Consider the following 114681-nt stretch of genomic DNA (forward strand, 5'->3'; position numbering starts at 1 on the left):
AATGTCATTACCTATGTTGCAGGTTGCGCTGGATAACCAATCGATGTCTTCCGCGTATGAAACAACGCGTCTGATTGCCGAAGAGGTTGATATCATTGAGGTAGGCACGATTCTTTGCGTGGCAGAGGGGGTACGCGCCGTACGCGATCTGAAGGCGCTTTACCCGCATAAAATTGTGCTGGCTGACGCTAAAATTGCCGATGCGGGAAAAATCCTCTCTCGCATGTGTTTCGCAGCCAGCGCTGACTGGGTCACCGTCATCTGCTGTGCGGATATCAACACCACCAAGGGGGCGCTGGAGGTGGCGAAAGAATTCAACGGCGATGTGCAGATTGAACTGACCGGTTACTGGACCTGGGAGCAGGCGCTGGAGTGGCGTGACGCAGGTATTAGGCAAGTTGTATATCACCGCAGCCGTGACGCGCAGGCGGCAGGTGTGGCCTGGGGAGAGGCGGATATCAGCGCGATCAAACGCCTGTCTGATATGGGCTTTAAAGTCACCGTCACTGGCGGTCTGGCGCTGGAGGATCTGCCGCTGTTCCAGGGCATACCGATTCACGTCTTTATTGCTGGTCGCAGCATTCGCGATGCTGCCTCTCCGGTAGACGCTGCACGTCAGTTCAAACGTTCCATCGCCCAACTGTGGGGATAAGGAGCGATTATGTTGTCGAAACCAATCCCGCTCGGTATTTATGAAAAAGCGCTCCCCGGCGGGGAGTGTTGGCTGGAACGCCTGCAGTTGGCGAAGCAACTGGGCTTTGATTTTGTCGAAATGTCAGTTGATGAAACCGACGCTCGCCTGGCGCGGCTTGACTGGAACCGCGAGCAGCGACTGGCGCTAGTGGCCGCTATCGCCGATACAGGGATACGGGTACCGTCCATATGCCTGAGTGCTCATCGTCGTTTCCCGCTTGGCAGTGAAGATGATGCGGTGCGCGAACAGGGGCTGGAGATCATGCGTAAAGCCATTCAGTTTGCGCAGGATATTGGTATTCGCGTTATTCAACTAGCGGGTTACGACGTCTATTACCAGCAGGCCAATAATGAAACGCGGCGCCGGTTTCGCGATGGGCTGAAAGAGAGCGTGGAGATGGCGAGCCGTGCGCAGGTGACGCTGGCGATGGAAATCATGGATTATCCACTGATGAACTCGATCAGCAAGGCGCTGGGGTACGCCCACTATCTCAACAATCCGTGGTTCCAGCTGTATCCCGATATCGGCAATTTGTCGGCGTGGGATAACGACGTGCAGATGGAGTTGCAGGCGGGGATAGGTCACATCGTTGCCGTACACGTGAAGGATACCAAACCCGGCGTATTCAAAAATGTGCCGTTTGGTGAAGGGGTTGTTGATTTCGAACGGTGTTTTGCGACGCTCAAACAGAGCGGGTATTGCGGACCATACCTGATTGAGATGTGGAGTGAAACGTCGGACGACCCGGTACATGAAGTGGCGAAGGCGCGCGACTGGGTGAAAGCGCGTATGACCAGCGCGGGTCTATTGGAGGCGGCATTAAGCCTGGTTCCAAATCAATAGCCCGCTATCTGATGAATAAACTCGTTATACAAGGATGGTTCCGAACGTGTTTTCGCCAGGGGCAACCGCACAGGTTATGGAGCGTTAAGGCAAAAAAGCCCCCTGTTCAGGGGGCAAGTCAAACTATGGCTCTCTTTTCGTTGGACTTTCCTGGTGCTAGCGATAAATATCCGCGCTGGCGTGGATGTTGCCGTTACTACCGGGTTCCCGCATCAGGATCACGTGGTAGTACTTTGCGCCTTGCGCGTCGGTCTCTTCATTCAGAGCCTGACCTGCTTCACTTTCAGTGGCGAAGTTATGATTGATGTAAATCACGCCTAAGCTCTGCACATCATCCATGTTTCTGGCTTGCTGGTGGTCTATTTCAATGGCGGCGAGTGTATTTGCACTGAGCAACAGTCCCGCCAGAAAGGTGATAAAACGGATTCGCATACCTACCTCCTCGACAGCTGACTCTGGTGAGTGATTTCTCCTGTAAGTCGATAACGTCTGATTTAATTTTAATCGCTACTTTGTCGGTCGATAGCGACCATTTCTGATGCAGTTGTTCAAAAAATTACCGCGATCCGTTCTTTCTGAACATAAACAATCGGCTAGCCCGTTTCGCTGTGGCGAAAAATACCTGTTTTTCTGGCAAGAACTCTTACCGAATCGTCAATATCGCTACCGGCCATCGCCGCTTATAGTGAGCCGAAACATAAAGCTAACTTTATGATAATAAGGCAAAAAGATATGGATACTTCATTCATGGATTTCAGCTACTTCGCCATTATGTTTATGGTGGCGCTGATAGCGGGTTTTATTAATGTCGTTTCTGGCGGCGGGGGGTTTTTGTCGATAGGGGCGCTGTTGATCTCCGGATTGCCACCGGCCAATGCGCTGGCGACCAATAAGATTCAGGCTCTGGGCAGTTCATTGACGTCAGGGATCTACTTTCTGCGTCGTGGACATATCAACGTTCAGCAGCATAAGTATGTCTTTTTTGCGGCGTTTGTGGGTTCGGCGTTGGGGACGACGCTGATCCAGTTCATTGAGCCGGAGTTACTGAAAAAACTGTTGCCAGTGCTCATCATCGCGGTAGCGCTCTACTTTATTTTTGCCCCGAATCTCACCGAACCGAAAAAGAAGCAGCAGGTATCACTGTTTCTTTTTTCCCTGATCGGGGGAGGGTGCGTCGGTTTTTATGATGGATTCCTCGGCGCCGGGGCAGGTTCCTTTTATACCCTGAGTTATATCCTGTTGTGGGGTTACAGCATCGATAAAGCGCAAATTCACTCTAATTTCATTAATCTTGCCTCCAACATCGCCTCAATTCTGTTCTTCATTTTTGGCGGCAAGATGATCTGGTCGCTGGGACTGGTGATGTTCGTCGGGCAGGCGCTGGGCGCACGTCTGGGGGCGTCGGTGGTCCTCACGCGCGGCAAGAAAGTCATCAGGCCGATGATCGTGATTGTTTCCATCTGCATCAGCGGCAAAATGCTGTTGGATATGTATTGAGGGTATCCTGACAAATATTCCTGGAATCGCCTTGAGTTTGCGGCCTGACACCAGTATTATGACGCGTCAATTTTTCAGCCGACCTTTAACACGTTCCTTGCCTCCATGGGCCGCGGCTGACCCAGACAGGAGGCTGAATAATCCGTAAGGAGCAATTCGATGCGTCATTACGAAATCGTTTTTATGGTCCATCCTGACCAGAGCGAACAGGTTCCGGGTATGATCGAGCGTTACTCTGCTGCCATCACTGGTGCAGAAGGCAAGATCCACCGTCTGGAAGACTGGGGCCGCCGTCAGCTGGCTTACCCGATCAACAAACTGCACAAAGCTCACTACGTTCTGCTGAACGTTGAAGCGCCGCAGGAAGTGATCGATGAGCTGGAAACAACTTTCCGCTTCAACGACGCCGTTATCCGCAGCATGGTAATGCGTACTAAGCACGCTGTTACCGAAGCATCTCCGATGGTTAAAGCGAAAGACGAGCGCCGTGAGCGTCGCGATGATTTCGCAAACGAAACCGCAGATGATGCTGAAGCTGGGGATTCTGAAGAGTAATTTCTGATGACCAACCGTCTGGTGTTGTCCGGCACCGTGTGCAGGACCCCCCTTCGAAAGGTCAGTCCATCAGGAATTCCGCACTGCCAGTTCGTGCTTGAGCATCGTTCTGTGCAGGAGGAAGCCGGATTTCACCGGCAGGCGTGGTGCCAAATGCCCGTTATTGTTAGCGGACACGAAAACCAGGCCATTACTCACAGTATAACGGTCGGTAGCGCAGTGACCGTTCAGGGGTTCATCTCTTGCCACAAGGCAAAGAACGGCCTGAGCAAAATGGTTCTGCATGCCGAGCAGATTGAATTGATAGATTCTGGAGACTAGCCATATGGCACGTTATTTCCGTCGTCGCAAGTTCTGCCGTTTCACCGCGGAAGGCGTTCAAGAGATCGACTATAAAGATATCGCTACGCTGAAAAACTACATCACCGAAAGCGGTAAGATTGTCCCAAGCCGTATCACCGGTACCCGTGCAAAATACCAGCGTCAGCTGGCTCGCGCTATCAAACGCGCTCGCTACCTGTCTCTGCTGCCGTACACTGATCGTCATCAGTAATCGGTCACGGTCCATTAATACGACTTTGAGAGGATAAGGTAATGCAAGTTATTCTGCTTGATAAAGTAGCAAACCTGGGTAGCCTGGGTGATCAGGTTAACGTTAAAGCGGGCTATGCTCGTAACTTCCTGGTACCACAGGGTAAAGCTGTTCCTGCTACCAAGAAAAACGTTGAATATTTCGAAGCACGTCGCGCTGAACTGGAAGCTAAACTGGCTGACGTTCTGGCTGCTGCAAATGCACGCGCAGAGAAAATCAACGCACTGGAAACCGTTACCATCACGTCTAAAGCAGGCGACGAAGGTAAACTGTTCGGTTCCATCGGTACCCGCGACATCGCTGATGCAGTGACTGCAGCAGGCGTTGAAGTGGCTAAGAGCGAAGTTCGTCTGCCGAACGGTGTTCTGCGTACCACTGGTGAGCACGTAGTGGACTTCCAGGTTCACAGCGAAGTATTCGCTAAGCTGACCATTAACGTTGTTGCAGAATAAGTTTTTATTCTGACAATCGCGTAAGAAACGCCGGCCTCGTGTCGGCGTTTTGCTTTTCTGCTTCCCTCATTTTTCGCTCTGGCTATTCTTTATCCTTTTCGGGATAATCACTAAAAATAAAACATAATTTCAATATGGTGATGAATGGATACTCCGCACCCGCAACCTCTGTTTGCGCGTAAAAATGTCGTCTGGCTGAGCGCTGCGTTTTGTTGTTTGCTCTGGGGTAGCGCCTATCCTGCTATAAAAAGCGGCTATGAGATCTTCCAGATAGCCGCTGACGATATCCCCTCCAAAATTGTTTTCGCCGGATACCGCTTTCTGTTCGCTGGCCTGTTATTACTCCTGCTGGCGATAGCGCAACGTAAGCCGATAGGCCGCCTGAGTTCCCGCCAGTTTGGGCAACTGACGCTGTTGGGGATGACGCAGACTTCGCTGCAATACATCTTCTTTTATATCGGCCTGGCGTTCACGACCGGTGTGAAAGGGTCGATCATGAACGCCACGGGTACCTTCTTCAGCGTACTGTTGGCGCACTTCATCTACCAGAACGACAAGCTTAGCTACAACAAAACGCTGGGCTGCATACTGGGTTTTGCCGGCGTGATGGTGGTGAACTTCAACAGTGGGCTGCTGGATTTTAGTTTTACGCTGGCCGGTGATGGCTCGATAGTGCTGGCAGCATTCATTCTCTCCGCCGCGACGCTGTACGGTAAGCGACTCTCTCAGACGGTCGATCCGACGGTGATGACGGGCTACCAGCTGGGGATTGGCGGACTGGTACTGATGATCGGTGGTTATGTCTTTGGCGGCACGCTGAACGTCCACGGACTTGCATCGGTGGCGATTCTGGGTTACCTGACATTGCTCTCTTCGGTGGCGTTTGCGCTGTGGAGTATTTTGCTCAAGTACAACCGCGTGGGGATGATTGCGCCGTTTAATTTCCTGATCCCGGTCTCTGGCGCGGTGCTGTCCGCTATTTTCCTCGGCGAGAATATCCTGGAGTGGAAATATGCGATTGCACTGCTGCTGGTGTGCTCGGGGATATGGTGGGTCAATAAGATAAAGCGCTAACGCCACCAGCGAAGTTGTCGGCCGGATAAGGCAAAGCCGCCATCCGGCACTGCGCTGATATGCCTGATGGCGCTGCGCATCAGGCGACGGCAATTTGCTTTAACGAACGCGGATAAAACTGCCGTCAGGCTGACGGGTAAACAGCACCTGTTGATTGTTTCCGGTATCGATCGTCAGCCCGGTGACCACGCCATTCGCATTCTGACGAATTTGCACCATCTGCCCATTTTGCAGAGTGCTGAGCGGCTTGCCCGCGCCTTCAACCTGCGCCATCGCGTACACATCCGTTGGCGGCAGTCCGTGGTCACGGAACAGTTGCGCCATCGTTTTACCTGACTCGACGCGATAAGAACGCCACTGTTGGTCAATGCCGCTGTCTTGTTGGAAAGGCTGGGTTTGCGGTTGTTGTGTCTGAGGCTGCTCTTCCGGCTGGCCTTCCTGAATGGGTTCCGGCGCGACGGGAGCGACCTGCCCCGGATCGTTTTGCGGAGCAACAAGCTGAGCCTGAAGTTGTGCTTCGGTCGGCGGTTGAGACGGCGACTGGAGATCCAGCTGCGCGTTACGGGTTACCGGTGGTGCATCATTCGTGTCGCCTGAGGGGAGCAGGAAACCGACGACCAGTACAATCGCCGCAATGATAATGCCGCGGCGATGCATAGACGGAAGCGGATCCATAATGCGAAAATTGTCCGGTGCATGCCAGATTTTCGCCAGGGTTGGTTTTAATTCAAAGCGCCCGGGCATGGCTTTCCTCCTGCTCCGCGTCTCGTTCCTCAATCATAGAGTATAGACAGCTAACGCTATGATGTTCGTGATATTCCCTGTTTTTGGCACATATCCAGGGGGATATCCCTATTGTTTCTTTTTCGTCGTGATTTGTCATCCTCTCCGAGACAACATTTTACCGGGAGAGGCCTGGCTGTTATGCTGCCCGCTACTTTTTATATCCGATGAAGGAAATACAATGGCAACCCCGACTTTTGACACTATCGAAGCGCAAGCAAGCTACGGCATTGGTTTGCAGGTAGGACAGCAACTGAGCGAATCCGGACTGGAAGGGCTGTTGCCTGAAGCGCTGGTTGCCGGTATTGCTGACGCGCTGGAAGGCAAGCAGCCAGCTGTGCCGGTTGACGTGGTACATCGTGCGCTGCGTGAGATTCATGAACGTGCGGATGCCGTACGTCGCGAACGTTTCCAGGCGATGGCCGCGGATGGTGTGAAGTATCTGGAACAAAACCGTGAGAAAGACGGTGTGAACAGCACAGAGTCGGGTTTGCAATTCCGCGTGCTGACCCAGGGCGAGGGCGCTATTCCGGCCCGTACTGACCGCGTTCGCGTTCACTACACCGGTAAACTGATCGACGGCACCGTCTTTGACAGCTCCGTTGCGCGCGGCGAACCGGCGGAATTCCCGGTAAATGGCGTTATTCCTGGCTGGATTGAAGCCCTGACCCTGATGCCGGTTGGCTCTAAATGGGAACTGACTATTCCTCAGGAACTGGCTTACGGCGAACGTGGCGCGGGTGCATCGATCCCGCCGTTCAGCACCCTGGTGTTTGACGTAGAACTGCTGGAAATCCTGTAAGTAGTCACTTCTGTTCCCCTTCGCGCTGGAGGGGAACAGAACATACGCAATCACGCTGTTTACTCGTCAGATATCGGAATTTTATCTTGCAAATGCGTTGGTTGCGTGTATTTTTGTGAGCTAATTCGCGTTGCCAGAGTGATATGACACTCACTTTAAACATATAATTAACATAATATCTAAAACTTAGTATTCATCCCGCCGATTCTTACCTAATATCGATAAGTCCTGAAAACAGGATCGTCGCATCATTGATGCACAACAGACGCACTAAAGGCCGTAGAGCCCGCACAACACAGACAGGTACAGGAAGAATAAAACATGGTAGATCAGGTAAAAGTCGCTGCCGACGAACAGGCTCCGACTGAACAGTCGCTACGGCGCAATCTCACAAACCGACATATTCAGCTTATTGCCATCGGCGGCGCCATTGGTACGGGCCTGTTTATGGGCTCGGGTAAAACCATCAGTCTTGCCGGGCCGTCGATCATTTTTGTTTATATGATCATCGGCTTCATGCTCTTTTTCGTTATGCGTGCAATGGGAGAATTGCTGCTCTCGAATCTGGAATACAAATCTTTTAGCGACTTTGCTTCGGATCTGCTGGGACCGTGGGCAGGTTATTTTACCGGCTGGACCTACTGGTTCTGCTGGGTGGTTACCGGGATGGCGGATGTTGTCGCCATTACCGCCTACGCGCAGTTCTGGTTCCCCGGACTTTCCGACTGGGTCGCCTCTCTGGCGGTGGTGGTCCTGCTGCTGAGCCTCAACCTCGCCACGGTGAAAATGTTCGGCGAGATGGAGTTCTGGTTCGCGATGATCAAAATCGTTGCCATCGTGTCGCTGATTATTGTCGGCCTGGTGATGATTGCCATGCACTTCCAGTCGCCAACCGGCGTGGAGGCCTCGTTTGCGCATCTGTGGAATGACGGCGGCTGGTTCCCGAAAGGCATTAGCGGCTTCTTTGCCGGTTTCCAGATTGCGGTGTTCGCCTTTGTCGGGATCGAACTGGTCGGGACGACGGCTGCGGAAACCAAAGATCCGGAAAAATCCCTGCCGCGGGCCATCAACTCGATTCCAATTCGTATCATCATGTTCTACGTCTTTGCGCTGATCGTCATTATGTCCGTGACGCCGTGGAGTTCCGTGGTGCCGGATAAGAGCCCGTTCGTTGAGCTGTTCGTTCTGGTCGGTCTGCCTGCCGCCGCGAGCGTGATTAACTTCGTGGTCCTGACGTCGGCGGCGTCATCGGCCAACAGCGGTGTGTTCTCCACCAGCCGTATGCTGTTTGGTCTGGCGCAGGAAGGCGTCGCGCCAAAAGCGTTCGCTAAGCTGTCAAAGCGCGCGGTACCGGCGAAAGGGCTGACCTTCTCCTGTATCTGCCTGCTGGGCGGTGTAGTCATGCTGTATGTCAATCCGAGCGTGATTGGCGCATTCACCATGATCACCACCGTGTCGGCGATCCTGTTCATGTTCGTCTGGACCATCATCCTGTGCTCATACCTGGTGTATCGCAAACAGCGTCCACATCTGCATGAGAAGTCTATCTACAAAATGCCGCTTGGTAAGTTGATGTGCTGGGTGTGCATGGCGTTCTTCGTCTTCGTTCTGGTACTGCTGACCCTTGAAGATGATACCCGTCAGGCGCTGATCGTCACGCCGCTGTGGTTCATCGCCCTGGGGCTGGGCTGGTGGCTGATCGGTAAGAAGCGGATGGCAGGGATTCGTTAATCTGATTGCCGGATGGCGCTGCGCCTATCCGGCCTACAAAACGTCTATACGGTGAGTTCCCGTAGGCCCGGTAAGCGCTAGCGCCACCGGGCATTTTATTTACTCCCCCGCTAACGCCCGAGGAAACAACACATTATTTTCCAGGCTGATATGTTCCATCAGGTCATCAATCATCTCATTGATGCCGTTGTACATCGCTTTCCAGGTGGTGCACGCTTCTGGCGGGATCGTCACATTCTGGGTGGTGTGTTTAATCACTTCCAGCAGTTCTCCCGCGTCATCATGCTCGCTTTCCATGACGCTAATTGGTCCCATCGCCTGGCTGCCCATGCCCTGTTTGATCATCGGGAACAGGATCTGCTCCTCTTTCATCATGTGGCTTGAAAGCTCCTGATGCAGCATGGTCAGATACTTCGCCAGACCTTTCGGTACGTTGGGCTTATCGGCATGAACGCGTTCAACTTTGGTGGCCTGCAGGATCAGTTCCGGCAGTTGCTCGCGGTGTCTGTCGTGAAAGCGCACGATGATGTGGTCGATAATGTCGGCCAACGGCGCGGTGCGCCAGTCCTTCTCGATCGGCTGCTCTGCCAGTTCCGCCAGTTGCGCTTCGATGGCGTCAACATCCAGCTCTTTACGGGCGGCTGCACGCGCCAGCGTCTGTTTACCGCCACAGCAGTAATCCATATCGTACTTACGAAACAGGGCCGAAGCGCGAGGAATAGAGAGCGCCAGTTCACCTAAAGGTTGATCGCGATAAGCCATAGCCGTTACCTCATTCTCAATAATATAAAGTGCATTTTAAATGCAACTTTAATCGGGCGCTATAACCCTTTCGGGGGGGACGGATTAATGGCCTGGCTCTGAAAGCGGAATGACGCGTGGTTTTTCCGGTTTTGCTCTGACAGCCACCACCACGCCGATAACCAGCAAGGCGATACCGCTGAGGGTCAGCGCAGGGGGAAGAGTCTGGCGTAAGATGAAGGTATACAGTAAACCCGCCAGCGTTTCGAACACGATCAACGGGCCGAGGATCACCGTCGGTAACCGCTGGCTGGCGATGTTCCAGCACAGCGCACCCACCCATGAGCACAACACCGCAATCGCCACCATCAGGCCGACAAACACAGCCGGTCGCGGGCCGAACGGCAGGGAGAAGTCGGGCATTTTCCCGTGCAGCCAGAGGCAGGCGACGAGGTAGCCGAGCAGCGACACAGGTAACGTCACCAGCGCCTGCGCCGTCGCCCACATCATCGGATGCTTATCCGGATTCTCCCGCAGCCAGCGGGCATTGCGCAGCGCGTACCAGGCCCAGCACACCACCGACACCAGCGCCAGCGCAATACCGGAACCGTAACGCCAGCCGCTGAAATCAGGCAAACCCTGGTTGAGTTCCGCAATGTTCACACACAGCAGCCCGATACCAATCAGCACCAGTGCGGGAGCCAGTCGTCGCCAGGAGAGTCTGCCGTCGCGATGACTGTACAGCAGGTTGGCAAATACCGGAATGACGACCGGCAGCGTGGCGATGATCATCGTTGAGACCGGCGCCCCGGTACGCTGAATGGCGCTGGCAAGGCAGACGTAATAAATCAGATTGCCCATCATGGTCAGCCCCAGCGCGGTTAGCCAGTCTTTTGGTGAAAGCTGTCGCAGGCGCACGCGTCCGAGCCACGCCAGCGGCAGGGCTATCAGGCCTAACGCCAGATAGCGCCCCATCGACTGCAGCACCGCCGGATATTCCGGCACGATCAACGGCCCGACAAAAATCAGTCCCCACATCAACCCTGCCAGCAGGGCATACAACACACCGCTAATCATTCTTCACATCCACAGCGTTAAACATGACGAAAAGTGTAGGCAGGGAACTGGGGCGCGTATTGTATGAGCTTGCGCATTAGCGCGAATAAACCTGCTTTTGATAGCGTACGGGAGTAATGCCATAGCGATGGGTAAAGGCGCGGGTGAGGTGGGACTGATCGGTCAGGCCGGTCGCGGCGGCAACATCCGCAGCGGGCATGCCGAGAGTCAGAAATCCTTTCGCTCGCCACAGGCGGATTGCCATCAGCATCTGATGCGGCGTCACGTGGAAATGGGCTTTGAACTGGCGTTGAAAATGCCAGGGACTTAGCGAGGCAACGCGTGCCAGTTCGTCGAGGGTTATCGGACGCATGTAGTTGTCATGCAAATAGTCGCGTACGCGCGCAAAGCGATGGGTGCCTTCCTGCGATACCGGGGCATGGCGCGCCAGCGGCTGGAAGGTATCGATCAGATCCAACAACAACCCTTTTTGCGCTAAGGGATCGTCGGTGTGCCACAGGCCGTGGATTAGCGAACAGATCTGACGTGAGCGGAGGGGATCGTGACGCGTGACGTCATGAAACCACCAGTGACGGATGCCGGTTACCTCTTCAAGCAGATCGGGCTCCAGATAGATCATCCGGTAGCGCCAGCCGTCGGCGGTTTCGGCTTCGCCGGTATGTAACTCATCCGGATTCATCGTCACGACCGAGTGAGCTGGGGCAACGTACTGCGTGCCGCGATAGCGAAAACGCTCGGCTCCGGCTTCTATCGCGCCAATGCCGAACGCTTCGTGGGTGTGCGGTTCAAAGGCGTAGCGTGAAATATGCGCGTGATACAGCTCAACGCCCGGTACCTGTGCCAGATGGCGAAAGCGGGCACTGTCTTTTTCATCGCTAAACTGCTCAGGTACACCTTGCACGTTTTCTCTCCCCACGCATCATCCTGTCATTATCAGAGAGGATGCATGGGGATGCCACCATAATTAACCGATTTTTAACACTTAAAGAATGCCTTTGACGCTTTCGGCCAGGGGAGTGGTTGGGCGACCGATCAACTTGCTCAGCGTGTGGCTGTCATCGAACAAACCGCCTTTGGATGCCCCGGTATCCGAATCGGCCAGCATATCCGCCAGACCCGCAGGCAAACCGACCCCTTTCAGCGCAGCGGCGAAATCGGCTTCGCTCAGGTTCTGATAGACGACAGGTTTGCCGCTCTGTTTACTCAGTTCTGCGGCCAGTTGGCTCAGCGTCCAGGATTCATCACCCGCCAGTTCATACACCTTCCCGGCATGACCTTCGGTGCTGATCACCTGTGCGGCGGCAGCGGCGTAATCTGCGCGCGTCGCACAGGCAATTTTGCCCTCGCCCGCAGCGCCGATAAACACGCCATGCTCCAGCGCAGCAGGGGCGCTCGCAAGATAGTTTTCGGTATACCAACCGTTACGCAGCAGCGCGTGGGCAATACCGGAGTCTGCCAGCATCTTCTCGGTTTCAATGTGTTCGACGTGCAGGCCCAGCGGAGAACGGTCGGCATGCAACAGGCTGGTGTAGGCGATAAATTTTACGTTCGCCGCCTTCGCTGCATTAATGACATTGCGGTGCTGAGCGGCACGCTGCCCCACTTCGCTGGAAGAAATCAGCAGCAGCTTATCCACTCCCTGCAATGCCCGGGTGAATGCGGTTTCATCGCTGTAATCCGCCTGACGTACGGTGATTCCCTGTTGGCTTAATGCGGTGGCCTTTGCCGGATTGCGAACTATCGCCACAATCTGGCTGGCAGGAACGGTTTTCAGCAGATTCTCAATAACGTGTTGGCCCAGTTGGCCCGTTGCGCCGGTAATGGCAATCATGAGGTGACTCCTTAATGTGTCGCTTGTGTTTTATAAAGCTAGCACTTAAACTTACTTTTAGTAAGTACGCACAAAAAGGTAAGTATAAAATGAGTGCATCGACCCTTTCTCAACAACTTCGTGACGGCAATTTGTTTGCCGAGCAGTGTCCGTCGCGTGAAGTGTTAAAGCATGTGACGAGCCGCTGGGGCGTGTTGATTCTGGTGGCGCTACGTGACGGTACTCACCGTTTCAGCGATCTGCGCCGTAAAATGGGCGGCGTGAGCGAGAAGATGTTGGCGCAGTCGTTGCAGGCGCTGGAGCAGGATGGGTTTATCAACCGGGTATCGTATCCGGTTGTGCCGCCGCACGTGGAGTACAGTCTGACTCCGTTGGGTGAGCAGGTTAGCGACAAAGTCGCCGCCCTGGCGGACTGGATTGAATTAAATTTGCCACAGGTGTTAGCGCAGCGGGAAGAGCGGGCGGCATAAAATGTTGCCGGATGGCGGTATGCCATCCGGCATTGACGTTACTTGCTTAAATCCAACTGATAAATCGCAAAACCGATATCATCGGTGGTGACGTGCTGCATGGGGTATTGACCTTTTTCTTTAATAAACGCGGCGGCTTTATCACTCGGTGACGTTTCGAAGCGGATATCCAGCTTCGTCTCGCTGTGAATCGGTGCCAGACGCCAGTTGTTATCGGCAGCCGGATGAATTTCCCCGGCACGTTTAGATTCCGCGCCAATCCATGCCGCCAGCACCGAGCGGTTCTCGTCCGGTGACGCAAAGGCAATATGAGTGTCACCGGTTCCGGCAAACTTACCGCCATAGGCGCGATAGTTATTGGTGGCGACCAGGAAGGTGGCGTTAGGATCAATAGGCTTGCCGTTGAAGGTCAGATTTTTAATCCTTTCCGCTGCCGGATTTACCGTCTGGCATTCGCCGTCATAACGTGCGGGCTGCGAGACATCAATCTGGTATTCCACACCATCAATGACATCAAAGTTATAGGTGCGGAAACCATCCCAGTTAATGAGTGACTGCGGCTTGCTGCTGGTGCTGTCTATTTGATTAAACTGTCCGGCTGAGCACTCAAGCCACTCTTTCACCTCTTTGCCGCTGGCCTTTACAACCACCAGCGTGTTCGGGTACAGATAGAGATCGGCGGCATTCCGGAAGGTTAGCTGGCCTTTCTCGACCTCGACAAAACTGGCCGGATCGTTCTTGCGCCCGCCGACTTTAAACGGCGCAGCAGCGGAAAGCACCGGTAGTTTCGCCAGGTCCGGGTCGCCCTGAATGAAGTGTTCGACATAGGCTTTCTGCGCGTTATTGACTACCTGAACGGTCGGATCGTCCTGCACCAGCGCCAGATAGCTGTACATATTATCGGCGGATTTGCCGATCGGCTTACTGACAAATTCACGGGTCGCGTCGTGGTCGGCTTTCAGAATATCCACCAGTTTGCTGTCTTCGCCAGCCAGTGATTTTTTCGCAGCCGCGTCGTAAATTGGCCGCGCTTCGGCTTTGGCCTGCGTCACCTGCCATTTGCCGCTGTCATTATTGAGCACCAAATCCACCACGCCCAGATGGTCTCCCCACATGCCAGGCATCACCGCCGGTACACCGTTCAGCGTCCCTTTCGCGATATCGGCACCTTTGATGCTGGCAAAGTCTTTACCGGGGAAGACCGCGTGGGCATGACCAAACATGATCGCGTCCACGCCGGGCACGTCACTGAGATAATAAACGGAGTTCTCAGCCATGCTCTGGTAGGGGTCTGCTGAGAGCCCTGAGTGCGCAATCACCACCACCACATCGGCGCCTTTTTCGCGCATTTCCGGGACATACTGGCGCGCGGTGGCGGTAATGTCGTTAACCGTCACTTTACCGCTCAGGTTCGCTTTATCCCAGGTCATGATCTGCGGAGGGACAAACCCGATATAGCCAATGTTCAGCTTCTGTTTGCGGCCATCCTGATCGACGACGTCAGTCTCTTTAATAAGATAGGGAGTAAACAACGGCTTTTGCGTCTTAACATCGATAATATTGGCGTTAACGTAGGGGAACTTCGCGCCAGCCAGCGCCTTTTGCAGATACTCCAGCCCGTAATTAAACTCATGGTTACCGAGATTACCCACAGCATAATCCAGCGTATTTAGCGCCTTGTAGACCGGATGGATATCACCGTCCTTCAACCCTTTGGCCGCCATATAGTCGCCCAGCGGGCTGCCCTGAATCAGATCGCCGTTATCGACCAGCACGCTATTTTTCGCTTCACTGCGCGCGGCGTTAATCAGGCTTGCGGTACGTACCAGTCCGAATTTTTCGGTTGCGGTATCTTTGTAATAATCGAAATCCATCATGTTGCTATGTAAATCAGTGGTTTCCATTATCCGCAGATCGACGGTCGCGGCATTCACGCTGGCCGCGATCAGCGTGGCCAAAACCGTTGCACTAAACTTAATCATCAGGGGGCATCCTTTTCAGATCTAAGCCACAAAAGAAAATGTATATAAATCTTCTTGCTTACAGAACTGTGAATCATGCATCAGTTTAGCAAGCAAAACCGCAGACACTATCACAGTTGGCGGATTCGCCTCTGATCGGGTATAAGTAAAACAATGAGTTAACGCCACGGCCACAAACGAGGTGGAGAATGTTAGAACACGTATGCCAGCTTGCACGGAACGCGGGCGATGCCATTATGCAGGTCTATGATGGAGTCAAACCGATGGAGATTGCCAGCAAGCAGGACGATTCTCCGGTAACCGCGGCAGATATTGCTGCACATGCAGTGATTCTCGAAGGCTTAACGCAGCTGACGCCAGAAATTCCGGTACTCTCCGAAGAGGATCCGCCGGCCTGGGAAGTGCGTCAGCACTGGCAGCGTTACTGGTTAGTCGACCCGCTGGACGGCACCAAAGAGTTCATTAAACGCAACGGCGAGTTCACCGTGAACATTGCGCTTATCGAGAAGGGTAAGCCGGTACTGGGTGTGGTCTACGCTCCGGTTATGAAAGTGATGTACAGCGCGGCAGAAGGTAAAGCCTGGAAAGAAGAGTGCAACGTGCGCAAGCAAATACAGGTACGCGACGCGCGCCCGCCGCTGGTGGTCATTAGCCGCTCCCATGCAGACAATGAACTGAAAGAATACTTACAGCAGCTGGGTGAACACCAGACGACGTCGATTGGTTCGTCGCTGAAGTTCTGTCTGGTCGCGGAGGGGCAGGCGCAACTGTATCCCCGCTTTGGGCCGACCAACGTCTGGGACACGGCGGCAGGCCACGCCGTCGCCGCCGCCGCCGGGGCGCACGTTCACGACTGGCAGGGTAAGCCGCTGGACTACACCCCGCGTGAATCGTTCCTTAACCCCGGCTTCCGGGTCTCTATTTATTAAGCAACTTATGCAGCAGGGCAATCACCTGCTGCACTTCTTCCTGGGTTAGCGCTCCGTCCTTCGCCCACTGTACGCGACCGTCTTTGTCGAGTACTGCGATAGCTGAACTCTCTTCATCCAGTTGCCAGGCTTTACGGGCCACACCGTCACTGTCGACAATGAACTGCGACCACGGGTAAAGCTTCTTATTGCTCTCAAGACTGCTGCGCACAAACATACCGGAGCCAGGAATCGCGTCGTCAGTGTTGACGATCGTCGTGGTCTGATAAACGTCATGGGGCAGTTTTGCCGCTTTGATCGCTTCAATCAGCGTCGCATTTTTTTCTTTAGCAGAGGTGCGTCCGGCGATGTGCTGAAGGATTCGCACTTTCCCGGGCAACTGTGCGCTGTTCCAGCTTTTATAGCTGAACTTATCATTTTCAAGAATCAATTCGCCGCGATCGGCAATGCCTACCGGCGGGACGCGCTGGCCCGTTTCGAAGCGATGTGCGGAGGCCATCATCGGCACTAACAGGCACGCCAGCGCCAGAATCTTACGTAAGGTCATGGTGTTTCCTTCTTATTGTTTGCAGGTGATCCGACCACTTAGGTCTGATTTTTAATCATATGTGCGAATGATGCTTTTTCCCGCAAGAGCGATGCCAGTTTGCGGACGGGCGCACAAATCCTGCGAAAAACGAAGGCTTATACTGAGGACAGCACCGTGATTCAGAGATGATTCTGATTAACTGTAATGGAAAGGTAAATAAACTTATACGCGCTGGAAACATCGTACAGATAGTCTATAGTCAAATGGCATTAAATTTTGCGCCTTAGAACGGTTGGACCGATTGTGGTACCACAAGGGCGTGACTTAAGCAGGAGATAACAATGAAAATTTTCCAACGGTACAACCCACTGCAAGTGGCGAAGTACGTGAAGATCCTGTTTCGTGGACGGTTATATATCAAGGACGTTGGCGCTTTTGAGTTTGATAAGGGTAAGATTCTTATCCCAAAAGTGAAGGATAAACAGCATCTGTCTGTGATGTCCGAAGTCAACCGTCAGGTTCTGCGTCTGCAAACTGAGATGGCTTAACCAAAGTGCTATGCAGTAGTTTAAAAAACGGCTCCCACTGGGAGCCGTTGATGTTTCTGAAGCAAGCCTGACAGGCGCAAACTACGCTTTAACGTCTTCCCTGGCGTCCGGCAGTTTCGGTACCAGTATGCTCGGTTTACTGTCAAGACGGGTCACCAGCAACTGATCGATACGGTAGTTATCAATATCCACCACTTCAAATTTGTAGCCAGAGAACTTCACGGAATCGGTACGTTTCGGGATTTTACGCAGCATGAACATCATAAAGCCGCCAATCGTCTCGTAGTTGCCCGACTGCGGGAATTCATCGATATCCAGCACGCGCATCACGTCATCGATCGGCGTACCGCCGTCGATCAGCCAGGAGTTTTCGTCGCGGGCCACAATCTGCTCTTCCAGCCCCTGACCGACCAGATCGCCCATCAGCGTAGTCATGACGTCATTCAGGGTGATGATACCCACGACCAGCGCGTACTCGTTCATGATTACCGCAAAGTCTTCACCGGCCGTTTTGAAACTTTCCAGTGCTTCTGAAAGGGTCAGCGTATCTGGAACAATCAGGGTGTTACGGATCTGCACACCGCTGTTCAGCGCCATGCTCTGATTCGCCAGGACGCGATTCAGTAAATCTTTCGAGTCGACATAACCAATGATGTGGTCAATGTCTTCGTTACAGACGAGGAACTTGGAGTGCGGATGTTCCGCCACTTTATTCTTCAGGCTCTGTTCGTCTTCATGCAGATCGAACCAGATCACGTTTTCACGCGGCGTCATGGATGATGGTACGGTACGTGATTCCAGCTCGAAGACGTTCTCAATCAGTTCATGTTCCTGTTTACGTAACACGCCTGCGAGCGCGCCAGCTTCCACCACGGCATAAATATCATCTGATGTGATGTCATCTTTGCGCACCATCGGCAGCTTGAAGATGCGAAAGATCACGTTCGCTAACCCGTTGAAGAACCACACCAGCGGCGTGAAAACAAACAGACAGAAGCGCATCGGGTTGATGATACGCAAAGCCACAGCTTCTGGCGCAATCATACCGATGCGTTTCGGGGTTAAGTCCGCGAAGAGGATAAACATACCGGTGACCAGCGAGAAGGAGAGAATAAAACTCAACTGCTCAGAGAGTTCTGGCGATATGTAGCGAGAGAATAAGGTATTGAAGGCCGGGGAAAATGCGGCGTCGCCCACGATACCGCCAAGAATAGCGACCGCGTTCAGACCGATTTGCACTACCGTGAAGAACATCCCAGGGTTTTCCTGCATTTTCAACACGCGTTGCGCATTGAGATTGCCTTCATCGGCCAGCAGTTTGAGCTTAATTTTACGTGAAGCGGCAAGTGAGATCTCGGATATCGAGAAGAACGCACTCACAGCGATCAGGCAAAGAATAATAAAAATACTGTTTAACATATCTTATCTAACCGTATCGGTCAGATCCTCGGAAGGGAAGTTGATAAATCCATGTGGTAAAGCTTAATGAAAACCGGCTCGTAGAGGTGAGCCGGTAAGTTCAGGGGCTAGTATAGCGTAAGGGACTGTAAAGCCGCCAGAGGCTTAATTTTCAGCGGTAGCCGTTCGACGCTTATCGCGTGCGCCAGGCGCGGCATCCCAGATTTCATCGTAGGCGAAACCGGTGAGTGACTTAATGACGGCCCGGGTCTCTTCGTCGCAGTCTTCACATTCACCGCCGAGTTTGCGGCGCGCCACTTCTTTGATCAGGATTTTGTGCGTCTTTTGCGTCAGCTTAAACCGGAACGTGGTGTAAAAACTGATAGCCAGCAGGGCAGCAGTCGCAAATATCATCAGGCCAATAATGGCATGCAGCGCGCTGATGGGCTGCGAACCGCCGCCTTTGACAAAGCCGCTCTCTTCCAGCACCACGCCAATCAACATAATCGCCAGCGCGACGGTGCTTTTGCGGGTCAGCACCATCACCCCGGCAAAAATGCCTTCCCGACGCTGGCGGGTGACGATTTCATCCACATCCGGAATAAAGCTATAGATGTTCCACGGGATGTAATACAACCCGGCTTTTGCCAGACCAAACAGGACAAATATCGCGGAAAAGAGCAGGGCCGGTAGCTGGATATCACCCAGATAAAGGGTAAAAAGACAGGCCAGGACGAAGAAAATGCAGCCATAGGAGAGGCGCAGCGCCGCAGACGGTGTCATGTTGAGCTTATTCATTAACATCATAAAGCCGAATGTGCCAGGGACTGAAACAAACGCCGCGATACTTAACAGTCCGGAAACCGTGGCCGCATCCTGTTTTAATCCATAGATCACGTAATAAGTGAAAACGGAACCAAAGACATCCAGAGCGGTAAATGAACAAATATAGATAATAATATGCTGGCGAAAAATACGCAGTTTAAAGGCGGAAAAAAGATCCACCACCAAATACTTCAGGTGGTTAAATAAGCCAGAGCTGCGCTGTGTGTCCGGCGTGAATTCATATTCTTCCCGCACATCTTTTGCTTCCCAGGTCGTTGCCCAGGTGGTGAATACGGCGACACAATAAATAATCGCAAACACGAGTCCGGTCAAAGTATAGGTCAATGAATTATCTTTACCCGTATATTGCATAATAATGCCGGGTACGGAAACGGCTAAAAAACCGCCCAGTTGTGAACACATCATGCGTACGCCAGAGAGGCGAGTACGTTCGCTGAAGCGGTTGGTCATCTCCGCCGACAGCGTCTCCCAGGGCACCAGCACCATCGCGGACAGCAGTTCGATGGAAAGATACGTTCCCAGGTAATACCAGTAGCTCATGTCGGTAATCCACACCAGCGCGTAGAGAAACATGAGCGGAGCACTGATTAATAAAAAGAAACGACGACGACCAAATTTTTTCCCCAGCCAGGTGTTGCCGAAGTTATCAGTAATATAACCCATCACCGGGCTTAATATTGCATCGATGATACGTGCAATAGCAAATATAGAACCGGCTTCCAGTACAGACAGTCCACAATAGGTGGTGTAAAAAAATAACAGCCAGGTGCCAATAACTGCAAATGCACCGCCGCCAAATAAATCGGTTACGCCGTAGCCAATCGCTACGCCGTAACCTACTCTGCGTTCAGTAGGTTTCGCCATATAATTATTCCTTTAGTATCACTTGATTGCCGGATGTGCCTTATCCGGCCTGGATTCACTTTCCGCGGATTTATTTCTCCAGGTTTATCCAGGTACGTAATTGCGACGAACGATAAATGGCATCGACGATCTGCAATGATTTAGCGGCTTCGTGAATGCTGCATACGCTCCCGGCGGTGGGATGGTGTAGGGCGTCATAGAACTGACGGATCGCTTCGTGATGGCCGACGCCCCAGTAGCTTTTGCCGCTGCCGTCAGGGGCCGCGTCGCTTGCCAGCTTTTGTCGGGTCTCTGCGTGGATACGCCACAGCTCGCTCCCCTCAAGAAGCAAAGTGCCTTTTTCGCCGTGAATTTCCAGCTGTAGCGGTGAGTTGGCGGTGTGGCAGTTGCTGGCATAAAACAGTCCACGCGCACCGTTGCGAAAGGCAAAGGTTGCCATTGCGCTGTCTTCACCGTCGATGGTACCGGCAAGCCAGGTGTTGTCGACCACTCCCTTGACACGCGTCACGCCTTCGGCAAACCATTGCATCAGATCGAGCGTGTGGATCGCCTGGTTGATGAGCAGACAACCGCCTTCGGTGGCTGCTTTTCCCCGCCAGGGACTGGCGGTGTAATAACTGCCGCCGCGCGACCAGGTCAGCACCGCTTTAATCGTGAGCATCTTGCCGATCGCCCCCTCCTGCAACTGGTGCTTAATGGCGAGACTGGTGGGATTGAACCGGTTCTGATAGCAGATCCCAAGCTTGCCCCGCGCATGGGCGAGGGCTGTTTCGACTTCGGCCACGTCCAGCGTGTGCATCACTGCTGGTTTTTCGCAAAGTACATGTTTCCCTGCCGCCAGTGCGGCAAGAATCATCGGTTTATGCAGATAGTGCGGCGTGCAAATGTGCACCACGTCGATCGTGTCATCCCAGAGCATTTCGCGGTAGTCATGATAAAAATGGCAATCATAAAGCGCCGCCAGTTGACGTCCTTTGTTGATGTCCGTTTCGGCAATCGCGCGCAGCCTGACGTTGGGCAACTGCTGTAGCGCCTCCGCGTGGATGGCATGGATAGCCCCCCCGCCGATAATGGCGGCATTCACTGTGTTCATGGCGCCTCCCATCACGCGTTCGCGTTTGCCCGCATCTGCGCCTTAACGCACAGCTCCGCCGCTTTAAAGGCGTGCTCCTGCGTCATGGCGTTTTCAGTGCGCCGGATACAGTCGAGGATGAGCTGACCAAAGTACGGAAAGCCCACCTTGCCGGCGACGGGATAACGGAATTCCCCCTCTTTATTGACCAGATAGACCACATCCTGCTCGCCGCGAGTGATATCGACATATTTGCGAATTTCGATATAGCCCTCCGTGCCGAGCAGCGTCAGACGTCCATCGCCCCAGGTTGAGAGGCCGCCCGGCGTGAACCAGTCGCAGCGGAAGTAGCCCGTTGCGCCGTTATCGCCCGCCAGCATCGCGTCGCCAAAATCTTCGAATTGTGGATATTGCGGATGATTTACGTTGCGTACCTGGCTTGCCACGATGCGTGCGTCGCTGTTGCCGGTATAGAACAGAAACTGTTCGATCTGATGACTGCCGATGTCGCAGAGAATGCCGCCGAAAAAGCGTCGCTCGTAGAACCAGTCCGGGCGACCGCTACCTTCACGGTGCGGGCCGGTTCCGAGTGTTTGTATGACCTGACCAATCGCCCCCTGTTTCACCAAATCGCCCGCGAAAACGGCACTTTCCACATGCAGGCGTTCGCTGTAGTAGACCGCGTATTTACGCCCGGTTTTCGCCACCATCGCTTTGGCATCCTCCAGTTGATCCAACGTAGTCAGCGGCGCTTTGTCGGTGAAATAGTCTTTCCCGGCTGCCATCACTTTTAGTCCCAGTGGGCAGCGCTCCGAGGGGATTGCCGCACTGGCGACCAGGTTCACCGTTGTGTCATTAAGGATCGTTGCCAGAGAATCAGCGGCCTGCGCCTGCGGATACTGTTGTAAAAAGCTCGCCACTTTTGCCGGATCCGGGTCGTACACCCATTTCAGTGTGGCGCCAGCCTCAATTAACCCATTGCACATGCCGTAGATATGGCCGTGATCGAGTGCCGCTGCGGCAATGATAAATTCGCCGGGCATTACTACTGGCTGAGGTTTCCCGGTCGGGGCATAGTTCATACCGTCATGCTTGTTCATTTTTCCACTCCTGAATCTAAGTCTTTACCCAGCGGGATCGCGGCCACCTCTGCAAAATTGCTCACCGAGGCGGATTTTTCATAAAAATGTGGTGCCTTTTGGAGCAGGCCGCCCGTGCGATAAAACGCGTCGTCGCGCTGAACAGGCAGAGTCACGACCGAACGGGTGATCGCCGATTTGTAGACAGCGGTGATCAATTCCAGCGAGCGTTTGCCCTGTTCACCATCCACCAGCGGTTCGATCTGCTGTTCAATGGCGGTTAACACGTTGTCGATTTGCCCGGTATGCAGCGTCCATCGAAGCGCTGGGGTGGCGTGAAACTGCGATGTCAGACGGTCTTCTCGCGCATTATCGTTTTCTGTCTGTGGAAAACCGTTGTCTGCGGACTGGCTGGCGAACACGTTCCACGGCGCGGAAATGCGCGCTTTCTCACCCTGAATCACAATTTTCTGATCTTCACCGTGATGCACCACGGAGGCGGTCAGTTGGGTCAGCGCGCCATTGGGATACCGGAAGATGGCGGCGCTGAGATCTTCTACTTCCGCATTGTCGTGGGCGACGTTGGTCATCATCGCCACCACTTCGCTGGGAAAACCGAGCATCCACTGGATGGCGTCAATATGGTGCACCGCGTGGTTGAGCGTGCAGCCACCGCCTTCCTTTTCCCACGTGCCGCGCCACCACAGGTCGTAATAGCAGTGCCCGCGCCACCAGAAGGAATCCACCTGGGCGTGACAAATCTTGCCCGCCAGGCCGGAATCTATCGCCGTTTTCAAACGCCAGAAGGCGTCGGTAAAACGGTTTTGCGCGATGACAGACAACGTTTTGCCGCAGGCCCGTTGCGCAGCCATCATCGCGTCACACTCTTCCAGCGACGCGGCCATCGGTTTTTCGCAAAGGACATGTTTGCCGCGGTTCAGGGCATCGATGGCGATTTCCGCGTGGACGTAGGGCGGGGTGCAGACATCCACCAGGTCAACCGCTGTTCCCGCCTCCAGCATTGCCCGATGGCTGGGGTAAACCTGCGCGTCGTGTAGTCCGTAACGCGCTTTCTTCTCTTCGGCCTTTTCGGGGAAAATATCCACCAGGGCGACAATTCGACAGCGCTCCGGAAACGTCAGATAGCCCTGAATGTGCTGATGAGAGATATTCCCCGTTCCAACAATCGCGATATTCAGCATGCTTACACTCCACTGTTACCAGGTTCCGGAAGCATCCAGCGTGCGGCTGGCAACCGTTTTTTCGACCGATGACGCAATATGTTCCTGTAACAGTTGGTAGTAGCGCTGCTCGTCAAAGGGCAGCGTGACCCAGTCGTCTGTCCAGGTGGAAAGATGCATAGCATTGGACAGCGTCAGACCATGAATGCCCTCCTGACCTGGGGCGATGAGCGGTTCGCCATGCAGGATAGCGGCGGTGAAATTACGGGTAATAACAACGTGTTCGCTACACTCCGGGGCGGTAGGGATGATGACTTCCCAGCACTCCGGCTCACCGAAGCCATCTTGCCAGCGGGCGTTAAAGTCTGTTTCAGATTCACGTAACCGCCAGAAACGCAGACGTCCCTCTTCGACAACCACTTTTCCGCGATCGCCGACAATTTCCAGACGGTTGGTGCCCGGTGCTTCGGCGGTGGTGGTGATGAAGACCCCCGTCGCCCCATTCGCGTACTCGGCATACGCCGTCACCTCGTTTTCGACTTCGATCTGCCGATGTTTGCCGAACTGGCAGAAAGCGCGCATCCGCACGGGCATACCGACCAGCCACTGCCAGAGATCGAGTTGATGCGGATCCTGATTCAGCAACACGCCGCCCCCTTCGCCTTTCCAGGTTGCGCGCCAGCCTCCGGAGTTGTAGTAGCTCTGCGAGCGATACCAGTTAGTGATGATCCAGTTGGAGCGGCGCAGTTCGCCGAGTTCGCCGCTGTCGATCAGGTCTTTCACCTTTTGATACAGCGGGTTAGGACGCTGGTTGTACATCATGCTAAAGACCACGTCGCACTCACGGGCGCAGGCGTTCATCTCCTTAACCTGAGCGGTATAAACACCAGCGGGCTTCTCACAGAGCGTGTGGATCCCCAGACGCATGGCCATGATGGACAGCCCAGGATGATCATAGTGCGGTGTCGCGACGATGACGGCATCAATCAGTCCGCTCTCCAGCATGTCGCGCGCGTCGCTGAACAGCGTCACGGAATCACCCACCAACTGGCGGATAGCCGCATGCTTAGCGGCGTTGTTGTCGCAGACGGCAGTCAGGCAGGCGTCATTCACGGCTCCAGCCAGAAGATACCGGGCGTGGACGGTACCGATGTTGCCCACGCCAATAATGCCAAAACGTACTTTTTTCATGTCATGCCTTACTCAGGATCAATGAGGGATAAGCGGAACATAAGAAACGCCTGGAAGGTCGACAACGGGATTTTGTGAGAGCGCTTGCAGGACGCAAAAGAAGTTAGCGAGCTAATTAAAAAGGTGTTTTAGAATCAATGAAGTACGTCTGCAATAATTTGCAAAGATACATTGCGAGCGAGGTCACAGAATGTCGGGCAAGTTGAAAATGGATGAAATTGCCGCCTTAACGGGCTTCTCTGTGAGTACCGTGTCGCGGGTGCTGGGCGGGAAGTCCTACACCAGCGACAAGGCGCGTGAGGCAATAGTGAAATGTGCGCGACAACTGGGTGTTCTCGACTCGCTCGCCAGCGGGCGGCTGTTGATTAACGGCGTCGCCGTCTTTGCTCCGCAGCGCACGTTCACGGCGCAGGGAGATGCTTTTTACCTTGAAGTGACGCGCGGTATTGCTGAAGCGGTCGCTTCACACGATGTCTGGGTGAGTTATTGCGGCCTGGATGAGCAACACGCGGATATCAAAGTCTTTCTGGAGAAGGCCAACCATAAAAATATTAACGCCATCATTCTGATCGGGATTGATGATCCGACGATCCACAAGCTGGCGCTGTCGCTGGAAAAACCCTGTGTGTTGATCAACTCGCAGGACAGAGAAGGGCTGCTGGATTCGGTGTCGCCGGACCATCGGTCGATTGGCAACCGGGCGACGCAGTATCTGTTCGATCAAGGGCACCGACGCATTCTCAACGTCACCAGCCTGCGGCGGGAGACGATGTACTGGCGGCTGGAAGGCATTAAAGAGGTCTATCGTCAGTACCAGATCCCGTTTGATACCCATTGCGATCTGCTGGTGACGGAAGGATTCACTGAGGAGGAAGCGGAGCAGGCGGTTGGCGAATGGCTGCGCGATACGCCGCGTCACGACTGGCCGGAAGTGATTTTCTGCGCCGGCGCGTCGATGTCCACCGGCATCCTGCGTGTACTGAACACCCACGGGGTGCGCGTTCCGGAAGAGATGTCGCTGATGACGACGGGCGTACAGGAACTGGACGCCCGCATCGTGGCGACAGTGAGCAGTATTACTATACCCTGCCGGGCGCTGGGCGTGGAGGCGGTGCATCTGTTGCAGCATCGTCTGAACCGGCCCGGTGCGCCGGTATTTAATCTGTTGCTGAAAGGAATGCTTTCACAGAAAGGTACTGTCGCCAGCGCCACGCGGCATGCGGCCCGCGTGACGGTGGAACGCTGATCTTACGCGTCAGGGGGCAAACAGACGCCAATCCCGCCGATTCCGCAGTAGCCGTACGGGTTTTTGTGCAGATACTGCTGGTGGTCGTCCTCAGCGTAATAGAACGGCGTCGCGTTGCTGATTTCAGTGGTGATGGAACGATGGTCGCCCGCCGCGCGCATGGCGGCCTGGAAGCGTTCAAAACTGGCGCGAGCGGCGCTGTCCTGCTCCGGTGTCAGCGGATAAATAGCGGAACGATATTGGGTGCCGTGGTCGTTGCCCTGTTGCATGCCCTGCGCCGGATCGTGGTTTTCCCAGAAAACCTGGAGCAATTGTTCATAGCTGATGACCGCCGGATCGTACACCACGCGCACCGCTTCGGCGTGGCCTGTTTCACCGGAACAGACTTCCCGGTAGGTGGGATTCGGCGTGTAGCCACCGGTGTACCCCGCAGCCGTGCTGTAAACGCCGGGCAACTGCCAGAACAACCGTTCTACGCCCCAGAAACAGCCCATCGCGAAAAGCGCGATTTCCATCCCTTCAGGGACGTTCGTCATCGAATGTTCGTTGACGGCATGCAGCGTCGCCACGGGCATCGGGGTATTGCGCCCAGGTAATGCATCCGACGGTGAAATCAGGTGCTTTTTATCAAATAGACTCATGGTGCGGTTCTCCCGAAAATCAGTAATTGGGGTTAAGGTTGTAACAAGACGCGTATTTGCACACAATAACCGTTAGGAATGCGTCTACAGTAAACATAAGAAATATTTGGGTAGTCGTCTGTTTTTCAATCCCAGTTGTTGGGTTTTTGTTAAGCCGTGGATTGGCGTTATGATTTTTTCCAGGGGTGGAAATAAGGGATTTCAGGAGAAAAAGTGCCACATATCCGTCAGTTATGCTGGGTGAGCCTGTTGTGTTTAAGCAGTTCTGCCTTTGCCGCGAACGTCCGTCTACAGGTCGAAGGGCTATCAGGAGAACTGGAGAAAAACGTCCGGGCACAACTCTCAACCATCCAGAGTGATGAAGTCACGCCGGACCGGCGCTTTCGCGCGCGCGTGGATGACGCCATCCGCGAAGGGTTAAAGGCGCTCGGCTATTACGAACCGACCATTGATTTCGATCTGCGTCCGCCTCCGGCGAAAGGGCGTCAGGTGCTGGTGGCCAAAGTGACGCCCGGTGAACCGGTGCGCATTGGCGGAACAGAAGTCATTTTACGCGGCGGCGCGCGTACCGACAGAGATTACCTGGATTTGCTGAAAACGCGTCCGGCGATCGGTACGGTGCTCAATCATGGGGACTATGACAGCTTCAAAAAGTCATTAACCAGCGTGGCGCTACGTAAAGGGTATTTCGACAGCGAATTTAATAAGAGCCAGTTGGGTATTGCGCTTGATCGCCATCAGGCGTTCTGGGATATCGACTACGACAGCGGTGAACGTTATCGCTTTGGTCACGTCTCCTTTGAAGGCTCGCAGATCCGCGAGGAGTACCTGCAAAACCTGGTGCCATTCAAAGAAGGGGATGCGTACGAGTCGAAAGAGCTCGGCGAGCTGAACCGTCGACTTTCGGCGACCGGCTGGTTTAACTCCGTGGTTGTCGCGCCCGAATTCGACAAAGCGCGGAAAACCAAAGTGCTGCCGCTGAAGGGCGTGGTGTCGCCGCGAACGGAAAACACCATCGAGACCGGGGTGGGTTATTCCACCGACGTGGGGCCGCGCGTGAAGACCACGTGGAAAAAGCCGTGGATGAACTCTTATGGCCACAGCCTGACGACCAGCGCCAGTATCTCGTCACCTGAACAGCAGTTAGATTTCAGTTATAAAATGCCGCTGCTGAAGAATCCGCTGGAGCAATACTATCTGGTGCAGGGTGGTTTTAAGCGTACCGATCTCAACGATACCGAACAGGACTCCACCACGCTTGCGGTTTCTCGCTACTGGGATCTTTCCAGTGGCTGGCAGCGCGCCATTAACCTGCGCTGGAGTCTCGACCACTTTACTCAGGGGCAGGTGACGAACACCACCATGCTGCTCTATCCTGGCGTGATGATCAGCCGTACCCGTTCGCGCGGTGGTCTGATGCCCACCTGGGGCGACTCCCAGCGTTACTCCATTGATTACTCCAACACCGCCTGGGGTTCCGACGTCGACTTCTCGGTCTTTCAGGCGCAAAACGTCTGGATCCGTTCCTTGTACGATCGTCATCGCTTCGTGATGCGCGGCAATCTCGGCTGGATCGAAACCGGCGATTTCGACAAAGTGCCGCCAGACCTGCGTTTCTTCGCCGGGGGCGACCGCAGTATTCGTGGCTACAAATACAAATCCATTTCACCAAAATACAGCAACGGTGACCTGAAAGGGGCCTCAAAACTGGCAACCGGGTCACTGGAATACCAGTACAACGTCACCGGCAAATGGTGGGGGGCAATGTTTGTCGACAGCGGTGAAGCCGTCAGTGATATCCGTAAAAGCGATTTCAAAACCGGTGCCGGGGTGGGCGTACGCTGGCAGTCTCCGGTCGGGCCAATCAAGCTCGATTTTGCCGTTCCGGTCGGCGATAAAGATGAGCACGGTTTACAGTTTTACATCGGTCTGGGGCCTGAATTATGAGTTTATGGAAGAAGATAAGCCTCGGCGTACTGATTTTTATCCTGCTGTTGCTGGGGACGGTGGCGTTTCTGCTTGGAACGACAACCGGCCTGCATCTGATCTTCAATGCGGCGAACCGCTGGGTGCCGGGCCTGGAAATCGGCCAGGTCACCGGCGGCTGGCGCGATCTGTCACTGAAAAATATCCGCTTTGACCAGCCTGGCGTGGCGGTTAACGCGGGTGAAGTGCATCTGGCGGTGGGGCTGGATTGCCTGTGGAACAGCAGCCTGTGCGTGAACGATCTGTCGCTCAAAGACATAAACGTGGCGATCGACAGTAAAAAAATGCCGCCGTCCGCGCCGGTCGAAGAAGAAGAGAGCGGCCCGCTGAATCTCTCCACGCCGTATCCGGTAACGCTTTCCCGTGTGGCGCTGAACAACGTCAATATTAAAATTGATGACACCACCGTGTCGGTGATGGCGTTTACCTCCGGCCTGCACTGGCAGGAGAGGGATCTGACCCTGAAGCCCACGTCGTTGCAGGGATTGCTGATCGCGCTGCCGAAAGTGGCGGAGGTTGCTCAGGAAGAAGTCGTCGAGCCGAAGATCCAGAACCCGCAGCCGGATGAAAAACCGCTCGGCGAAACGCTGAAAGATTTGTTCTCAAAACCGGTTCTGCCAGAGATGACGGACGTGCATCTGCCGCTCAATCTCAATATTGAAGAGTTCAAAGGCGAGCAACTGCGCGTCACCGGCGATACGGACCTGACGGTGCATAACCTGCTGCTGAAAGTGAGCAGCATCGATGGCAACATGAAACTCGATGCGCTGGACGTTGACTCTAATCAGGGCACGGTTAACGCCAGCGGTACGGCCCAGTTGACCCATAACTGGCCGGTCGATATCACCCTCAACAGCACGCTGAACATGGACCCGCTGAAAGGCGAGAAGGTGAAGCTGAAGGTGGGCGGCGCGCTGCGTGAACAACTGGAAGTGGGGGTAAATCTCTCCGGACCGGTGGCGTTGGATCTGCGTGCCCAGACGCGTCTGGCGGAAGCCGGGCTGCCGTTGAATCTGGAAGTGGTCAGCAAGCAGGTTTACTGGCCGTTTACGGGTGATAAACAGTTCCAGGCTGACGATATCAAACTCAAGCTCACCGGCAAGATGACGGACTATACGCTTTCGATGCGTACGGCGGTGAAAGGACAGGATATCCCGCCGGCGACCATTACGCTTGATGCGAAGGGCAACGAACAGCAGATTAATATCGACAAGCTCAGCGTGGCTGCGCTGGAAGGGAAAACCGAGCTGAAGGCGCTTGTGGACTGGCAGCAGGCGATCAGTTGGCGAGGTGAATTGACGCTGGACGGCATCAATACGGCGAAAGAAGTGCCGGACTGGCCGTCGAAGCTCAATGGTCTGATTAAAACCCGGGGCAGCCTGTATGGCGGTAGCTGGCAGATGGACGTGCCGGAGCTGAAGCTGACCGGTAACGTTAAGCAGAACAAGGTTAACGTTAATGGATCGCTCAAAGGCAATAGCTACATGCAGTGGACGATTCCAGGGCTGCATCTGGAACTGGGGCCAAACAGCGCTGAGGTGAAAGGTGAGCTGGGCGTTAAAGATCTCAATCTGGATGCGACCATTGACGCGCCGGGGCTGGACAACGCCTTGCCGGGACTCGGCGGTACGGCAAAAGGGCTGGTCAAAGTGCGCGGCACGGTTGATGCTCCACAACTGCTGGCGGATATCACCGCCCGTGGACTGCGCTGGCAGGAACTGTCCGTTGCCCAGGTGCGCGTGGAAGGCGACATTAAATCGACCGACCAGATTGCCGGTAACCTTAACGTGCGGGTTGAACGCATTTCGCAGCCCGACGTTAACATCAACCTCGTGACGCTGAACGCCAAAGGGAGCGAAAAGCAACACGAACTGCAACTGCGTGTTCAGGGTGAGCCGGTCTCCGGTCAACTCGATCTGGCCGGGAGCTTTGATCGTAAAGAAGAGCGCTGGAAAGGCTCGCTGAGCAATACCCGCTTCCAGACGCCGGTAGGGCCGTTGACCCTGACCCGCGCCATCGCGCTCGACTACCGTAACCAGGAGCAGAAAATCAGTATCGGGCCACACTGCTGGGCAAACCCGAATGCTGAACTGTGCGTGCCGCAAACTATCGATGCCGGTGCAGAAGGACGGGCGGTGGTGAATCTTAACCGCTTTGATCTGGCGATGCTGAAACCGTTTATGCCGGAGGCGACTCAGGCCACTGGCGTATTCACCGGTAAAGCGGACGTTTCGTGGGACACCACCAAAGAGGGGCTGCCGCAGGGCAATGTCACGCTCTCCGGGCGTAACGTGAAAGTGACGCAGACGGTCAACGACGCGCCGCTGCCGTTAGCGTTCGATACCCTGAACGTGACGGCCGAGCTACGCAACAATCGCGCGGAACTGGGCTGGCTGATCCGCCTGACTAATAACGGACAGCTTGACGGCCAGGTACAGGTGACCGATCCCCAGGGGCGTCGTAACCTGGGCGGCAACGTCAACATTCGCAATGTTAACCTTGCGATGGTGAACCCGATCTTTGCGCGTGGTGAGAAGGCGGCAGGTCTGCTGAGCGCCAATCTGCGTCTGGGCGGTAATGTGCAGAGCCCGCAGATGTTTGGGCAATTGCAACTGAGCGGGCTGGATATTGACGGCAACTTTATGCCGTTTGATATGCAGCCGAGCCAACTGGCGATGAACTTCAACGGCACGCGCTCGACGCTTACCGGAGAGATACGAACCCAGCAGGGGCAGATCAACCTGAGCGGCGACGCTGACTGGAGTCAGATCGATAACTGGCGAGCGCGCGTGGCGGCAAAAGGCAGCCGGGTACGTATCACCGTGCCGCCGATGGTGCGCCTTGATGTTTCTCCGGATGTGGTATTTGAAGCTACGCCGAGTCTGTTCACCCTGGACGGACGGGTGGACGTACCGTGGGCGCGTATTGTGGTACATGACTTGCCAGAAAGCGCGGTGGGCGTTTCCAGCGACGAAGTGATGCTCAATAATGATTTGCAGCCAGAGAAGCCGCAAAGTGCCGGGATCCCGATTAACAGCAATCTGATTGTACACGTCGGTAACAACGTGCGGATGGATGCGTTTGGTCTGAAAGCCCGCCTGACAGGCGATCTGAAAGTGGCGCAGGATAAGCAAGGGCTGGGGCTAAACGGACAGATCAACATTCCGGAAGGTCGCTTCCACGCCTACGGTCAGGATCTGATTGTGCGTAAAGGCGAGCTGTTGTTCTCGGGACCACCGGATCAGCCGTTGCTGAATATCGAAGCCATTCGTAACCCGGAGTCGACAGAGGATGCGGTGATCGCCGGTGTTCGCGTCACCGGAACGGCAGATGAGCCGAAGGCAGAGATCTTCTCTGACCCGGCGATGTCGCAACAGGAAGCGCTCTCTTATCTGCTGCGTGGCCAGGGTTTGAGCAGCGATCAGAGCGACAGTGCCGCAATGACCTCAATGCTTATTGGCCTGGGGGTTGCACAAAGTGGTCAGGTTGTGGGTAAAATCGGGGAGACGTTTGGCGTAAGCAATCTGGCACTGGACACTCAGGGGGTAGGCGACTCCTCCCAGGTCGTGGTCAGCGGATACGTACTGCCAGGTCTGCAGGTGAAATATGGCGTGGGTATATTTGACTCACTGGCGACACTCACGTTACGTTATCGCCTGATGCCTAAGCTATATCTGGAAGCCGTGTCTGGCGTAGATCAGGCACTGGATTTGCTCTATCAGTTTGAGTTTTAGCAATGCGAATATTTGTCTACGGCAGTTTACGAACCAAACAAGGCAACAGCCACTGGATGACCAACGCCCAGTTGCTGGGAAATTACAGTATCGATAACTACCAGTTGTACAGTCTGGGCCACTATCCAGGCGCAGTTCCGGGGAACGGAACGGTACACGGTGAGGTTTATCGTATTGATAATGCGACTCTGGCCGAGCTGGATGCTTTGCGCACCCGCGGCGGTGAATACGCACGCCAGTTGATCCAGACGCCGTACGGCAGTGCATGGATGTACGTGTACCAGCGCCCGGTGGATGGATTAACACTGATCGACAGCGGTAACTGGTTAGACAGAGACCAGTACTGAAACCTACGCGCCACCTTCGGGTGGCGTTGTTTTATGCGAGGTTACTCGCATTTCAGATTGCCACGCTTCTTGTGTTTTTTTTCTCTATTGCCAAAACGCAGGCATAAAAAAACCCTTACTGACCGGTGCCCGGCGTTCAGGGTTTTCAGCGTTCAGCGAACTTATTTCTTCGCGGCGCGCTCGAAGGAAGCAACGATTTCCGCTTTAGCGGCTTCTGCGTTGTCCCAACCGTCCACTTTCACCCACTTGCCTTTTTCGAGATCTTTGTAGTGCTCGAAGAAGTGCGTGATCTGTGCTTTCAGCAGTTCCGGCAGGTCGTTCACATCTTTGATGTGATCGTACTCTTTGCTCAGTTTGGTGTGCGGTACGGCTACCAGTTTCGCATCTTCACCGGATTCGTCGGTCATTTTCAGTACGCCAACCGGACGGCAGCGGATAACGGAGCCAGGTTCCAGCGGATACGGAGTCGGGACCAGAACGTCAACCGGGTCACCGTCCAGAGACAGAGTGTGGTTGATGTAACCGTAGTTGCACGGATAGAACATCGCGGTGGACATGAAGCGGTCAACGAACAGTGCGCCGCTCTCTTTGTCGACTTCGTATTTGATCGGATCTGCGTTAGCCGGGATCTCAATAACAACGTAGATATCTTCCGGCAGGTCTTTACCGGCCGGGACGTTGAGTAAGCTCATGTCTGTTTCCTTTAACTGTGTCGTAAACAAGTGGCGAGTATTATAGCGATCTCGCGCCGAATGTCTTCGCCTGATTTTGTTTTCACTCGCCTTGTACCGGTCTTTTCAGACCACTCGCATGACAGGAAAATCCATATCTTCAGCCGCTTTTTTCATAGTGAAATGGAAGCGATTACAAACTTGTGATTAACGTTCTATTTACTTTTTTGAAGTGTGATGTAACGCAATCCGTTACATGCTCGATTGTCTATAGTTTTTTCGCGACTGTTTCTTAACCAACAATAACCTACCCTACGAGGACACAGTTATGTGGAAGCGCTTACTTTTAGTCACAGCAGTTTCGGCAGCCATGTCGTCTATGGCCATGGCCGCCCCATTAACCGTAGGATTTTCGCAGGTCGGCTCTGAGTCCGGCTGGCGCGCCGCAGAGACCAACGTGGCGAAAAGCGAGGCCGAGAAGCGCGGCATTACGCTGAAAATCGCTGACGGTCAGCAAAAGCAGGAAAACCAGATTAAAGCCGTGCGTTCATTTGTCGCTCAGGGCGTTGACGCCATCTTCATTGCGCCGGTAGTGGCGACAGGATGGGAGCCGGTGCTGAAAGAAGCGAAAGATGCCGAGATCCCGGTCTTTTTGCTCGATCGTTCCATCGATGTAAAAGACAAATCTCTCTATATGACTACCGTTACCGCCAACAACGTGCTTGAAGGTCAACTGATCGGTGACTGGCTGATCAAAGAGGTTAACGGTAAGCCGTGTAATGTGGTTGAGCTGCAGGGCACCGTCGGTGCCAGTGTGGCCATCGATCGTAAGAAAGGGTTTGCCGAAGCCATCGCCAAAGCGCCAAACATCAAAATTATCCGTTCCCAGTCCGGTGACTTCACCCGCAGTAAAGGTAAAGAGGTCATGGAAAGCTTTATCAAAGCGGAGAACAACGGCAAGAACATCTGCATGGTTTACGCCCATAACGATGACATGGTGATCGGGGCTATCCAGGCGATCAAAGAAGCGGGGCTGAAACCGGGCAAAGATATTTTGACCGGCTCTATCGACGGCGTACCGGACATCTATAAGGCGATGATTGACGGTGAAGCAAACGCCAGCGTTGAACTGACGCCGAACATGGCAGGCCCTGCCTTCGACGCACTCGAGAAGTTCAAGAAAGATGGCACCATGCCTGAGAAGGTCACTATCACCAAATCGACGCTGTACCTGCCGGATACCGCGAAAGAAGAGTTAGAGAAGAAGAAAAACATGGGTTATTGATGGGTTGTAGGTACCCGTAGGCCGGATAAGGTGTTTACACCGCCATCCGGCATGACATTGCCTGATGGCGCTTCGCTTATCAGGCCTACGGTCACGCTTTGTACCGGAGGAAAATCATGACGACTGAACAACACCAGGAGATCCTCCGTACAGAGGGATTAAGTAAATTCTTTCCTGGCGTCAAGGCGCTGGATAACGTCGATTTCAGCCTGCGCCGCGGGGAGATCATGGCGTTGCTCGGCGAGAACGGAGCCGGAAAATCCACGCTCATTAAAGCGCTGACCGGCGTCTATCATGCCGATCGCGGTACCATCTGGCTGGAAGGCAGTGCCATCTCCCCCAGAAATACTGCACATGCTCAACAACTGGGCATTGGCACGGTGTATCAGGAAGTGAACCTGCTGCCGAATATGTCGGTGGCGGATAATCTGTTTATTGGTCGTGAACCGCGTCGTTTTGGCCTGCTGCGGCGTAAAGAGATGGAAACGCGCGCCACGGAGTTGATGGCCTCTTACGGCTTTTCCCTCGACGTCCGCGAACCGCTGAACCGCTATTCGGTGGCGATGCAGCAGATCGTGGCTATCTGCCGGGCGATCGATCTTTCCGCTAAAGTCTTGATCCTCGATGAGCCTACCGCCAGCCTTGATACGCAAGAGGTTGAGATGCTGTTCGGCCTGATGCGTCATCTGCGCGATCGCGGCGTGAGTCTGATTTTTGTTACCCATTTTCTTGATCAGGTCTATCAGGTCAGCGATCGGATCACCGTCCTGCGTAACGGCAGTTTTGTCGGCTGCCGTGAAACCCACGAACTGCCGCAGATTGAACTGGTGAAAATGATGCTGGGGCGCGAGCTGGACACTCATGCGTTACAGCGCGCGGGACGTACCTTACTGAGCGACAAACCGGTTGCGGCGTTCAAAAATTTCGGCAGGAAGGGAACGATCGCCCCGTTCAATCTCGACGTTCGTCCCGGTGAGATCGTCGGTCTGGCTGGTCTGCTCGGATCCGGACGCACCGAAACGGCTGAAGTGATCTTCGGCATCAAGCCGGCGGACAGCGGCAGCGCGCAGATCAAAGGCAAAACGCAAACGCTGCGTTCCCCTCACCAGGCGTCATGCCTTGGGATCGGTTTTTGCCCGGAGGACAGGAAAACGGACGGCATTATTGCCGCCGCTTCGGTGCGGGAAAACATTATCCTGGCGCTACAAGCCCAGCGCGGCTGGCTGCGTCCGATTGCGCGCAAAGAACAGAATGATATTGCCGAGCGGTTTATCCGCCAGCTTGGCATTCGCACCCCCAGCGCTGAACAGCCGATCGAATTTCTCTCCGGCGGCAACCAGCAAAAAGTGCTGCTGTCGCGCTGGCTGCTGACTAAGCCACAGTTTCTGATCCTCGATGAACCGACGCGAGGGATCGACGTGGGGGCGCATGCCGAGATCATCCGCCTGATCGAAACCCTGTGCGCTGATGGTCTGGCGTTGCTGGTGATCTCCTCGGAGCTGGAGGAACTGGTGGGATATGCCGATCGGGTGATCATCATGCGTGACCGCAAACAGGTGGCGGAGATCCCGCTGGCTGAACTGTCCGTTCCGGCGATCATGAACGCCATCGCGGCGTAAGGAGACTCTTGTGATGCCTCAATCTCTCCCGCAAACCACGCCGCCGAAGCGACGCTTTCGCTGGCCGACCGGCATGCCGCAACTGATTGCGCTGTTGCTGGTGCTGCTGGTGGACAGCCTCGTCGCTCCCCATTTTTACCAGATTGTGTTGCAGGACGGGCGTCTGTTCGGCAGCCCGATTGATATCCTGAATCGCGCCGCCCCCGTCGCATTGCTGGCGATAGGGATGACGCTGGTGATTGCCACAGGCGGCATTGACCTTTCCGTTGGCGCGGTGATGGCGATTGCCGGGGCCACGACTGCCGCGATGACCGTCGCGGGTCATAGCCTGCCGGTGGTACTGCTTGCTGCGTTGGGGACCGGCGTTCTGGCTGGCCTGTGGAACGGCGTTCTGGTGGCGATCCTCAAAATTCAGCCGTTTGTCGCCACGCTGATCCTGATGGTGGCGGGTCGCGGCGTGGCGCAACTGATCACCTCCGGACAGATTGTCACCTTCAACTCGCCCACGCTCTCCTGGTTCGGCAGCGGTTCGCTGCTGCTGTTCCCTACGCCGGTCATTATTGCGCTGATCACGCTGGTATTCTTCTGGCTGCTGACCCGGCGAACGGCGCTCGGGATGTTTATTGAAGCGGTGGGGATTAATATCCGGGCGGCAAAAAATGCCGGGGTGAACACGCGGGTCATCGTCATGCTCACTTACGTGTTGAGTGGACTGTGCGCGGCGATTGCCGGGATTATCGTCACGGCGGATATTCGCGGCGCTGATGCCAACAACGCCGGATTGTGGCTGGAGCTGGACGCCATTCTGGCGGTGGTGATCGGCGGCGGATCCCTGATGGGAGGGCGTTTTAATCTGCTGTTGTCAGTGGTGGGCGCGCTGATCATCCAGGGGATGAACACCGGGATCCTGCTGTCCGGATTTCCGCCGGAGATGAACCAGGTGGTCAAAGCCATCGTGGTGCTGTGCGTACTCATTGTGCAGTCACAGCGCTTTATCAGTCTGCTAAAAGGAGTGCGTGGTCGTGATAAAACGTAATTTACCGTTAATGATCACCCTCGGGGTTTTCGTGCTGGGTTATCTCTACTGCCTGACCCAGTTCCCCGGCTTTGCTTCCACGCGTGTTATCTGCAACATTCTGACCGATAACGCCTTTCTGGGGATTATTGCCGTGGGGATGACCTTCGTGATCCTCTCCGGCGGGATCGATCTCTCCGTCGGGTCGGTAATCGCCTTTACCGGCGTATTCCTGGCGAAGGCGATCGGTTACTGGGGGATCTCGCCGCTGTTGGCGTTTCCGCTGGTACTGGCGATGGGGTGTGCGTTTGGCGCTTTCATGGGGTTGCTGATCGATGCGCTAAAAATCCCGGCCTTTATCATCACGCTTGCCGGTATGTTCTTTCTGCGCGGGGTCAGTTATCTGGTGTCAGAAGAGTCGATCCCGATTAACCATCCGATTTACGATACGCTTTCCAGTCTGGCGTGGAAAATCCCCGGTGGCGGTCGCCTGAGCGCGATGGGACTGCTGATGCTGGCGGTGGTGGTTATGGGGATTTTCCTCGCGCATCGCACCCGGTTTGGCAACCAGGTGTATGCCATTGGCGGGAATGCGATATCGGCGAACCTGATGGGGATTTCCACTCGCAGCACGACGATCCGTATCTATATGCTGTCGACCGGGCTGGCGACGCTGGCCGGGATTGTCTTTTCGATCTACACCCAGGCCGGCTACGCGCTGGCGGGGGTCGGCGTGGAGCTGGACGCCATCGCTTCGGTGGTGATCGGTGGTACGTTGCTGAGCGGTGGGGTTGGTACGGTTCTTGGAACGCTGTTTGGCGTGGCGATTCAGGGGCTGATCCAGACCTACATTAACTTCGACGGTACGCTCAGTTCATGGTGGACGAAAATTGCCATTGGCGTTTTATTGTTTATTTTCATTGCATTGCAGCGCGGCCTGACGGTGCTCTGGGAAAATAGACAGAGTTCGCCGGTCACGCGTATTTCTGCAACAGAAAGCCAGCGCTGACGCAGTCTGGCCGACACAGTCCAGGACAGAACAGGCGGTTTTTGCTACAGTGCCTGTTTTACGGCAAGTGGGTTGGATATGGCTTCATTAAAGGATGTTGCGCGCCTGGCGGGGGTGTCGATGATGACTGTCTCCCGGGTAATGAATAATGCGGAATCAGTACGCCCTGCAACGCGTGACAGCGTGTTGCAGGCTATCCAGACCCTGAATTATGTTCCCGATCTTTCCGCCCGCAAGATGCGTGCTCAGGGGCGTAAGCCGTCGACCCTTGCTGTGCTGGCACAGGATACAGCCACCACTCCTTTCTCAGTCGATATCCTGCTTGCCATTGAACAAACAGCCAGCGAGTTCGGCTGGAACAGTTTTTTAATCAACATTTTTTCTGATGATGATGCCGCCCGTGCGGCGCGCCAACTGCTTGCTCACCGGCCGGATGGCATTATCTATACCACGATGGGGCTACGGCATATCACGCTACCTGAAGTTCTGCATGGCGAAAATATCGTTCTGGCGAACTGTGTGGCGGACGATCCCGCGTTACCCAGCTATATCCCTGATGATTACGCCGCGCAGTATGAGGCAACCCGGTATTTGATCGCAGCGGGATATCGTCAGCCATTATGCTTCTGGTTACCCGAAGGCGCGCTGGCGACAGGGTATCGTCGACAGGGATTTGAACAGGCCTGGCGTGATGCCGGACGGGATCTGGCGGATGTGAAGCAATTTCACATGGCGATGGGGGACGATCACTATACCGATCTTGCGGGTTTACTGAACGCCCGCATTCCCTCGGGTAAACCCGATTTTGATGTCCTGATTTGTGGTAACGATCGCGCCGCCTTTGTGGCTTATCAGGTTCTTCTGGCGAAAGGGATCCGCATCCCACAGGATGTTGCTGTTATGGGGTTTGATAACCTGGTGGGCGTCGGGCATCTGTTTTTGCCTCCATTGACCACAATGCAGCTTCCACACGATATTATCGGGCGGGAAGCGGCATTGCATGTGATTGAAGGACGCACCGGCGGCGGCCAGAAACGGATCCCTTGTCCGCTGCTGATCCGTTGTTCCGCCTGATCGTTGGTTACCCCAGTAGCCAGAGTCTGCCTTGCAGCAGTGTGGCTTCTCCATGAGCGGCATAGAGAGACAGTTCTCGTTCCTCTGGCTGCGGATAGATTCGGCTGCTCATGACCGCTTCCCCATCATTAATGAATACCTCAATGGATGACTTATCGATAAAGATCCTCAGATCGAGGGGTTCATCCTGCGTAAGGGGAATACTACGGTAACCATCTATGTTTTCTTGTGGGTAATACCGCCACAAAACGAGCCGTCCGGACTGATTATCGATATACAGTCGCATCCCAGTGCCGAGTTGTAACCCGTAATGTTCGGCATGACTTTTCTGACAATCCCAGCGTAATTGAATTTCGACCGCTTGTGCGTTTTCCTGCAAAACGCGTTTGCTGTCGATTTTGTCGGCAGGCACAGGTTGGTACAGCTGGCGTAACGACTCTGCTTCCCGCACCGGGCGCTGGATGAGTTTGCCGTTGCTCTCAGAGAGCTCCCGAGCCAGCGTCATACAACCTGCCCAACCTTCACGTTTTGATGGCATTGACGATTCCCACATATCCATCCAGCCGATGATGATGCGCCTGCCATCTTTAGCGCAAAAGCTTTGCGGCGCATAAAAATCATGCCCGTGATCGAGTTCAGTAAAAGGGCCCGACTGGGCAAAGATCCGTCCAGGAGACCAGAACCCAGGGATGACTCCGCTCTGAAAGCGATTCCGGTTACGGTATCCTTCCGCCTTCATTCCTTGTGGTGAAAACATCAGGTAATGGTGTTCACCAGGACGGAAAAAGTCTGGACACTCCCACATGTAGCTTTCACCTGCGTGGGCATGCGCCAGTACGCGATCGAAGGTCCATTCACGCAATGATTTACCACGATAAAGTAAGATCTGCCCGGTGTTACCAGGATCTTTTGCACCTACCACCATCCACCAGGTGTTTGCTTCTCGCCAGACTTTAGGATCGCGAAAATGCATAATTCCTTCCGGCGGGGTCAGCACCACACCCTGTTTTTCAAAATGGATCCCATCCCGACTGGTTGCCAGACACTGCACTTCACGAATGGCGTCATCATTGCCTTCGCCTGCAAGCCAGGTATGGCCGGTGTAGATGAGCGATAACACACCGTTGTCATCGACGGCACTGCCCGAAAAACATCCATCTTTGTCATCCTCATCGCCAGGTGCCAGCGCAATAGGCTCATGACACCAGTGGATCATATCTTCACTGGTGGCATGTCCCCAGTGCATAGGCCCCCAGTGTTCGTTGAATGGGTGATGCTGATAAAACGCGTGATAGCGATCGTTAAACCAGATTAGCCCGTTGGGATCGTTCATCCACCCAGCCGGAGGCGCGAGGTGAAAATGAGGATAGAAGGTGTTACCCCGGCGCTCGCGAAGTTGTGCCAGCGCCTTATGCGCCGCATGTAAACGAGATTGCGTCATCTTACATCATCCTGGTTCAGCAAATTTGTTGAATTGTTAACGTTAACTTTTGCAAAAATAAAGTCCTTATTTTTCCTAAATGTGATGATATTCGCAAATGTTAACGTTAACTATGCAGTTTTGTGATCGATTATGCATGTTGGGGCAAATTGATGACGGTTTTGCGAAAAAGCGGTTTATCACTGTGCGTAAGCCAGATGAATTTGAGGAAAAAAAATGTCAGCCAAAGTATGGGTCTTAGGTGATGCGGTCATGGATCTCTTGCCTGAATCTGATGGGCGGCTACTGCCTTGTCCGGGAGGCGCGCCGGCTAACGTTGCGGTGGGGATAGCCAGATTAGGTGGAGCGAGTGGATTTATAGGGCGTGTGGGGGATGATCCTTTTGGCACGTTGTTAAGAAGAACGCTGCAAGCGGAAGGGGTTGATACGTCACTGTTGACGTCGGACGAATGGCACCGGACATCGACTGTGCTCGTCGATCTTAATGAGCAAGGAGAGCGTTCTTTTACATTCATGGTTCGCCCCAGCGCCGATCTTTTTCTGGAGGCAACCGATTTGCCCGAATGGCGGCGCGGCGAATGGCTACATCTTTGTTCAATCGCCCTGTCTGCCGAACCTTCACGTACCAGTGCTTTTATTGCGATGTCAGCGCTTCGACGCGCAGGCGGCTTTGTCAGCTTCGATCCCAATATCCGTGACGATCTTTGGCAAGACAAACAGTTGCTGCGCTTGTGTCTGTTGCAGGCACTTCAACTGGCAGACGTGGTCAAGCTGTCGGAAGACGAATGGCAGCTTATCAGCAAAAACGCTCTGCGCGATCGGGATATCTGCGCTCTGGCAACCGAGCATGACATTACCATGCTGTTGGTGACGAAAGGGGCTGATGGTGTGGTGGTCTGCTACCGCGGGGAGGTTCACCACTTTGCCGCGGTACCCGTGAATTGTGTGGACAGCACCGGAGCGGGTGATGCGTTTGTCGCCGGATTACTGGCGGGCCTGGCTGCTGAAGGCTTCCCTGCGCATGAGGGCGAATTACAACACATTATAGAACTCGCTCAACGCTGTGGAGCGCTTGCGGTAACGGCGAAAGGGGCGATGACAGCGCTGCCGCATCGACAAGAGCTGGAACGGTGTAAGTAAACAATGAGGCCGATTTTGCCTCTGAACAGGACGTGATTTTCGTTAACGACAGGCAGGTAATTATGGCATTGAAGATTCCATTCAGAAATGCGTACTATCGTTTTGCATCCAGTTACTCATTTCTCTTTTTTATTTCCTGGTCACTGTGGTGGTCGTTATATGCCATCTGGCTGAAAGGGCATCTGGGGTTAACAGGGACTGAATTAGGCACACTTTATTCGGTCAACCAGTTTACCAGCATGCTGTTTATGGTGGCCTACGGGATTATTCAGGATAAGCTCGGCCTGAAAAAACCTCTCATCTGGTGTATGAGTTTCATCCTGGTCCTGACGGGGCCGTTCATGATTTACGTTTACGAACCGCTACTGCAAAGCCATTTTTCTGTCGGGTTGGTTCTGGGATCGCTCTTTTTTGGCCTGGGGTATCTGGCGGGCTGTGGACTGCTTGACAGTTTCACCGAAAAAATGGCGCGGAGTTTTCATTTTGAATATGGAACCGCGCGTGCCTGGGGGTCGTTTGGTTATGCCATTGGCGCATTTTTTGCTGGCATCTTTTTCAGCATTAATCCCCATATCAACTTTTGGCTGGTCTCGCTATTTGGCGCCGTGTTTATGATGATCAACATGCGCTTCAAAGATCAGGAGCAGCAGTGCGTAACGGCTGAAGCGGGTGGGGTAAAAAAAGAGGATTTTATCGCGGTCTTCAAAGATCGTAACTTCTGGATCTTCGTTGTGTTTATTGTGGGGACGTGGTCTTTTTATAACATTTATGATCAACAGCTCTTTCCGGTGTTTTATGCAGGTCTGTTCGAATCACACGATGTTGGAACGCGCGTATATGGATATCTGAACTCGTTCCAGGTCGTACTTGAAGCACTGTGCATGGCGAGTATTCCCTTCTTTGTTAATCGGGTGGGGCCAAAAAATGCATTACTCATCGGCGTGGTGATTATGGCACTGCGTATCCTTTCTTGCGCTTTGTTCGTTAATCCCTGGCTCATTTCGCTGGTGAAGCTCCTGCATGCTATTGAAGTTCCACTTTGCGTCATCTCGGTATTCAAATACAGCGTTGCGAACTTTGATAAACGACTGTCATCGACAATCTTTTTGATTGGTTTTCAGATTGCCAGTTCTCTGGGGATCGTATTGCTTTCAACACCAATAGGGATTCTCTTTGACCTCGCAGGCTACCAGACCGTGTTTTTCGCCATCTCGGGTATCGTCTGCTTGATGCTGCTTTTTGGCATTTTCTTCCTGAGTAAAAAACGAGAACCGCCCGTGCTGGAACCTTCACTGAATTCAGCGACATAAACGTAAACTTTTTCCGGTTGTTGTCGATAGTTTCTGTATATCCTTCAACCGGAAAATAACAATGCCAAAATCTCTCTCCCTACGAAATACCCTGTTGGTTTTATTGTCGCTTATCACCTTATTGCTCCTGATGACAGGCGGTATGGGGATTTACGCTTCCACGCGTATCATTACCTCATGGATCTATTATGGGGTGATGACCGCGACGACGCTGACGGCCATCGCCCTGCTGGCGGTGGTTTGGCTATTACTGCGCAATAAGCTCCTGAAACCGCTAGATAATGTGGTTGAGCAACTCGAACGCCTGGCGACAGGGGATTTATCGGCGGTGGAAAGCCGCTATGCCAGCGCCGAATTTAATCGCCTGCAGGCTGCGCTCGAAGGGATGCGGGTGGCGCTGAGCGAGTCCGTCAAACGCGTCCGTGATGCCAGTTCGCAGATCGATACCGGCAGTCGCGAACTGACGGCGGGTAATATTCATCTGGCGACACGCACCGAATCGACTGCGACCTCGCTGGAACAAACTGCCGCCAGCATGGAGGAGCTCACCGCGACGGTGAAACAGAATGCGGAAAACGCCGATCAGGCGCATCAACTGGCGAAATCCGTTTCTGATACCGCCGATCGCGGCAGTGAAATGGTGTGCTATGTCATCGAAAAAATGCGCGACATTTCCGGTAGTGCGAACCGTATTGCCGATATTCTTGGCGTGATCGACGGGATTGCGTTCCAGACCAATATTCTGGCGCTGAACGCCTCGGTTGAAGCGGCGCGCGCGGGAGAGCAGGGACGTGGTTTTGCCGTGGTGGCAGGCGAAGTGCGCAATCTGGCAAGCCGCAGCGCGGAGGCCGCGAAAGAGATCCGCACGCTCATCGGCGATTCACAGTCGCAGGTGGGTGAGGGCAGCGATCTGGCGATGCAGGCGGGTGAAACGATGGATGAGATTGCCAGCGAAGTGATGCGGATGACTAAACTGATGCGGGAAATTGCCAGCGCGTCACAGGAGCAGAGTCGCGGTATCGAACAGGTGAATATTGCGGTGAGCCAGATGGATGAAACGGCGCAGCAGAATGCGGCTCTGGTACAACAGTCCTCTGCGGCAACCCGCTCACTGGAAGAGCAGTCGCATGCGCTCATTGAAGCAATGGCGTCGTTTAAATTACAGACCGCCTGATGTGAAATGCCGGATGACGACGTTGACACGTCTTATCCGGCCTACGCAGCTATTGTAGGCCGGATAAGCGCTAGCGCCATCCGGCAAGGGTTTTACGCGTCCGGGAACTCCCGGATAAAGCGTTCCACATCTTCAACCATATGGTTGTTGCCGACGAAGAACGAACGGCGCTGGTGCAGGCTTTCCGGAGTGATATCCAGAATACGCTCTTTCCCGTCGCTCGCTTTACCACCTGCTTGCTCTGCGAGGAATGCCATTGGGTTGCACTCATACAGCAGACGCAGTTTTCCTTCCGGGTGGCTGGCGGTGCTTGGGTAAAGATAAATCCCGCCTTTCAGCAGGTTACGGTGGAAGTCAGCAACCAGTGAGCCGATGTAGCGTGAGGTGTACGGGCGCTGCGTGGACTTATCCTCTTCCTGGCAGAACTTGATGTACTTCTTCACACCGTTCGGGAATTTAATGTAGTTGCCTTCGTTAATGGAGTAAGTGTTGCCTTTCTCCGGGAAGCGCATACGCTCCTGACACAGGCAGAACACACCCAGCGACGGATCGTAGGTAAAGGCGTGGACACCGCAGCCGGTGGTGTAAACCAGCATGGTGGAGGAGCCGTACACCACGTAACCCGCAGCAACTTGTTTGTTGCCTGGTTGCAGGAAATCCTCTTCAGTGACCGGTGTGCCAACAGGCGTCACGCGGCGGTAGATAGAGAAAATAGTCCCGACAGAGACGTTAACATCGATGTTGGACGAGCCATCCAGCGGATCCATCAGTACCACGTATTTCGCGTGTTCACAGCCTTCGAAAACGACGATTTCATCTTCTTCTTCAGAGGCAATGCCCGCGACGATATCACGCGCCTTGAGTGCAGCTTTCAGTTTTTCGTTCGCGAACAGGTCGAGTTTCTGCTGAACCTCGCCCTGCACGTTCTCAGCACCGCTGGCACCCAGGATATCGACCAGACCGGCCTTGTTGATATCGCGGTGGATGATCTTGGCGCCCAGCTTTATTGCCGACAACAACGCAGTGAGCTCACCTGTAGCATGAGAGAACTCGTGCTGCTTTTCGACAATAAATTCACCTAACGTTTTCATAACACTTTCCCTGCAATTAATATGGAGTAAAGCGACCGTAACAATCTTAACAAATATTTCAGTGGCTGCGCTCAGGTGAATCGCGCCAGCAAACTACGGATTATCCTGAAATGCGTTTCTCACTTGCCTGACATATGCGTAAAATGCCCCCTGGGTTAAATTAGGATAGTGACGTATGCGCATTCATATTTTGGGAATTTGTGGCACGTTCATGGGCGGTCTGGCGATGCTGGCGCGCTCGCTCGGTCATGAAGTAACGGGTTCGGACGCCAATGTGTATCCGCCGATGAGTACCTTACTTGAGAACCAGGGGATCTCCCTGATTCAGGGTTATGACCCCAGTCAGCTCGATCCGCAACCGGACCTGGTGATCATTGGCAATGCCATGACCCGTGGCAATCCGTGCGTTGAAACGGTACTGGAGAAGAACATTCCGTTTATGTCCGGTCCGCAGTGGCTGCATGACTTTGTGCTGCGCGATCGTTGGGTGCTGGCCGTCGCGGGAACGCACGGTAAAACCACTACCGCGGGTATGGCGACATGGATTCTGGAAGTCTGCGGTTATAAGCCTGGTTTTGTGATTGGCGGCGTACCGGGGAATTTTGACGTTTCTGCGCGTCTGGGCGAAAGCGACTTTTTCGTGATTGAAGCGGATGAGTACGACTGCGCCTTCTTCGATAAACGCTCCAAATTCGTACATTACTGCCCGCGTACGTTGATCCTCAACAACCTTGAGTTTGATCATGCAGATATCTTTGACGATCTGAAAGCGATCCAGAAGCAGTTCCACCACCTGGTCCGCATCGTACCGGGTCAGGGGCGTATCATCTATCCTGAGCACGACATCAATCTGAAGCAGACGATGGCGATGGGGTGCTGGAGCGAACAGGAACTGGTGGGCGAGCAGGGCCACTGGCAGGCGAAAAAGCTGAACGTCGATGCCTCGGAATGGGAAGTGTGGCTGGACGGTGAGAAGGTCGGTGACGTGAAGTGGTCGCTGGTCGGTGAACACAACATGCATAACGGTCTGATGGCCATTGCCGCGGCTCGTCACGTTGGCGTACCACCGGGAGAGGCAGCCAATGCGCTGGGATCGTTCATCAACGCCCGTCGTCGTCTTGAACTGCGCGGCGAAGCGAACGGTGTCTCGGTCTATGATGACTTCGCTCATCACCCGACAGCCATTCTCGCAACGCTGGCGGCGCTGCGCGGCAAAGTGGGAGGAACGGCGCGCATCATCGCCGTGCTGGAGCCGCGTTCTAACACCATGAAGATGGGGCTGTGTAAAGACGATCTGGCACCGTCATTAGGTCGTGCGGACGAAGTGTATCTGCTGCAGCCGCCGCATATTCCGTGGCAGGTCGCAGAAGTGGCGGAAGCCTGCATTCAGCCAGCCCACTGGAGTGGTGATGTTGATACGCTGGCAGAGATGATCGTGAAAACGGCGCAGCCTGGCGATCACATTCTGGTGATGAGTAACGGCGGGTTTGGTGGTATTCACCAGAAACTGCTGGATGGTCTGGCGAAAAAAGCCGAAGCGCAAGCCGAAGAGTAACAAAAAAGGCCCGGTGGCGCTGACGCTTACCGGGCCTACAAGCACGTAGGCCGGATAAGACGTTTCGCGTCGCCATCCGGCATTCACGCCGGATTAAATTACGCTTCGTTTTCCGCCAGTTCGCGCAGATACTGGAAGATCTGACGCGCGGATTTCGGCGGCTTATTCCCTTCTTTCTCTTTCTTCGCATTGCGGATCAGCGAGCGAAGCTGCTGGCGGTCGGCGTTTGGCCACAGGTTCAGCACCTCTTCAACCGCGTCATCCCCTTCGACGATCAGCCTGTCGCGCAGATGCTCAAGCTTGTGAAACAGCACTACCTGCTGGTTGTGGCGGTTTTTCAGCTTGTCCAGCGCCTGGCGAATAGGATCAACCTCACGTTGGCGCAGCATTTTACCAATCAACTGCAACTGGCGGCGGCGACCTTCCATTTTGATCCGCTGGGCCAGCTCAATCGCGGCACGCAGGTCCGCATCAAGCGGGATTTTGTCCAGCGCGTTTTTCCCCAGATCCACCAGTTCCGCGCCCAGGCGTTTTAACTCCTCGGCGTCGCGTTTAATTTCACTTTTGCTGACCCAGATAATTTCATCGTCTTCGTCTTCGATGTCATCACCGGGAACGTCGTCGAGCCAGTCTTCGGGCTGCTTAGTCATGTCAGGCTCCTTAAAAAAAGAGGCTAATGTTACCAGTTAAGATGCGCACTGAAAAACGGTTCTCTGTTAGACTTCAGAGAAACTCTCTACATTATGGCATTTGCGATGAAAGTAATCTCACAAGTTGAAGCGCAGCGTAAGATTCTGCAAGAAGCGGTCTCGACAGCGCTGGAGTTAGCCTCAGGCAAATCGGACGGGGCGGAAGTCGCCGTAAGCAAAACGACCGGCATCAGTGTCAGCACCCGTTATGGTGAAGTGGAGAATGTCGAATTCAATAGCGATGGTGCGTTGGGGATTACCGTCTACCATCAGAACCGCAAAGGCAGCGCCTCGTCGACTGATTTAAGCCCTCAGGCGATTGCCCGTACCGTCCAGGCGGCGCTGGATATTGCGCGCTACACTTCGCCGGACCCGTGTGCTGGCGTGGCCGATAAAGAATTGCTGGCCTTTGACGCGCCGGATCTGGACCTGTTCCACCCGGCTGACGTTTCTCCGGATGAAGCCATCGAACTGGCGGCGCGTGCCGAACAGGCTTCTTTGCAGGCCGATAAACGTATCACCAATACGGAAGGCGGCAGCTTTAACAGCCACTATGGCATTAAAGTGTTTGGCAACAGCCACGGCATGTTGCAGGGCTATTGCTCCACCCGCCATTCGCTTTCCAGCTGCGTGATTGCCGAAGAAAACGGCGATATGGAGCGCGATTACGCCTATACGATTGGTCGTGCGATGGGCGATCTGCAAACGCCGGAATGGGTTGGCGCAGACTGCGCTCGCCGCACGTTATCCCGCCTGTCGCCGCGTAAACTCTCGACGATGAAAGCACCGGTAATTTTTGCCAACGAAGTGGCGACCGGGCTGTTTGGTCACCTGGTTGGTGCGATTGCAGGGGGCTCAGTGTATCGCAAATCCACTTTCCTGCTGGATTCGTTGGGCAAACAAATTCTGCCTGAATGGCTGACCATTGAGGAGCATCCGCACCTGCTAAAAGGACTGGCCTCTTCACCGTTCGACAGTGAAGGTGTACGTACGCAACGTCGTGACATTGTGAAAGACGGTGTGCTGACCCAGTGGCTGCTAACCAACTACTCTGCCCGTAAGCTGGGGCTAAAAAGTACCGGTCATGCAGGCGGCATTCATAACTGGCGTATTGCCGGGCAGGGGCTGAGCTTTGAGCAGATGCTCAAGGAGATGGGCACCGGGCTGGTGGTCACCGAGCTGATGGGTCAGGGCGTGAGCGGCATCACTGGGGATTACTCCCGTGGTGCAGCCGGTTTCTGGGTTGAAAACGGGGAAATTCAATACCCTGTAAGCGAAATCACCATCGCCGGAAACTTAAAAGAGATGTGGCGCAATATTGTTACCATCGGTAACGATATTGAAACACGTAGCAATATACAGTGTGGTTCAGTTCTGTTGCCGGAGATGAAAATCGCCGGACAATAATCCCGGATGGCGCGACCTGCCGCGCCAAAACAATAAAAAAGAGGAAGTGAGCAATGCGTAAAAAACTACTGGCGATGCTGGCGGTCTCCACTCTGGTATTGAGTTCGGCAACGGCGTTCGCCGCCGAACTCGAAGACAATATGGAAACGCTGAACGATAACCTGAAGGTGATTGAAAAAGCGGATAACGCATCGCAGGTGACAGAGGCGTTAACCAAAATGCGCGCTGCCGCGCTGGATGCCCAGAAAGCGACGCCGCCGAAGTTGGAAAGCAAAGCGTCCGACAGCCCGGAAATGAAAGATTTTCGTCATGGTTTTGACGTCCTGGTCGGTCAGATCGACGGTGCGTTGAAGCTGGCAAATGAAGGGAAGGTCAAAGAAGCGCAGGCCGCAGCGGAAGAGTTCAAAACCACCCGCAACGCGTACCACAAGAAGTATCGTTAATGGCGTTTCTCCCCTGACGCCTTAAGCCGGGCTTCAGGGGAAATAACCATCTTTTCAACCTGACTCTCCCGAAACAGGCCACCCTCTTTACAAGGGCGGCCTTATTCATTATTTCAGATTCGCTTTGAAGAACGAGGTCAGCTTCCCGAACGGAATCAGATCGGTACGGTCATACAAATCGACATGACCCGCCCCGGGAACGACATACAACTCCTTCGGTTGAGCCGCACGTTTCCAGGCATCTTCGCTAAATTCTTTCGAGTGTGCCTGATCCCCGGTAATAAACAGCATCGGGCGCGGTGAAATCGTTTCTATATCGTTAAAGGGATAGAAATTCATAAACTTACCAATGCTGCTTAACAGCGGTTTGGTGGTCAGATCTTCTTTCTCACCCTGCGGGGTATAGCCGCCTCGCTCAGTACGGTAGAAATCAAAGAACTCACGCTGAATGGCCGGCGTTGAGTCATCCAGCTTGTTAACGGTCCCTGGGATATACGCCTTCTCTGCGCCTTTAAATTCTGCAAATCGCTGCTCAATAGCCGATTTAATAAAGGCCAGACGCTGTTCTGGCGTCTGGGAATGGTTCAGGCCATTACGGAACGCCGAGCCCATGTCATACATGCTGACAGTAGCAATCGCCTTCATACGCGGATCAATTTTGGCTGCACTGATTGCAAAGCTCCCGCTGCCGCAGATACCCAGTACGCCGATTTTCTCGGGGTCAACATACGGCTGCGTACTGAGGTAATCGACCGCCGCGCTGAAGTCATCTGCATAAATTTCCGGTGAAACCAGATGTCCCGGCTTGCCTTCACTTTCCCCCCAAAAGGAGAGGTCAATCGCCAGCGTCACAAAACCCTGCTCAGCCAGTTTTTGCGCATACAGATTCGAGCTCTGCTCTTTGACCGCGCCCATCGGATGTCCGACGACAATTGCCGGGTTTTTCGCATTCTGATTCAGCGTCTTTGGAATAAACAAATTTCCCACGACGTTCATCTGGTACTGATTCTTAAACGTGACCTTTTGCTGGGTAACGTTATCGCTTTTATAGAAGTTGTCCGCGCCTTTTGACATATCTGCCGCGGTGGCGGCGAATGAGCTGATTAACAGCCCCAGCGCCAGGGTCATATTTTTCATGAGTTTCATCCTCTAGTGTGCGTGGTGTGTTTTACGTGATGTCAGAATGGTCATTCCTGTTGCGGCGAGGAGCAGCCCACCGCTCAGAGCAAAAGTGCTCTGCCAGCCGGTGTAGTCAAATGCCAGGCCGCCAAGCGTTGAACCCAGGGCGATAGAAAGCTGGATCACCGCGACCATCAGTCCGCCGCCTGTCTCGGCATCATCCGGCAACGTGTGTGCTATCCAGGTCCACCATCCTGTTGGCGCTGCAGTTGCCATCAGCCCCCATAACCCCAGTAGTGGCGCAACCATCCACACGTTGTGGCCCGTCAGTATCAGCACTGCGGTGATAGCCGCCATCAGTAAAGGGATGGCGGCAAGCGTCGAGTACAGGCTCGCTCTCAAAAAGGTGCTAATTATCAACGTGCCAATAAAGCCCGCTACGCCAATAGTCAGTAAAATCAGGGACAAGGCGCGAATATCCACCTGGGTGACGGTTTCAAGAAACGGGCGAACGTAGGTGAATAGCGAGAACTGCCCCATGAAGAACAGCCCACAGGCAAAGAGGCCAACCGCAACAGCGGGACGTGAGATCAGACGAATAACAGAACCGCCAGCGCCTGTGTTTTTGTCGGCCGTCATCGTGGGCAAGCTAAAGCACTGCCAGATGAAGGCCACGATAGCGACCGGAACAAGGCAGAAGAAAGCGCCACGCCAGCCAATCACGGCGCCAAGATAACTACCGAGTGGCGCCGCGACGACGGTTGCCAGGGCGTTTCCGCCGTTGAAAATAGCTAATGCGCGAGAAACCATGTGTTGTGGCACCAGGCGAAGCGCTGTGGCCGCAGACATCGACCAGAACCCGCCAATCGCAATACCAATCAAGGCGCGACCCGCCATATAAATCAGGTAGCTGGAGGCCAGCGCGACAATCGTTGCCGATAACGCCATTAGCGCCGTCATGCCCAGCAGCAGATATTTTCGATTCAGATCCCCGGCCAGTGTGGAAAGCGACAAGCTGGTCAACACTGCCAGCGCGCCGGAAATGGCAACACCCTGTCCGGCCAATCCTTCACTCACCCCTAAATCAGTAGCGATGGGAGTCAGCAGGCTGACTGGCATAAACTCCGATGCGATAAGGACAAAGACGCACAACGTCATCGCAAATACACCGCTCCAGTAGGTGTGTTCTTTAAAAGGTGTTGTTTCGCGGGTGAGTGTGGGCATTAATGGCAACCTCTGAATATTGCCCCTCCGAAATTCAGGCAAGCCGGGGCCGGACGCTATTCACGGGAATAACGACAAAAGTGCATAAAAAAACATGCAGTTCACGATGATCTCTTGCGGAAAGTTTTACACGACAGGGGTAAGTTGACTAGCTAATGAATACTTAATAGGCTTATAAGATTAGCTTATTAATCGGGAAAGCCTGGCAGATGAAACGCAATCTCAATGACCTGCTCTATTTCGTCACCGTTGCCCGCGAAGGGAGTTTTACCCGCGCGGCGGCACATCTTGGTGTCACACAGCCGGCTCTTAGCCAGGCGATTTCCGCTCTTGAGAATCGCCTGAAAATTCGACTCCTCACCCGCACCACCCGCAGCGTGTCACCCACCGCTGCTGGAGAGCGGTTGTTGCACTCCATCGGCAACCGCATTGATGAGATTGAAGCCGAACTGGATATGCTCACTGAGCTGCGAGACAAACCCGCCGGTACGGTACGCATCACCTGCGGGCCGAACGTTTTGCGCACCACGCTGTTACCTAAGCTGACGCCACTGTTGCGTGAATATCCTGATATTCACATCGAGTTCGACGCCAACCACGGTTTCCGCGATATTGTCGCCGACCGTTTCGACGCCGGAGTGCGGCTGGGCGACACGATTGATAAAGACATGATAGCCATACCGATTGGACCAGAACTCCGTATGGCGGCCGCAGCCTCACCAGATTATTTTTCACGTTATCCCATTCCACAAACCCCCCATGAACTGACGCAACACTGCTGTATAAATCAGAGAATGGTGAGATCGGGAGGGCTGTATGTCTGGGATTTTGATCAGGACGGCGGCGACTTGAATGTGCGGGTGAACGGGCAAGTGACGTTCAACACTTCAGAACACATTGTCTATGCTGCGCTGGAGGGGATGGGTATTGCGTTTTTACCGGAGGAAGAGTTCGGTGAGCATATTGAGAAAGGTCGATTAATTCGTGTGCTTGAACCCTGGTGTAAGCCTTTTCCTGGATATTATTTGTATTATCCCAGCCGCAAACAAGTCTCTCCCGCGTTTTCACTGGTAATAGATGCTCTACGCGTTAATCGTAAGCGTCCATCCGTAGAGAAGAAAAAGTGATTCAGCAAAACCTGCCTGTCGCATTGATATAATCCGGATGGCCGTAATATATTTTTATGCCTTTATCTTTCCGCTGGTCGTTCGACGCTGTCTGCGACATGTAGATCTGGCAGCGTCGGATAAGAAAAGGGCGGGTATGTAATTTCGCTTTGATGATTACTTTAAGCTGATATTTTTATTTTTCGCCCACTTTCTTAATCTTCCATTCGCATTGGCGTAAGGCGAAGAGGTGTTAAATGAGATCATTCGTCCCATCGTCCATTTTGTGTACCACGGTTTTCCATATAAAACATCATCAGTACGTTCATTGATAAGCTGCACAATTTCATTTTTTACAGTCTGCAATTCAGCGATTAGCGAGTCATAGCTTAACGCGCTGTAATCCTGGTAAAATTTTTGAGCCAGGAGGCCAAGCTGGTTCCATTTATAGCCTGTTTCCGGAAAATCGACCGACTGGCCTTTCGCATCAAAAGTGATCCACTTTACAACCAGAGAATTCCAGCCAAGTAGATACGAAACAAGATCACGAACACTCATCTCCGTTCCTTTGGCGTGACCTTCCATTGAGTCATCGGAAGTCATTTCGCACGGGATCGAATTAAGGTAATGAATTAATTTACTGAAATTTTTATCAATAGCTAAAAGTAATTCGGCTTTTGTTTGAGGCACACTCATAAGGAATTCCCTCTCATTTAAAAAATAACACCCTAATGGAACGGTGTGGGGTTTTAACATCGGTCAGCGTATTTACTCTCCCCTTGCGCCATGTTCGCAAGGATTCGTCATAACTCTTTTCGATAATACAGCGCAAAAGCGCGTTCTGCTCACAGTTTCAGACTTTCTTCTCTGCTGGCGTCGCCACGAAACACCCTCAATATCTGTGAATAAAATCACATTTTCCCAGAGATTAATCATCAAAACCGCCTTTTCTGTGGAACAGATCACTATTGCCACTCGCCTTTCCACTTCGAAGTGGAAAACAACTCGCTACAAACTTTTTACCCCCACCGCTAGTTTTAACTCAGAACCATTAACGGGGTAAGACGAGTGAATAACGGAGCAGTCATGAACGACATGGGGGAACAGGTGGCGCAGATTGGTGAACTGGCCGATCGCATGCTGGCGCAAGTGTATGCCTTGCTGCGTGAACATCACATCATTCCCAACGCCGTACAGGAACAAATGCTGACGTCTCACGTTCGCGCCATGGCGCACCGGTCGGTGACCGGAGAGCCTTTGCCGGAAGTGGAAGCCAGTTTGTTTGATGAAATTTCAGCCGATTCAATGGCGCTTGCCCGCGACGTGGTCGCAGCGTTTGGCAACCTTCCCGAGGAAGAGGCCTGGCTGCTGTCCGTCCACTTTGAAGTCGCGAAAGACAACCTTTAAGGAGCAACAACATGGAACAGATTACAGTCGTGATTGGCGATCGTCTGGGTAAAGGCCAGAAAGTGGCGGCAGGCGTCGAGAAAGCCGGTGGGCGTGCGGTAGTGGTACCGGGCGTCGCTGCGGATATGAAACTGGGAGACGTGATGAAAGCGGAAAACGCCACGTTCGGCATCTCCTTTTGCGGTAGCGGTGGCGCGGGCGCTATCACCGCACAGAACAAATACGGCTACAAAGCCAAATACGGGATGCGCTCTGTGGATGAAGGCGTAACGGCGATTAACGAAGGCTGCAACGTGCTGGGATTCGGCTTTATGGATAAAGAAGAGCTTGGCGAGCGTCTGGTTCAGGCGTGGCAGAAAAAATACGGCGCCTGAGTATGAAAGAACAATTCACCACAACGGTGAGAGTCACCGGTAAAGGCGAAGCCAAAGCGCGCGCCTTTGCCGATGCCCTGAACCACGTTCAGGCCGCGGTCATGAAGGCATCGCCGCATATTTTACTGCGTATTGAGCCACAGGATGTGCAGGTTGTTCAAGCGCGTGAAGCGGTGCGCAAAGAAGCGTTTTTGTTCTTCTTTCTGCGCCGGGAACGACGCACTTACAGCGTGGAGCTGGATGTGACCGTCAACGTGACAGCCATCAATCTGGACAAGGTGGATTTTGTCTCGCAACGCTGATTCTTATTAAGAAGGCATAATTATGTTCCTGATAATTTTAATAAAATCGCTCATCATCGGTGCCCTCGTCGGCGTGGGTGTGGGGGCCGGGGCTGCACGCATGTTTCATGCGCCTACCACACAGGGAATGGGGGCGTTTCGAACTCTGGGGGAACTGAACTCCTGTGAAGGGGATCCGGCTTCTCACTTCTCGTTTGGTCTGGGCTTTTTCTTCAACGCCTGGGCCTCATCCGTTGCGGCGGGTTCGTTCACACAGGACGTGGATCACCGCATTATTCCTAACTGGGGCGCGGCAGCGCTGATGATCAAAAACCGCAATGTCGGTGAAACGCTGCATGACCCGAAAAAGATGGCCATTGCCTGCGGCATCATCGGCATGATCGTCGTGACCTTCCTGAACCTCACGGCCTCTTCCGTACCGGAAGCGTTGCAGGTGACCGCCGTTAAGGTGCTGGTTCCTGCGGCAAACCTGCTGGTTAACACCGTGATGCCCGTGATCTTCTGGCTGGCGGCAATTGATGCCGGTAAGAAATCAGGCTTCTGGGCAACCGTTTTCGGCGGCGCAGCGCAGTTGATCATGGGTAACGCCGTTCCGGGCCTGGTGCTGGGCATCCTGATCGGTAAAGGCGTTGAAGAGAGCGGCTGGAACCATGTGACCAAAGTGATGATGGCGGCGATTGTTCTGCTGTTTGTCCTGAGCGGCTTCTTCCGTGGTTTCGACATGAAGATGATCGAATCCTTCCACATGACCGTGCCGAACTGGCTCGAACTGATCCACAACTCGCTTAGCGGCAAATAACGGAGGCCACAATGGAACAGAATAAAGGTTTTTGGTTTGCCGACTGGTCGTTCCCGATCTTCGTTGGCCTGCTCTCCTCCGGTGTATTTGCCGGGACGCACATGTACTACCTGTACGGGATTGGCGCGTTCAACGAAGTGGCTTTCGTGGCCATGCTGAAAGCGGGAATTGATACCGGATCGTACGGCGCAGTGGCGGCGTTTGGTGCCAGCTTCCTGTTCGCCCGCATTATCGAAGGCTCTCTGGTAGGGATTCTGGATATCGGCGGCGCGATTCAGACCGGTGTGGGTCTGGGGGTTCCGGCGCTGCTGCTGGGCGCGGGCATTATGTTCCCGGTTGAGAACTTTATCGCGTCTCTGGCAACGGGGCTGGCGATTGGTCTGGCGATTGGTTACGTCATCATTCTGGCGCGTAAGTTTACCATCAATCAGAGTGATTCGACCTACGGGGCGGACGTGATGATGGGAGCCGGTAACGCCTCGGGGCGTTTCCTTGGCCCATTGATCATCCTCAGCGCGATGACGGCGTCGATCCCAATCGGCGTGGGTTCTTTGGTCGGCGCACTGCTGTTTTACATCTGGCAGAAACCGATCACCGGCGGCGCGATCCTTGGCGCAATGATTTTAGGTTCAATCTTCCCGATTGCGATTAGCTAAACCCATCGGCGGGCGTGAAAACGCCCGCACTTACAGGAGAGAGATATGTTTGATTTACTCCTGCGCCGTGCGCGTCTGGTTGACGATACGGTCTGTGACATCGCCCTGAAGGACGGCAAAATCGCCGCGTTAGGTGAGATAAATGACCCGGCGATGAAAACCGTTGAGCTCAACGGCGAGTGTTACGTCAGCGCCGGATGGATTGATTCCCATGTCCACTGCTATCCCAACTCCCCGATTTATCACGACGAACCGGACAGCGTAGGCATTGCCACCGGCGTGACAACCGTTGTGGATGCGGGCAGCACCGGCGCTGACGACATTGATGATTTCTATACCCTTACGCGCGAAGCCGCGACGGAAGTCTATGCGCTACTGAACATCTCCCGTGTCGGACTGATTGCTCAAAACGAGCTGGCGAATATGGTCAACATCGACGCCGACGCGGTGAAGCAGGCGGTAAAACGTTACCCGGATTTTATCGTCGGCCTGAAGGCGAGAATGAGCAGCAGCGTGGTGGGTGAAAATGGCATTACACCACTGGATCGCGCCAAAGCGATGCAGCAAGAGAATGGTGATTTGCCTCTGATGGTCCACATCGGCAATAACCCGCCGGATTTGGATGAGATCGCGGAGCGCCTGACAGCGGGCGATATCATCACCCACTGCTACAACGGAAAACCCAATCGTATCCTGACGCCGGAAGGCGAACTGCGCGCCTCGGTAACCCGGGCGATTCAGCGCGGCGTGCGTCTGGATGTTGGACACGGCACGGCCAGCCTGAGTTTTGCGGTGGCGAAACGCGCTATCAGCTTAGGCATTCTGCCGCAGACCATCAGCTCTGATATCTATTGCCGCAACCGTATCAACGGTCCGGTGCATTCACTGGCGAATGTAATGTCGAAATTCCTCGCTATCGGGATGTCGCTGCCGCAGGTCATCGACTGCGTGACGGCCAATGCCGCCGACGGCTTGCGCCTGAAATCTAAAGGTCGCCTCCAGCCAGGCCTGGACGCCGACTTAACCCTCTTTACGCTGCAGCGTCAGCCAACCGTGCTGATGGATGCCGAAAATGACAGCTTACAGGCTGAAAAACTGCTGGTGCCGCTTGCCGCAATTCGTGCGGGCAAGGGCTATATGACCGAACAAGGGAGCGCGGAACATGCCTTCGATTTTTGAGAAATACCATTTAAAGCAGGTCATTAATACGTCCGGACGCATGACGGCGTTAGGGGTTTCCACGCCGCGCCCGGAAGTGGTGGAAGCGGCGATGGCCGGTATGAACCAGTACTTTGAAATGAAAGATCTGGTGAATAAAACCGGGGAATACATCGCGAAGCTGCTGGATGTGGAAGCGGCGACGGTGGTTTCCTGCGCGTCTGCGGGCATTGCCCAGTCGGTAGCTGCCGTTCTGGTTCAGGACAGCGACTGGCTGCTGGAAAACCTGCACGTCACGCCGATTGAAAATAACGAAATCGTGCTGCCGAGGGGCCATAACGTCAACTTTGGCGCGCCGGTCGGCACGATGGTGGCGCTGGGCGGCGGCAAGCTGGTGGAAGCGGGTTATGCCAATGAATGTTCTGCCGCACAGCTGGCCGCCGCGATCACCCCGCGTACGGCGGCGATCCTTTACATCAAATCCCACCACTGCGTGCAGAAAAGTATGCTCAGCGTTGAGCAGGCCGTTGTGGTGGCGCGTAAACATAATCTGCCGCTGATTGTCGATGCGGCGGCGGAAGAGGATCTACAGTGCTACTACCGCTCCGGTGCGGATCTGGTGATCTACAGCGGTGCGAAGGCCATTGAAGGGCCAACCAGTGGACTGGTCATCGGTAAAACTCAGTATGTCGAGTGGGTGAAACGTCAGACAGCGGGCATTGGTCGGGCGATGAAGGTTGGCAAAGAGGGCATTCTCGGCCTGACCTGTGCCATTGAATGCTATCTGCATGCACAGAAAGAGAGCGGCGCGGAGATGGTTGAAAAAATGACGCCGTTTATTGACGCACTGAATGCCCTCAACGGGGTGACCGCTCGGGTAGTGTGGGATAGCGCAGGGCGGGATATCGCCCGTGCAGAAATTAAGTTCGATGAAGCGGTTACCGGCATCGCGACGGGTGAACTGGTGGAAGCGCTCAAGCAGGGCGAATACGCGATTTACTTCCGTGGCTACAAAGCCAACGAAGGGATTATTGAAGCGGATGTGCGCAGCGTCGATCGCGCACAACTGGACATTGTAGCGCGCCGTATTGGCGACGTGATTAATCAGGAGAAACAAGCATGAAATTGACCCCGAACTTTTACCGCGATCGCGTCTGCCTGAATGTACTGGCTGGCTCGAAAGAGAACGCTCGTGACATTTACGACGCGGCGGAAGGTCATGTACTGGTCGGCGTGCTCTCCAAAAATTACCCGGATGTCGAAAGCGCGGTGGCGGATATGCGCGACTACGCGAAGCTTATCAACAACGCGCTCTCTGTAGGGCTGGGGGCGGGCGATCCGAACCAGTCGGCGATGGTGAGTGAAATCTCCCGCCAGGTTCAGCCGCAGCACGTCAACCAGGTGTTTACTGGCGTGGCAACCAGTCGCGCCCTGCTCGGGCAGAGTGAGACCGTGGTTAACGGTCTGGTCTCGCCAACCGGTACGCCGGGTCTGGTGAAAATCTCCACCGGACCGCTGAGCAGCAAAGCGGCGGACGGCATTGTCCCGGTTGAAACGGCCATCGCGCTACTGAAAGATATGGGCGGTAGCTCGATCAAATACTTCCCGATGGGCGGTCTGAAATGTCGTGACGAATATAAAGCGGTGGCAGAGGCCTGCGCGCGTCATGACTTCTGGCTGGAACCGACCGGCGGGATCGATCTGGAAAACTACGCTGAGATTTTACAAATCGCCCTCGACGCTGGTGTAAGCAAAATCATTCCTCACATTTATAGTTCTATTATTGATAAGGTAAGTGGGAACACCCGTCCGGAGGATGTGCGCCAGCTGCTCGCGCTGACCCGGACGTGTGTAGGTTAAAAAAACGAGGAGAGTGATGTGCGATTCCCCAACCAACGTTTGGCGCAACTGTTTACTATGTTGCAAAACGAGACGCTGCCACAGGATGAGCTGGCGCAGCGGTTGTCGGTTTCCACACGTACTGTTCGTGCCGATATTACTGCGCTCAACGCCCTGCTGACTCAGCACGGCGCGCAGTTTATCCTCAGCCGGGGCAACGGTTATCAGCTCAGGATCGATGACCCGGCAAGCTATCAGTCCCTGCAATCGCAGCAGCCCAGCGCGCTGCGAATCCCGCGAACCAGTCAGGAACGCGTGCACTATCTGATGGTGCGCTTTCTGACATCCGCTTTTTCTCTCAAACTCGAAGATTTAGCTGATGAATGGTTTGTTAGTCGGGCGACGTTACAAAACGACATGGCGGAAGTGCGTGAATGGCTGCAACGCTATCATCTGACGCTGGAAACGCGCCCGCGACACGGCATGAAACTGTTCGGCAGCGAGATGGCGATCCGCGCCTGCCTGACCGATCTTCTCTGGACGCTGGCGCAGCAGGATCCTGCTAATCCGCTGGTGACCGAAGAGGCGCTGTATGCCGGCGTGCCGTCACAGCTTCAGCCTCTCCTTGAGGAGATCTTCAACCGCTTCCATATTCGCCTTACCGACGAAGGCGAGCTGTTTTTGCGCCTGTACTGCGCGGTCGCGGTACGCCGCATCAGCGAAGGGTATCCGCTGTCGGAGTTCACTACCGAAGAGGTGGAAGAGAACGTGTGCCTGGCGGCGCGTGAGATTGCCGCTGTGGTGCAGCATCTGGCAAATCATCCGCTCTCGGTGTCAGAAGAGAACTGGCTGAAAGTGCATATCGCGGCGCGACAGGTGCAGGAGATTGCTCCCAGCGCAATCAATGCCGATGACGAGGAAGCGCTGGTCAATTACATCCTGCGGTTTATCAATAGCCAGTACAACTATAACCTATTGAATGATAAGCAGCTTCACGCGGATCTGCTCACTCACATCAAAACGATGATCACCAGGGTGCGCTATCAGATCATGATCCCGAACCCGCTGCTGGAGAACATTAAGCAGCACTATCCAATGGCATGGGATATGACCCTGGCGGCGGTTTCCAGTTGGGGTAAATACACCCCTTACGCCATCAGCGAAAACGAGATCGGCTTTCTGGTATTGCACATTGGCGTTGGGCTTGAGCGTAGTTACAACATCGGTTACCAACGGCAGCCAAAAGTCCTGCTGGTCTGCGACGCGGGAAATGCGATGGTACGGATGATTGAAGCGGTACTGGCGCGCAAATATCCGCAGATTGAAATTGTGCATACGCTGACGCTGCGCGATTACGAACAGCGCGAGAGCATCGCGGAAGACTTTGTGATCGCCACTGCGCGGATCGGTGAGAAGGACAAGCCGGTCGTGCAGATCGCCCCGTTCCCTACGGACTATCAACTGGAACAGATCGGTAAGCTGGTGCTGGTGGACAGAACCCGTCCGTGGATGCTGAACAAATATTTCGATGCCGCGCATTTTCGTATTATCGACGGTGAGATGGACCAGCAGACGCTGTTTAAAACCTTGTGCGATCAGTTGCAGCGTGAAGGGTTTGTCGATGCGGAATTCCTCGACTCGGTCGTTGAGCGTGAGGCGATCGTCAGCACAATGCTCGGAGACAGTATTGCGCTACCACACGCCCTCGGACTGCTGGCGAAAAAAACGGTGGTCTATACGGTGCTCGCCCCGCAGGGCATTGCCTGGGGGGATGAAACCGCGCACGTGATTTTTTTACTCGCCATCAGTAAAAGCGAGTACGAAGAGGCCATGGCCATCTACGATATCTTCGTCACGTTCCTGCGCGAACGTGCCATGACGCGACTGTGCGGCAGCCAGAACTTCGCTGAGTTTAAAGCGGTAGCGATGGAGTGTGTGAGCCGTTTTTGAGAGAAGGGTACAGGAAAGGCGGAAAGCAGATGCTGCCCGCCATATTGGTTACCGCAAATGGTGCACAACCTGGTTGCTGCTGCCGCGCCAGATCAGCGCCGGGTCTTTCAGGTCCTGCACATACTTACCGTCGACAAGCACATTGATGAGATCCACAACCTGCATTTGTGCGGCATTGAGTTCATCCAGCTTATAGCCGGTCCACACCCAGATATCTTTGCCCGCGCATTCAGCGCGAATGCGTTGCACCAGTTTCAGAATGTCCGGTACGTTCTGCGGATGGAGCGGATCGCCGCCGGAGAGGGAGATCCCCTGACGATGGATCCGCGTATCGTTCAGATCGTTAATGATCTGGTCTTCCATCGCTTTTGTGAACGGCTGGCCCGAGTTCAGTCGCCAGGTGCTTTTGTTGTAGCAGCCAGGGCATTCGTGCACGCACCCTGAAACAAACAGGGTGCAGCGAGTACCGGGGCCGTTGACGATGTCGACAGGATAATACTGATGATAATTCATAGAGGATGTCCAGAAAGAATGTAGGCCGGATAAGGTGCTTGCACCGTCATCCGGCAACATTGTGATGCCTGATGGCGACGCGATTGCGTCTTATCAGGCCTACGGCCTTTGCAAACGGAAATTACCCGATCTGCCCATTCCCTAAATGCTTAACGCGACGCTTCACTTCTTCCTGTTTACCAGCGTTAAACGGACGCGCGTCCGGGCTGCCTAAATAACCACATACGCGGCGGGTCACCGACACGCGTGCCGCATCGTGGTTACCGCACTTCGGACAGGTGAAGCCTTTGCTGGTGCATTCGAACTCACCGGTAAAGCCACACTCGTAGCACTCATCAATTGGCGTATTGGTGCCGTAATACGGCACATGCTGATAGCTGTAGTCCCAGACGTCTTCCAGCGCTTTCAGGTTGTGCTGGATGTTCGGGTACTCGCCGTAGCAAATGAAGCCACCGCTCGCCAGCGGCGGGTAAGGCGCTTCGAAATCGATTTTGTCGTACGGGTTTACCTTCTTCTCTACGTCGAGGTGGAAACTGTTGGTGTAGTAGCCTTTATCGGTGACGCCCGGCACAACGCCAAACTCGGCGGTATCCAGACGGCAGAAACGGTCACACAGGTTTTCACTCGGCGTGCTGTACAGGCTGAAGCCGTAACCGGTCTCTTCTTTCCACTTATCGACGGCCTTACGCAGATGCTCAACAATGGCGACAGCTTTCGCGCGCAGTACTTCACTGTCATACAGATGCGTATCACCAAACAGGGCGTTGATGGTTTCGTGGATACCGATGTAGCCTAGCGAAATTGACGCGCGACCGTTTTTGAAAATTTCCGCAATGTCATCATCGGCTTTCAGACGTACGCCGCAGGCCCCTTCCATATACAGGATCGGTGCGACGCGCGCTTTAACGCCTTCCAGACGGGCAATTCGGGTCATCAGCGCTTTACGCGCCAGTATCAGACGATCGTCCAGCAACTTCCAGAACGTTGGCTCATCACCGCCCGCTTCCAGTGCGATACGCGGCAGGTTAAGACTGATCACACCGAGGTTATTACGCCCATCGTGAACCTGTTCGCCCTTTTCGTTTTCCCACACGCCGAGGAAGCTGCGGCAGCCCATCGGGGTTTTGAACGAACCGGTGACTTTCACGACCTGATCGTAGTTCAGGATGTCCGGATACATGCGCTTGCTGGCACATTCCAGCGCCAGCTGTTTGATGTCGTAGTTCGGATCGCCAAATTTGTGGTTCAGGCCGTCGCGGATCGCAAACACCAGTTTCGGGAACACGGCGGTTTTGCGATTTTTGCCCAGCCCAGCGATACGGTTACGCAGGATGGACTGCTGAATCAGGCGCGATTCCCAACTGGTGCCCAGGCCGAAACCAAAGGTGACGAACGGCGTCTGGCCGTTGGCGGTATGCAGCGTATTGACCTCATACTCCAGAGACTGGAATGCGTCGTAGCACTCTTTCTCGGTACGGGAATGCGCATAGCCGTCGGCGTCCGGAATTTGCCACTCCTCCGCCGTTTTGCGGTGCTTTTTGAAACTGGCGGTCACGAACGGCGCCAGTACTTCATCAATACGGTTAATGGTGGTGCCGCCGTAAATATGGCTGGCGACCTGGGCGATGATTTGCGCGGTCACAGCGGTGGCGGTGGAGATCGATTTTGGCGGCTCGATCTCCGCGTTACCCATCTTGAAGCCCTGTGTCAGCATCCCTTTCAGATCGATCAGCATGCAGTTGAACATCGGGAAGAACGGGGAATAGTCGAGATCGTGATAGTGAATATCACCGCGCTCATGCGCCTGTACGACATCACGGGGCAGCAGATGCTGACGCGCATAGTGTTTGGCCACGATACCGGCCAGCAGGTCGCGCTGGGTCGGGATGACTTTACTGTCTTTGTTGGCGTTTTCATTGAGCAACGCCGAGTTGGTCTGCTCCACCAGGCCGCGAATTTCCTGGTTCAGGCGACCGCGTTTCTCACGCTGAATATCGCGGTCATGACGATATTCAATGTAGGCGCGCGCCAGTTGCTTGTAAGGACCCGACATCAGTTGGTTCTCAACCGCAGTCTGGATCTCATTAATATCGACCTGGCTACGCGCGTCCATCTGGCTGCTTACGACTTCTGCGACGGTGGCGCAGTAATCTGCGTCATCGACTCCCGCTGCTTTAGCTGCACGCAGAATGGCTTCTTTGATGCGCTCTGATTTAAACGGCACTTTACAGCCATCTCGCTTCATCACATGCGGTGTCATGATCACTCCATAATTTGTAAGAACAGGTTATCCACAGAGGCTGGGGAAGCATTGATATGGTTATTCATCTCTCTATCCAATCACTTCCCGCAATCCAGTCCCATGTTATCCACAACGTCACCCTGACTGTGGACATCATCGTTGTTGTAAATGTAGTTGATTAATACAACATGTTGGGGCGGATTGCATTTTAAGTTCTATATATAGTGATTTGCATCAAAAGTGTTTGCGATTTTTTTGATATAGCGCAAGGTAAAAAGCAGAGCGTACAGTTGGCGGGCGTTATAGCGATTGTAAATTGTGATAGAGAAAAATCTGATTATTTATTCAGCAAAAACAGTGAGCTAAGCCAGGGAGAGGGATTCTACCCGGGAAGTCATCCTTCTCCGGGTAAGAGGGGGTCTACCGATTACTTTTGTAGCCACCAGATGGCTTCGAAAGGCCGCAGCGTCATTGCTGTTGGTCGCGGAGAAACTTCATCATAGTTGTGCATCAGTACCTGCCAGTTACCACGGCACGATTCCGGCAGCCAGGCCTGACATTCGCCGCTCAGGTTGGCAATGACCAGCAGCGTTTGCCCCTGCCATTCGCGGCGATAGCACCAGAGATTCGGGCTGTCTGGCAACAGATCCTGATAGTCGCCCCAGGTGAGTACCGGTTCTGATTTGCGTAGCGCGATCAGCCGCTGATAGGTGTAAAACACCGATGCGTTGTCACCGAGCGCGTTCTCCACGTTGATGTCCGTGTAGTTATCACACAGGGGGATCCACGGTTCGCCCTGGCTGAAACCTGCGTTCTTGCGGTTATCCCATTGCATCGGCGTACGACTGTTGTCGCGGGATTTACTGGCCAGGATTGCCAGCAGTTCACTGGCATCGCGCCCCTCAGCCCGTAGCTCAGCGAACATGTTATGGCTTTCCACATCACGGTAGTCGGTGATCCGGGTGAAGTGCGGGTTGGTCATGCCGATCTCTTCACCCTGGTAGATGTACGGCGTCCCCTGCATGCCGTGCAGCACCATCGCCAGCATTTTCGCTGCCGGCACCCGATATTCACCTTCATCGCCAAAGCGCGACACGATACGCGGCTGATCGTGGTTACACCAGAACAGCGCATTCCACGCAACGTTGTGCATCCCTTGCTGCCAGTGGCGGAACAGGGTTTTCAGCGCGACAAAATCGGGCTTTGCCAGCGTCCATTTCTCTCCGTCAGGATAATCGACCTTCAGGTGATGAAAATTGAAGGTCATCGACAGTTCGCTGCCGTCCAGCGCGGCGTAGCGCTGGCAGTGTTCCAGCGTGGTGGAGGACATCTCACCGACCGTCATTAGCTTGCGCGGCGTAAAGACGTCACGGTTCATCTCGTGCAGAAATTCATGCGCCCGTGGCCCATCGGTATAAAAACGGCGACCGTCGCCGTCAAGGTCATTGGGGAAGCGCTGATCTTTGGAGATCAGATTGACGACGTCCAGGCGCAGGCCATCCACGCCGCGATCGGCCCAGAATTCGCAGACTTTTTTCAGCTCGGCGCGAACGGCGGGGTTTTCCCAGTTCAGGTCCGCCTGTTCCGGGGCGAACAGATGCAGATAATACTGTTCGCTCTGTGCATGCCATTGCCAGGCGTTGCCGCCAAATTTGGAACGCCAGTTGTTGGGCAGCGTATCGGGCGCGCCGTCGCGCCAGATGTAAAATTCGCGATACGGGCTGTCTTTATCGAGCGCTTCACGAAACCAGGCGTGCTGCGTGGAGGTGTGATTAAACACCATATCGAGAATAATGCGGATACCGCGAGCTTTTGCCTGGGCGACCAGTTCGTCGAAGTCATCCAGCGTACCGTAGGCGGGATCGATTGCCGTGTAGTTGGCAACATCGTAACCATTATCCACCTGCGGCGAGATATAGAACGGTGTCAGCCAGATGGCATCCACGCCCAGTTTATGCAGATAGTCGAGGCGTTGAGTCACGCCGCGTAAATCACCGGTGCCGCTGCCGGTCGTATCCTGAAAGCTCCTGGGATAAATCTGGTAGATAACGCCGTTTTGCCACCAGTGGGGAAGGGTATTCATAGTCAATTCCTGGTTATGCGAGGGGCGCAATGGCGCCCCGAATAAAATCAAACAATCTGCAACGTGCCCTGGCGGTATTTACGCTGGTAGACCACGGAGGTCAGCACGATCGGGATGACAATGGCGATCGCCATCGCGACGGCATACACCTGCCAGTAAGTCGGTTGGATGGAGAGAATACCCGGCAAGCCGCCGACACCGATGCCGTTCGCCATCACCCCGTACAGGCCGCAGAGCAGCCCGGCAAGGCCGGAACCAACCATCGCGCAGAGCATCGGGAAGCGGTATTTCAGGTTGATACCGTACATTGCCGGCTCAGTGACCCCCAGATAGGCGGAGATTGCGGCAGGAACGGAAATCTCGCGTTCGTTCTGTTTACGGCTGGCGATAATAATGCCCACCACAGCGGACGCCTGTGCGATGTTGGAAAGGGCAATCAGCGGCCATACCGGGGTTCCCCCCATGCTCTGGATCATCTGCATATCGATGGCGAGCGTGGTCTGATGCACACCGGTAATCACCAGCGGGGCATACAGGAAGCCGAATAGCGCAGCGCCAATCGGGGCGAAACTGCCGGTCATCAGATGGCGAACCGCAAACGCCACGCCGTCGCCAATCATGCGGCCAAACGGACCGATCAGCGCATGGGCGAGGAATACGGCGAGGATCAGCGAACACACTGGCACCACCACGAGGTACAGATAATCCGGCACGATGCGCTTCAGGCGCGTTTCAATCACCCCCAGCGCCAGACCGGCCAGCAGTGCCGGAATGACCTGTGCCTGATAACCCACTTTCGCGATGGTGAACAGGCCAAAGTTCCACACGTCCGGTACCTGTTGCCCCAGCAGATAAGCGTTCATTAACTGTGGCGATACCAGCGTGACGCCAAGCACGATGCCGAGGATCGGCGTGCCGCCCATTTTTTTCACCGCCGACCAGCAGATACCCACTGGCAGGTAGAAGAAGATGGCTTCGCCAATCAACCACAGGAAGTCATAAATCGTTTTCAGCGCCGGATACATCTGCGCCAGCGTCTGCCCGTTGCTCATCGGCAGGTCGCCAATGACGTTACGAAAACCTAAAATCAGGCCCCCGCTAATCAGCGCCGGCAGCAGCGGGAAGAAGATTTCCGCGAAGTGGGAGATCAGTTGCTCATGCCATTTCATGTTCTGGCGAGCCGCTTTTTTCGCCTGCTCTTTATCGGCATGCGCCTGTCCGGTTGTCGCCAGCAGCGCCTTGTAATAGTCGCCAACGTCGGTGCCAATCACCACCTGGAACTGACCGGCGTTGGTAAAACAGCCTTTGACCATCGGTAATTCTTCGATTTCTTTCGGTCTGGCGTTGGCTGGCTGATTCAGTACAAAGCGCAGGCGCGTAATACAGTGACTCACTGTGGCAATATTCTCTCGCCCGCCTACCAACTCTATCAGCCGATCAATATCCGCTTGTTTAACTTTGCTCATCATGAAGCCTCATGGCGATGACTGTGAAAAAGGGGTTGTTTTGCGATGGGCACAGAGTATATCCGGGATAATAAATTAAAAATGGGAACGTTCCCGAAACGCAGCGAAGATCACAAATTATCGTTCAGAAAGCGATCGGCAATGCGTCAGGAAAGGGTGGAAGGAATGACGATCTGGCGCAGATCGCTGCGTCCGTTGATCTGCTCGATCAGCTGTGCAGCGGCCTGGCGTCCGGCCTCGGCATAGCCGGGATCGACCGTGACGATCTCCGGATGCAGGAATTTCATCAGCGGCGTATTACCGACACTCGCCAGTTGCAGGTTATCGATCCGCTGTTCCTGCAAATACTTACTGGCGCCGAGTGCGAGCGTATCCGTGGCGCAAACCAGCGCGGTAGTGTCCGGTGCCATTACGCTTGCGGCATGCTCATAGCCTTGCTTCATCGCCAGTCCAGGCAGGGCAGCGACGGGATGTAGCTTATGTTGCTTGCAAAAGGCGAGATAGGCGTCATGGCGGCGCTTTCCGGTGGTGACGTCACTGTGCGGAACGCCGAGAAAACTGATGTGGCGATGTCCCTGATCGTAGAGGTGCTGCATCAGGATTTTAATCGCCCCGTCGTCGTCATAGCAGACGGAAGCAAAGCCTTTCGCATCACGTGCCAGCAGCACCAGCGATGCCTGCCACGGGGCGATCATCACGTCTGTGATGCCGGTAAAACCAAACAGCACTACGCCGTCGATGTTGCGGCGTTTCAGCATTCCCAGGTGCTCTTCCACTTTTTCCGGAGAAAACTGACTTTCCATCATGATCGGATCGTAACCCTGCTCATAAAACACCGGCAGCATCGTCTGTACGGCAAGGTTTTCTGATAATGAGTCGAGGCGGGTCACAATAATGGCGACCACTTTATCGCTTTGGCCGCGCATGGCGCGGGCCGAACGAGAGGGAGAAAATCCGTGCTGATTCATCACTGCTTCGACACGCTCGCGGGTCCGTTCACTGACGCCGCTTTCGTTGTTGAGCACACGGGAAACGGTGGATTTTCCCACGCCGCTTAAGCGGGCGATGTCTTTGATTGTCAGCCGATTTTGCATCCTGTTTTCCCGTGGCACGCAGCAAAAGATGATAAGAGGGTAACTTTACTTGTAGAAACCTCAATGGGCAAAGTCTGGTTTATACGTTTCATCCGTCGCGCTGCTTCTGTGTTGGCGTCGTTTATTCACTTGCCGCCAGGATGCGCCCGAATGATTTTGTGTATATGTTTTGTTTAATTGCCGGGGGGTATTATAACGCTATAGATGCCACAAATATTATGATCTACAACTTATAATCTGCGGGCTAAATCATTCACTTACCGGAGGCTTTATGGATCCCGATCCCACCCCTCTCCCGAAATGGAGAACACGTTCTTTCCGGTAAGCCTGCCCTTCGCTGTCTTACCGGTGATGTAAGACAGTGACGCGTTAACGTCCCTGTTGAAGAAAATCATGTTACCTGTCAGGTAAGGCTTTGCCACGCCTGAAGGATATTTCTGCGCCCAGTCTGTTGGCGCGGAGGGACTGCCTATGTTTAAAAATATCACTCGCCAGCTGTTTGCCCGGCTTGGCCGCCATCTGCCCGATCGCCTGGTGCATCGCGATCCGTTACCCAATGCACAGTCGATTGCCAGCACCCCGATGCCTTCTTCACTGAGCGAACACTGCCTGAAAGTGGCCGTGATGGATGAAAAGACGTTGTGGAAAACGTTTAATGCGCATCCGGAAGGACTCACTGCGGCAGAGGTGAACGCCGCCCGCGAACAACACGGTGAAAACCTTCTGCCTACCCAGAAACCGTCACCGTGGTGGAAGCATCTGTGGGTCTGCTATCGTAACCCGTTCAATATCTTACTGACCCTGCTGGGGGCGATCTCGTATGCCACCGAGGATCTCTTCGCCGCCGGGGTAATAGCCCTGATGGTGGTCATCTCCACACTGCTTAATTTTGTCCAGGAAGCGCGTTCCACCAAAGCGGCAGACGCGCTGAAAGCGATGGTCAGCAACACCTCGACGGTGCTGCGGGTCATCAATGATAAAGGGGAAAACGGCTGGGTTGAGCTGCCTGGCGATCAGCTGGTGCCCGGCGACATTATCAAGCTGTCGGCGGGGGATATGATCCCGGCCGATCTGCGGGTGATTCAGGCGCGGGATCTGTTTATCGCCCAGGCATCGTTAACCGGCGAATCGCTGCCGGTGGAGAAAGTGGCAAACACCCGCGACGTTAATCAAAGTAACCCGCTTGAGTGCGACACCCTCTGCTTTATGGGAGCCAACGTGGTGAGCGGCACGGCGCAGGCGATGGTGATCGCCACCGGCGCTCATACCTGGTTTGGTCAACTGGCGGGGCGCGTCAGCGAACAGGAAAGCGAGCAGAACGCCTTTCAGAAGGGGATCGGCCGCGTCAGCATGCTGTTGATTCGCTTTATGCTGGTGATGGCCCCGGTGGTATTGCTCATTAACGGTTATACCAAAGGCGACTGGTGGGAAGCAGCGCTGTTTGCGCTCTCCGTCGCCGTGGGTCTGACGCCGGAAATGCTGCCGATGATTGTTACTTCGACGTTGGCGCGCGGCGCGGTAAAACTGTCGAAGCAAAAAGTGATCGTCAAACATCTGGATGCAATTCAGAACTTCGGCGCGATGGATGTTCTGTGCACCGATAAAACCGGCACGCTGACCCAGGATAAAATCGTGCTGGAGAATCATACGGATATCTCCGGTAAACCCAGTGAACGTGTTCTGCATGCCGCGTGGCTGAACAGCCATTATCAGACCGGGCTGAAAAACCTGCTGGATACCGCCGTGCTGGAAGGCGTTGATGAAGGGGCCGCGCGCGAGTTGTCTACCCGCTGGCAGAAAATTGATGAGATCCCGTTTGATTTTGAGCGCCGCCGGATGTCGGTGGTGGTGGCAGAAGAGACGAATGTCCATCAACTGGTGTGCAAAGGCGCGTTGCAGGAGATCCTCAGCGTCTGTACGCAGGTGCGCCATAACGGCGAAATTGTCCCGCTGGATGACAACATGCTGCGACGGGTGAAGCGCGTGACTGACACGCTGAACCGTCAGGGGCTGCGCGTCGTTGCCGTGGCGACCAAATATCTGCCGGCACGGGAAGGCGATTACCAGCGTATTGATGAATCCGATCTGATCCTTGAAGGCTACATTGCCTTCCTCGATCCGCCGAAGGAGACTACCGCGCCCGCCCTGAAGGCGCTTAACGCCAGTGGCATCACCGTGAAGATCCTGACCGGTGACAGCGAACTGGTGGCTGCGAAGGTGTGCCATGAGGTGGGCCTGGACGCCGGAGAAGTGATTGTCGGGAACGAGATCGAAGGCATGAGCGACGACGCGCTCGCCGCATTGGCCCAGCGTACCACGCTGTTTGCACGCCTGACGCCGATGCATAAAGAGCGGATCGTCCGGCTGCTCAAACGCGAAGGGCACGTGGTGGGCTTTATGGGCGACGGCATCAATGACGCGCCGGCGCTGCGCGCGGCGGATATCGGCATTTCGGTGGATGGTGCGGTAGACATCGCCCGTGAAGCGGCTGATATTATCCTGCTGGAAAAGAGCCTGATGGTGCTGGAAGAGGGCGTGATTGAAGGGCGCCGTACGTTCTCCAATATGCTGAAGTACATCAAAATGACCGCCAGTTCTAACTTTGGTAACGTCTTTAGCGTGCTGGTGGCAAGTGCCTTTTTGCCGTTCCTGCCCATGTTGCCGCTGCACTTGCTGATTCAGAACCTGCTGTACGATGTATCTCAGGTGGCGATCCCGTTTGATAACGTTGATGATGAGCAGATCCAAAAACCACAGCGCTGGAATCCGGCGGATCTGGGTCGCTTCATGCTCTTCTTCGGCCCGATCAGCTCCATCTTCGACATTCTGACGTTCTGCCTGATGTGGTGGGTATTCCATGCAAATGTGCCAGAAGCGCAGACGCTGTTCCAGTCAGGCTGGTTTGTGGTAGGCCTGCTCTCGCAAACGCTGATTGTGCATATGATTCGTACGCGCCGCCTGCCGTTCATCCAGAGTCGCGCCGCCTGGCCACTGATGCTGATGACGCTGGTGGTAATGGTTGTGGGAATCGCGTTGCCGTTCTCACCGCTGGCAGGTTATCTGCAATTGCAGGCGTTACCGCTGAGTTATTTCCCGTGGCTGGTAGCGATTCTGGTGGGATATATGACGTTAACGCAGCTGGTAAAAGGTTTCTATAGCCGCCGCTACGGCTGGCAATAAGCGAAAATAATGGCTGCTTCGGCAGCCATTTTGCTCTTCACCCTGCAAAGAATATATTCTTTCATTCGCCGTGTTTTATTTTTTTTGAAAAACCAAAGAGGTGTGGTTGATCACAATTTTAGGCCTCTTCAGAACATCTTTTTTCCAGGAAAAAGACCTTCATTGCAAAAATGAAACAGCGTGCTAAAAAAAATTCCATCCCGCGTCATTTTATGAACATAATCATCGTAATAATTTGTTACACCGACTCGTCTGTCCGGGCAATGTCATTCCTTACTGTCCCTTTTAATTAAGGTGGCCCTCTATCCTGCAAGTCGTTTGTATTAATGAAAATTATAAACCTCTGGAGATGGAAAAATGAAACTGACCAAAACCTTGTTAAACCTGTGCATGGGTACCGCCTTAGTGCTGGCCGCCCAGGCGGCGTCTGCACAAACGCTGCGTGCGGCAGATGTCCATCCGGCGGATTATCCGAACGTGGTTGCTGTGAAGCATATGGGCGAAAAACTCAGCGCCGCCACTGACGGGCGTCTGGATATTAAAACCTTTCCGGGCGGCGTGCTGGGCGATGAAAAGCAGATGATTGAACAGGCGCAACTGGGCGCAATTGATATTATCCGCGTGTCGATGTCTCCGGTTGCCGCAATATTGCCAGAGATTAACGTCTTCACCTTGCCTTATGTCTTCCGTGATGAAGATCACCTGCACAAAGTACTGGACGGGGCGATTGGTCAGGAGATCGGCGACAGGCTGACCGCTAACAGTCAGTCCCGACTGGTGTTTCTTGGCTGGATGGATGCCGGAACGCGTAACCTGATTACCAAGGATCCGGTAGTGAAACCGGAAGACCTGAAGGGAATGAAAATTCGCGTCCAAACCAGCCCGGTATCGATCGATACCTTAAAAGCCATGGGGGCGAATGCGATCGCAATGGGGACCAGCGAGGTGTTTAGCGGCATGCAAACCGGGGTCATTGATGGCACGGAAAATAACCCACCGACTTTTGTCGCGCATAACTATTTGCCAGTTGCCAAAAATTACACCTGGAGTAAGCATTTCATTATTCCTGAACTGTTCCTGTTTTCAAAAGCCAAGTGGGACAAGTTGAAAAAAGAAGATCAGGATTTAATTATTAAACTGGCGAAAGAAGCACAAATTGAGCAGCGTCAACTCTGGCAAGCGTATAACGCGAAATCACTGGAAACGATGAAAGCGAATGGTGTGAATTTTCATGATATCGATACGGATTATTTCTATAAAGCCACACAGTCCGTCCGGGATCAATATGGCAAAGACCACCAGGATTTGATCAAGCGAATTCAGGATGTGAAGTAATTCATCAGGCGGGTGACGGAGGTCATCCGCCTGAATCGGTTATTCGTTCGAGGTGATGATTATGGGTGAATATTATTCATCGGTAATGGATGTGCTGTATCGAATTTCAATGTGGATTGCCGGGCTGGCTTTATTGGTCATGGTGGCGGTAATTCCTGTGGGGATATTCGCGCGCTATGTGATGAACAGCGCGCTGTCCTGGCCTGAGCCGGTCGCCATATTATGCATGGTGACGTTCACCTTTATCGGTGCGGCGGTCAGTTACCGCGCGGGTTCGCATATTGCTGTCAGCATGGTGACTGACCGTCTTGGCGACATGGGGCGTCGAATCTGCTTTATCGGTGCCGATCTGATGCTGCTGGCGATCAGTATTTTTATTCTTTGGTACGGTTCGACGCTCTGTTACGAGTTGTGGCAACAGCCCGTGGCGGAATTCCCAATTTTGACTGCCGGGGAAAACTATCTTCCGCTCCCTATCGGTTCGGCGATCACGCTGCTTTTCATCATCGAAAAGATCTGCCGTGGCGCTCAGTATCAACGTCCCGTGGTCATGCTGGGTTCAACCAGTTGATGACCGAACCGACTTCATAGGGGAAAGCAGATGGATGCATTTATTCTCGTTTTTACGCTCGGCATCATGCTGGCGATTGGGGTGCCGGTGGCGTACGCGGTGGGGATCAGCGCGATCGTCGGGGCGTGGTATATCGATATCCCGCTGGAAGCGGTGATGATCCAGTTGACCAACGGTGTGAACAAATTCTCGCTGCTGGCGATCCCGTTCTTTATTCTGGCCGGGGCCATTATGGCAGAAGGTGGGATCGCGCGGCGCTTAGTGAACTTCGCCTATATCTTTGTTGGCTTTATCCGCGGCGGTCTGTCGCTGGTGAATATTGTGGCGTCGACCTTTTTTGGCGCGATCTCAGGATCGTCGGTGGCGGATACTGCCTCCATCGGTTCGGTGATGATCCCTGAAATGGATAAGAAAGGGTATCCGCGCGACTTCGCTGCGGCGGTCACGGCCAGCGGTTCGGTGCAGGCAATCCTGACGCCGCCCAGCCATAACTCGGTTATCTACTCGCTGGCGACGGGCGGTACGGTGTCGATTGCCGCCCTGTTCATTGCCGGGATCCTGCCGGGGTTGTTGTTGAGTTTTACCCTGATGGTAATGTGTGTTGGCTTTGCCCATAAGCGCGGCTATCCGAAAGGAGAGCGCGTGCCGTTCAGACAGGCGCTGAAGATCTTTCTCGATACGCTGTGGGGGCTGATGACGGTCGTCATTATTATGGGTGGGATCCTTTCCGGTATCTTTACCGCGACGGAATCGGCAGCGATCGCCTGCCTGTGGGCGTTCTTCGTCACCATGTTTATCTACCGCGACTACAAATGGTCTGAATTGCCGAAGCTGATGTATCGCACCGTGAAGACCGTGACCATCGTGATGATCCTGATCGGTTTCGCCGCGGCATTTGGCGCCATCATGACGTACATGCAACTGCCGATGCGCATTACCGAAGCCTTTACCAGCATCTCGGATAACAAATATGTCATTCTGATGTGCATTAACATCATGCTGCTGCTGATCGGTACGCTGATGGACATGGCGCCGCTGATTCTGATTCTGACGCCCGTGCTGCTGCCGGTCACCAACGCCCTCGGCATTGATCCGGTCCATTTCGGGATGATTATGCTGGTAAACCTGGGGATTGGGTTGATCACGCCGCCGGTGGGGTCGGTGCTGTTTGTCGCCAGTGCGGTGAGTAAACAGAAGATCGAGCAGGTAGTGAAGGCGATGCTACCGTTCTATGCGGTGCTTTTCCTGGTGCTGATGCTGGTAACCTATATTCCGGCCATTTCGCTGTTCCTGCCGAAATTCTTTGGCGTGATGTAAGGGGACGGCAGTAACGAAAATCCGGGCAGAAATGCCCGGATTTTTTATCGCTTAGCGACGAACGGCGATCGCTTCGATCTCGATCTTCACGTCTTTTGGCAGACGCGCCACTTCCACGCAGGAACGTGCCGGGAAGGTGGCATTGTGCTCGGTGAAGAACGCTTCATAGGTGGCGTTGACGGTCGCGAAATCGTTCAGATCTTTGACAAATACGGTCGTCTTCACGATGTCGCCCACTTTCAGGCCAGCGGCTTCAACGATAGCTTTCACGTTTTCCAGCGACTGACGCGCCTGCGCAGAGACGTCTTCCGATACGCTACCGGTTTTCGGGTCAACCGGGATCTGACCGGAAGTGATGATCATGCTGCCCAGATCAACGCCCTGAACATATGGACCGATTGCTGCGGGTGCATTTTCCGTCGCGATAGTTTTGCTCATGATTTCTCCTGAAGTACAGCGGTAAATGAAATATCTCAGGCATTATAGGGAGCCAGGAATTTATAACCAACCCCAATTAGTTGGCCAGCACCACATAATGAGAAAACTCTTTTTCGCAGTATTTGCATTTGAGTGCGATGTCATCTACCCGTTTTTTCACTGCGAAGCTGGAAGAAACCGGCTCGGCGTGGCTGATGCAGTTACTGTTCGGGCAGACCAGCACGCTGTCGATGCGATCCGGCAGGCTTGGACGTGATTTGCCTACCACTTCGTAGTTGTCGATACGGTTAACGGTGGCCTGCGGCGCGTACAGCGACAGTTGGTTAACCTGTTCGGCGGTCAGGAAGGTATTCTCAATTTTAATCAGGTCTTTACGCCCCATTTCACCCGAAGGCAGGTTAAGACCGATAGTGATGCGTTGATCGGTTTCGGTCAGCTTAAACAGGGTCAGCAATTTAAAGCCGATCTGTGCGGGAATGTGGTCGATTACGGTGCCGCATTTAATTGCTTCAACCTGCAGTTTATTATCGTGTGTCATCTCGTTATCTCCCCTTACAGTGCCAAATCGCTAGTCAGAACCAGTGCCAGTAACGCCTGGCGTGCGAAAATCCCGTTACCTGCCTGCTGGAAATACCAGGCGTGAGGCGTTTTATCCACGTCCGTGGCGATTTCATCAATACGCGGCAGCGGATGCAGTACCTTCATGTTTTCCCGCGCGCCCGCCAGGTCGCTGGCGCGCAGCACAAACTGGGCTTTCACGTTGGCATATTCTGAAGGGTCCAGACGTTCTTTCTGTACGCGGGTCATGTACAGAATGTCCACCTCCGCCATTACCTCTTCGATAGAGGCGTGCAGGCTCCAGGCGATGCCTTTTTCGTCAAGCATATCGAGAATGTACTGCGGCATCGCCAGCGCATCCGGGGCGATAAAGTAGAAGCGGTTACCATCAAACTTCGCCAGCGCCTGCGTCAGTGAGTGCACGGTACGACCATATTTCAGGTCACCGACCATTGCCACATGCAGGTTATTGAGACGCCCCTGTGTTTCCTGAATGGTAAACAGATCCAACAGCGTCTGGGTTGGATGTTGATTCGAACCGTCGCCAGCGTTCAGGACCGGCACCTTGCCGGAGAACTCGGTCGCCAGACGTGCCGCGCCTTCCTGCGGGTGGCGCATCACGATCGCGTCAACGTAGGTGCTGATAACGGAAATAGTATCCGCCAGCGTCTCGCCTTTCTTGCCCAGCGACGTGTTGGCGCTGTCGGAGAAGCCGACCACGCTGGCACCCAGGCGGTGCATTGAGGTTTCAAACGACAAGCGGGTACGGGTAGAAGCTTCAAAGAAGCAGCTGGCAATCACCTTGTGCTTGAGCAGTTCCGGCTGTGGGTTAGCTTTTAATTTCGCCGCGGTCGCCAGCACCAGATTGAGGTCGTCGCGACTGAGGTCGTTTATGGAAATGATGTGTTTTTGATATAGCGGGTTAGCCATGTTTATCTCCTGACGCCTGGGCAAAAAAAAAGCCCCTCATTTGAGGGGCTGGGAATAGGTGAGCAACGGAAAGAAAAACGGCAGGCCAGCGTCTGTTTTCAGACGCGGTAAGACAGAATGTCGTACACACTGGACCATACTTCCTCCCGGCAAATTGTCCGCGATTATACTCAGCTCCGTTTGCGGATCAAGCAAAAAATGCCATTTTTATTCAACGCAAACGGTTTTAATGAATATTAATTCATTTTTAGTAAGTAGTTAATCTGTTTGTGGACAAGGCCAGTCCGCTGTACAACCCGCGGGGCAACCCAGACAATACTGCTACCCGCTATCACTCCCAGGATCTCTGGCAGGGCATGGTAATCGAGGATCCTGGCAACGGCACGGCCATAACCGGCCGCGGTATGGATAAGGATAAATTCGCTGTTGTGCTCCACGCTTACCACCATTTCAGCAATCGAACGGGCGGCATCTGGGGCAGGGCGCAATTGCGGATTAACGGAATAAATTTTTTGTCCTTTCGTATTTCTAATTTTTATGACGCCAAGAATTTTTAGCAGGCGGGAAACCGTTGACTGGCTGATGGTTTCAAAGCCGTAATTTTGCAGATCGCGGCGGATCTCCTCCTGCGAGAGATAACTTTTTTCGCCAATCAGGCGCTGACAAACAGAGAGCTGTAGTTCTTCTTTTTCTGAAGCGGGTTGGTAAAGTTTCATCATCAGTTAGTCCAGTGTAATCAGCCGAAGATAACAACCAATAGGTCTGCCCAATGTTTCTATTTTTAATTGATGACGCACTAAGCAAACGTTCTCCATTTCAACCGGGATGTATTTGATCGGCCTATTGAAATTTTACAGGAGCGCGCTTCAGCATCCTGACGGATGGCATCTTCATGAGAAAATATTCCACTTAGTCGTCTAAGGGAAGGCGGAGTTTTGCCGCTTCGTCTTCCCTGAATTGACGTGCATCAACTGAGCGTGAGCACGCCTGTCGCCAACAGATAGACCGCATAGATCCCTGCGACCACCACCATAATAGCCAGAACGATCTCTATTGGATTGAAAAGTCGTCCATTTTTCTCTTTCCGCGCCCAGACATAAAAAACGATACCAAGGGCGTAGAGGATCATCGACAGCAGCAGATATTCCATTCCGGCGGCATAGACCAGCCAGGCGCCATAGAGTGTTGCCAGCGCGCCGATGATGATGTCGCGGGTGACAGAACGCTGTTCATCACTGTGGTAACCATCCCTCTGCCACGCCACTTTCAGGGCATACAAGCCACTGAGAAAATAAGGGATCAGGATCATTGAGGTCGCAAGCAGCAGCAGCGCAAGATACCCCGCCTGTTGGAAGTGGGCGATGATCAGGAACAGTTGGGTCAGGCCATTGGTCAGTAGTAGCGCGTTGATCGGCGCTTTGTTGGCGTTTTCCTTACCCAGAAATTTGGGCATAGTGCCGTCTTTACCGGCCATATACGCTGTTTCCGCAGACAATAACGTCCAGGCCAGCAGCGCGGCACCAACGGAAACGATAAGGCCAATATTCATCAGAGCGGCGCCCCACGGTCCGACCGCCGCAGCCAGTACGCCTGCGGTGGAGGGGTTCTTCAACTGCGCGAGCTCCGGCTGTGAAAGGACGCCCAACGACAGAACCGAAACGGCGACGAACAGCAGGATCGAGATGAAAAATCCAATCATGGTGGCTTTACCCACGTCTGATTTTTTCATCGCCCGGCCCGAGTACATCGCAGCGCCTTCAATGCCGATGAAAACCCAGGTGGTGACCAGCATGATGTTTTTCACCTGGTCCATGACGGAGCCGAGCTGTTCATTACCCCAGAATTCAATCTTAAAGGTGCGGACCTGAAAGGCGACGCTGACCAACACGACAAACATGATCAGAGGAACCACTTTCGCAACCGTGCCGATCAGATTGAGCAGAGCAGCACCCTGCACGCCGCGACAGATCAGGAAATGCAGACTCCAGAGCAGAATTGAACCCACAATCAGCGCGGAAAGCGTGGTGCCATCGCCAAAGAAACCGAGCGCACTGAAAGAACCGAGGGCAGAACAGATCACCACATAGTACGAAACGTTGCCGATCCACGCCGAGATCCAGTAACCCCAGGCGGAGTTAAAACCGATGTACTCGCCAAAGCCCGCGCGGGCATAACCATACACGCCGCCTTCAACTTCGCTTTTACGGTGCGCCAGGGTCTGGAAAACAAAGGCAAGGGTTAACATCCCGATAAAGGTAATCCCCCAGCCGATCAGGATCGCGCCGGCACCCGCTTTGGCCGCCATATTCTGCGGCAGAGAAAATACCCCGGCGGCGATCAGGGCACTGACCACAAGCGCCGTCAGCGCCGGAAGTTTAAGCTTACCTTCGGACAGGGAGGCCGAAGCATCCGCAGCCGGTTTGCTGGTATCAAGAGTAGTCATGAAGAGAGTCCTCAATCTGACAGAGAGTCATTTTTTAGAAGTAGCTGTATTGCTTGCCGACGTATTCGGAGGTCATGCATTGCAAGACGCCGCTGTATCCCAGGGAGAAATAAACGATGTCGCCTACCTGATATCCCGATGCGGAGTGGGTGACATCGAGGATCAGGTGATCGGAACTGGCGCCGAGCACTTTGACGCCGGGGTCAAAAGGCCGGAGTTGGGAGAAGGAGACATCCTGTTCGCCGAGGGCAGCCAGCGCCCGGTGGTGTACGCCAAGATCTTCGAAAACCGGCTTTCTCCCCATGGCATCCAGCGCCGTTGAGTGTTGCGGAACGGAGGGCTTGTCTTTCAGTTCAATGATCTCCACGCCGAGCTTGATAGCGTCCTGGCGCGTGTTGGGAATCGGCTCGTCATTCAGGCCGAATCCCATAATCAGTGATGCGCCAAGCCGTAACTGGTTAACGCCCGTCGGTAGCCCGCCGTTAATCAGCAGGAACAGGGCGGCGGAACTGGCACCGGAAATGGTGCGCAGTTCAATATCCAGTTCGTCTTCTATCTCATGGGCGAGATCGACCAGTGCCTGCTGGTTTTCGGTGGTAGGTTCCACCCCGCCATAGCAGGCGAGATTGGCACCAAGGCCTTCCAGCGTCAGTCCCGGTAGTTCCTTGTGCACCAGGCGTGCGAGGCGGCGCGTTTCCTGTGGATCCATGCAGCCTTCGCGCAGATCGCCCAGGTCATGCATCAGAATGACCCGATGCGTTTTGTTCTGTGCCAGGGCGGCCGCAGAGAGTGCCTGCAACGTATGTTCTTCGGAATTGAGCGAGATATCCGCATAGGCCACGATGTCGTGCGCAAGGCTTATCTGGGGCAAACGCAGCAGCAGTTTGTCGACAGGCAGGTCGGCGATTTTTTTAAGATTCTGGATCCGGGAATCCGCAATCGTGCTGATGCCCGCATCAATCATGGCTCTGGCGACATTCGCCGCTTCACAGCTCAGCTTATTGACGCCGACAGGCTCTACGCCGTGCTGGCGGCACAACGCGATCAGCGTGCGGGCGTTGTCACGAATGACCGAAAGATTAACGAAGAGGCATGGAAAATCCTGGTTTCGCATAATGGGTCTCCTTACGTGAGGCGCGGGTCAGGGCACCCGCGCCTGGTTCGTTCGGTCCAGTAGCTACCGTGGAGGAAGACGCCGTCCCGGACGGCGCTTTCCGTGTGGGTTAGTCGCCGAGCGTCGCCACCATCACTGCTTTGATGGTGTGCATGCGGTTTTCCGCTTCGTCGAACACAATGGAGTGAGCGGATTCAAAAACCTCTTCCGTCACTTCCAGCCCTTTCAGGCCGTAGGCAGCTTCGATTTCACGTCCTACTTTGGTGTGTTCGTTATGGAAAGCGGGCAGGCAGTGCATGAACTTGACGTCGGGATTGCCGGTGGCGTCGATAACCTTCTGGTTGATTTGGTACGGGGTCATCAGGCTGACGCGCTCAGCCCAGGCGTCTTTCGGCTCACCCATGGAGACCCAGACGTCGGTGTAGAGAAAATCGACGTCATAGACGCCTTCTTCCACATCGTCCGTCAGCGTAATGCGCGCCCCGGTGGTGCTGGCTATATGGCGGCACTGGGCGACCAGCGCTTCATCTGGCCAGAAGGATTTTGGCGCAACGAGGCGAATATCCATGCCCATCTTCGCGGCGCCAACCATCAGTGAATTGCCCATGTTGTTGCGCGCATCGCCAAGGTAAGCGAAGCTCAGTTCGGGCAGCGTTTTCCCGGGCGCGTGCTCCAGCATGGTCATCAGATCCGCGAGGATCTGTGTAGGATGGAATTCGTCGGTCAGGCCATTCCACACCGGTACCCCGGCGTATTGCCCCAGTTCCTCAACGATCTGTTGACCGAACCCGCGGTATTCGATGCCGTCATACATCCGGCCCAGTACGCGAGCGGTATCTTTCATCGACTCTTTATGCCCAATCTGCGAGCCGCTTGGGCCGAGGTAAGTGACCTGCGCGCCCTGGTCGAATGCCCCGACCTCAAAGGCACAGCGGGTGCGGGTTGAGGTTTTTTCGAATATCAGCGCGATGTTTTTCCCGCTCAGCGTTTGCTTTTCGCGCCCGGCTTTTTTCGCCGCCTTTAGTTCAATCGCCAGATCGATAAGAAACTGGATCTCCGCCGGGGTAAAGTCGAGAAGCTTTAAAAAATTGCGATTTTTCAGTGAAATAGCCATCAATGTATCCTTGGTTGATGTAGGCCTGATAAGCGCAGTGCCATCAGGCAATGGCAGGGTTTCGCTGCCGGATGGCGGCGTTGCCTTATCCGGCCTACGGAGTCGTGCCATCAGGTAAAAAGGGTTATGCGACTGCGGTTTCGCGCCGAATCAGAGTGCCTTTATCGCCGGCGAGAATGGCCGGGCCATCAGCCAGCGAACCGATGCCTGCAATGCCGTGGCAGCGGCTGACAAATTCGGCACAGGCGCTGACTTTGGGTCCCATCGAGCCGGCATCGAACTGCATTTCGTTCAGCAATTCCGGCGTCACCTGGGCCAGTGGACGTTGAGTGGGTTTGCCCCAGTCGAGATACACCGCGTCGGCATCGGTCAGGATCAGCAGCGCGTCGGCATGGATCTGGCTGGCGAGCAGCGCGGCGGAGAGGTCTTTGTCGATCACCGCTTCGAGACCGTGGTAACCGTCAGCTCTCTCGACAACCGGCACACCGCCGCCACCATTACAGATAACCAGGTGATCGCGGGCGATCAGCGCCTGGATGGCATCGCTTTCAACAATGCGTTTCGGCTGTGGTGAGGGCACCACGCGGCGGAAGGCTTTGCCGTCGGCTTTGAAAACCCAACCTTTTTCAGCCTGTAATGCATTGGCCTGTGCATGGTCATAAACCGGACCGATATACTTGGTGGGATTGCAAAAGGCCGGATCGTTAGCGTCTACTTCCACCTGAGTGAGCAGGACGCTGATTTCCCGCTGTGGCAGTTGATTCTTTAGCGCCTGTTGCAGCATGTAGCCGATCATTCCCTGGCTTTCCGCCCCGAGAATATCCAGCGGGTAGGGGGTGACGCGGCCATAGGCGCTATTCTGCAATGCCAGCAGACCCACCTGCGGCCCGTTGCCGTGAACCAGCACTACCCGCCACTGCTGAGTGAGTTGGGCGATCGTTTTTGCCGCCAGAACGATATTCTTGCGCTGGATATCGGCTTCCAGCGGTTCTCCGCGCTTGAGCAACGCATTGCCGCCAAGGGCGACAACCAGAGTCGGTTTGTTTTGCATGGTGGGTTCCTTAAATGCCATCGCGTTCCAGTGGGCAACTCATGCAGCGCGCACCGCCGCGTCCGCGTCCCAGTTCGTCGCCGGGGATTGGCAGCACGGTAATGCCGGCTTTGTCATACTTCTCGTTAGTCCAGATGTTGCGCTCGTAGCCCACAACCACACCGGGGCGCAGCGTGAGGACGTTGTTGGCGTCGTTCCACTGTTCACGTTCGGCTTCAAAGGCGTCGCCACCGGTAGTGATTAAGCGCACTTGATCGATGCCGAGCGCTTTCTCAATGGCGTTAACCAGCGTGCGTTCCTCGGTACGCTTCAGGCCGCCGCGGCCATCTGGCGTCAGGGTCCAGCACTGCACGTCCTGGCGTACCACTTCCGGGTAGACGGAGAAGGTGTCGATATCGATGTGGGTCATGACGGTATCGAGGTGCATACAAGAGCGGTGTTTGGGGAGTTCAACGGCGATAACCCGTTCGGCCTGGCGATGTTTAAACAGCGACTGGGCAAGAAACTCGATCCCCTGCGGGGTCGTGCGTTCAGACATGCCGATCAGTACGGCGCCGCGACCGATCACCAACACATCGCCGCCTTCTAAGGTGGCATGGTCGTAATTGATATTCTCGTCACCGAAATATTTAATAAATTCGCCATCGGCAAATTGTGGATGCCAACGATAGATGGCCCGCAAATTATTGGTTTCGCGCTGACGAGCGGGTTTAGCCATTGGGTTAATGGAAACACCGTTATATATCCAGCAGGAGGTGTCACGGGTAAATAAATGGTTTGGCAATGGCTTCATAATAAAGTCATTAATATCGTGGGTATCGACCACCATATTTGTAATTGAGGCTGGAATTTCACCGTAGGTGAGTCCACCGCTTAAATGACGGGCCAGTTCCCGATGCGACATATCGGCAAGCCAGGCGCGGATGTCGGTGGCGAAAGTAGGACCAAGGCGGTAATCCGAAATTTGCGTTTCCAGCAGCCAACTTTTGGCCTCCGCGATATCCAGCGTTTGTGTCAGTAAATCAGTCAGTAACAGAACTTCGATGCCCTGCTCGCGTAACGTGTTGGCGAAAATATCATGCTCTTCACCCGCGCGTTCGACCGACAGTACGTCATCAAACAGCAGTTCCTGGCAGTTAGACGGCGTGAGGCGTTTCAGGCTGAGATTAGGGCGATGCAACATCACACTGCGTAGTTGGCCGATTTCAGAACCGACATAATGTTTTTCCATTACGATACCTTTCACTCTATTTCAGGAATAAAAAGGGGGTGGCTGCGAATAATGAAAATGCTCGCAGTCATTACTGTTTCGATATTTTTCGAGAGGCATCATTGAATTATTCAGACGTCGGGAATGTGATGGATTTCACATCCATTCGGTTATTTGTTTTTTCTTAATTAATATATGACAGAGGTCTGAGAAATAACAAAAATAAAAAATCTCAAACTGAATTACTAAGCATTTATACGGTAGGTTATTCTTCAGTGTTAATTATTTGTTGGCAAGGTCAAACAATGAAAGCAACGTAACGCTATGATTTGTATGAAATAATAATGATTTGATGCATAGATATGCGTATTGTGAATTATATTATTTTCACCATAAAGTAAATTGAGCAATAACTATGGGGGTTATCATTGATTAAACAGGGGAAATGAATTGTGATCGCCTGAAGGTTTTTCCTGTAACTCTTTTTATAACAACATGTTGTGAGAATCATCTATTGGATTTTTTTACCTTTTATGCATTAAAAATGCATAAATCACTGTTTGGCGTTAACAGACAGTCAACAACTCCAGCGATAAACATGCGCTGACGCAAAACTTTGCAAGATAGCGATGGCACGACCAGGCATTTTTTCGTATAACAAATGAAATTGAAACGCTGTTTTGAATGAGGGGTATGAGATGATCGTTGGTAATATTCACCATCTGCAATCCTGGCTTCCTGAAGAACTTCGCCAGGCGATTGAGTACATCAAGGCAAATGTCACTGAGACGACGGAGAAGGGGAAACATGAGATCGACGGTAGCCGTCTGTTCTATCTGATTTCTGAAGATATGACCGAGCCGTTTGAGAAGCGTCGGGCGGAGTATCACGCGCGCTATCTGGATATTCAGATCGTGCTGAAAGGTCAGGAAGGGATGACCTTCAGCGTTCTGCCTGCCGGTAAGCCTGATACCGACTGGCTGGCTGACAAAGACATCGCGTTTTTAGCGGAAGGTGAGCAAGAGAAAACGCTGATCCTGAATGAAGGCGACTTTGTTGTTTTTTATCCGCAAGAAGTGCACAAACCATTGTGTGCCGTCGGCGCCCCCGCACCGGTGCGTAAAGCGGTAGTGAAACTGCTGGTGGCCTGAGGAACTGAGCGGTCGCTCCCTGAATCGGAGCGGCTGTAACGTTTATCCTTTATCCTGAATTCGGCCGTAAAACCTTTGCTCCTGCGAAAGTGGGAGAAAGTTTAAACACGGCGACCTGTATCCATTAAGAAGACAGCCGATCTGTAAAGGTCGGTTTATTTCAGTTATTAAAAGCGCACAGAGATCTCATTATTTCATTATATACCTAAATATATAACGTAGGGTTAATTTTAGTCAGGCGTTATATATTTAATTTCATACCGCCATCACTGAAACTTCAGTTACAACATACGGTTAGCCGTAACATTTTCTATTAACTTTCAAAAACTCGATCAAAAGCACGTTTAACTCTGTCTGGTTAATAACACTTTTGTGTTACATCAATTCTTGTTGAAAAATCATCCAGCAAAATATCTTGCACAAAAAAAATATTAACTTTTGAATTAATTTCAGGGCAAGGTATGAATAAAAAATGGAAGTGGATAGCTGGTCTTGTTTTCGTGGGCGTTCTACTGGGGGGAACACTCGCGCTGTCATCCCTGTGGGTGATGCATAAAACGTCAGACACCGCGTTTTGTCTCTCCTGCCACACAATGCAGGCGCCCTATGAAGAGTATCAGGGTTCCGCACACTTTATGAACCAAAAAGGTATCCGCGCCGAGTGCCAGGATTGCCATATTCCGCAATCGGGTATGGATTACCTGATCACTAAAGTTCGGGCCAGCAAGGATGTCTGGCATGAGTTTGTCACCGGCAAAATTGATACGCCGGAAAAATATGAGGCGCATCGCCTTGAGATGGCGGAGACCGTCTGGGAGCAGATGAAAGCCAACGATTCGGCGACCTGCCGCTCGTGCCATCAGTTTGACGCCATGGATCTGCAAAAGCAGAGCGCCGACGCGCAGAAAATGCATGCGCTGGGCATTAAAGAAAAACAAACCTGTATTGATTGTCATAAAGGTATCGCGCACTTCCCGCCTGAAATCACGATCGACACCAAAGCCCATGATGCGCTGATGGAAAGCGCACGCCAGACGCCGGCTGATGCAAAAGAAGTGTATCCCGTTGCGCCGTCCGAGCTGGGTAATCTGGGCACGGTTTATCCGGCCACCAAACTGAACGTAGTGGGTCAATCCGGCGAGGCGCGTGAAGTGGAGATTATTGGCAGTCAAATGCAGGGAGCCGAGCAGGTGATTTACTTCGCGGCGGGCCAGCGTTTAGTTCTGGCCACGCTGACCGATGAAGGTCAAAAAGCGCTCAAAATCTCCAGCGACTGGGAAAAAGATCCCTACGGAAACGCGTGGCGCAATGTTTCTCTGCGCGCACCTCTGGCCAAGCCCGCACTGAGTAAACCCGACGTGATCTGGGACTACGCCAAAACACTCGACAAAACGTATTGCTCCGGATGTCATGCACCGATTTCTTCTGAACATTACACCTTAAACGCCTGGCCTTCCGTTGCCAAAGGGATGGGCGCGAGAACGGATATCAGCGCTGAGGATTTAGACATCCTGACACGCTGGTTCCAGTATCACGCCAAAGATTTTACCGCCAAGGAATAACTGAAAATTACTATTAAAGGAAAACCTATGAACCTTACACGACGTAACTTTATAAAATATGCTGGCGGTTCCGCTGGCGCGATGATTATTACCTCGGCAATCCCGATGCAGGCGTGGGCCGCAGACGCGCCGGGTAACGCGATCCTTACCGCAGGGCGTTGGGGTGCGATGTACATCGACGTTAAAGACGGAAAAATTGTTTCGTCGCGCGGTGCGCTGGCGAAAACGATTCCTAACGATCTGCAAACCACCGCACCGGATCAGGCGCATACCCCGTGCCGTATTCAATCTCCGATGGTACGTAAAGGCTTCCTGAATGCGCCGGGCAAACCGGACGGCAACCGTGGTAAAGACGAGTTCGTCAAAGTGTCATGGGAAGACGCCATGAAGCTCATCCACGAGCAACACGCGCGTATCCGTGCCGAGCATGGCCCATCCTCCATATTTGCGGGTTCTTATGGCTGGCGCTCCAGTGGTGTGTTGCACAAAGCTCAGACGCTGCTTCAGCGCTACATGAGTATGGCCGGTGGCTACACCGGGCATACCGGCGACTACTCTACTGGTGCGGCACAGGTGATCATGCCGCACGTAGTCGGTTCGGTAGAAGTTTACGAACAGCAGACGGCATGGCCGCTGCTCCTCGAACATAGCCAGGTGGTGGTCCTGTGGGGCCTTAACCCACTGAACACCCTGAAAATTGCCTGGACCAGTACTGACGAGCAAGGCCTTGAGTACTTCAATAAACTGAAAGCTTCCGGCAAAACCGTTATCGCCATCGATCCGCAACGTTCAGAAACTATCGATTTCTTCGGTGATAAAGCGCAGTGGATTGCACCGAATATGGGTACCGACGTGGCGATGATGTTGGGGATTGCATTCGCGCTGGTAGAAAAAGGACTGCATGACAAAGCCTTCCTGGATAAATACACCACCGGCTATGGCGAGTTCGAAGCCTATCTGACAGGTAAAAGCGATAACACGCCGAAAAATCCGGCCTGGGCCGAGAAGATTTGCGGTGTTCCGGCGAAGCAAATGGAAGTCCTTGCGGAAATCTTTGCTAAGAATAAAACCATGCTGATGGCGGGCTGGGGCATTCAGCGTCAGCAGTACGGCGAACAGCGCCACTGGATGCTGGTCACCCTGGCGGCGATGCTCGGCCAGATTGGTACCGAGGGCGGCGGTTTCGGCTTCTCTTACCATTACTCAAACGGCGGCAACCCAACCCGTAGCGGGGGTGTGCTGTCGGCGATTTCAGCAACAATCGCAGGCGGCTCGTCTGCTGGTAACGACTGGGCAACTTCCGATGCGGTTGAAGCGTTCCCGGTTGCGCGTATTGTTGAAGCCCTGGAAAACCCCGGCGGCAAATATCAACACAATGGTAAGGAACAAACCTTCCCCGATCTGCGCATGATCTGGTGGGCCGGTGGTGGCAACTTTACGCATCATCAGGACACTAACCGGCTGGTGAAAGCCTGGCAAAAACCGGAACTGGTGGTGATCTCCGAGTGCTACTGGACGGCTGCCGCCAAGCACGCTGATATCGTTCTGCCGATCACCACATCGTTTGAGCGTAACGACCTGACCATGACCGGCGACTACAGTAACCAGCATCTGGTGCCGATGAAACAAGCCATCCCACCGCAATTCGAAGCCCGCAACGATTTTGATGTGTTCGCGGATATGGCGGAGTTGCTCAAGCCTGGCGGTAAAGCCGTTTATACCGAAGGCAAGAGCGAAATGGACTGGCTGCGCGAGTTCTACGACGTGGCGCAGAAAGGTGCGCGTCAACAGCGTGTCAATATGCCGCAGTTCACCGCCTTCTGGGAGGCGAACAAGCTGATCGAAATGCGTAAGAACCCGAAAGAAGAAGCATTTGTGCGCTATGCCGATTTCCGTAAGGACCCGGTGATGAACCCGCTGGGTACGCCGAGCGGTAAAATCGAGATTTACTCAAAAACCATCGAAGGCTTCAACTATAAGGATTGCCCGGCGCATCCGACCTGGCTGGAACCCGATGAGTGGGCGGGCAACGCTAAAGAGGGTGAACTGCAACTGTTGACCGCGCATCCGGCGCATCGTTTACACAGTCAGCTTAACTATGCATCGCTGCGCAAACAGTATGCGGTAGCCAACCGTGAGCCGTTTTACATCCATCCGGAAGATGCGAAAAAACGCGGCATTGCCGACGGCGATTTGGTGCGTGTCTGGAACGCGCGCGGCCAGGTGTTGACCGGCGCGAAAGTCACTGATGGCATCAAGCAGGGCGTGGTGTGTATCCATGAAGGCGCCTGGCCGGATCTGGATTACGCAGGCACCGGGATCTGTAAAAACGGTGGGGCCAACGTGCTTACCAAGGACATCCCGACCTCGCGTCTGGCAAATGGCTGTGCGGGCAACACTGCGCTGGTGATGGCGGAGAAATACACCGGACCGGAGCTGGAACTCACCGCGTTTACACCACCAATGGGCGCGTAATTCACGATTGTAATCTGTGATTTTCGTTGCAGATTACTCATGAACCCCACATGGATATGTGGGGTTTTTCTTTGCGGAGAACATTACTGTGCCAGTGTTGCCACCATCACGGCTTTAATGGTGTGCATCCGGTTCTCGGCCTGGTCGAACACAATGCTGGCCGGGGATTCAAATACCTCATCGGTGACTTCCATTCCGCCGTGCAGACCAAATTCCTCCGCCATCTTTTTACCGAGCGTGGTCTGGTCGTCATGAAAGGCGGGCAAACAGTGCAGGAACTTCACCTGCGGATTCCCGGAAAGCGCCATCATCTGGCTGTTGACCTGATAGTCACGCAGCATGGCGATACGCTCCGCCCACTTCTCTTTTGGTTCGCCCATTGATACCCAGACGTCGGTATAGATAAAGTCTGCTCCCTTCACACCTGCCGCGATATTTTCGGTGAGCGTAATGTTGCCGCCGTTTTTCTTCGCCATCGCACTGCATTCTGCGACCAGCGATGCTTCAGGCCAGCAGGCTTTTGGCGCTACCAGACGTAGATCCAGTCCAGTGAGTGCGGCAGCTTCCAGCATTGAGTTACCCATGTTATTGCGCGCATCACCGGCATACACCAGCGTCATGTCGTTAAACGCTTTACCCGGTAAATGTTCCTGCATTGTCAGCAGGTCGGCCAGCAACTGGGTAGGATGGAACTCATTGGTCAACCCATTCCATACCGGTACACCGGCATAGTCGGCCAGCGTTTCGACCACTTCCTGACCGTAACCGCGATACTGAATGCCGTCATACATCCTGCCCAGCACGCGTGCGGTGTCCTTAATTGACTCTTTATGCCCGATCTGGCTCCCGCTGGAACCGAGATAAGTGACGCGAGCTCCCTGGTCGTAAGCGGCAACTTCGAAAGAGCATCGTGTGCGGGTCGAGTCTTTTTCGAAGATGAGCGCGATGTTTTTGCCCGTAAGTTTTTGTTCTTCTTTACCGTTTTTTTTATCGGCTTTCAGTTTTGCGGCAAGTTGGATGAGCGTGGTGAGTTCAGCAGAGGTGAAATCGAGTAACTTTAAAAAATGCTTCTGATAAAAACCTGACATAGTTCCCTCCCATGGCTAATGCCATCTATTGAATTAAAATTCAATTTATATGGATGATTATGCATTTGCAACCCCGATTAACAAATCTTTTCTGGAAAGGTGGAGGCAATGACGGTGGTATGTGACAATAAGAGTATCGGCAGGACATTATGAGGAACGAGCCATGGCAAACCCGGAACAACTGGAAGAGCAGCGTGAAGAAACGCGCCTGATTATTGAAGAATTACTGGATGATGGCAGCGACCCGGACGCGCTGTATACCATCGAGCACCACCTTTCCGCAGACGACTTCGAAACCCTGGAAAAAGCCGCGGTTGAAGCGTTTAAACTTGGCTACGAAGTGACCGAGCCGGAAGAGCTGGAAGTGGAAGAAGGCGACACTGTCATTTGCTGCGATATCCTCAGTGAATGTGCGCTGAAAGCCGATCTTATCGACGCGCAGGTTGAACAACTGATGAACCTGGCTGAGAAATATGATGTTGAATACGACGGCTGGGGCACCTACTTTGAAGATCCGAACGGTGAAGAAGGTGAAGAAGGCGACGACGAAGACTACGTCGACGAAGATGACGACGGTGTGCGTCACTAAGAACCCCGAACGTTAAAAAGTACGGCAGTTTGCTGCCGTACTCTTTCGACAGGTTACACATGGACTATCCGCAAATTCTCTCCCCGGTACGCCAGTTTCTGCACTGTCCTACCCCGCAGGCCTGGATCGACCAGGCGCGCGATCCGCAAAACCTTCCTCTGCTGCTTACCGATCATCTGATATGCGAACTTAAGGCGGCGCAAACGGCGATGCTGCTGGTGCGTAAGTACGTGGCGGATAAACCGGGTGCAGAGGCGCTGCTCGCCTGGCTACAGCCGTATGAAGCCTTCGCCTTTCGGGAGGGGCCAGAACCCGACTTTGTCGCGCTCCATAAACAGATTGGTAAAAGCGTGATGCCGGAAACGGACGATCCGTGGGGCCGCCAGCTTATCGATAGCATGGTGCTATTGATAAAAGAAGAACTGCACCACTTCTGGCAAGTGCGTGAAGCGATGCAGGCCAGAAACATTCCTTATGTGAAGATCTCCGCCAGTCGCTACGCGAAAGGGATGCTGAAAGCGGTGCGCACGCATGAACCGCTGACGCTGATTGATAAGCTGATTTGCGGTGCTTACATCGAAGCGCGCTCCTGCGAACGCTTTGCCGCGCTGGCCCCGTTTCTCGATAACGATTTGCAAAAGTTCTACCTGTCGCTGCTGCGCTCTGAAGCGCGTCACTTCCAGGACTATCTGGCGCTGGCGCAACAGGTATCACAGGAAGATATTTCTCCTCGTGTACGCCATTTTGGCGAAGTGGAGGCCGCGCTGATTGTCTCACCGGACAACAAGTTTCGCTTTCACAGCGGTGTACCCGTTGCCTCTTAATTTCGGTAGTTCTGACAGCAGCAAGGTGACATCCTGTTGTGAGCAGGGAAAAATGTGTCCTTTTCAGGGCAAGGAATACCGATGAACTGGACACATGTACTTCTCGCAGGCTACGTTGGCGCGGTTATCGCCGCAGTGATTGGGTTGATGCGTAAAAAAGGCTGGGTGGGAAAAGCCTCCGGCGCGGTGCTGATGATTGTGGCAATCGTCGCGTGGAACCTCTTTGACGTGCACTACCTGATCCCGCGAGAAAAAGCGGCGTCCGGTCAAACGGAAGAGCAGCAGTTTGATGCCGCGTTACTGCAAATGCCGACGTTTCAGGTGCTGAAGGAACAGGAGCCGGCATTCTGGATCCATCTTCGTACGCAGGCGCTGCAGTTGAAAAATGAAGGTAAAACCGAGCAGCAAATTATCGATACCATTCAACCGCAGGTGCTGCAAATTCAGATGTCGCGTTTACAGCAGGCGCCGGACAGTAATGTCATTGACTATATGAAGATCAATCTCGAACAGATTGCCGAGGTGCAGAAAAAAGGCGACGACGAGTGTTTCCGCTTTCTCTTCCCGCAGGTTAAAGGCGGGATTAACCCGATGCGTTTTATCTCGCAGGATATTCTGAAACGGCGTATGGAAGGCGATGCCATGATGATGCGTGCCGCCTACGGGGTCAATAAACACACGGTGACAGACGCTGAGAAACAGCAGGCCATGCAGGATCTGCAAAACGTCGTACCAATACTGGTGCAGCGTTACGGGCAGGATGTACAGCTTATGGCTGAGCCGCAGAAGGGCGTAGGGAAGGAGAAGGTGGTCTGCGATCTGGTGCAGGATATGTGGGTGGAAGTGCTGAAATTGCCAGCCGCACAGGCCGCTGGCGTGATTCGACTTTCTGTATCGCCTGAGATGCAATAACCGATCTTACAGGGGTTTGAGCATGCGCACTTCGCAATCGACGTGCCCGGTGCAGCCCAGCGGTTCGCTGATATGCTCAAACCCTAAATGTTCGTACAGGCCAATCGCCTCGCGTAAAAAGGCGGTAGTTTCCAGATAGCAGTGTTTAAACCCCTGCGCGCGAGCGTGATCCATCGCCATTAGCGCCAGTTTCTTCGCCATGCCTTGTCCTCGCGCCGCGGGCAAAAAGTACATCTTTTGCAGCTCGCAAATGTCCGGTTCGCTACACGTTAATGGGGCAATTCCGCCGCCACCCACGATTTCTCCATTACGCTCCACTACCCAATAGGCGTGCCCTGGCTGAGAGTAGAGCTGATACAGTTCGTCCAGATTCGGATCGGCAACGGTGTAGCCTTTGTCTGCGGTGAGACCGTATTCGGCGGAAACCTGACGGATAACCGCAGCGATGACAGGATTGTCCTGTGCTGAAAGGCGGCGGAGGGTGAGCGGTTGATGCTTTTGGTTATTCATATTTTCGGTTATTAAATCTAAATATATATATAATTGTAAGTGATATCATTCTCTTTGAAAGCATGCAAGCGGTACGTAAAAAAACAAGCGTTCATTCAATGAACAGGTTATTCTGTCTTCGCTGATAAGTATACTTTTAATATCTATTAGATTTATTTTTGAAAACAAAGGAATTGTTATGGATTTGTTTGTGAAAAATGAGCGAAAATCCCGTTGGCAGTTTGATTTTCATGGTCGTGCAGGAGAATATTTTATTATCTGCCTGACGAATGTCATTTTATGTATCATTACTCTTGGTATTTATTCACCGTGGGCAATGGTGCGTAGTCGTCGTTATATTTACGAACATATGGAATTGAACGGTGCGCGTTTTGGCTATCATGCGACAGGGTTGGCCATTTTCCTGAGCTGGTTTTGCTTTTTCTGTTATATTGTCGCGATCTCCTTCGTGGAGTCAATTCCTGAACTTGAACTGGTTCTGTTGTTGGCATTTTTCCTGGTGTTACCGGTGTTTATGGTCAAGAGCATAAAATATAATGCCATGATGACCACGCTGAATAATGTTCGCTTCAACTTTCACAGTTCATTGGGACGCGCGTGGTGGGTGATGATGGGATTACCTGTCGTACTTTATATTCTACTGGCCATAGTGATCCTGCCGATAATGAATATTCCTGGTGAAGATTCTTACGGCATTGGGGCTATTATTACAAAAGCCGCGCTGGTGTTTGCTATTATTCTTGTTGGCGTTGGAGTGATTGCCGGTATCGTTTATGCAAAATGGATTTCACTGGTCGGTGAGGGGGGGCAATTTGGCGTTCACCGTTTCTCCGTTGCTGTCAGCGTGAAGCAGTGCATAAAAGTATGTTTACTGTCGATGCTGATCGTTGTGCCTTTCCTGGCGGTTATCGCCTGGCTCTTCTCTGACATTTTCGGCGCGATCATGTTGGCCAATATGAGCGGGAGAATGAGTGACGAGCTGCTGGGTATGTTGATTTTAAACCACTCGGGGCAAATTGCCGTCTGTTACCTGCTTTACTTCGCGGCGATACTGCTCTCGACGGGCTATATGTGGATGGGATTACGCAACCATTTTATGAACAACCTGACGCTCGCGAACGGCGGTATCCGTTTTCATTCCGGGATCGCATTTCATGCGCTGGTGGCGCAGTGGGTGCTGATTGCCGTGGTGTCGTCCATTACGCTGGGGCTGGCCTACCCGTTAATGAAGATGCGCTATCTGCGTTTCCTGGCGGCAAATACCTGGGTTGATGGCGATCTGGATACCCTTGAGTTAACTGACCATGACGAACAACCTGAGACGGGGCCGATTGCGGTGCTGTCACGCGGTATGATGCCGCAGATCCCCTTTATCTGATATAACAAGTCGGATAAAGCATCTGATACAAAAAGGCCGGAGCATGCTCCGGCCTTTTTACATTACCGTTATCCGGTCATTCGATTACAGCGCGGCGATGACCGCCTGCTGCTCAATCAGTTTCGCTTTCGCTTCCGCATAACCGTCCAGTTTCTCACGCTCTTTGGCGATCACCGCTTCCGGAGCGCGCGCCACAAAGCCTTCGTTAGCCAGTTTGTTTTCAATACGGCTAATTTCACCTTCGATTTTTGCCACTTCTTTCGCCAGACGCGCCAGCTCATCTTCTTTATTGATGAGGCCTGCCATCGGGATCAGCAGCTCGGCACCGTCAATGATTTTGGTGACCGATACCGGACCTTTATCATCGGCAGGCAGCACGGTGATGCTCTCCAGACGCGCCAGGTTCAGCAAGAAGCTACGGTTGTCGTTCACGCGACGTTCCGCGTCCTTGCTGCAGCCACGCAGCAGCAGTTCCAGCGGTTTGCCCGGGGCAATGTTCATTTCCGCACGGATATTACGCACCGCGGTGATCGCCTGCTTCAGCCATTCGGTATCGGCGAGTGCGGCTTCATCCACCTGGGCGGCGTTATAGTCCGGGAACGGCTGCAACATGATGGTATCTGCATCGATACCGGCAATCACTTTCACACGCTGCCAGATGGTTTCCGTAATAAATGGAATGATCGGGTGCGCCAGACGCAGCAAACCTTCCAGCACGCTGACCAGCGTGTGGCGAGTGCCGCGCAGTTCAGCTTGCGTTCCGCCGTTCATCACCGGCTTCGTCAGCTCCAGATACCAGTCGCAGAACTGGTTCCAGGTGAACTCGTACAGAATGCCTGCGGCGATATCAAAGCGGAAGTTGTCCAGCGCTTCACGGTACGCTTTAGTGGTCTGGTTGAATTCCGCCAGGATCCAGCGGTCCGCCAGCGACAAGGTCATTTCGCCGCCGTTGAAACCGCAATCCTGGTCTTCCGTGTTCATCAGCACAAAGCGGCTGGCGTTCCACAGCTTGTTACAGAAATTACGGTAACCCTCCAGACGCTTCATATCCCAGTTGATGTCGCGACCGGTAGAGGCGAGCGCGGCCAGAGTGAAGCGCAGGGCGTCGGTACCGTGCGGCTCAATGCCGTCCGGGAACTGTTTCTCGGTGCGCTTACGGATTTTCTCGGCCAACTGCGGCTGCATCATGTTGCCGGTACGTTTCTCCAGCAGGTCTGCCAGGGATATCCCGTCGACCATATCCAACGGATCAATGACGTTGCCCTTGGATTTGGACATTTTCTGCCCTTCGTCGTCGCGGATCAGGCCAGTCATGTAAACCGTGTGGAACGGAACCTGCGGTTTGCCATTTTCATCTTTGATGAAATGCATGGTCATCATGATCATGCGGGCAATCCAGAAGAAGATGATGTCGAAGCCGGAGACCATCACGGAAGTCGGATGGAACTGACGCAGTGCGTCGGTGTTTTCCGGCCAGCCGAGCGTGGAGAACGTCCACAGCGCGGAGGAAAACCAGGTATCAAGAACGTCTTCGTCCTGACGCAGGGCAACGTCGGCACCCAGGTTATTTTCCTGACGTACTTCGTCTTCGTTGCGGCCAACATAGACGTTGCCGTTGTTGTCGTACCATGCCGGAATACGGTGACCCCACCACAACTGACGGGAGATACACCAGTCCTGAATATCACGCATCCAGGAGAAATACATGTTTTCGTACTGCTTCGGTACGAACTGAATGTCGCCGTTCTCAACCGCTTCCACCGCCGGTTTTGCCAGCACGTCGGCACGGACGTACCACTGGTCGGTCAGCATTGGTTCGATAACCACGCCGCCACGGTCGCCGTACGGTACGGTCAGATCGTGAGGTTTAATTTCTTCCAGCAGGCCCAGCGCGTCAATCGCGGCAACTACCGCTTTACGTGCGGCAAAGCGCTCCAGTTTCTGAAACTGTGCCGGGATTTCATTGGAGTAAACGTCGGACTCGTTGCCTTTGGTGTCGTACACTTCCGCCGTTTCGCGAATATCGCCATCAAAGGTGAAGATGTTGATCATGGGAAGGGCATGACGACGACCGACTTCGTAGTCGTTAAAGTCGTGCGCCGGGGTGATCTTCACGCAGCCGGTGCCCTTTTCCATGTCGGCATGTTCGTCACCGACGATCGGAATGCGGCGGTTTACCAGCGGCAGCACCACGAATTTGCCAATCAGATCTTTATAACGCGGATCTTCCGGGTTGACGGCCACGCCGGTATCGCCGAGCAGGGTTTCCGGACGGGTGGTCGCAACAACCAGGTAATCTTTACCGTCGGCGGTTTTTGCGCCGTCGGCCAGCGGGTAGCGGATGTGCCACATTGAGCCTTTAGACTCGCGGTTTTCTACTTCCAGATCAGAAATAGCGGTGCGCAGTTTTGGATCCCAGTTCACCAGACGTTTGCCACGGTAAATCAGATCTTCTTTGTACAGGCGGACAAACACTTCTTTCACGGCATTGGAAAGACCTTCGTCCATGGTAAAACGCTCGCGCTCCCAGTCAACGGAGTTACCGAGACGGCGCATCTGGCGAGTGATGGTGCCGCCGGATTCCGCTTTCCACTGCCAGATTTTGTCGATAAAGGCATCGCGACCATAATCGTGACGGGTTTTACCTTCTTCAGCGGCAATTTTACGCTCAACCACCATCTGGGTCGCGATACCCGCGTGGTCGGTACCGACCTGCCACAGGGTATTTTTCCCCTGCATGCGCTGGTAGCGGATCAGGGTGTCCATGATGGTTTGCTGGAAAGCATGACCCATATGCAAACTGCCGGTGACGTTCGGCGGCGGGATCATGATGCAGAAGGACTCTTTGCTTTCATCGCCGTTAGGCTTGAAATAGCCCTGCTTTTCCCAGTGCTCGTAAAGCGGCTGTTCGATATCTTGGGGGTTGTATGTCTTTTCCATTATTTCCAGGTTGCCGTATTCAGGTTAAAACCAGCCACGCGGTAGGCTTTGTAGCGTTCGCGTGCCGATTGTTTCAAAGAATCTTCGTAAGGGACGAAGTCTATCACTTCTGTGAAAGCGGTGGCAAAATCTGCAAAGCCAACGCGCAAACTGATGAGCAGATCGCGTGGGCTGCTGTTACGTTTTTCCGGCCAGGCAATTTCCACCGGCGAACCGCCGCGCGGTCCTTCACCTGCCAGATTGTGCGGGACGAAACTGTCAGCCGGTCTGGACCACAGCGCTTCATCCAGGCGAATCGCCTGTTTTTCGTCTTCACAGGCAATTAATACGCGTTTGCCACTGCGCCAACGTTCTGCGGCAATTTCACACACCAGTTGCTCGACGGCGCTTAAGCCATCGACGGCGTTTTCGTTGTCCAGAAGGTAGAACGTTGCATTTTTCATATATGGGACTTCTTGTGGTGGATTTAAACGCGTTGCCATGTTGCACACCGTAGGCCTGATAAGGCGCATTAGCACCGCCATCAGGCATTTTGCCGGATGGCGGCGCTAATCCGGCCTACGGGGCAATCTCAAACTTACTCTTCACCGGAAAAACCCGCACGATTGAGCAGGAACTGTGACAACAGCGCCACCGGACGACCGGTTGCGCCTTTGGCTTTCCCGGAGCGCCAGGCGGTACCAGCGATATCGAGGTGCGCCCAGTTGTACTTGCGGGTAAAACGGGACAGGAAGCAGCCCGCAGTAATTGCACCGCCAGGACGACCGCCGATATTCGCCATATCCGCGAAGTTGGACTCCAGCTGTTCCTGATACTCATCGCCCAGCGGCAGACGCCATGCGCGGTCGCCTGCCTGTTCGGACGCGCCGATCAGCTCGTGGGCCAGCGGGTTATGGTTTGACATCAGACTGGTGATGTGATGGCCCAGCGCAATCACGCAGGCACCCGTCAGGGTTGCCACGTCGATCACCGCTTCCGGCTCAAAACGTTCAACGTAGGTTAAGACGTCGCAGAGCACCAGACGGCCTTCGGCATCGGTGTTCAGTACTTCAACCGTCTGACCGGACATTGTCGTCAGCACGTCGCCCGGACGATAGGCGCGACCACCAGGCATATTTTCACAGCCTGCCAGTACGCCGATGACGTTGATCGGTAGCTGAAGCTCTGCCACCATGCGCATCACACCGTAAACGGCAGCGGCACCGCACATGTCGTACTTCATCTCGTCCATGCCTTCGGCAGGTTTGATGGAGATACCGCCGGAGTCAAAGGTGAGCCCTTTACCAACCAACACGATTGGCCGGACATCTTCGGACGGACTGCCTTTGTACTCGATCACCGACATCAGCGATTCGTTCTGCGAACCGTGACCGACGGCGAGGTAAGAGTGCATTCCCAGCTCTTTCATCTGCTGTTCGCCGATGACGCGGGTGACCACATTCTTACTGTAGCTGTCAGCCAACTGGCGCGCCTGAGAGGCCAGATAGGCGGCGTTACAGATGTTCGGCGGCATGTTGCCGAGATCTTTCGCGGCCTTAATACCGGCGGCAATGGCGAGACCGTGCTGGATCGCACGTTCGCCGCTGGTCAGTTCACGGCGGGTCGGCACGTTGAAGACCATTTTACGCAGCGGGCGACGCGGCTCGCTTTTGGTGGTTTTCAACTGATCGAAACTGTACAGCGTTTCTTTGGCTGTCTCGACAGCCTGACGCACTTTCCAGTAGTTGTTGCGGCCTTTGACGTGCAGTTCGGTCAGGAAGCAGACGGCTTCCATTGAGCCGGTATCATTCAGAGTATTTATCGTTTTCTGAATCACCTGCTTATATTGACGTTCATCCAGCTCGCGCTCTTTGCCACATCCGATGAGGAGAATACGCTCGGACAGCACGTTGGGAACATGGTGCAACAACAAGGTCTGACCTGGTTTGCCTTCCAGTTCGCCACGGCGCAGCAGGGCACTAATGTACCCGTCGCTGATTTTATCGAGCTGTTCTGCAATCGGAGAAAGGCGGCGTGGTTCAAAGACGCCCACGACGATGCAGGCACTCCGCTGTTTCTCCGGGCTACCGCTTTTTACACTAAACTCCATGCACTACGCTCCTGAATCTTAAAGACAACGGCGGCGCCTGCGGTTAGAATTGCAAGCTTTCGTAACTCATGTCCGCAGTTGCGGTGACTTCGTGTTAATCTTAACGTTATTACGGCATTGGCACATCAGAACGCGTTCTGAGTGGCGAATCCGCTGAGTATAATAATTTTAGCGACGATTTCGACGACTCAAGAGAATAAATGACGTTTAAGCCATGAAACAAGCTAAATTCCTGCAAAAGACGAGTTTTTACGGGCGTATTTAAAGTGATAATCATAAGATATCTGGTGCGGGAGACGCTCAAAAGCCAGCTTGCCATCCTCTTCATCCTGCTTTTGATCTTCTTTTGTCAAAAGTTAGTGAGGATCCTTGGCGCAGCGGTTGACGGTGACATTCCGGCAAATCTGGTGCTCTCGCTGCTGGGCCTCGGCGTGCCTGAAATGGCGCAGCTCATCCTGCCGCTCAGCCTGTTCCTTGGACTGTTGATGACGTTGGGCAAACTGTATACCGAAAGTGAAATTACGGTGATGCACGCCTGCGGTCTGAGCAAATCCGTGCTGGTGAAAGCCGCCATGATCCTGGCGCTGTTCACCGGGATCATTGCCGCCGTTAACGTCATGTGGGCGGGACCGTGGTCGTCAAAGCATCAGGATGAGGTACTCGCCGAGGCGAAAGCCAACCCTGGAATGGCGGCACTGGCGCAAGGGCAGTTCCAGCAGGCCACCAACGGCGGCTCGGTACTGTTCATTGAAAGCGTTGAGGGTAGCGATTTTAAAGATGTGTTCCTCGCGCAGATTCGCCCGAAAGGTAACGCTCGTCCTTCCGTGGTGGTCGCCGATTCCGGACATTTATCGCAACTGCGTGACGGCACGCAGGTGGTCACGCTGAACAAAGGCACCCGCTTTGAAGGCACCGCGCTGCTGCGCGATTTCCGCATCACCGACTTCCAGGACTATCAGGCGATAATTGGTCACCAGGCGGTGGCGCTGGATCCTAACGATACCGATCAGATGGATATGCGCACGCTGTGGTCCACCGATACCGATCGGGCCCGTGCGGAACTGCACTGGCGTATCACGCTGGTATTCACCGTATTTATGATGGCACTGATGGTCGTGCCGTTGAGCGTGGTCAACCCGCGTCAGGGGCGGGTGCTGTCGATGCTGCCTGCGATGCTGTTGTATCTGATGTTCTTCCTGATCCAGACCTCCCTGAAATCCAACGGCGGGAAAGGTAAGCTGGACCCGGTTATCTGGATGTGGGCCGTCAACCTGCTGTACCTGGCGCTGGCGGTGGGGCTGAACCTGTGGGATACAGTGCCGGTGCGCCGTCTGCGCGCCCGTTTTTCGCGTAAAGGAGCGGTGTGATGCAGCCATTTGGTGTCCTTGACCGCTATATCGGTAAAACCATTTTCACCACCATCATGTTGACGTTGTTCATGCTGGTGTCGCTTTCCGGCATTATCAAGTTTGTTGACCAGCTGAAAAAAGCCGGGCAGGGGAGCTACGATGCGCTGGGCGCGGGGATGTACACCCTGCTCAGCGTGCCAAAAGATGTGCAGATTTTCTTCCCGATGGCGGCGCTGCTTGGCGCGCTGTTGGGACTTGGGATGCTGGCCCAGCGCAGCGAACTGGTGGTGATGCAAGCGTCGGGTTTTACCCGTATGCAGGTGGCGCTCTCGGTGATGAAAACCGCGATCCCGCTGGTGCTGCTGACCATGGCCATCGGCGAGTGGGTTGCGCCGCAGGGCGAGCAAATGGCGCGTAACTACCGGGCGCAGGCGATGTACGGCGGTTCGCTGCTTTCCACCCAGCAGGGGCTGTGGGCGAAAGACGGCAATAACTTTGTGTACATTGAACGGGTGAAAGGCGACGAAGAGTTAGGCGGTATCAGTATCTACGCCTTTAACGATCAGCGTCGTCTGCAGTCGGTGCGCTATGCCGCATCTGCGAAGTTTGACCCGGAACAGAAGGTCTGGCGGTTGTCGCAGGTGGATGAGTCGAATTTGACCGATCCGAAGCAGGTAACCGGTTCGCAAATAGTGAGCAGTACCTGGAAAACCAACCTCACGCCGGACAAACTGGGCGTGGTGGCGCTGGACCCGGATGCGCTCTCCATCAGCGGTCTGCACAATTACGTGAAGTACCTGAAGTCGAGCGGCCAGGAGGCCGGACGCTATCAGCTCAATATGTGGAGCAAAGTCTTCCAGCCGCTGTCCGTGGCGGTGATGATGCTGATGGCGCTGTCGTTCATCTTTGGTCCGCTGCGTAGCGTGCCGATGGGTGTGCGTGTGGTGACGGGGATAAGCTTTGGTTTTGTCTTCTACGTGCTGGACCAGATATTCGGTCCGTTGACGCTGGTGTACGGCATTCCGCCGATTATCGGCGCGCTGCTGCCGAGCGCCTCGTTCTTCTTAATCAGCCTCTGGCTGATGATGCGTAAGTCATAATCTCCGGCACGTTCTGGCGCAGTGCCTGATGGCGCTGCGCTTATCAGGCCTGCTCGCGAATTATGATGCGTAAGTTGTCATCTCTTGTAGGCCGGATAAGGCGGTTACGCCGCCATCCGGCAAACTGCGGCGCAATGCCTAGCGTCTTCTTCCACCCATCAGGCTGCCTAATACCCCGCGGATGATTTGATTGGTCACCTGACGGGCGGCGCTTTTCGCCATTGTCTGCACCACACCATCTTTTTTACCGCCGCGTGGCCCGGTAGTGCCGAACAGAATATCTTTCAGACCGCCAAGAATACCGTCGTCAACGGCCACTTCTTTACCTTTCGCGGGGGGATTACTCTGTTGTTCAGTTGCCACTTGTATGCCTTTTTGCAGCATTTCAAACGCGGACTCCCGGTCCAGATCGTCTTCGTATTTGCCATAAACCGCAGAGTGGTTGATCAGCCCGTTGCGCTCATCATCCGTCACCGGTCCCATACGTGAGCACGGGGCAATTACCATCGCCCGCTCGACGACCGACGGGCTACCTTTGGCATCAAGAAACGAAACCAGCGCTTCGCCGGTGCCCAGTTCCTGAATCGCTTTCTCCGTATCAAACGCCGGATTGGCACGCATGGTTTGCGCGGCGGTTTTCACCGCTTTCTGATCTTTCGGCGTGAAGGCGCGTAGGGCGTGCTGAACGCGGTTGCCCAACTGACCGAGTACGTTATCCGGAATATCCGCCGGGTTCTGCGAAACAAACCAGACACCAACCCCTTTCGAGCGGATGAGACGGATCACCTGTTCGATTTTATCCAGCAGCACCTGCGGGGCGTCATTGAACAGCAGATGCGCTTCATCGAAGAAGAAGACCAGCTTCGGTTTTTCCAGATCGCCGGCTTCCGGTAGTTGCTCATACAGCTCGGAGAGCATCCACAGCAGGCTGGCAGCGTAGAGTTTCGGCATCTGGTAGAGCTTCTCGGCGCTGAGAATATTGATGGTCCCTTTGCCATTGGCATCGGTCTGCATCCAGTCTTTGATGTCGAGCATTGGCTCGCCAAAGAAGTGCGTTGCCCCTTGCTGTTCAAGCGTCAGCAGTCCGCGCTGAATAGCGCCGACCGAAGCGCTGCTGATATTGCCATACTGATTCTGGAAGGATTTGGCGTTATCGCCGATGTACTGGGTGATGGCCCGCAGGTCTTTGAAATCCAGCAGCAACAGCCCCTGATCGTCAGCAATGCGGAAGATAATGTTCAGTACGCCGGACTGTACTTCGTTAAGGTTCAGCAGACGCGCCAGCAAGAGCGGCCCGAGGTCAGAGACCGTGGCACGAACCGGATGGCCTTTTTCACCGAAGATATCCCACAGCACCACCGGGTTGCTATGCGGTTGCCAGTCGGTAATACCGATGTTTTTCAACCTGGCGAGCAGCTTCTCGGAAGCTTGTCCCTCAGCGGCGACACCTGTTAAATCACCTTTCACATCGGCCATAAATACCGGTACGCCGATTTCCGACAGCGATTCGGCCAGTTTTTGCAGCGTGACGGTTTTTCCGGTACCGGTCGCGCCAGTAATCAGTCCATGACGGTTCGCCATACCGGGGAGTAAAAACAGTTCAGTGTCTGGCGTGCGGGCAATCAGCAGGGGTGAGCTCATTAGATTTCCTCCATTTATCCTGCGTCGAGTATAGGCAATGTGAAGGAAAGAGAATATGCGCAGGGGAGAGAAAATCACTTATAGCGTATTGCCGTGATAAATCTGGTATCCCAAATCGATCGTATTATGGTTGTGGTCGTTGTTCTTGATTTTGCTCAGCAACATCTGCGCCGCCATGCGACCAATATCAAAACGGGGCGTAATGACGCTGGCAAGGCTGGGGATCATCTGTCGGCCCATCTCCAGACCGTGGAAACCGGCAATGGAGATTTGCTCCGGCACGGACAGTTCGCGTTCCCGGCAGAACAGCAGCGCACCCATTGCGATATCATCATTGGTGCAGAAAACGCCGTCTAAATCCGGGTGGGCGACGAGCGCGTCGCGCATCAGTTGCGTACCCAGATGAATCGACGAGATCGCCCGCGGGTTAACGCGCAGAGGCGTCAGGTTTCGCTGTGTCATCGCGTCGCAGTAGCCGCAAAAACGTTGTTCATCACGGATATCGTCTTTCGAACCGAGATAGAGAATTTTGCGCCGCTGGCGTTTATCCAGCATGGTGCTGACCATATCAAACGCCGCCTGACGGTTATCAAACCCGACTTCCATATCCAGACGATCGCCCTGGATATCCATCAGTTCGATGATGGGAATGGCCGCCGAGCGCAGGAATTTCACCGTCCGCAGGGTGTGATACTTCTCGGAAAGAATGATGCCGTCGATATTGTAGGAGAGCAGATTGATCACTGACTCTTCTTCTGATTCGCGATCGTAGTTGTAGTTGGCAATCAGGGTCTGATAGTTGTGGTCAGAAGTAACGGATTCAATACCGGCAAGAATATCGGCGAAGAGCTGGTTCTGAAATGAAGGAATTAACACACCAAGCGTGTAGCTTTGCGCGTTCAACAGCATGGCAGGCGCACGGTTCGGGATGTAGTTAATCTCCTCCATGATCTGCGCGATACGCTCGCCGGTTTCCTTTGCGACTTTTTTCGGCGAGCGGATATAGCGGCTCACCGTCATTTTGGTCACGCCCGCGAGCGTGGCGATGTCCTGCAAAGAAATTCTGTGGTTCCTCATCATCTCTCCTGTACCGGGGAGCGGCGGCGAACATCGCTCCCCGGCAGTTAATCCCGCCTTAATGCAGAACGGCGTCTAGCGCCAGCACGCCCAGCAGTCCCATAATCGAAATCAGGGTCTCCATCACCGTCCACGTCCGCAGCGTTTCACCGACGCTAAGATTGAAGTAACCTTTAAACAGCCAGAATCCAGGATCGTTTACGTGCGAAGCGATCACGCTGCCAGCCCCGGTTGCCAGCACCATCAACGCCGGATCGGCATGAGTGACGTTAATGATCGGTAGCACCACGCCTGCGGTAGTAATTGCGGCAACGGTCGCTGACCCCAGCGCAATACGCAGCAATGCTGCCACCGTCCAGCACATCAGCAGCGGCGACAGTGAGGTGCCGGTCATTAACTGCGAAATATACTGGCCCACGCCGCTGTCCACCAGAACCTGCTTAAACGCGCCGCCGCCGGCGATAATGAACACAATCATCGCAATGGCACCGATAGAATCCCCGACGATATCCATGATCTGTTCAATCGTGCGGCCATTGCGTCGACCGAGGGTGAAAATCGCCAGTACAATAGCGATAAACAGCGCGACCGCAGGGTTACCGATAAACTCAAAGAATACCCGTACGGAGTTGGTTTTTGGCAGCGTAATTTCACAGACGGCGGCAACAGCCATCAGTATGACGGGGATCACCGCCGCAAAGATACTGTTCCAGAAGGACGGCATCTCCTCTTCGGTGAACAGGTGTGGGTTAAATAAGCCTTCCGGTGGCGCTTTTTCAAAGCGGGTCAGCAGTTTTGAAAACAGAGGACCTGCAACAATCACCGTAGGTATGGTGATAATGAACCCGTACAGCAGCGTGGTGCCGAGACTGGCTTCAAAAATCGTCGCAATGGCGGTCGGTCCCGGATGCGGCGGCAGGAAACAGTGGGTCACCGAGAGAGCGGCGACCATCGGCACGCCGACGTACAGCAGCGGCAAACCGGATGAGGCTACCACCGTAAATACCAGCGGCAGCAGCAGAACAAATCCAACCTCGAAGAACATCGCCAGCCCGACAACCAGTCCGGTGACGACCAGCGCCCACTGCACGCGCTTTTTACCAAATGTACCGATCAGGGTCGTGGCAATGCGTTGTGCAGCACCCGTATCAGAAATCAATTTCCCCAACATTGCGCCAAAACCGAGGATCATCGCCAGCCCGCCGAGCGTGCCGCCAATCCCGTTTTGAATGGAATGTAAAACTGCCTGTGCGTCCATCCCTTCGGCGAATCCCACGACGGCTGCGACCAGAACCAGGGCGATGAAGCCATTGACTTTAAAGCCAATCATCAGGACCAGAAGCAGCGCGACGCCTGCCGCAATTATGATTAATGGCATAATCTTATCTCTTATCTGTGCCAAAAAGGCAGCGCTTGCGCGCTGCGTAGGGTTGTTCAGCGGTTACACCGCGACCAGCATGCCGCCATCAACGAACAGCAGGTGTCCGTTGACGAAGTCCGAGGCCCTGGAGGAGAGGAATACCGCTGCACCAATCAGTTCCTGTGGATCGCCCCAGCGGGCGGCAGGCGTACGTTTACACAGCCATGAGGTGAAGGCTTCATCTTCAACCAGCGCTTTGGTCATCTCGGTTTTGAAGTACCCCGGCGCGATGCCGTTAACCTGGATGTTATGGCGCGCCAGCTCAACGCACATGCCGCGAGTCAGCATCTTCACGGCGCCTTTCGAGGCGGCGTACGGCGTGATGGTGTCGCGACCCAGTTCGCTCTGCATCGAGCAGATGTTGATCACTTTCCCGGCCTGGCGCTCAACCATCCGACGGGTTACCGCCTGGGAGACGAGGAACACGGCGGTCTGGTTGACCGCAATCACGTCGTTCCACTCCTGCTCTGGAAATTCAGTAAACGGGTGGCGGCGCTGGATCCCGGCGTTATTGACCAGTACATCAATCGGGCCAATATCTTTTTCGATATGCTCTATCGCGGCGTCGATATCCTGTTTATGCGTCACGTTAAAAGGCGCAGCAACGGCGCGGATCCCTTCCTGCTGCAGTTTTGCGACGGCGGCTTCTGCCCGTTCCGACGTAATATCGTTAACGATAATCTGCGCGCCATATTTGCCGAGACCCGTTGCCAGTAAATACCCGATCCCCTGGGCGGAACCGGTGATCAGTATATTTTTACCTGCCAGTGAAAAAAGATCGTTCATGATGTTGCTCCTTATTTTTCATTCTCAAAGACGAGCTGAACTTTCGCCGCCTGAGTTTTATCGCTGGCGAAAATCAGCGCCTGTTCCAGGTCGGTAAACGGGTATTCCGCACTCAACAGCGGCAGCGGATCGATAACGTTGTGCGCCAGCCAGGAGACCGCGGTGTTAAACTCGGTGGTAAAGCGGAAAGAGCCTTTCAGCATGATTTCTTTGCCGATCAGCATCATCATCGGGAAATCAGGAACGGCGCCGCCCATACCAACCTGCACCATCACTCCTTTTGCACGGGTGACTTCCAGACAGGTGGTGATAGAGGAGGGATGGCCCGAGACTTCGAAGCTAATATCGAAATAGCCTTTCTCCGTTTTCCACTGATCGAGCGAGTCATTTTGAGGATTCACCAGCATATTTGCGCCCATTTGCTGAGCCAGCGACAGCGAGCGCGCGCTGACATCAGCGCAGACCACTTCCGCGGCGCCCAGCGTTTTCACCGCGCTGACGATCAGGCAGCCGATAGGGCCGACGCCAGAGATAAATACTTTCTTACCCTGCAGATCGCCGGCCTCATGTGCGGCATGGATGGCCACCGCCAACGGTTCGGCAAAAGCCATGACCTTTTCGTCTGCCTGTTCCGGGTAAGGAATGCACTGGGCGGTATCAACCGTTTTAAACTGGGTAAACCCCCCATCAACGTGCGGGAAATACATTGCGCTGCCAAAAAAGCGCATTTCAGTACACTGGTTTTCTTCATGCTGAAGGCAGTATTTACAATGGCCGCACGGTTTAGACGGATTAATGGCAATTGACTGTCCTTCGCGTAATGTTTCTGAATCGCTATGGACCACTTTGCCAATAACTTCATGACCTAAAATCATTGGCGCTTTGACGGTAAAATTACCGACTTTGCCTTCCTGATAATAATGTAAATCAGATCCGCAAATTCCTCCGCGGGTTATTTTTACGAGCGTACCTTTATTATTCCATTCGATATTCTGTTGTGTTACGGCAACAGAATGCTTACCCGCGACAACGCAGGATTGAGTTTTCACTTCCATAAATGCCTCACTGGGTCAGGACTTCATCTCCGGTGCATTTAAGCGGTTTTAATTGTTCTTATTTGTGACGGGTGTCACACTGGAAAATTGTTACACTACAATGTTACGCATAACGTGATGCGCTTTATAATTCTCATCTATGGAAATAAAAAAGCGTGAAATTGCCGATTGCGCAGGCGTAGTATCGCGCCATGGAATATGACGCAGAGGGTTTTACATGGCCGGGGAAAGCTATATTTTGATGGGTGTTTCAGGAAGTGGTAAATCGTTAATTGGGAGTAAGGTTGCAGCATTATTATCGGCGAAATTTATTGATGGCGACGATCTCCATCCTGCCAAAAACATTGATAAAATGTCGCAGGGAATACCGTTAACCGATGAAGACCGACTGCCGTGGTTAGAACGCTTAAATGATGCGTCCTATAGTCTGTATAAAAAAAATGAGACGGGATTTATTGTGTGCTCGTCATTAAAAAAACAGTATCGCGATTTTTTACGTAAAGGCAGCCCTAACGTGCATTTTCTCTGGCTGGATGGTGACTACGACATTATCCTGGCGCGGATGCAGCGTCGGGCAGGGCACTTTATGCCGGTCGCTTTACTGAAAAGTCAGTTTGAAGCACTGGAATGTCCGCTGGCGGAAGAGGACGATATCGCGCGTATCGACATAAATCATGACATTGAGAACGTGACGGCGCAGTGCCAACAGGCGGTACTGGCGTTTCGCCAGGCGCGGGAGCGACTCAGCACCTCAATCTGAACCAGCAGGCGCTGAGTCAGAGCGTCAGAAATCGGCTTTCAGCACCACGCGGTAGCGGGCTTTACCGTCACGTACGTGCTGGATAGCCTCGTTGATTTGCGACATCGGGAACAGTTCGGTGGTCGGCGAGACATTGCTGCGCCCGGCAAACTTCATCAGCTTACGCAGCTCATACGGCGTACCGGTCGCCGAACCGGAGATGCTGCGATCGCCGGCAATCAGGGTAAAGGCGGGTACCGGCAATGGCTTCAACACCGCGCCGACGGTGTGGAAGTTGCCGCCGTAGGCCAGCGCTTCGAAGTAGGGTTGCCAGTCGAGATCGACATTGACAGTGTTGATAATGAGATCAAACTGGCCCGCCAGCGCGGTTAATGCCTGCGGATCGCGGCTGTTCACGACTTTATCAGCCCCCATCGCCAACACTTCTTTCTCTTTTGCCGGGTTAGAGCTAAACGCAGTGACCTCACACCCCATCGCATGCAGCAACTTAATGGCGATATGTCCCAGCCCGCCAATGCCGATCACCCCGACGCGGCTGGTGGCGGTGATATGGTGCATCAGCAGCGGTTTAAACACCGTGATACCACCGCACAGCAGCGGACCGGCGGATTCAATATCGATACTTTCCGGAAGCGGGATCACCCACTGCCAGTCTGCGCGCAGCTTCTCGGCAAAGCCGCCGCGATTGAGAATGGTTGGCACCGCCCCTTCCAGACAGTTGATCTGATTGCCGCTGATACAGGCATCGCAATGCCCACAACTGCGCGCCGTCCAGCCAATCCCCACGCGCTGGCCGATCTTCAGCCCTTTCCCTTGTGCCGCGCTGCCGAGAGCTGCCACGCGGCCAATTACTTCATGTCCGGCAATCAGGGGATATTGAGAGAATCCCCATTCGTTGTCGATCATCGACAAATCGGAATGGCAGATACCGCAGTAATCGACTTGAACCTCGACATCTTCCGGCTTGAGTTCGCCCGCATCGTATTCAAAGAGTTCGAGTTCGCTGCCCGCCTCTTTTGCGGCATAGCTTTTTATCATCGACATTATGTTTCCCTCAGTGTGGTGTTGAACAGGAAAGTGTAGAGCATGGCAAACGGCATCGCCTGGCAGAAGAGGGGATTGGGAACAGGGACAGGGGGATGTATGCTGATTTTTTCAACACTTAACGGAGAAGACACACGCTAGCGCTTGCATGGTTGCGTGCTACAGGTATAATCCACAACGTTTTCCGCATACCTCTTCAGTGCCGAAGTGGCGAAATCGGTAGACGCAGTTGATTCAAAATCAACCGTAGAAATACGTGCCGGTTCGAGTCCGGCCTTCGGCACCATTAGTACTTCCAAGACCATCCGAGAAAGTCCACCAACCCCTTTAAAATCAATGCTTGCAGCGATTTTTTCGTCCCGAGTTGTCCGAGGTAGTCCGTTGAAATCCGGATGTCATTGGGGGCATAATTGGGGGCATCTTAACTTCGATTAGAAATGTGCCCCCAAATGAAGCTCAACGCCAGACAGGTCGAGACCGCAAAGCCAAAAGACAAAACCTACAAAATGGCCGATGGTGGCGGTTTGTATCTCGAGGTTTCGACTAAGGGTTCTAAATATTGGCGGATGAAATACAGACGCCCCTCTGACAAAAAAGAGGATCGCCTCGCTTTTGGTGTTTGGCCTACAGTGACGCTTGCACAGGCAAGAGCAAAGCGAGATGAAGCTAAAAAGCTGTTAGTGCAGGGCATTGACCCAAAAGCCGAACAGAAAGAAGCTCAGGCCGAGAATTCGGGGGCATATACTTTCGAAACCATTGCTCGTGAATGGCATGAAAGTAACAAGCGATGGAGTGAAGACCATCGATCGCGCGTTCTGCGCTATCTTGAGCTTTATATTTTCCCTCATATCGGTTCGTCCGACATTCGCCAGCTCAAAACCAGCCACCTGTTAGCCCCGATTAAAAAAGTTGATGCAAGTGGTAAACATGACGTTGCACAGCGTCTTCAGCAGCGTGTCACGGCTATTATGCGTTATGCTGTACAGAACGATTATATCGACTCTAATCCAGCCAGTGACATGGCCGGTGCGTTATCGACAACCAAAGCACGACACTATCCAGCTTTACCCTCTAGCCGGTTCCCTGAGTTCCTTGCACGTCTTGCTGCATATCGTGGTCGTGTAATGACGCGGATCGCGGTCGAACTTTCCTTACTAACTTTTGTGCGTTCAAGTGAGTTACGTTTCGCGCGTTGGGATGAATTCGACTTTGATAAATCTCTTTGGCGCATTCCGGCAAAAAGAGAAGAGATTAAAGGCGTGCGTTACTCCTACCGTGGGATGAAGATGAAAGAGGAGCATATTGTTCCGCTTAGTCGGCAGGCGATGATTTTATTAGAGCAGCTTAAGCAGATTAGTGGTGATAAAGAGTTACTTTTTCCAGGAGATCACGACGCAACAAAGGTCATGAGTGAAAATACGGTGAATAGTGCTTTACGGGCAATGGGATATGACACTAAAACTGAAGTTTGCGGGCATGGATTTAGAACGATGGCGCGTGGTGCATTGGGTGAGTCGGGGTTATGGAGCGAAGATGCAATCGAACGTCAATTAAGTCATTCAGAGCGTAATAGCGTCCGGGCGGCTTATATTCATACTTCTGAACATTTGGATGAAAGGCGATTAATGGTCCAATGGTGGGCTGATTATCTTGATGCAAACAAGATTAAACCTATTAGTTCATTTGACTACGCAAAACTTCACTCTTAATCATTATGCTAATGAAAAGCCAATCTGATTATATGATTGGCTTTCTTTGCGCATCAGCTAACTACGATTTGATCTTTATTTTCTCTGGAGCGTAAATCGAGTGTATTTCCATTTAATATAGTGTCATACATTTCTTGGAGTATATCTTGGCTTGTGTTTTTATCTGTAAATCTAAATACAGAAGCTGCTACATATTCAGGTGAGAGCTCAAATGAAAGCCACTTGCGTTTTAATTGTTCAGCAGCACTTCCTGTTGTGTTTGAACCTCCAAAAATATCAACAACAAGATCACCCGGCTCAGTTAACATATTAATGAAAAACTCCGGTAATTTAGATGGGAATCGTGCTGGATGACCTTTAACACCAATTTTTTTACAACCGGATAAATATCCTCCGTTAGATTCGGAGTTGGGAATTTGCAATAGATTTGGAGGTATAGCACCGCCATTATCTTTGCCAAAGCTGCTGCTTATATCATGCCCGGATGGACGCATTTTGGGGGAATAAAATTTATTAGGGTCTTCAATAAGTTTTTTCATCCTGTCACTATACGGAACAAGAACTTTAGTTATATCAGACTTTGGCCATTCAGTTTTGCTAAACCACCAAATTGTGTTAACAGAATCTTTAACACGCAACTTTCTTTTGTTAACCCACTCAATAGGGCTTGGTAGTTTTGAAGGATTAAACCAATAGAAATCCTCGGCCAGATGGAATCCAACCTCATCAATCATCCTTATCAAAACTCGGAAGTTGTAAACACTTCTAACAGGTACGCCTTTCATGTAAGCGCCACCAAAATCGACGACAAAGCTACCATCATCTTTTAGCTTCTTAAAAACCAACTCGCCAAATTTTAAAAACCAATCGATGTACTGTTCTTGATCGTGATTTCCATATTCTTTCTTACGCTGTAAAGCGAAAGGTGGGCTTGTCATCACTAAATTTAGGCTGTTGTCGGGCATCGATTCAAGCATTTCAAGCGAGTCAGCAATGTACATTGCACCCAAATCTGTTTTGTACGCAGGTTTTTTATCGTCGAACATCATAACTGCTACTCATAGTCTGTAGATCTATTGTCATCAAGGCTGCATTGTCTCGCGAATGGAACGAAAGATAAACCCCTCAAGAGCAAGAGTGATTTTTGCCCATAACATCAGGAAGTTAAGGGAGAGACAAGGTCTGTCTCAAGAAGCCCTGGCTGACTTGGCAGGCTTGCATAGGACTTACATCGGGTCAGTAGAGCGATGTGAAAGAAACATTTCTATTGATAATATCGACCGAATTGCTTCAGCCCTTGGTGTCTCTCCTAGTTCACTACTGGAGAATAATCAGGTATGAAATTTGAGTTGCATCAAGATTGGTCAAATTTAATTGCACTTTGGCCTCAGGTTGAAGAATATCAACGGTTGGCTAATAAGCACGGAATCAATGATATATTCCAAGATAATGGAGGAAAACTTCTACAAGTTCTTTTACTTCTAAGTCTTAAAGTTCTTCCTGGGCGAGAAGGTAATGATGCAGTAGATGTCACTGGTACCGAGTTTGAATTAAAATCAGTTAATGTTGAGCTAACCAAGAGTTTTTCAACTCACCATCATATGAACCCAACAATAATTGCGAAATATAGACAAGTTCCATGGGTGTTCGCAATTTATAGTAACATCACTATTCGTTCAGTTTATTTACTCATGCCTGATGATTTGGAAGTCTTCTATGATAAATGGGAGAGACAATGGCATGAAAGGGATGGTAAAGACATAAACAATCCTAAAATACCGGTTAAGTATGTTATCGAGTATGGTAAATTGCTTTGGTCAAATGCTACTCCAGAAGAATTACTTTGGACTCCTGAAATCGAAGAACAAATCGATCTTGGGGGATTTGAAGCGGAAAATTAATAAGTTAGTATTAATTAGCCGCGCGCAATGCTCTCCCCGCCACGCCTGCCCGCTTTATAGGGCAGTTTTCATGCAGTTGCATGAACCGGCACAGACCGCGCCGGTACTGGTGTTGCGAGGGATAAAAAATACGGGGATTTGCATGCAAAACCATGCACCTTATGGAAGCATGGCTTTTTTCGGGAAAAATAGCAGAATTTTCGGTGATTTTTTTGCGTGCTACCGTGCGGCCAGTTCTGCACGTCGGCGGGTGTAAATCAGGTTCTGTGCCGGGGTGAATTTCTTGCGATTATCATCCCGCGAAGCCGCATCGGGCCTGAATCCGATGGCCGTTAAAATATCGCTGTCCTGCGCGGAATAATTAATTTTTTCACCTGCGGCCAGCCACACCGACAGGGCTTCACGCAGATAATCAACCGAGTGCTGCATGGCGCTCTGTTTTACTGCGGGAAGCTGTTCGTGATATCCCATCAGCTCAGGTGCCAGCGTGGCGGCCAGCTCCGCGCCGTGCTGCTGCATAAAGTCATGGAGACGCTTGCGGATGCTGATGTGCTGCACCTCCTCATGTGAGCGGATATAGCGACCGGCGGCCTGATTAATTTCCCATTTTTTCACATCGATATTGTCGCGCAAATCCTGCATTCTGCGCGGGATTTGTTCGTCACCGGCAAGGAGCTGTTCACGGTATTCCCGTTCAAGGTCTGCAAGTTCGGCTTTACGTTTCAGCCAGGTATTTTTGTTCGTCTGACAGGCCTCAAAGGCCTGCTGTATGGTCACAGTGGTCACGAGTCTCTCTCCTGATTAATGCCGGAACGGCGAGCTGTAGCAGCCCTGTACTTTACGCGGCGGCGGTGGCGTCACCGGGGCGGGGGCGGTTTTTTCCGGTGCGGCACGTATCACACCGTCAACCGACTCGATGGTGCGGAAAGTGGCCGAACATTCGATATTGGTACACTGGTGATAACGCTGTTTGACGTTTTCCGACAGATACCGGCTGGTACGGACGTGCGCGGTCTTTTTGCAGAACGGACAGTGAAACATAATTCAGCCCTCTGCCTGTTCGTGGTCTTCTGCGGCCAGTTCAGCGGCA

Annotated in this window: 109 protein-coding genes, 1 tRNA gene and 1 pseudogene (1 of these 111 only partly in view); 58 read left to right on the forward strand and 53 right to left on the reverse strand. The window is 53.6% G+C overall.

Annotated elements, in window-relative coordinates; all coding sequences use genetic code 11:
• Position 1 precedes the first annotated feature (1 nt).
• Together I6L53_RS02420 and I6L53_RS02425 are read left to right on the forward strand one after the other, a co-directional pair.
• A complete protein-coding gene (locus I6L53_RS02420; RefSeq protein WP_042321521.1) occupies positions 2–652 on the forward strand; it encodes a 3-keto-L-gulonate-6-phosphate decarboxylase UlaD in 651 nt (216 codons plus the stop codon).
• Positions 653–661: 9 nt separating this feature from the next.
• Positions 662–1537, forward strand: coding sequence for an L-ribulose-5-phosphate 3-epimerase (locus tag I6L53_RS02425; RefSeq protein ID WP_042321523.1), 876 nt, complete (start codon positions 662–664; stop codon positions 1535–1537).
• A 156-nt stretch (positions 1538–1693) separates the two neighbouring features.
• On the opposite strand, the gene yjfY is transcribed toward I6L53_RS02425, so the two are convergent.
• A complete protein-coding gene (gene yjfY / locus I6L53_RS02430; protein WP_042321525.1) occupies positions 1694–1969 on the reverse strand; it encodes a DUF1471 family protein YjfY in 276 nt (91 codons plus the stop codon).
• Positions 1970–2269: 300 nt separating this feature from the next.
• Here yjfY and I6L53_RS02435 point away from each other — a divergent pair, with 300 nt between their 5' ends.
• From I6L53_RS02435 to I6L53_RS02460, 6 genes are all read left to right on the forward strand, one after another.
• Positions 2270–3034, forward strand: a complete 765-nt coding sequence (locus tag I6L53_RS02435; protein ID WP_042321527.1) for a TSUP family transporter — start codon at positions 2270–2272, stop codon at positions 3032–3034.
• Positions 3035–3193: 159 nt separating this feature from the next.
• Entirely contained in the window at positions 3194–3589 is a 396-nt protein-coding gene (rpsF, locus tag I6L53_RS02440; protein ID WP_042321529.1) for a 30S ribosomal protein S6, read from the forward strand.
• Between the two features lie 6 nt (positions 3590–3595).
• A complete protein-coding gene (priB, locus tag I6L53_RS02445) occupies positions 3596–3910 on the forward strand; it encodes a primosomal replication protein N (RefSeq protein WP_042321531.1) in 315 nt (104 codons plus the stop codon).
• Between the two features lie 4 nt (positions 3911–3914).
• Positions 3915–4142: a 30S ribosomal protein S18 gene (gene rpsR, locus I6L53_RS02450; RefSeq protein WP_000135199.1), complete on the forward strand. Its 228-nt coding sequence runs from the start codon at positions 3915–3917 to the stop codon at positions 4140–4142.
• Positions 4143–4183: 41 nt separating this feature from the next.
• The gene (rplI, locus tag I6L53_RS02455) at positions 4184–4633 is read left to right on the forward strand and encodes a 50S ribosomal protein L9 (protein ID WP_042321534.1); all 450 of its coding nucleotides are present in this window, start codon (positions 4184–4186) and stop codon (positions 4631–4633) included.
• Between the two features lie 144 nt (positions 4634–4777).
• A complete protein-coding gene (locus I6L53_RS02460) occupies positions 4778–5707 on the forward strand; it encodes a DMT family transporter (protein WP_042321536.1) in 930 nt (309 codons plus the stop codon).
• Between the two features lie 99 nt (positions 5708–5806).
• Here the strand turns inward: I6L53_RS02460 and I6L53_RS02465 are convergent, their stop codons facing one another.
• On the reverse strand, positions 5807–6451 hold the full coding sequence (locus tag I6L53_RS02465; RefSeq protein WP_042321538.1) for an OapA family protein: 645 nt from the start codon (positions 6449–6451) through the stop codon (positions 5807–5809).
• Between the two features lie 220 nt (positions 6452–6671).
• On the opposite strand from I6L53_RS02465, the gene fklB reads away from it, so the two are divergent.
• Both fklB and cycA read left to right on the forward strand, forming a co-directional pair.
• Positions 6672–7292, forward strand: a complete 621-nt coding sequence (gene fklB / locus I6L53_RS02470; RefSeq protein WP_042321539.1) for a BamJ family beta-barrel-assembly machinery protein — start codon at positions 6672–6674, stop codon at positions 7290–7292.
• Between the two features lie 321 nt (positions 7293–7613).
• Positions 7614–9023 carry a D-serine/D-alanine/glycine transporter gene (gene cycA / locus I6L53_RS02475; RefSeq protein WP_042321541.1) on the forward strand — a complete coding sequence of 470 codons (1410 nt, stop codon included), beginning with the start codon at positions 7614–7616 and terminating at the stop codon, positions 9021–9023.
• Between the two features lie 99 nt (positions 9024–9122).
• Here the strand turns inward: cycA and ytfE are convergent, their stop codons facing one another.
• From ytfE to I6L53_RS02495, 4 genes are all read right to left on the reverse strand, one after another.
• Complete coding sequence (gene ytfE / locus I6L53_RS02480) at positions 9123–9785, reverse strand: iron-sulfur cluster repair protein YtfE (protein ID WP_042321544.1); 663 nt, start codon at positions 9783–9785, stop codon at positions 9123–9125.
• 84 nt (positions 9786–9869) lie between these two features.
• A complete protein-coding gene (locus I6L53_RS02485; RefSeq protein WP_042321546.1) occupies positions 9870–10841 on the reverse strand; it encodes a DMT family transporter in 972 nt (323 codons plus the stop codon).
• 76 nt (positions 10842–10917) lie between these two features.
• Positions 10918–11742: an AraC family transcriptional regulator gene (locus I6L53_RS02490; RefSeq protein WP_042322693.1), complete on the reverse strand. Its 825-nt coding sequence runs from the start codon at positions 11740–11742 to the stop codon at positions 10918–10920.
• Between the two features lie 81 nt (positions 11743–11823).
• Entirely contained in the window at positions 11824–12672 is an 849-nt protein-coding gene (locus I6L53_RS02495; protein WP_042321548.1) for an SDR family oxidoreductase, read from the reverse strand.
• 89 nt (positions 12673–12761) lie between these two features.
• Here I6L53_RS02495 and I6L53_RS02500 point away from each other — a divergent pair, with 89 nt between their 5' ends.
• Positions 12762–13142, forward strand: a complete 381-nt coding sequence (locus I6L53_RS02500; protein ID WP_042321550.1) for a winged helix-turn-helix transcriptional regulator — start codon at positions 12762–12764, stop codon at positions 13140–13142.
• Between the two features lie 38 nt (positions 13143–13180).
• On the opposite strand, the gene cpdB is transcribed toward I6L53_RS02500, so the two are convergent.
• Positions 13181–15124 (reverse strand): 2',3'-cyclic-nucleotide 2'-phosphodiesterase, encoded by a 1944-nt coding sequence (gene cpdB / locus I6L53_RS02505; RefSeq protein ID WP_042321554.1) that lies wholly within the window; start codon positions 15122–15124, stop codon positions 13181–13183.
• A 188-nt stretch (positions 15125–15312) separates the two neighbouring features.
• Here cpdB and cysQ point away from each other — a divergent pair, with 188 nt between their 5' ends.
• Entirely contained in the window at positions 15313–16053 is a 741-nt protein-coding gene (cysQ, locus tag I6L53_RS02510; protein WP_042321557.1) for a 3'(2'),5'-bisphosphate nucleotidase CysQ, read from the forward strand.
• On the opposite strand, the gene I6L53_RS02515 is transcribed toward cysQ, so the two are convergent.
• Positions 16043–16600 (reverse strand): YtfJ family protein, encoded by a 558-nt coding sequence (locus I6L53_RS02515; RefSeq protein ID WP_042321559.1) that lies wholly within the window; start codon positions 16598–16600, stop codon positions 16043–16045. The two genes, cysQ and I6L53_RS02515, sit on opposite strands and share 11 nt — an antisense overlap.
• A gap of 323 nt (positions 16601–16923) precedes the next feature.
• Here I6L53_RS02515 and I6L53_RS02520 point away from each other — a divergent pair, with 323 nt between their 5' ends.
• On the forward strand, positions 16924–17130 hold the full coding sequence (locus I6L53_RS02520) for a DUF1107 domain-containing protein (protein WP_004857160.1): 207 nt from the start codon (positions 16924–16926) through the stop codon (positions 17128–17130).
• Between the two features lie 81 nt (positions 17131–17211).
• On the opposite strand, the gene paeA is transcribed toward I6L53_RS02520, so the two are convergent.
• The 6 genes from paeA to I6L53_RS02550 form a co-directional block, all read right to left on the reverse strand.
• Positions 17212–18549 (reverse strand): polyamine export protein PaeA, encoded by a 1338-nt coding sequence (gene paeA / locus I6L53_RS02525; RefSeq protein ID WP_042321561.1) that lies wholly within the window; start codon positions 18547–18549, stop codon positions 17212–17214.
• Between the two features lie 144 nt (positions 18550–18693).
• Positions 18694–20238 carry an MFS transporter gene (locus tag I6L53_RS02530; RefSeq protein ID WP_042321563.1) on the reverse strand — a complete coding sequence of 515 codons (1545 nt, stop codon included), beginning with the start codon at positions 20236–20238 and terminating at the stop codon, positions 18694–18696.
• Between the two features lie 70 nt (positions 20239–20308).
• Positions 20309–21331, reverse strand: coding sequence for a Gfo/Idh/MocA family protein (locus I6L53_RS02535; RefSeq protein ID WP_042322695.1), 1023 nt, complete (start codon positions 21329–21331; stop codon positions 20309–20311).
• Between the two features lie 11 nt (positions 21332–21342).
• Positions 21343–22410, reverse strand: a complete 1068-nt coding sequence (locus tag I6L53_RS02540) for a Gfo/Idh/MocA family protein (RefSeq protein WP_042321565.1) — start codon at positions 22408–22410, stop codon at positions 21343–21345.
• Entirely contained in the window at positions 22407–23591 is a 1185-nt protein-coding gene (locus tag I6L53_RS02545; RefSeq protein ID WP_042321567.1) for a Gfo/Idh/MocA family protein, read from the reverse strand. Before I6L53_RS02545 ends, I6L53_RS02540 begins: the two co-directional genes overlap by 4 nt.
• A 15-nt stretch (positions 23592–23606) precedes the next feature.
• Positions 23607–24761, reverse strand: a complete 1155-nt coding sequence (locus I6L53_RS02550; RefSeq protein ID WP_042321570.1) for a Gfo/Idh/MocA family protein — start codon at positions 24759–24761, stop codon at positions 23607–23609.
• A 190-nt stretch (positions 24762–24951) separates the two neighbouring features.
• Here I6L53_RS02550 and I6L53_RS02555 point away from each other — a divergent pair, with 190 nt between their 5' ends.
• On the forward strand, positions 24952–26007 hold the full coding sequence (locus tag I6L53_RS02555; RefSeq protein ID WP_042321572.1) for a LacI family DNA-binding transcriptional regulator: 1056 nt from the start codon (positions 24952–24954) through the stop codon (positions 26005–26007).
• Positions 26008–26009: 2 nt separating this feature from the next.
• Here I6L53_RS02555 and msrA read toward each other — a convergent pair whose 3' ends face one another.
• Positions 26010–26648, reverse strand: a complete 639-nt coding sequence (gene msrA / locus I6L53_RS02560) for a peptide-methionine (S)-S-oxide reductase MsrA (protein ID WP_042321574.1) — start codon at positions 26646–26648, stop codon at positions 26010–26012.
• Between the two features lie 213 nt (positions 26649–26861).
• Here msrA and tamA point away from each other — a divergent pair, with 213 nt between their 5' ends.
• The 3 genes from tamA to I6L53_RS02575 are packed head-to-tail and all read left to right on the forward strand — an operon-like array spanning position 26862 to position 32715.
• On the forward strand, positions 26862–28595 hold the full coding sequence (gene tamA / locus I6L53_RS02565; RefSeq protein ID WP_042321576.1) for an autotransporter assembly complex protein TamA: 1734 nt from the start codon (positions 26862–26864) through the stop codon (positions 28593–28595).
• Positions 28592–32368 carry an autotransporter assembly complex protein TamB gene (gene tamB / locus I6L53_RS02570; RefSeq protein ID WP_042321578.1) on the forward strand — a complete coding sequence of 1259 codons (3777 nt, stop codon included), beginning with the start codon at positions 28592–28594 and terminating at the stop codon, positions 32366–32368. The genes tamA and tamB overlap by 4 nt, the downstream gene beginning before the upstream one ends.
• Before the next feature lie 2 nt (positions 32369–32370).
• Positions 32371–32715, forward strand: a complete 345-nt coding sequence (locus I6L53_RS02575; protein WP_042321581.1) for a gamma-glutamylcyclotransferase family protein — start codon at positions 32371–32373, stop codon at positions 32713–32715.
• A 161-nt stretch (positions 32716–32876) separates the two neighbouring features.
• Here I6L53_RS02575 and ppa read toward each other — a convergent pair whose 3' ends face one another.
• On the reverse strand, positions 32877–33407 hold the full coding sequence (ppa, locus tag I6L53_RS02580) for an inorganic diphosphatase (protein WP_023478348.1): 531 nt from the start codon (positions 33405–33407) through the stop codon (positions 32877–32879).
• Positions 33408–33714: 307 nt separating this feature from the next.
• Here ppa and ytfQ point away from each other — a divergent pair, with 307 nt between their 5' ends.
• The 5 genes from ytfQ (at position 33715) to I6L53_RS02605 (ending at position 39388) form a co-directional block, all read left to right on the forward strand.
• Complete coding sequence (gene ytfQ, locus I6L53_RS02585; RefSeq protein ID WP_042321586.1) at positions 33715–34671, forward strand: galactofuranose ABC transporter substrate-binding protein YtfQ; 957 nt, start codon at positions 33715–33717, stop codon at positions 34669–34671.
• A gap of 116 nt (positions 34672–34787) precedes the next feature.
• Complete coding sequence (ytfR, locus tag I6L53_RS02590) at positions 34788–36290, forward strand: galactofuranose ABC transporter, ATP-binding protein YtfR (RefSeq protein ID WP_042321588.1); 1503 nt, start codon at positions 34788–34790, stop codon at positions 36288–36290.
• A 13-nt stretch (positions 36291–36303) separates the two neighbouring features.
• Complete coding sequence (gene ytfT, locus I6L53_RS02595) at positions 36304–37326, forward strand: galactofuranose ABC transporter, ATP-binding protein YtfT (RefSeq protein ID WP_042321590.1); 1023 nt, start codon at positions 36304–36306, stop codon at positions 37324–37326.
• The gene (gene yjfF, locus I6L53_RS02600; RefSeq protein WP_042321592.1) at positions 37313–38314 is read left to right on the forward strand and encodes a galactofuranose ABC transporter, permease protein YjfF; all 1002 of its coding nucleotides are present in this window, start codon (positions 37313–37315) and stop codon (positions 38312–38314) included. The genes ytfT and yjfF overlap by 14 nt, the downstream gene beginning before the upstream one ends.
• Positions 38315–38392: 78 nt before the next feature.
• Positions 38393–39388: a LacI family DNA-binding transcriptional regulator gene (locus I6L53_RS02605; RefSeq protein ID WP_042321595.1), complete on the forward strand. Its 996-nt coding sequence runs from the start codon at positions 38393–38395 to the stop codon at positions 39386–39388.
• Between the two features lie 7 nt (positions 39389–39395).
• On the opposite strand, the gene cscA is transcribed toward I6L53_RS02605, so the two are convergent.
• Positions 39396–40829 carry a sucrose-6-phosphate hydrolase gene (gene cscA / locus I6L53_RS02610; RefSeq protein ID WP_042321597.1) on the reverse strand — a complete coding sequence of 478 codons (1434 nt, stop codon included), beginning with the start codon at positions 40827–40829 and terminating at the stop codon, positions 39396–39398.
• A 216-nt stretch (positions 40830–41045) separates the two neighbouring features.
• On the opposite strand from cscA, the gene I6L53_RS02615 reads away from it, so the two are divergent.
• The 3 genes from I6L53_RS02615 (at position 41046) to I6L53_RS02625 (ending at position 44453) form a co-directional block, all read left to right on the forward strand.
• Entirely contained in the window at positions 41046–41969 is a 924-nt protein-coding gene (locus I6L53_RS02615; RefSeq protein WP_042321601.1) for an aminoimidazole riboside kinase, read from the forward strand.
• Between the two features lie 62 nt (positions 41970–42031).
• Positions 42032–43279, forward strand: a complete 1248-nt coding sequence (locus I6L53_RS02620) for an oligosaccharide MFS transporter (RefSeq protein ID WP_042321603.1) — start codon at positions 42032–42034, stop codon at positions 43277–43279.
• 61 nt (positions 43280–43340) lie between these two features.
• On the forward strand, positions 43341–44453 hold the full coding sequence (locus I6L53_RS02625) for a methyl-accepting chemotaxis protein (RefSeq protein ID WP_084196614.1): 1113 nt from the start codon (positions 43341–43343) through the stop codon (positions 44451–44453).
• A 92-nt stretch (positions 44454–44545) separates the two neighbouring features.
• Here the strand turns inward: I6L53_RS02625 and fbp are convergent, their stop codons facing one another.
• Positions 44546–45544 (reverse strand): class 1 fructose-bisphosphatase, encoded by a 999-nt coding sequence (fbp, locus tag I6L53_RS02630; protein WP_042321606.1) that lies wholly within the window; start codon positions 45542–45544, stop codon positions 44546–44548.
• Positions 45545–45719: 175 nt separating this feature from the next.
• Here fbp and mpl point away from each other — a divergent pair, with 175 nt between their 5' ends.
• Positions 45720–47099: a UDP-N-acetylmuramate:L-alanyl-gamma-D-glutamyl-meso-diaminopimelate ligase gene (gene mpl / locus I6L53_RS02635; RefSeq protein ID WP_042321608.1), complete on the forward strand. Its 1380-nt coding sequence runs from the start codon at positions 45720–45722 to the stop codon at positions 47097–47099.
• 98 nt (positions 47100–47197) lie between these two features.
• Here the strand turns inward: mpl and yjgA are convergent, their stop codons facing one another.
• Positions 47198–47749: a ribosome biogenesis factor YjgA gene (gene yjgA, locus I6L53_RS02640; protein ID WP_042321611.1), complete on the reverse strand. Its 552-nt coding sequence runs from the start codon at positions 47747–47749 to the stop codon at positions 47198–47200.
• Between the two features lie 93 nt (positions 47750–47842).
• On the opposite strand from yjgA, the gene pmbA reads away from it, so the two are divergent.
• Complete coding sequence (gene pmbA, locus I6L53_RS02645) at positions 47843–49195, forward strand: metalloprotease PmbA (protein ID WP_042321614.1); 1353 nt, start codon at positions 47843–47845, stop codon at positions 49193–49195.
• Positions 49196–49248: 53 nt separating this feature from the next.
• Complete coding sequence (gene cybC, locus I6L53_RS02650; protein ID WP_042321616.1) at positions 49249–49638, forward strand: cytochrome b562; 390 nt, start codon at positions 49249–49251, stop codon at positions 49636–49638.
• Between the two features lie 108 nt (positions 49639–49746).
• Here the strand turns inward: cybC and I6L53_RS02655 are convergent, their stop codons facing one another.
• Positions 49747–50775, reverse strand: coding sequence for an alpha/beta hydrolase (locus tag I6L53_RS02655; RefSeq protein WP_042321618.1), 1029 nt, complete (start codon positions 50773–50775; stop codon positions 49747–49749).
• A 12-nt stretch (positions 50776–50787) separates the two neighbouring features.
• The gene (locus I6L53_RS02660) at positions 50788–51981 is read right to left on the reverse strand and encodes an MFS transporter (RefSeq protein ID WP_042321621.1); all 1194 of its coding nucleotides are present in this window, start codon (positions 51979–51981) and stop codon (positions 50788–50790) included.
• A 209-nt stretch (positions 51982–52190) separates the two neighbouring features.
• Here I6L53_RS02660 and I6L53_RS02665 point away from each other — a divergent pair, with 209 nt between their 5' ends.
• A complete protein-coding gene (locus tag I6L53_RS02665) occupies positions 52191–53108 on the forward strand; it encodes a LysR family transcriptional regulator (protein ID WP_042321623.1) in 918 nt (305 codons plus the stop codon).
• Positions 53109–53264: 156 nt separating this feature from the next.
• On the opposite strand, the gene I6L53_RS02670 is transcribed toward I6L53_RS02665, so the two are convergent.
• Positions 53265–53783 (reverse strand): ClbS/DfsB family four-helix bundle protein, encoded by a 519-nt coding sequence (locus I6L53_RS02670; protein ID WP_042321626.1) that lies wholly within the window; start codon positions 53781–53783, stop codon positions 53265–53267.
• Between the two features lie 372 nt (positions 53784–54155).
• Here I6L53_RS02670 and I6L53_RS02675 point away from each other — a divergent pair, with 372 nt between their 5' ends.
• Genes I6L53_RS02675 through I6L53_RS02715 form a run of 9 tightly spaced genes read left to right on the forward strand, consistent with a single transcriptional unit; the run spans position 54156 to position 61572 of the window.
• Positions 54156–54494 carry a glycine dehydrogenase gene (locus I6L53_RS02675; protein ID WP_061075410.1) on the forward strand — a complete coding sequence of 113 codons (339 nt, stop codon included), beginning with the start codon at positions 54156–54158 and terminating at the stop codon, positions 54492–54494.
• Positions 54495–54505: 11 nt separating this feature from the next.
• Positions 54506–54868, forward strand: coding sequence for an SFCGS family glycine-rich protein (locus I6L53_RS02680; protein ID WP_012134368.1), 363 nt, complete (start codon positions 54506–54508; stop codon positions 54866–54868).
• 2 nt (positions 54869–54870) lie between these two features.
• Complete coding sequence (locus tag I6L53_RS02685; protein ID WP_042321633.1) at positions 54871–55170, forward strand: DUF4312 family protein; 300 nt, start codon at positions 54871–54873, stop codon at positions 55168–55170.
• Positions 55171–55192: 22 nt separating this feature from the next.
• Positions 55193–55969: a DUF4311 domain-containing protein gene (locus tag I6L53_RS02690; RefSeq protein ID WP_042321636.1), complete on the forward strand. Its 777-nt coding sequence runs from the start codon at positions 55193–55195 to the stop codon at positions 55967–55969.
• Positions 55970–55980: 11 nt separating this feature from the next.
• On the forward strand, positions 55981–56625 hold the full coding sequence (locus I6L53_RS02695) for a DUF4310 family protein (protein WP_042321639.1): 645 nt from the start codon (positions 55981–55983) through the stop codon (positions 56623–56625).
• Positions 56626–56670: 45 nt separating this feature from the next.
• A complete protein-coding gene (locus I6L53_RS02700) occupies positions 56671–57804 on the forward strand; it encodes an amidohydrolase/deacetylase family metallohydrolase (RefSeq protein WP_042321642.1) in 1134 nt (377 codons plus the stop codon).
• On the forward strand, positions 57788–58906 hold the full coding sequence (locus I6L53_RS02705) for a DgaE family pyridoxal phosphate-dependent ammonia lyase (protein ID WP_042321645.1): 1119 nt from the start codon (positions 57788–57790) through the stop codon (positions 58904–58906). The genes I6L53_RS02700 and I6L53_RS02705 overlap by 17 nt, the downstream gene beginning before the upstream one ends.
• Positions 58903–59643: a 2-dehydro-3-deoxy-phosphogluconate aldolase gene (dagF, locus tag I6L53_RS02710; protein ID WP_042321646.1), complete on the forward strand. Its 741-nt coding sequence runs from the start codon at positions 58903–58905 to the stop codon at positions 59641–59643. The genes I6L53_RS02705 and dagF overlap by 4 nt, the downstream gene beginning before the upstream one ends.
• A gap of 18 nt (positions 59644–59661) precedes the next feature.
• On the forward strand, positions 59662–61572 hold the full coding sequence (locus tag I6L53_RS02715) for a BglG family transcription antiterminator (protein WP_042321648.1): 1911 nt from the start codon (positions 59662–59664) through the stop codon (positions 61570–61572).
• A gap of 48 nt (positions 61573–61620) precedes the next feature.
• Here I6L53_RS02715 and nrdG read toward each other — a convergent pair whose 3' ends face one another.
• The 5 genes from nrdG to treR form a co-directional block, all read right to left on the reverse strand.
• Positions 61621–62085 carry an anaerobic ribonucleoside-triphosphate reductase-activating protein gene (gene nrdG / locus I6L53_RS02720; protein ID WP_042321651.1) on the reverse strand — a complete coding sequence of 155 codons (465 nt, stop codon included), beginning with the start codon at positions 62083–62085 and terminating at the stop codon, positions 61621–61623.
• Between the two features lie 121 nt (positions 62086–62206).
• A complete protein-coding gene (gene nrdD / locus I6L53_RS02725; RefSeq protein ID WP_042321659.1) occupies positions 62207–64345 on the reverse strand; it encodes an anaerobic ribonucleoside-triphosphate reductase in 2139 nt (712 codons plus the stop codon).
• A gap of 409 nt (positions 64346–64754) precedes the next feature.
• Entirely contained in the window at positions 64755–66410 is a 1656-nt protein-coding gene (treC, locus tag I6L53_RS02730) for an alpha,alpha-phosphotrehalase (protein ID WP_042321665.1), read from the reverse strand.
• A 47-nt stretch (positions 66411–66457) separates the two neighbouring features.
• Complete coding sequence (gene treB / locus I6L53_RS02735) at positions 66458–67876, reverse strand: PTS trehalose transporter subunit IIBC (protein WP_042321667.1); 1419 nt, start codon at positions 67874–67876, stop codon at positions 66458–66460.
• Between the two features lie 146 nt (positions 67877–68022).
• Entirely contained in the window at positions 68023–68970 is a 948-nt protein-coding gene (gene treR / locus I6L53_RS02740; RefSeq protein ID WP_042321670.1) for a trehalose operon repressor TreR, read from the reverse strand.
• Between the two features lie 271 nt (positions 68971–69241).
• Here treR and mgtL point away from each other — a divergent pair, with 271 nt between their 5' ends.
• The 5 genes from mgtL (at position 69242) to I6L53_RS02765 (ending at position 75373) form a co-directional block, all read left to right on the forward strand.
• Entirely contained in the window at positions 69242–69295 is a 54-nt protein-coding gene (gene mgtL, locus I6L53_RS23740) for a mgtA regulatory leader peptide MgtL (protein WP_125369841.1), read from the forward strand.
• Positions 69296–69441: 146 nt separating this feature from the next.
• Positions 69442–72150, forward strand: coding sequence for a magnesium-translocating P-type ATPase (gene mgtA / locus I6L53_RS02750; RefSeq protein ID WP_042321673.1), 2709 nt, complete (start codon positions 69442–69444; stop codon positions 72148–72150).
• A 357-nt stretch (positions 72151–72507) separates the two neighbouring features.
• Positions 72508–73485 carry a TRAP transporter substrate-binding protein gene (locus tag I6L53_RS02755; RefSeq protein WP_042321675.1) on the forward strand — a complete coding sequence of 326 codons (978 nt, stop codon included), beginning with the start codon at positions 72508–72510 and terminating at the stop codon, positions 73483–73485.
• 61 nt (positions 73486–73546) lie between these two features.
• A complete protein-coding gene (locus tag I6L53_RS02760; protein WP_042321678.1) occupies positions 73547–74056 on the forward strand; it encodes a TRAP transporter small permease in 510 nt (169 codons plus the stop codon).
• Positions 74057–74086: 30 nt separating this feature from the next.
• Positions 74087–75373, forward strand: a complete 1287-nt coding sequence (locus I6L53_RS02765; protein ID WP_042321679.1) for a TRAP transporter large permease — start codon at positions 74087–74089, stop codon at positions 75371–75373.
• Positions 75374–75424: 51 nt separating this feature from the next.
• Here the strand turns inward: I6L53_RS02765 and ridA are convergent, their stop codons facing one another.
• From ridA to arcA, 10 genes and pseudogenes are all read right to left on the reverse strand, one after another.
• Entirely contained in the window at positions 75425–75811 is a 387-nt protein-coding gene (gene ridA / locus I6L53_RS02770) for a 2-iminobutanoate/2-iminopropanoate deaminase (RefSeq protein WP_042321681.1), read from the reverse strand.
• Positions 75812–75887: 76 nt separating this feature from the next.
• Entirely contained in the window at positions 75888–76349 is a 462-nt protein-coding gene (pyrI, locus tag I6L53_RS02775) for an aspartate carbamoyltransferase regulatory subunit (RefSeq protein WP_042321682.1), read from the reverse strand.
• 14 nt (positions 76350–76363) lie between these two features.
• Positions 76364–77299 (reverse strand): aspartate carbamoyltransferase, encoded by a 936-nt coding sequence (gene pyrB, locus I6L53_RS02780; RefSeq protein WP_042321684.1) that lies wholly within the window; start codon positions 77297–77299, stop codon positions 76364–76366.
• A 2-nt stretch (positions 77300–77301) separates the two neighbouring features.
• Positions 77302–77437: pseudogene (gene pyrL, locus I6L53_RS23745) on the reverse strand (pyr operon leader peptide).
• A 98-nt stretch (positions 77438–77535) separates the two neighbouring features.
• A complete protein-coding gene (locus tag I6L53_RS02790) occupies positions 77536–78015 on the reverse strand; it encodes an arginine repressor (protein WP_042322699.1) in 480 nt (159 codons plus the stop codon).
• A gap of 251 nt (positions 78016–78266) precedes the next feature.
• Entirely contained in the window at positions 78267–79742 is a 1476-nt protein-coding gene (arcD, locus tag I6L53_RS02795) for an arginine-ornithine antiporter (protein WP_042321690.1), read from the reverse strand.
• A gap of 34 nt (positions 79743–79776) precedes the next feature.
• The gene (locus I6L53_RS02800; protein ID WP_042321699.1) at positions 79777–80856 is read right to left on the reverse strand and encodes an alanine/ornithine racemase family PLP-dependent enzyme; all 1080 of its coding nucleotides are present in this window, start codon (positions 80854–80856) and stop codon (positions 79777–79779) included.
• A 109-nt stretch (positions 80857–80965) separates the two neighbouring features.
• Complete coding sequence (gene argF / locus I6L53_RS02805) at positions 80966–81970, reverse strand: ornithine carbamoyltransferase (RefSeq protein ID WP_042321702.1); 1005 nt, start codon at positions 81968–81970, stop codon at positions 80966–80968.
• A 124-nt stretch (positions 81971–82094) separates the two neighbouring features.
• The gene (arcC, locus tag I6L53_RS02810) at positions 82095–83021 is read right to left on the reverse strand and encodes a carbamate kinase (protein WP_042321704.1); all 927 of its coding nucleotides are present in this window, start codon (positions 83019–83021) and stop codon (positions 82095–82097) included.
• 10 nt (positions 83022–83031) lie between these two features.
• Positions 83032–84252, reverse strand: a complete 1221-nt coding sequence (gene arcA / locus I6L53_RS02815; protein ID WP_042321708.1) for an arginine deiminase — start codon at positions 84250–84252, stop codon at positions 83032–83034.
• 677 nt (positions 84253–84929) lie between these two features.
• Between arcA and I6L53_RS02820 the strand changes: the two genes are divergently transcribed.
• From I6L53_RS02820 to I6L53_RS02830, 3 genes are all read left to right on the forward strand, one after another.
• Positions 84930–85382, forward strand: coding sequence for a YhcH/YjgK/YiaL family protein (locus I6L53_RS02820; RefSeq protein WP_042321710.1), 453 nt, complete (start codon positions 84930–84932; stop codon positions 85380–85382).
• A gap of 461 nt (positions 85383–85843) precedes the next feature.
• Positions 85844–86944, forward strand: coding sequence for a NapC/NirT family cytochrome c (locus I6L53_RS02825; protein WP_042321713.1), 1101 nt, complete (start codon positions 85844–85846; stop codon positions 86942–86944).
• A gap of 27 nt (positions 86945–86971) precedes the next feature.
• Positions 86972–89419 carry a molybdopterin guanine dinucleotide-containing S/N-oxide reductase gene (locus I6L53_RS02830; RefSeq protein WP_042321715.1) on the forward strand — a complete coding sequence of 816 codons (2448 nt, stop codon included), beginning with the start codon at positions 86972–86974 and terminating at the stop codon, positions 89417–89419.
• Between the two features lie 83 nt (positions 89420–89502).
• Here the strand turns inward: I6L53_RS02830 and argF (I6L53_RS02835) are convergent, their stop codons facing one another.
• Entirely contained in the window at positions 89503–90507 is a 1005-nt protein-coding gene (argF, locus tag I6L53_RS02835; RefSeq protein ID WP_042321718.1) for an ornithine carbamoyltransferase, read from the reverse strand.
• Complete coding sequence (gene argL, locus I6L53_RS23750; RefSeq protein ID WP_371305914.1) at positions 90477–90572, reverse strand: putative translational regulatory protein ArgL; 96 nt, start codon at positions 90570–90572, stop codon at positions 90477–90479. The genes argF (I6L53_RS02835) and argL overlap by 31 nt, the downstream gene beginning before the upstream one ends.
• Positions 90573–90670: 98 nt before the next feature.
• On the opposite strand from argL, the gene rraB reads away from it, so the two are divergent.
• From rraB to I6L53_RS02850, 3 genes are all read left to right on the forward strand, one after another.
• A complete protein-coding gene (gene rraB / locus I6L53_RS02840) occupies positions 90671–91096 on the forward strand; it encodes a ribonuclease E inhibitor RraB (RefSeq protein ID WP_042321721.1) in 426 nt (141 codons plus the stop codon).
• Between the two features lie 59 nt (positions 91097–91155).
• Entirely contained in the window at positions 91156–91920 is a 765-nt protein-coding gene (gene miaE / locus I6L53_RS02845; protein WP_042321723.1) for a tRNA isopentenyl-2-thiomethyl-A-37 hydroxylase MiaE, read from the forward strand.
• 81 nt (positions 91921–92001) lie between these two features.
• Positions 92002–92832, forward strand: coding sequence for a hypothetical protein (locus I6L53_RS02850; RefSeq protein ID WP_042321726.1), 831 nt, complete (start codon positions 92002–92004; stop codon positions 92830–92832).
• Between the two features lie 6 nt (positions 92833–92838).
• Here I6L53_RS02850 and I6L53_RS02855 read toward each other — a convergent pair whose 3' ends face one another.
• Positions 92839–93342: a GNAT family N-acetyltransferase gene (locus I6L53_RS02855; protein ID WP_042321729.1), complete on the reverse strand. Its 504-nt coding sequence runs from the start codon at positions 93340–93342 to the stop codon at positions 92839–92841.
• Between the two features lie 178 nt (positions 93343–93520).
• Here I6L53_RS02855 and I6L53_RS02860 point away from each other — a divergent pair, with 178 nt between their 5' ends.
• Positions 93521–94720 (forward strand): YjgN family protein, encoded by a 1200-nt coding sequence (locus I6L53_RS02860; RefSeq protein ID WP_042321730.1) that lies wholly within the window; start codon positions 93521–93523, stop codon positions 94718–94720.
• A gap of 84 nt (positions 94721–94804) precedes the next feature.
• Here the strand turns inward: I6L53_RS02860 and I6L53_RS02865 are convergent, their stop codons facing one another.
• The 3 genes from I6L53_RS02865 to pepA form a co-directional block, all read right to left on the reverse strand.
• Positions 94805–97660 carry a valine--tRNA ligase gene (locus I6L53_RS02865; protein WP_042321731.1) on the reverse strand — a complete coding sequence of 952 codons (2856 nt, stop codon included), beginning with the start codon at positions 97658–97660 and terminating at the stop codon, positions 94805–94807.
• Positions 97660–98103: a DNA polymerase III subunit chi gene (holC, locus tag I6L53_RS02870; RefSeq protein ID WP_042321732.1), complete on the reverse strand. Its 444-nt coding sequence runs from the start codon at positions 98101–98103 to the stop codon at positions 97660–97662. Before holC ends, I6L53_RS02865 begins: the two co-directional genes overlap by 1 nt.
• Before the next feature lie 134 nt (positions 98104–98237).
• Positions 98238–99749, reverse strand: a complete 1512-nt coding sequence (gene pepA / locus I6L53_RS02875) for a leucyl aminopeptidase (protein ID WP_042321735.1) — start codon at positions 99747–99749, stop codon at positions 98238–98240.
• Positions 99750–99902: 153 nt separating this feature from the next.
• Here pepA and ytgA point away from each other — a divergent pair, with 153 nt between their 5' ends.
• The 3 genes from ytgA to lptG all read left to right on the forward strand — a co-directional run bounded on the left by ytgA (position 99903) and on the right by lptG (position 102198).
• A complete protein-coding gene (gene ytgA / locus I6L53_RS02880; protein WP_211180521.1) occupies positions 99903–99953 on the forward strand; it encodes a protein YtgA in 51 nt (16 codons plus the stop codon).
• A 62-nt stretch (positions 99954–100015) separates the two neighbouring features.
• Positions 100016–101116, forward strand: a complete 1101-nt coding sequence (gene lptF / locus I6L53_RS02885; protein ID WP_042321738.1) for an LPS export ABC transporter permease LptF — start codon at positions 100016–100018, stop codon at positions 101114–101116.
• Positions 101116–102198: an LPS export ABC transporter permease LptG gene (lptG, locus tag I6L53_RS02890; protein WP_042321741.1), complete on the forward strand. Its 1083-nt coding sequence runs from the start codon at positions 101116–101118 to the stop codon at positions 102196–102198. Before lptF ends, lptG begins: the two co-directional genes overlap by 1 nt.
• Positions 102199–102336: 138 nt before the next feature.
• On the opposite strand, the gene I6L53_RS02895 is transcribed toward lptG, so the two are convergent.
• The 5 genes from I6L53_RS02895 to idnD form a co-directional block, all read right to left on the reverse strand.
• Positions 102337–103839 carry a helicase HerA-like C-terminal domain-containing protein gene (locus tag I6L53_RS02895; protein WP_042321744.1) on the reverse strand — a complete coding sequence of 501 codons (1503 nt, stop codon included), beginning with the start codon at positions 103837–103839 and terminating at the stop codon, positions 102337–102339.
• Between the two features lie 78 nt (positions 103840–103917).
• Positions 103918–104916, reverse strand: a complete 999-nt coding sequence (gene idnR / locus I6L53_RS02900) for a DNA-binding transcriptional regulator IdnR (protein ID WP_042321747.1) — start codon at positions 104914–104916, stop codon at positions 103918–103920.
• A gap of 58 nt (positions 104917–104974) precedes the next feature.
• Positions 104975–106294, reverse strand: coding sequence for a gnt-II system L-idonate transporter (gene idnT / locus I6L53_RS02905; RefSeq protein WP_042321749.1), 1320 nt, complete (start codon positions 106292–106294; stop codon positions 104975–104977).
• 63 nt (positions 106295–106357) lie between these two features.
• Positions 106358–107122 carry a gluconate 5-dehydrogenase gene (gene idnO / locus I6L53_RS02910; protein WP_042321751.1) on the reverse strand — a complete coding sequence of 255 codons (765 nt, stop codon included), beginning with the start codon at positions 107120–107122 and terminating at the stop codon, positions 106358–106360.
• A gap of 11 nt (positions 107123–107133) precedes the next feature.
• Positions 107134–108177 carry an L-idonate 5-dehydrogenase gene (gene idnD, locus I6L53_RS02915; RefSeq protein WP_042321753.1) on the reverse strand — a complete coding sequence of 348 codons (1044 nt, stop codon included), beginning with the start codon at positions 108175–108177 and terminating at the stop codon, positions 107134–107136.
• A gap of 217 nt (positions 108178–108394) precedes the next feature.
• Between idnD and idnK the strand changes: the two genes are divergently transcribed.
• Entirely contained in the window at positions 108395–108937 is a 543-nt protein-coding gene (gene idnK, locus I6L53_RS02920) for a gluconokinase (protein ID WP_042321756.1), read from the forward strand.
• A 24-nt stretch (positions 108938–108961) separates the two neighbouring features.
• Here the strand turns inward: idnK and ahr are convergent, their stop codons facing one another.
• Positions 108962–109981: an NADPH-dependent aldehyde reductase Ahr gene (gene ahr, locus I6L53_RS02925; RefSeq protein ID WP_042321759.1), complete on the reverse strand. Its 1020-nt coding sequence runs from the start codon at positions 109979–109981 to the stop codon at positions 108962–108964.
• Between the two features lie 201 nt (positions 109982–110182).
• Here ahr and I6L53_RS02930 point away from each other — a divergent pair.
• Together I6L53_RS02930 and I6L53_RS02935 are read left to right on the forward strand one after the other, a co-directional pair.
• Positions 110183–110267 (forward strand) — tRNA-Leu (locus I6L53_RS02930).
• Between the two features lie 163 nt (positions 110268–110430).
• Positions 110431–111690, forward strand: a complete 1260-nt coding sequence (locus I6L53_RS02935; protein WP_042321761.1) for a tyrosine-type recombinase/integrase — start codon at positions 110431–110433, stop codon at positions 111688–111690.
• A 53-nt stretch (positions 111691–111743) separates the two neighbouring features.
• On the opposite strand, the gene I6L53_RS02940 is transcribed toward I6L53_RS02935, so the two are convergent.
• Positions 111744–112739: a DNA-methyltransferase gene (locus tag I6L53_RS02940; RefSeq protein WP_000970946.1), complete on the reverse strand. Its 996-nt coding sequence runs from the start codon at positions 112737–112739 to the stop codon at positions 111744–111746.
• Between the two features lie 55 nt (positions 112740–112794).
• Here I6L53_RS02940 and I6L53_RS02945 point away from each other — a divergent pair, with 55 nt between their 5' ends.
• Both I6L53_RS02945 and I6L53_RS02950 read left to right on the forward strand, forming a co-directional pair.
• Positions 112795–113031 carry a helix-turn-helix domain-containing protein gene (locus I6L53_RS02945; protein WP_010376679.1) on the forward strand — a complete coding sequence of 79 codons (237 nt, stop codon included), beginning with the start codon at positions 112795–112797 and terminating at the stop codon, positions 113029–113031.
• The gene (locus tag I6L53_RS02950) at positions 113028–113591 is read left to right on the forward strand and encodes a PDDEXK family nuclease (RefSeq protein ID WP_042321763.1); all 564 of its coding nucleotides are present in this window, start codon (positions 113028–113030) and stop codon (positions 113589–113591) included. Before I6L53_RS02945 ends, I6L53_RS02950 begins: the two co-directional genes overlap by 4 nt.
• A 219-nt stretch (positions 113592–113810) precedes the next feature.
• On the opposite strand, the gene I6L53_RS02955 is transcribed toward I6L53_RS02950, so the two are convergent.
• The 3 genes in view from I6L53_RS02955 to I6L53_RS02965 are tightly spaced (at most 15 nt apart) and all read right to left on the reverse strand, a layout consistent with a single transcriptional unit that may run on beyond the window.
• On the reverse strand, positions 113811–114377 hold the full coding sequence (locus tag I6L53_RS02955) for a phage polarity suppression protein (RefSeq protein ID WP_042321766.1): 567 nt from the start codon (positions 114375–114377) through the stop codon (positions 113811–113813).
• Positions 114378–114392: 15 nt separating this feature from the next.
• Positions 114393–114632, reverse strand: coding sequence for an STY4826 family bacteriophage gene regulatory protein (locus I6L53_RS02960; RefSeq protein WP_001661919.1), 240 nt, complete (start codon positions 114630–114632; stop codon positions 114393–114395).
• 3 nt (positions 114633–114635) lie between these two features.
• On the reverse strand, positions 114636–114681 hold the 3' end of the coding sequence (locus tag I6L53_RS02965) for a hypothetical protein (protein WP_042322701.1). 698 nt of this gene lie beyond the right edge of the window; 46 of the gene's 744 nt are visible here — the last part of the coding sequence; its start codon lies off the right edge, out of view; the stop codon is at positions 114636–114638.

The organism is Citrobacter farmeri, from assembly GCF_019048065.1.
Lineage (GTDB): Bacteria > Pseudomonadota > Gammaproteobacteria > Enterobacterales > Enterobacteriaceae > Citrobacter_A > Citrobacter_A farmeri.

What these genes read in the sequence shown, in the direction of transcription:
- I6L53_RS02420 (WP_042321521.1), top strand. Translation starts at nt 2, where the DNA reads ATGTCATTACCTATGTTGCAGGTTGCGCTGGATAACCAATCGATGTCT.
- I6L53_RS02425 (WP_042321523.1), top strand. Translation starts at nt 662, where the DNA reads ATGTTGTCGAAACCAATCCCGCTCGGTATTTATGAAAAAGCGCTCCCC.
- yjfY (WP_042321525.1), bottom strand. Translation starts at nt 1,969, where the DNA reads ATGCGAATCCGTTTTATCACCTTTCTGGCGGGACTGTTGCTCAGTGCA.
- I6L53_RS02435 (WP_042321527.1), top strand. Translation starts at nt 2,270, where the DNA reads ATGGATACTTCATTCATGGATTTCAGCTACTTCGCCATTATGTTTATG.
- rpsF (WP_042321529.1), top strand. Translation starts at nt 3,194, where the DNA reads ATGCGTCATTACGAAATCGTTTTTATGGTCCATCCTGACCAGAGCGAA.
- priB (WP_042321531.1), top strand. Translation starts at nt 3,596, where the DNA reads ATGACCAACCGTCTGGTGTTGTCCGGCACCGTGTGCAGGACCCCCCTT.
- rpsR (WP_000135199.1), top strand. Translation starts at nt 3,915, where the DNA reads ATGGCACGTTATTTCCGTCGTCGCAAGTTCTGCCGTTTCACCGCGGAA.
- rplI (WP_042321534.1), top strand. Translation starts at nt 4,184, where the DNA reads ATGCAAGTTATTCTGCTTGATAAAGTAGCAAACCTGGGTAGCCTGGGT.
- I6L53_RS02460 (WP_042321536.1), top strand. Translation starts at nt 4,778, where the DNA reads ATGGATACTCCGCACCCGCAACCTCTGTTTGCGCGTAAAAATGTCGTC.
- I6L53_RS02465 (WP_042321538.1), bottom strand. Translation starts at nt 6,451, where the DNA reads ATGCCCGGGCGCTTTGAATTAAAACCAACCCTGGCGAAAATCTGGCAT.
- fklB (WP_042321539.1), top strand. Translation starts at nt 6,672, where the DNA reads ATGGCAACCCCGACTTTTGACACTATCGAAGCGCAAGCAAGCTACGGC.
- cycA (WP_042321541.1), top strand. Translation starts at nt 7,614, where the DNA reads ATGGTAGATCAGGTAAAAGTCGCTGCCGACGAACAGGCTCCGACTGAA.
- ytfE (WP_042321544.1), bottom strand. Translation starts at nt 9,785, where the DNA reads ATGGCTTATCGCGATCAACCTTTAGGTGAACTGGCGCTCTCTATTCCT.
- I6L53_RS02485 (WP_042321546.1), bottom strand. Translation starts at nt 10,841, where the DNA reads ATGATTAGCGGTGTGTTGTATGCCCTGCTGGCAGGGTTGATGTGGGGA.
- I6L53_RS02495 (WP_042321548.1), bottom strand. Translation starts at nt 12,672, where the DNA reads ATGATTGCCATTACCGGCGCAACGGGCCAACTGGGCCAACACGTTATT.
- I6L53_RS02500 (WP_042321550.1), top strand. Translation starts at nt 12,762, where the DNA reads ATGAGTGCATCGACCCTTTCTCAACAACTTCGTGACGGCAATTTGTTT.
- cpdB (WP_042321554.1), bottom strand. Translation starts at nt 15,124, where the DNA reads ATGATTAAGTTTAGTGCAACGGTTTTGGCCACGCTGATCGCGGCCAGC.
- cysQ (WP_042321557.1), top strand. Translation starts at nt 15,313, where the DNA reads ATGTTAGAACACGTATGCCAGCTTGCACGGAACGCGGGCGATGCCATT.
- I6L53_RS02515 (WP_042321559.1), bottom strand. Translation starts at nt 16,600, where the DNA reads ATGACCTTACGTAAGATTCTGGCGCTGGCGTGCCTGTTAGTGCCGATG.
- I6L53_RS02520 (WP_004857160.1), top strand. Translation starts at nt 16,924, where the DNA reads ATGAAAATTTTCCAACGGTACAACCCACTGCAAGTGGCGAAGTACGTG.
- paeA (WP_042321561.1), bottom strand. Translation starts at nt 18,549, where the DNA reads ATGTTAAACAGTATTTTTATTATTCTTTGCCTGATCGCTGTGAGTGCG.
- I6L53_RS02530 (WP_042321563.1), bottom strand. Translation starts at nt 20,238, where the DNA reads ATGGCGAAACCTACTGAACGCAGAGTAGGTTACGGCGTAGCGATTGGC.
- I6L53_RS02535 (WP_042322695.1), bottom strand. Translation starts at nt 21,331, where the DNA reads ATGAACACAGTGAATGCCGCCATTATCGGCGGGGGGGCTATCCATGCC.
- I6L53_RS02540 (WP_042321565.1), bottom strand. Translation starts at nt 22,410, where the DNA reads ATGAACAAGCATGACGGTATGAACTATGCCCCGACCGGGAAACCTCAG.
- I6L53_RS02545 (WP_042321567.1), bottom strand. Translation starts at nt 23,591, where the DNA reads ATGCTGAATATCGCGATTGTTGGAACGGGGAATATCTCTCATCAGCAC.
- I6L53_RS02550 (WP_042321570.1), bottom strand. Translation starts at nt 24,761, where the DNA reads ATGAAAAAAGTACGTTTTGGCATTATTGGCGTGGGCAACATCGGTACC.
- I6L53_RS02555 (WP_042321572.1), top strand. Translation starts at nt 24,952, where the DNA reads ATGTCGGGCAAGTTGAAAATGGATGAAATTGCCGCCTTAACGGGCTTC.
- msrA (WP_042321574.1), bottom strand. Translation starts at nt 26,648, where the DNA reads ATGAGTCTATTTGATAAAAAGCACCTGATTTCACCGTCGGATGCATTA.
- tamB (WP_042321578.1), top strand. Translation starts at nt 28,592, where the DNA reads ATGAGTTTATGGAAGAAGATAAGCCTCGGCGTACTGATTTTTATCCTG.
- I6L53_RS02575 (WP_042321581.1), top strand. Translation starts at nt 32,371, where the DNA reads ATGCGAATATTTGTCTACGGCAGTTTACGAACCAAACAAGGCAACAGC.
- ppa (WP_023478348.1), bottom strand. Translation starts at nt 33,407, where the DNA reads ATGAGCTTACTCAACGTCCCGGCCGGTAAAGACCTGCCGGAAGATATC.
- ytfQ (WP_042321586.1), top strand. Translation starts at nt 33,715, where the DNA reads ATGTGGAAGCGCTTACTTTTAGTCACAGCAGTTTCGGCAGCCATGTCG.
- ytfR (WP_042321588.1), top strand. Translation starts at nt 34,788, where the DNA reads ATGACGACTGAACAACACCAGGAGATCCTCCGTACAGAGGGATTAAGT.
- ytfT (WP_042321590.1), top strand. Translation starts at nt 36,304, where the DNA reads ATGCCTCAATCTCTCCCGCAAACCACGCCGCCGAAGCGACGCTTTCGC.
- I6L53_RS02605 (WP_042321595.1), top strand. Translation starts at nt 38,393, where the DNA reads ATGGCTTCATTAAAGGATGTTGCGCGCCTGGCGGGGGTGTCGATGATG.
- cscA (WP_042321597.1), bottom strand. Translation starts at nt 40,829, where the DNA reads ATGACGCAATCTCGTTTACATGCGGCGCATAAGGCGCTGGCACAACTT.
- I6L53_RS02615 (WP_042321601.1), top strand. Translation starts at nt 41,046, where the DNA reads ATGTCAGCCAAAGTATGGGTCTTAGGTGATGCGGTCATGGATCTCTTG.
- I6L53_RS02620 (WP_042321603.1), top strand. Translation starts at nt 42,032, where the DNA reads ATGGCATTGAAGATTCCATTCAGAAATGCGTACTATCGTTTTGCATCC.
- I6L53_RS02625 (WP_084196614.1), top strand. Translation starts at nt 43,341, where the DNA reads ATGCCAAAATCTCTCTCCCTACGAAATACCCTGTTGGTTTTATTGTCG.
- fbp (WP_042321606.1), bottom strand. Translation starts at nt 45,544, where the DNA reads ATGAAAACGTTAGGTGAATTTATTGTCGAAAAGCAGCACGAGTTCTCT.
- mpl (WP_042321608.1), top strand. Translation starts at nt 45,720, where the DNA reads ATGCGCATTCATATTTTGGGAATTTGTGGCACGTTCATGGGCGGTCTG.
- yjgA (WP_042321611.1), bottom strand. Translation starts at nt 47,749, where the DNA reads ATGACTAAGCAGCCCGAAGACTGGCTCGACGACGTTCCCGGTGATGAC.
- pmbA (WP_042321614.1), top strand. Translation starts at nt 47,843, where the DNA reads ATGGCATTTGCGATGAAAGTAATCTCACAAGTTGAAGCGCAGCGTAAG.
- cybC (WP_042321616.1), top strand. Translation starts at nt 49,249, where the DNA reads ATGCGTAAAAAACTACTGGCGATGCTGGCGGTCTCCACTCTGGTATTG.
- I6L53_RS02655 (WP_042321618.1), bottom strand. Translation starts at nt 50,775, where the DNA reads ATGAAAAATATGACCCTGGCGCTGGGGCTGTTAATCAGCTCATTCGCC.
- I6L53_RS02660 (WP_042321621.1), bottom strand. Translation starts at nt 51,981, where the DNA reads ATGCCCACACTCACCCGCGAAACAACACCTTTTAAAGAACACACCTAC.
- I6L53_RS02665 (WP_042321623.1), top strand. Translation starts at nt 52,191, where the DNA reads ATGAAACGCAATCTCAATGACCTGCTCTATTTCGTCACCGTTGCCCGC.
- I6L53_RS02670 (WP_042321626.1), bottom strand. Translation starts at nt 53,783, where the DNA reads ATGAGTGTGCCTCAAACAAAAGCCGAATTACTTTTAGCTATTGATAAA.
- I6L53_RS02680 (WP_012134368.1), top strand. Translation starts at nt 54,506, where the DNA reads ATGGAACAGATTACAGTCGTGATTGGCGATCGTCTGGGTAAAGGCCAG.
- I6L53_RS02685 (WP_042321633.1), top strand. Translation starts at nt 54,871, where the DNA reads ATGAAAGAACAATTCACCACAACGGTGAGAGTCACCGGTAAAGGCGAA.
- I6L53_RS02690 (WP_042321636.1), top strand. Translation starts at nt 55,193, where the DNA reads ATGTTCCTGATAATTTTAATAAAATCGCTCATCATCGGTGCCCTCGTC.
- I6L53_RS02695 (WP_042321639.1), top strand. Translation starts at nt 55,981, where the DNA reads ATGGAACAGAATAAAGGTTTTTGGTTTGCCGACTGGTCGTTCCCGATC.
- I6L53_RS02700 (WP_042321642.1), top strand. Translation starts at nt 56,671, where the DNA reads ATGTTTGATTTACTCCTGCGCCGTGCGCGTCTGGTTGACGATACGGTC.
- I6L53_RS02705 (WP_042321645.1), top strand. Translation starts at nt 57,788, where the DNA reads ATGCCTTCGATTTTTGAGAAATACCATTTAAAGCAGGTCATTAATACG.
- dagF (WP_042321646.1), top strand. Translation starts at nt 58,903, where the DNA reads ATGAAATTGACCCCGAACTTTTACCGCGATCGCGTCTGCCTGAATGTA.
- nrdG (WP_042321651.1), bottom strand. Translation starts at nt 62,085, where the DNA reads ATGAATTATCATCAGTATTATCCTGTCGACATCGTCAACGGCCCCGGT.
- nrdD (WP_042321659.1), bottom strand. Translation starts at nt 64,345, where the DNA reads ATGACACCGCATGTGATGAAGCGAGATGGCTGTAAAGTGCCGTTTAAA.
- treC (WP_042321665.1), bottom strand. Translation starts at nt 66,410, where the DNA reads ATGAATACCCTTCCCCACTGGTGGCAAAACGGCGTTATCTACCAGATT.
- treB (WP_042321667.1), bottom strand. Translation starts at nt 67,876, where the DNA reads ATGAGCAAAGTTAAACAAGCGGATATTGATCGGCTGATAGAGTTGGTA.
- treR (WP_042321670.1), bottom strand. Translation starts at nt 68,970, where the DNA reads ATGCAAAATCGGCTGACAATCAAAGACATCGCCCGCTTAAGCGGCGTG.
- mgtA (WP_042321673.1), top strand. Translation starts at nt 69,442, where the DNA reads ATGTTTAAAAATATCACTCGCCAGCTGTTTGCCCGGCTTGGCCGCCAT.
- I6L53_RS02755 (WP_042321675.1), top strand. Translation starts at nt 72,508, where the DNA reads ATGAAACTGACCAAAACCTTGTTAAACCTGTGCATGGGTACCGCCTTA.
- I6L53_RS02760 (WP_042321678.1), top strand. Translation starts at nt 73,547, where the DNA reads ATGGGTGAATATTATTCATCGGTAATGGATGTGCTGTATCGAATTTCA.
- I6L53_RS02765 (WP_042321679.1), top strand. Translation starts at nt 74,087, where the DNA reads ATGGATGCATTTATTCTCGTTTTTACGCTCGGCATCATGCTGGCGATT.
- ridA (WP_042321681.1), bottom strand. Translation starts at nt 75,811, where the DNA reads ATGAGCAAAACTATCGCGACGGAAAATGCACCCGCAGCAATCGGTCCA.
- pyrI (WP_042321682.1), bottom strand. Translation starts at nt 76,349, where the DNA reads ATGACACACGATAATAAACTGCAGGTTGAAGCAATTAAATGCGGCACC.
- pyrB (WP_042321684.1), bottom strand. Translation starts at nt 77,299, where the DNA reads ATGGCTAACCCGCTATATCAAAAACACATCATTTCCATAAACGACCTC.
- I6L53_RS02790 (WP_042322699.1), bottom strand. Translation starts at nt 78,015, where the DNA reads ATGAAACTTTACCAACCCGCTTCAGAAAAAGAAGAACTACAGCTCTCT.
- arcD (WP_042321690.1), bottom strand. Translation starts at nt 79,742, where the DNA reads ATGACTACTCTTGATACCAGCAAACCGGCTGCGGATGCTTCGGCCTCC.
- I6L53_RS02800 (WP_042321699.1), bottom strand. Translation starts at nt 80,856, where the DNA reads ATGCGAAACCAGGATTTTCCATGCCTCTTCGTTAATCTTTCGGTCATT.
- argF (WP_042321702.1), bottom strand. Translation starts at nt 81,970, where the DNA reads ATGGCTATTTCACTGAAAAATCGCAATTTTTTAAAGCTTCTCGACTTT.
- arcC (WP_042321704.1), bottom strand. Translation starts at nt 83,021, where the DNA reads ATGCAAAACAAACCGACTCTGGTTGTCGCCCTTGGCGGCAATGCGTTG.
- arcA (WP_042321708.1), bottom strand. Translation starts at nt 84,252, where the DNA reads ATGGAAAAACATTATGTCGGTTCTGAAATCGGCCAACTACGCAGTGTG.
- I6L53_RS02820 (WP_042321710.1), top strand. Translation starts at nt 84,930, where the DNA reads ATGATCGTTGGTAATATTCACCATCTGCAATCCTGGCTTCCTGAAGAA.
- I6L53_RS02825 (WP_042321713.1), top strand. Translation starts at nt 85,844, where the DNA reads ATGAATAAAAAATGGAAGTGGATAGCTGGTCTTGTTTTCGTGGGCGTT.
- I6L53_RS02830 (WP_042321715.1), top strand. Translation starts at nt 86,972, where the DNA reads ATGAACCTTACACGACGTAACTTTATAAAATATGCTGGCGGTTCCGCT.
- argF (WP_042321718.1), bottom strand. Translation starts at nt 90,507, where the DNA reads ATGTCAGGTTTTTATCAGAAGCATTTTTTAAAGTTACTCGATTTCACC.
- argL (WP_371305914.1), bottom strand. Translation starts at nt 90,572, where the DNA reads ATGCATAATCATCCATATAAATTGAATTTTAATTCAATAGATGGCATT.
- rraB (WP_042321721.1), top strand. Translation starts at nt 90,671, where the DNA reads ATGGCAAACCCGGAACAACTGGAAGAGCAGCGTGAAGAAACGCGCCTG.
- miaE (WP_042321723.1), top strand. Translation starts at nt 91,156, where the DNA reads ATGGACTATCCGCAAATTCTCTCCCCGGTACGCCAGTTTCTGCACTGT.
- I6L53_RS02850 (WP_042321726.1), top strand. Translation starts at nt 92,002, where the DNA reads ATGAACTGGACACATGTACTTCTCGCAGGCTACGTTGGCGCGGTTATC.
- I6L53_RS02855 (WP_042321729.1), bottom strand. Translation starts at nt 93,342, where the DNA reads ATGAATAACCAAAAGCATCAACCGCTCACCCTCCGCCGCCTTTCAGCA.
- I6L53_RS02860 (WP_042321730.1), top strand. Translation starts at nt 93,521, where the DNA reads ATGGATTTGTTTGTGAAAAATGAGCGAAAATCCCGTTGGCAGTTTGAT.
- I6L53_RS02865 (WP_042321731.1), bottom strand. Translation starts at nt 97,660, where the DNA reads ATGGAAAAGACATACAACCCCCAAGATATCGAACAGCCGCTTTACGAG.
- holC (WP_042321732.1), bottom strand. Translation starts at nt 98,103, where the DNA reads ATGAAAAATGCAACGTTCTACCTTCTGGACAACGAAAACGCCGTCGAT.
- pepA (WP_042321735.1), bottom strand. Translation starts at nt 99,749, where the DNA reads ATGGAGTTTAGTGTAAAAAGCGGTAGCCCGGAGAAACAGCGGAGTGCC.
- lptG (WP_042321741.1), top strand. Translation starts at nt 101,116, where the DNA reads ATGCAGCCATTTGGTGTCCTTGACCGCTATATCGGTAAAACCATTTTC.
- I6L53_RS02895 (WP_042321744.1), bottom strand. Translation starts at nt 103,839, where the DNA reads ATGAGCTCACCCCTGCTGATTGCCCGCACGCCAGACACTGAACTGTTT.
- idnR (WP_042321747.1), bottom strand. Translation starts at nt 104,916, where the DNA reads ATGAGGAACCACAGAATTTCTTTGCAGGACATCGCCACGCTCGCGGGC.
- idnT (WP_042321749.1), bottom strand. Translation starts at nt 106,294, where the DNA reads ATGCCATTAATCATAATTGCGGCAGGCGTCGCGCTGCTTCTGGTCCTG.
- idnO (WP_042321751.1), bottom strand. Translation starts at nt 107,122, where the DNA reads ATGAACGATCTTTTTTCACTGGCAGGTAAAAATATACTGATCACCGGT.
- idnD (WP_042321753.1), bottom strand. Translation starts at nt 108,177, where the DNA reads ATGGAAGTGAAAACTCAATCCTGCGTTGTCGCGGGTAAGCATTCTGTT.
- idnK (WP_042321756.1), top strand. Translation starts at nt 108,395, where the DNA reads ATGGCCGGGGAAAGCTATATTTTGATGGGTGTTTCAGGAAGTGGTAAA.
- ahr (WP_042321759.1), bottom strand. Translation starts at nt 109,981, where the DNA reads ATGTCGATGATAAAAAGCTATGCCGCAAAAGAGGCGGGCAGCGAACTC.
- I6L53_RS02935 (WP_042321761.1), top strand. Translation starts at nt 110,431, where the DNA reads ATGAAGCTCAACGCCAGACAGGTCGAGACCGCAAAGCCAAAAGACAAA.
- I6L53_RS02940 (WP_000970946.1), bottom strand. Translation starts at nt 112,739, where the DNA reads ATGATGTTCGACGATAAAAAACCTGCGTACAAAACAGATTTGGGTGCA.
- I6L53_RS02945 (WP_010376679.1), top strand. Translation starts at nt 112,795, where the DNA reads ATGGAACGAAAGATAAACCCCTCAAGAGCAAGAGTGATTTTTGCCCAT.
- I6L53_RS02950 (WP_042321763.1), top strand. Translation starts at nt 113,028, where the DNA reads ATGAAATTTGAGTTGCATCAAGATTGGTCAAATTTAATTGCACTTTGG.
- I6L53_RS02960 (WP_001661919.1), bottom strand. Translation starts at nt 114,632, where the DNA reads ATGTTTCACTGTCCGTTCTGCAAAAAGACCGCGCACGTCCGTACCAGC.